This window comes from Brevibacterium album DSM 18261 (assembly GCF_000426445.1).
Taxonomy (GTDB): Bacteria; Actinomycetota; Actinomycetes; order Actinomycetales; family Brevibacteriaceae; genus Brevibacterium; species Brevibacterium album.
The window spans coordinates 56,299-169,817 of sequence record NZ_KE384526.1 but is presented as its reverse complement, the minus strand read 5'-3'; the positions used below and the strand labels follow the sequence as shown (position 1 = coordinate 169,817).

Sequence of the window (113,519 nt, the reverse complement as noted above, 5' to 3'; positions counted from 1 at the left end):
GCGACGCAGAGGCGGAGGTCGCCCTGCCGGCGGAACAGCTGCGCGCTCTCGCCCGTGCGGTCGCGCAGGTGCGCGAGGACGGGGCCGGCGGCCGCGAGCAGCCGGTCCTCACCGGCGGCGGAGGAGAGCTCGGCCAGGCGCGGGCCGAGGACGAACCGGCCCTGCAGGTCGCGGTTGACGAAGCGGTGGTACTCGAGCGCGACGGCGAGCCGGTGCGCGGTGGGCCGGGCCAGGCCGGTGAGGGAGACCAGCTCGGCCAGTGAGGCGGGTCCGGCCTCCAGTGCGGAGAGGACGAGTGCGGCCTTGTCGATGACCCCGACGCCGCTGCTGCTGTTCGATGTCATGTCTCACAATGTAGAAGTCTTGCATTCCGAGATGCAAGTCCGACATGCAGAATCGGCGCCTAGAATCGAACTCCGAATCCAGCTCATCCCATGTCGACAGGAGGCCCGCGTTGGCCAGGACTCTCGCAGAGAAGGTGTGGGCGGACCACGTCGTCCGCCGGGGCGAGGACGGCGCTCCCGACCTCATCTACATCGACCTCCACCTCGTCCACGAGGTGACCAGCCCCCAGGCCTTCGAGGGGCTCAGGCTCGCCGGCCGTCCCGTGCGCCGGCCCGATCTCACGATCGCGACGGAGGACCACAACACCCCCACGCAGGACATCGACAAGCCCATCGCGGACCTCACCTCGCGGACGCAGATCGACACCCTGCGCTCCAACGCGGAGGAGTTCGGCGTCCGGCTGCACTCCCTCGGCGATGCCGAACAGGGCATCGTCCACGTGGTGGGACCGCAGCTGGGCCTCACGCAGCCGGGCACCACAGTGGTCTGCGGCGATTCGCACACCTCCACCCACGGCGCCTTCGGCGCGCTCGCGTTCGGCATCGGCACGAGCGAGGTCGAGCACGTCCTCGCCACCCAGACGCTGAGCCTCAAGCCGTTCCGCACGATGGCGATCACGATCGACGGCGAGCTGCCCGAGGGCTCGAGCGCCAAGGACATCATCCTCGCGATCATCGCGAAGATCGGCACCGGCGGCGGGCAGGGCTACGTCCTCGAGTACCGCGGCGAGGCGATCCGGAAGCTGTCGATGGAAGCCCGGATGACCATCTGCAACATGTCGATCGAGGCCGGCGCCCGCGCGGGCATGATCGCCCCCGACGCGACGACCTTCGAGTACCTGCGCGGCCGGGCCCACGCGCCGGAGGGCGCGGACTGGGACGCGGCCGTCGAGTACTGGTCGTCCCTGCGCACGGACGAGGGCGCGGAGTTCGACGCCGAGGTGGTGCTCCGGGCCGAGGACATCGAGCCCTATGTCACCTGGGGCACGAACCCCGGGCAGGGCCTGCCGCTCTCGGCCTCGGTGCCCGCACCCGAGGACTTCGAGGACGAGGTCGACCGCGAGGCGGCGGAGAATGCGCTCGCGTACATGGGCCTGACGCCGGGCACCCCCCTGCGTGAGATCCCCATCGACACGGTCTTCCTCGGTTCGTGCACGAACTCCCGCATCGAGGATCTCCGTGCCGCCGCCGACGTCCTGCGCGGCCGCACGAAGTCCGCGGGCATGCGCTTCATGGTGGTGCCCGGCTCGGCCCGTGTCCGCCTCCAGGCCGAGGAGGAGGGTCTCGACGAGGTCTTCCGCGCGGCGGGAGCGGAGTGGCGCTTCGCCGGCTGCTCGATGTGCCTGGGCATGAACCCGGACCAGCTCTCCGCGGGAGAGCGCTGCGCCTCGACCTCGAACCGCAACTTCGAGGGCAGGCAGGGCAAGGGCGGGCGCACGCACCTCGTGAGCCCGCTGGTCGCAGCCGCGACCGCTGTCCGCGGCACCCTCTCCTCGCCGGCGGACCTGGCGCCGGCCGATCCCGCGGCGGTCGAGGCCTCCCGCGCGGCCGAGGCGGCTGCCGCGGAGCGGGCGCGGTCCCGGCCCGCGGGCATCCCGCTGACGGTGTCCACCGGTGCCCGCGCAACCGGAACGACGACTGCAGGTGCGCACGCGTCTGCGAAGGAGGCCTGAGATGGAGAAGCTGTCCGTCCACACCGGAGTAGGCGTGCCCCTGCGGCGCTCGAACGTCGACACGGACCAGATCATCCCCGCCGTCTTCCTCAAGCGCGTGACCCGGACGGGCTTCGAGGACGCACTCTTCCACGGCTGGCGCAGGCAGGACGACTTCGTCCTCAACCGCGAGGCCTACCGCAACGGCTCCGTGCTGGTCGCCGGCCCGGACTTCGGCACCGGGTCCTCGCGCGAGCACGCCGTGTGGGCGCTGCACGACTACGGCTTCCGCGCCGTCCTCTCGAGTCGGTTCGGCGACATCTTCCGGGGCAACGCCGGGAAGGGCGGGCTGCTGGCCGCGCAGCTGGAGCAGCCGGACATCGAGCTCATCTGGAAGGTGCTCGAGAACCACCCGGGCACCGAGGTGACGGTCGATCTCGTCGAGCGCGTCGTGCGCGCGGACACCCTCACGGTGCCGTTCCAGATCGACGACTACACCCGGTGGCGCCTCCTCGAGGGCCTCGACGACATCGGGCTGACCCTGCAGCACGAGGAGGCGATCACCGCCTTCGAGGCCGAACGGCCGGGCTTCAAGCCCCGGACCCTGCCCATCCGATAGCATTCTCCTCGGCCGTCGGTGATCCCGGCGGCCGAGGACACATGCCTGAGGAGGACTGGATATGCTCGACGTGCACGGCGGGGTCCCGCTGACCGGCACGGTGGTGGTGCGGGGGGCCAAGAACCTCGTGCCCAAGGCGATGGTCGCCTCCCTCCTGGGGGACACCCCCTCCGTCCTTCGCGGCGTGCCTGCGATCAGCGATGTGGACATCGTCACAGGCCTGCTCGAACTGCACGGCGTGCGGGTGTCCATGGGCCCCGACGGCGAGCACGCCGACGGGGAGCTCACCCTCGATCCGGCGAACGTGGCGCAGGGCTCGATCGTCGACATCGATGCGCATGCGGGCTCCTCCCGCATCCCCATCCTGTTCTGCGGTCCGCTGCTGCACCGGCTCGGCGAGGCGTTCATCCCCGATCTGGGCGGCTGCCGGATCGGCGACCGGCCCATCGACTTCCACCTCGACGTCCTGCGCCAGTTCGGCGCCGTCGTGGACAAGACCGAGGGCGGCATCCGCCTCGCGGCCCCGCAGCGCCTCCGCGGCACCAGGATCAAGCTCCCGTACCCGTCCGTGGGCACGACCGAACAGGTGCTGCTGACCGCCGTGCGCGCAGAGGGCGTCACGGAGCTGAAGAACGCGGCGACCGAGCCGGAGATCATGGACCTCGTCATGGTCCTGCAGAAGATGGGGGCCTCCATCACGGTGGATCCGGCCCGGGTCATCAGGATCGAGGGCGTGGACTCGCTCTCGGGCTTCCTCCACCGCAGCCTGCCGGACCGCAACGAGTCCGCCTCCTGGGCGTCTGCGGCGCTGGCGACGGGCGGGGACATCTTCGTCCGCGGCGCACGCCAGCAGGACATGATCACGTTCCTCAACGTGTTCCGGAAGATCGGGGGCAGGTTCGACGTCCTCGAGGACGGCATCCGCTTCCAGCACCCGGGCGGGGAGCTGAGCTCCATCGTGCTCGAGACGGACGTGCATCCCGGCTTCATGACGGACTGGCAGCAGCCGCTCCTCGTCGCGCTCACCCGGGCCTCGGGCGTGTCGATCCTCCACGAGACCGTCTACGAGAACCGCTTCGGCTTCACCGATGCGCTGCGCCGCATGGGCGCGAACATCCAGCTGTACCGCGAGTGCCTGGGCGGCACCCCGTGCCGGTTCGGCCGCCGGAACTTCAAGCATTCGGCGGTGGTCTCCGGACCCACCCCGCTCACGGGCACGGACATCGTGATCCCGGATCTGCGCGGCGGCTTCTCCCATGTCGTGGCGGCGCTGGCGGCCGAGGGGACCTCGCACGTGCAGGGCATCGACATCATCAGCCGGGGTTATGAGCACTTCCTGCACAAGCTCGACGGACTGGGCGCGCAGATCGAGTTCGCGAGCGGCCGATGACCGGCGCCGTCCAGTACCCGGTCTTCACCCCGGAGTCCGCCGTCGGCCACCGGCGTGCGGCCGCCGTCGCCGCGGCCTCCGCCCGTGCCGCCATGCGCCTGCTGACGGCCACCAGGGTGAGCGGGCAGGAGAACGTCCCGGATCGGCCCGTCGTCTTCGCGCCCTACCACGCATCCCGGCTGGATCCCGTGACCGTGGGCCTGGCGGTCTGGGACCTCGGGCGCATGCCGCACTTCCTCGCGAAGGACTCCCTCTTCATCGGCCCCCTCGGCCGGCTCCTCAAGGCGATGGGCCAGATCCCGGTGCTGCGCGCCTCGGCCCATGCCGGTGACTCGCTGCAGTACGGCAAGCAGGCGCTCGAAGCCGGCGAGTCCGTCGTCATCTATCCGCAGGGCACCCTCACGAAGGACCCCGAGCTCTGGCCCCAGCCGGCCAAGACCGGTGCGGCGCGCCTGGCGATCGAGTCCGGGGCGCCCGTCGTGCCCATCGCCCACTGGGGGCTGGACCCGGTCCTCCCGGTGCGCGGGAAGGTCCCCCGGCCGCGGCCCCTGTCCACGGTGCGGGTCTCGATCGGCCGCCCGCTGGAGCCCCCGGCGCCTGCGGTGAGCGCGGGCCATTCCGGACCGCACCAGACCCGGCGCTTCGCGGACCGCATCACCGCGGCGATCGCCGCCGAGCTCGCCGTACTGCGGGAGACGGAGCTGCCGGAGCGCTTCCGCACCGACCTCGACACCCAGGAGAACCCATGAGCAGCAGTGCCAGCAGTCCGCGGACCACGGTGCTCGGCGCCGGCTCCTGGGGGACCACCTTCGCCAAAGTGGTGGCCGATGCGGGGCATCCCGTGACGCTGTGGGCGCGCCGCGCGGAGGTCGCCGAGGAGATCAACCGGCACGGCACCAACAGCGCGTACCTCGGCGAACTGGCACTCGGCGAGCGCGTGCGCGCGACCGCGGATGCGCGCGAGGCCCTGGCCGGGGCGGAGATCGTCGTCCTCGCCGTGCCCGCGCAGTCGCTGCGGGAGAACCTCCGCGAGTTCGGGGACGCCATCGCGCCCGAGGCCGTCCTCGTGAGCCTCATGAAGGGCATCGAGGTGTCCACGGGCAAGCGCATGAGCGAGGTCATCGCCGAGACGACCGGCCACGACCCCGCCCGCATCGCCGTGGTCTCGGGCCCCAACCTCGCCCGCGAGATCGCCGAGGGACAGCCCACGGCCACCGTCGTGGCCGCCCCCGACCCCGCTGCCGCCGAGGCGGTGGCCGCGCTGAGCGCGAACTCCTACTTCCGCCCCTACACCAACACGGACGTCGTGGGCGTGGAGCTCGGCGGTGCGGTGAAGAACGTCATCGCGCTCGCGGTGGGGCTGTGCGACGGCCAGGGCCTCGGCGACAACTCGAAGGCCTCCATCATCACGCGCGGGCTGGCCGAGACCACCCGGCTCGCACTCGCACTGGGGGCGGAGACGCACACGCTGTCGGGCCTCGCCGGCCTCGGCGACCTCGTGGCAACGTGCGCCTCCCCCCTCTCCCGGAACAGGAGCTTCGGGCGGCTGCTCGGCACGGGCATGACCGTCGAGGAGGCGGCTGCGGAGACGAAGCAGGTGGCCGAGGGCGTGAAGTCCGCGCCGGCGGTGCTGGCCCTCGGCGAGGCCCATGGCGTCGACCTGCCCATCACGCAGGCGGTCTCGGCGGTGCTCGCCGGCCGCCTGCAGGTTGACGAACTCGGCCCGCTCCTGTTGTCTCGGAAGCGGAAGACGGAGGGGGCCTGACGCCCTCCGCGGTCGGTCTCCCTCCCCACCCCTCACGAAAGGAACCGTGACATGAACTCCCCGTTCCACAAGCTGGCCGATGTGCCCCGCTTCGAGCTCACCAGCACCGACATCGCCGAGGGGCAGGAGCTGTCCGCTCCCCAGACCTCGGGCGCGATGGGCGTGCCCGGCGGTGAGGACCTGTCTCCGCAGCTGTCCTGGTCGGGCTTCCCGGAGGGCACGCGGGCATTCGCCGTGACGTGCTTCGACCCCGACGCTCCCACCGGTTCCGGCTTCTGGCACTGGACCGTCGCGAACCTGCCCGGCGACGTCACGGAGCTGCCCACGGGCGCGGGCACGCCGGAGCAGGGGCTGCTGCCCGAGGGTGCTGTGACGGTGCGCAACGACGCCGGACAGCCGCGCTTCGTGGGTGCGGCGCCGCCGGCCGGCCACGGTCCGCACCGCTACTTCTTCATCGTCCACGCCCTCGACGCGCCGCTCGAGGTCGACGAGACCGCCACGCCGGCCTTCGTGGGCTTCAACCTGTTCTTCCACACGATCGGCCGTGCGTGGATCGAGACCACCTACGAAGCGAAGTGAGCACACACGCATGAGCTCGGACGACTCCCGTCCCACCGTCGCAGTCCTGTTCGGCGGCCGTTCCAGCGAGCACGCGGTCAGCTGCGTGACCGCTGCGAGCGTCCTCGCCGCCCTCGATCCGGAGCGCTACCGCGTGCTCCCCATCGGGATGACCCGTGAGGGCGTCTGCCGGGTGGTGGAGGACTGGGCGTCCTTCGGCTTCTCCGGCGGGACGCTGCCGGAGGTGGTCGACGACGGCACGGAGATCGTCTTCCCCCTGGACGTGCGCCGGACGCCCCTGCGCAGGGTGAGCGCAGACGGCTCCCTCGAGAGCCTCGGCGTCGTGGACGTGTTCTTCCCGGTCCTCCACGGGCCCTTCGGCGAGGACGGCACGGTCCAGGGGGTCTTCGAGCTCATGGACGTGCCCTATGTGGGCTGCGGCGTGCTCGCCTCCGCCGTGGGCATGGACAAGCGCTTCATGAAGACCGTGCTCACCGCCGCCGGCATCCCGACCAGCGCATGGGAGGCCGTCACGGTGAGACAGGTGCAGCAGGATCCGGCCGCCGTCCGCGAGCGGATCGCCGCGCTGGGCCCGGTGGTGTTCGTCAAGCCCGCCAATGCGGGATCGTCGATGGGCGTGAGCCGGGTGGGGGACTCCGCCGACGCCGAGGCCGTGGACCTCGCGCTGAAGTCCGCGCTCATGCACGACACCGCGGTGATCGTGGAACCGGCCGTCGAGGGGCGCGAGGTCGAGTGCGGCGTGCTCGGCTCCCGCTTCCACGAGGCCCCGCGGGCGAGCCTGCCGGGTGAGATCGCGGTGAGCGGCGTCGAATTCTACGACTTCGAGACCAAATACCTCAATCCGGACGCCGTCGCGCTGAGCTGCCCGGCGGATCTCGACCGCGCCGCGACCGCGCGCGTGCAGGAGCTCGCCTGCGCCGCGTTCGAGGCCTTCGACTGCTCCGGGCTCGCACGGGTGGACACCTTCGTGACACCGGACGGAGAGGTGCTCGTCAACGAGATCAACACCCTCCCGGGCTTCACCCCCTCGTCGATGTACCCGTTCATGTGGGAGCGCAGCGGGGTGCGGTACGAGGAGCTCGTGGACACGCTCATCGACATCGCGCTGCGCGACCACAGCCCCGCGGTCTGAGCGCTCCCCGCGCCGCGCTCCCCGCGCTGCGCGATTCCCGGACCGGGCGCTGTGGTCTGCCGTGCCGACGCATCTGCGCGCGAATCCGGTCGGCACGGCAGACCACAATCGTGAGACGGTGAGACGTTGAGACGGCGCTGGATGCGTGGTCGCGGCGCTGCGTGCGAGGGTGGGGCTCAGCCCTGCGGCTGGGAGGGAACCTCGCCCTCGACCTGGTCCGCGTCCTCGGCGGCCACGCACTGGGAGGTCTGCTCGATGCGCTCGACGGCGGAGGACACCGCGGCCAGCGCGGTGGCCCCCGAGACCTCCTGCGGGGAGACCAGGACCTCGACGGCGGGCGAGCGGCCGTAGGTGACGAACTGCCAGGTCTCCTCATCGTCCCGGACCTGCACCCAGTCGACGCCGTCGACCGTGACGCAGGGATCCGTGGTGGGCGCCGGCTCCGGGACGCCGCAGCGGGCGATGACGCTCGCGGGATCGCCCCAGGCGGTCGCGGCCTGCGCCGAGGTCGTGCGCTTCTCCAGATCGCCCACTGTGTCCGGCATCATGAGCGTGGGCAGCGCGCAGTCCGGATCCTGTGCGTTCTCCGCGGGTTCGACCACGAGCATGCGCGCACAGCCCGTCAGCCCCAGCGTCGCCGCGATGAGCGCGAGTGCCGTCCAGCGGGCGGCGGGGCGGGCGTGGGAGCGTGCGGAGGCAGACCTGCGGACCATGCCCCCAGGGTACGTGCGCGCCACCGCGGCGGCATACTGGGACCATGTCCGGAGCCCCTCGCCCCTCCCCGAAGACCGTCCCGGCCGCCTGTGCCGAGACCGCGGCACCTGCTTCTGCCGAGGCCGCCCCGCCTGTCCCCGGCGAGGCCGCCCCGCCGATCCGTCCCGAGGCTGTGAGAGCCGCCCGGGACCTGCCCGCTGCGCGCACGACCGGAGGGCCGACTCTCGCCGAACTGGGTGAGGACGGGGTGCTCGCCCGGATCCTCGCACGGCTTCCCGGCAGCGGCGCCGAGGTGGGGCCGGGCGACGACGCCGCCGTCACCGCGGTGCCCGGCCGGCTCGTGAGCAGCGCGGACATGCTCGTGGAGGGCGAGGACTTCCTCGCCTCCTGGCTCGATCCGCGCCGGCTCGGGGTGAAGGCCGGGGCGCAGAACCTCGCGGACGTGTGCGCGATGGGCGCACGCCCCACCGCGCTGCTGCTCTCCCTCGCCGCACCCGGGCACACTCCGGTGGATCTCGTCGAGGGGATCGTCGAGGGGCTCGCGGCCGAGGCGGCCCGGGCAGGGGCCGCAGTCGTGGGCGGCGACCTCTCGGGGGCGGACCAGATCGTCGTGGCGGTGACGGCCTTCGGCGGCCTGCCCGCGGGCGTGCCCGCACTCACCCGCGGTGGGGCCCGGCCCGGCGATGCGCTGTGGCTCGGCGGGCGCACGGGCTGGGCGGCGGCGGGTCTCGACCTGCTGCTGGCGGGGGTGCCCGCGGCGCGAGCCTCGGATGCGGGAGCACCTGGGGGCCGCACCGACGATGCCGCCTGCACTGCCGCTTGTGCCGACGCCTGCGCCGATGGCTGCGCTGCGGCGATCGAGGCGCAGCGGGCCCCGCAGCCGGACTATGCGGCGATCGCGCGCCTGCGTGCGGCACTCGCCGATGCGGGAGAGCGCAGGGCACACGACGGGCGCGCCGCACTCATCGACCTCTCCGACGGGCTGCTCTCCGATGCCGGCCGGATCGCGCGCGCCTCGGGCGTCGTGCTCGACCTCGACGGCACTGCACTCGACGTGCTCGCCGCCCCGCTCGTCCCCGTCGCCGCCCACCTGCTCGCGCACCGAGGGGAGACCGGCTCCGCGCGGGAGCTCGCACGGGAGTGGGTGCTGACGGGAGGGGAGGACCACGGCTTCCTCGCGGCGGCCCCGGCCGGCGCGGATCCGGTAGGCTGGGCCCGCATCGGCCGCGTCCGCGCAGGCGAGGCGGCGGTGCGCGTCGACGGTGCGCCTGCGGGCGCAGGCCTCGGCGGCTTCCGGCACTTCCGCGGCCGGTGACCGGAGTGCCGGGCCTCGAGCAGGCCGGACCTTGAGCAGCGAGAGGACCACGGGGGGAGCGAGTGCCGAGGCGAGGGGAGGAGCGGCCGGACGAGCGCGCGGCGGTGCGCCTGCACGGGCGCCTCGCGGCACGGTGGGCGCGGCAGACGGTGGAGCGCCTGCGCCGTGAGCGCGGCGGGATCAACGCGATCAACGTCTTCCCGGTGGCCGACGGCGACACCGGCAGCAATCTCTACCTCACGGTCCGCAGCGCCTACCGGGCCGTCGAAGAGCTCGAGGGTCCGGCGACCCTGCCGCAGGTCGTGGCGGCGATGGCCGAGGGAGCGCTGCGCGGCGCCCGCGGCAACTCCGGGCTCATCCTCTCCGTCGCGCTGCGGGGCGTCGCCGACTCCCTCAAGGGCATCGATGTGCCGGATGCCTCCGATTTCGCCGCGGCCCTCGCGCTCGCGGCCGCACGCGCCCGCGAAGCGGTCGAGACGCCGGTGGACGGCACGATGGTCACGGTCCTCGACGCGATGTCCGAGGAGGCCCGCATCCGCGCCGAGGCCGGGGACGATCTCGTCTCCCTCGTAGCGGCCGTCCGCGACCGCTCCCGGGAGGCCCTGCGCGAGACGACCGGCCAGCTGCCCGTGCTGCGGGAGAACCGGGTGGTCGACGCCGGCTCCTCCGGGATCGTCGAGCTCTTTGACCTCCTCCACCTCACGGTCACGGGCATGGACCCGACGGATCGGTCGCAGGAGGCACCGGCCCCGGCGGCGGATGGGGTGCAGGAGGCCGAGCCGCGCGGGCTCGCCGCGGTCGCGGGCCTCCTCCGGGGCGCCTCCGCACCGGATCCGGCCACGGGCCTCGAACTCGTCGCACACCTCGGCGAGCGCCGGGACCGCTCCCGGCAGCTGCGCCGCGCGCTCGCGAAGGCGGGAGGCACCTCGATCGTCGTGAGCTGGCCGATGGCGCACGTCCACACCGCCGAGGGCGGCGGGGCGGACGAGGCGGCGGCGCTGCTGGCGGTCCTCGACTCCCATGACGTCCTCGACCTGCGCGTGGAGGACCTCGCGACCGTCCACGGGCCGGTCCCCGGGGACGAAGCGGACGACGGGGAGGAGGCCCCTCCTGCCCGGGTGATCGCGCTGGCGGACGGGCCGGGCCTCCTGCTCTCGCTCGCCCTCGGCGGTGCGCTGGCGATGCGCTCGGACGGGCACCCGGACGACGCGGCGCTCGCGGCGGCGGTGCGGGAGAGAGCTGCGGATGCCGAGGGCGCCTGCTTCGTGCTCCCGGATTCGTCCGAGGCCCACCGCGCCCTGGCCGAGAGCCTCGCTCCGCGCCCGACCCGCTCCCGGCGCGGCCGTGCGAGCGGTCCCCGCCGTCTCCAGCCGCGCCTCATCCGCACGCGGGACGCGGCCTCGGTCCTGGCCGCGGTCGCCGTCTTCGACGGGCATGCCGATGCGGACGATCTGCTCGAGGACATGGCGGCCGCGGCGTCGGGCACCCGCAGCGGCAGCATCGTCCTGGCAGCGGCGGCGCAGGCCGCAGGCCCCCTCATGTACTCGCTCGGGGATCCGCTCACGCTCATCGACGGCCGGGTCCGGGCGGTGGGCGCGGACCCGGCGGGCAGCGCCCTCGACCTCGTGCACCGGCTGCTGGGTGCGGGCGGGGAGCTCGTCACGCTCATCGCGGGCGCCGAGGTGCCCGCGGACCTCGGCGCGGCCCTGTGCGCGCGGATCGAGGAGGCCCATCCGCACGCCGAGGTCGTCCTCGTCGACGGCGGGCAGCGCAGCTCGTGGATGGCGGTCGGCGTTGAGTGAGCCGGACGCCCTCTTCGGCAGCATCGTCGGCCGGACCCAGGACAGGAAGCTCCTCGAGAGCGCGGGAGTGACCGGCACGGAGGAGCTGCTGCGGCGGTTCCCGCGTCGGTGGGTCGATCCGGGCAGGTTCACGGAGATCCGGACGCTGAGCGAGTACGAGGAGGGGACGGATGTGATCATCCACGCCTCCGTCCTCAGCGTCGGGACCCGGCGGATGCAGTCTCGCAAGGGCTCGATCACGACGGTGGTGCTCGCGGACGAGCACGGCGGCACCGTCGAGGCCGTCTTCTTCAACCGCGCGTGGATGGGCAGCCGGCTGGAGCAGGGCACGCGCGTCCTCGTGAGCGCGAAGACGAAGAGCTACCGGGGGCGGCTGCAGCTGACCTCGCCGGTGCTGCTCACCGGCGACGGGCAGATCGCGACCGACCCCGCCGACAGCGCCGAGGACCTCGCGGAGCTCGCCCCGACCCGGCCCATCCCCGTCTACCCGGCGTCCGGCAAGCTCACGAGCCAGCGCTTCCGCACGTTCGCGGGCCGGGCCCTCGATCTCGCGCCCGCCGAGCTCTTCGAGGACCCCATCCCCGCCGACCTCCGCGCCGCGCACGGCCTCATGGGCTTCCGCGACGCGCTCGAGGCGATGCACCGTCCTCGGACCATGGGGCAGGCGCACGCCGCCTCCCGCAGATGGGCCTATGAGGAGGCCCTTGCCCTCCAGGTCCACCTGCTGCAGCGGCGGCAGGAGCACGAGGCGGTCCACGCACTCGCCCTCGCAGGCGGCATCCGGACCAGCCTCGAGGCCTTCGACGCCCGGCTGCCGTTCCCGCTCACCCCCTCGCAGCGGGAGGAGGGCGCGCGGATCGGCGAGGAGCTCGCCGGCGCCCGACCGATGAACCGGCTGCTGCAGGGCGATGTGGGCTCGGGCAAGACCCTCGTGGCGATGCGCGCGATGCTGCAGGCAGCGGACTCCGGCGCGCAGTCGGTCATGCTCGCGCCCACCGAGGTGCTCGCCGCCCAGCACCACCGCTCGCTCACGGCGATGCTCGGGGAGCAGGCCGTGCCCGTGCGCGGCAGGCGCAGCCTGTTCTACGGGGAGGGTCCCGGGGAGGACGCCGCCGAGGACGCCGAGGTCGCCGTCGCCCTCCTCACCGGCTCCATGCCGAAGAAGGCGCGGCAGCAGGTGCTCAGCGATCTGCTCCTGGGCAGCATCGACATCGTGGTCGGCACGCACGCGCTGCTCTCGGACACCACGATGTTCCACGAGCTGGGCCTGGTGATCGTCGACGAGCAGCACCGCTTCGGCGTGGAGCAGCGGGCGGCGCTGCGGCAGAAGGCCGGCGACCGGACTCCGCACACGCTCGTGATGACGGCGACGCCCATCCCGCGCTCGGCGGCGCTCACGGTGTTCGGCGACCTCGACTTCTCGACGCTCACGGACCTGCCGGCCGGGCCCAAACGGATCGCGACGCACGTGGTGCCGCTGAGCGCGCATCCCACCTGGATCGAGCGGGTGTGCGAGGTGCTCGCGGAGCGGGTGGGGCAGGGCCAGCAGGTCTTCGCGGTGCTGCCGCGGATCGAGGCGAGCACCGATGACTCCGGCAGGACCCTGCCCGGAGTGGAGGAGTGCGCGGACTGGCTGCGGTCCCGGCCCGAGCTCGGCGGGGCGCGGATCGAGGTGCTCCACGGCCAGCAGCCCACGGCGGACAAGGAGGCTGCGATGGCCGCGTTCGCCGCGGGCAGCACGGACATCCTGATCTCGACCACCGTCGTCGAAGTGGGCATCGACGTGCCGAACGCACGGGTCATGGTGATCGTCGACGCAGACCGCTTCGGCATCGCCCAGCTCCATCAGCTGCGCGGCCGGGTGGGCCGTTCGGGTGAGGAGTCGCTGTGCTTCCTGCTCACGCACGCGGAGCCGGACTCCGAGGCGATGGCCCGGCTGCAGACGGTCGCGGACACGCTCGACGGCTTCGCGCTCGCGGACTTCGACATCCGCTCCCGGCGCGAGGGCGATGTGCTCGGCCGGCAGCAGTGGGGCGGGAGGTCCTCGCTCCAGCACCTGTCCGTGCTCCGGCACGAGGAGCTCATCCGGACCGCGCGCTCCGATGCGCAGGGTCTGCTCGCCCGCGATCCGGCGCTGCGCGAGGTGCCGGGCCTGGCCCGCCGCATCGCCGAGCTGTTCAGGGACACGGACGAGGAGATCTTCGAAGCGGGGTGAGCCGCACGGGGAACGGTGAGGGGAGAGCATGAGGATCATCGCAGGCCGGCATCGCGGCCGCACGGTGCACGCGCCCCGGGGCAGGGACACGCGTCCCACCTCGGACCGGGTGCGCGAATCGCTGTTCGCCTCGCTCGAGGGCATGGGCGCGCTCGAGGGGGTGCGGGTCCTCGACGTGTTCGCGGGCTCCGGCGCCCTGGGCCTCGAGGCGCTCAGCCGCGGTGCGGTGCACGCGGTGTTCGTGGACCGGGCCTCCGGTGCGGTCGCCGCGCTGAAGCGCACGGTCGCGGACCTCGGGGAGCAGGCGCGCACGCAGGTGCTGGCGCAGCCGGCGCAGCGCGGCCTCGGGGCACTGGCCGAGGCGGGGGAGACCTTCGGACTCATCCTCCTGGATCCGCCCTACCCGCTGGGGGAGGAGGAGCTCGCGGGCCTGCTCGCGGCCGCGGCGGGGCTGCTCGACGGGCTGGAGGCGCTCATCGTCGTCGAACGCTCGGCGCGCTCGCCGCAGCCCGTGCTGCCGGACGAGCTGGAGGTGTTCCGGCACCGGACCTTCGGTGAGACCGCTGTGTGGCTGCTGCAGCTGCGGGAGTGAGGGCCGGCCCGGCGGCTCCGGCAGGTCCCGGCCCGGTGCTGCCCCTCACTCCAGCACTGCGGAGAGGAAGCGCTGCGTGCGCGCCTCGCGGGGGCGGGTGAAGATCTCCTCCGGCGTCCCGTCCTCGAGGATCGCGCCCTGGTCGAACATCATGACCCGCTGCGAGACGTCGCGGGCGAACTGCATCTCGTGGGTGACGATGAGCATCGTGATGTCCGTCTCCGCGGCGATGTCGCGCAGCACCTGGAGGACATCGCCCACGAGTTCGGGATCGAGGGCCGAGGTCACCTCGTCCAGCAGCAGGATCTCCGGGTCCATCGCGAGCGCGCGGGCGATCGCCACACGCTGCTGCTGACCGCCCGAGAGCCGCGTGGGGTGGGCATCGGCCTTCTCCGCCAGTCCCACCCTGTCGAGGAGCCCGCGGGCCTTCTCCGCCGCGGCCTCCCGGGACATGCCCAGCACATGGACGGGCGCCTCGACGAGGTTGTCGAGCACCGTCATGTTGGGGAACAGGTTGAAGTGCTGGAAGACCATTCCGATCCGCTTCGTCGTCTCCCGCACGCGCCTGCCCGGGAGCGCCACCCGCTTCCCGTTCCGCTCCTCGTGGGTGAGCGGCTGGCCGCCCACGTAGATGTACCCCTCGGAGAGCGTCTCCAGCGTCATGATGAGCCGCAGGATCGTGGTCTTGCCGGAGCCCGAGGGGCCGATGAGCGTGACGCGCTCGCCCGGCCGCACCGTGAAGTTCAGCCCGCTGAGCACGGTGTTCCTCCCGAAGCGCTTCTCCACATCGCGGAACTCGAGTGCGGGAGCGGCGCCGGTGGACGGTTCCGGCCGGGAGGGTTCGGCCACGGAGGGCTCCGGCACAGCGGGCTCCGGCACGGCGGGCTCCGGCACGGCGGGCTCCGGCACGGCGGGCTCCGGCCGGGAGGGGTCAGTAGGAGGCAAGGGACTTCTCCAATCGTCGGACGGCGAGCGAGGTGGGGTAGCTCGCGGCGAGGAAGATGAGGCCGGCGAGCGTGAACGCCTCGGTGTAGGCGAAGCTGCGTCCGCCGAAGCTCTGCGCGGACCACACCAGCTCGCCCACGCCGATCGCGATGAGGAACGGAGTGTCCTTGAACATCGCGATGGCGTAGTTGCCGAGCGAGGGCACGGTGGCGCGCAGCGCCTGCGGCAGGACGACGGAGCGGAAGGCCCGCACCGGCGGCAGCGACAGTGCGCTGATCGCCTCCCACTGGCCGGGCGGCACCGCATCGATCCCGGCCCGGTAGCTCTCGGACATGTAGGTGGCGTAGTGGACGCCGATCACGAGCGTGCCCACCACGAGCGCGGGCACGCCGATGAGGGCCTCGCTCGTGGAGAACAGGGTCCAGACGAAGACGAGCTGCATGATGAGCGGCGTGTTGCGCACCACCGCGACGAGGAGCCGCAGCAGCCAGCGGATCCAGCGCGGCAGCACGCGCAGCAGGACGGCGAGCAGCAGGCCCAGCACGACGGCGAGGGCAGTCCCGCCGGCCGTGGCGATGAGCGTGTTGCCGAAGCCGCGCAGGAGGAGGGGGAGCGCCTCGGCGGCGAAGTCCCAGCTCCACAGCATCAGCGAGCACCTCCCTTCGCGACTGCGGGCTCCGCAGTGCCGGGGGCATCGGCCTCACCCGCGCCGGCGCTCGTCCCGGCGCCCGCGACGAGCCTGCCGACGAAGCCCGCGTCGCTCGGATCGCGGCCCAGGCGCCTCTTCGCCAGCGCCTCCAGCAGGTCCATCGTCACCTGGATGAGCCAGGCGAGGACGAAGTACAGGAGGAAGCCCACGGAGTAGGAGAACAGGGTGTCGCCGGTGTCCTGCCGCAGGATGTCGATCCGCTCGTTGAGATCCTGCAGGGTGAGGAAGGACGCCACCGCCGTGCCCTTGAGGAGCTGGATCTGGAGGGTCGCGAGCGAGGGGATCATGAGCGCCCAGGCCTGCGGGAGGATGACGCGGAACATGCGGCGGGCGGGGGTCAGGCTCAGCGCGAGCGCGGCCTCCCACTGGCCGGGTTCCACGTGCATGACCGAGGAGCGGACCACCTCGGCGGAATAGGCGCCGTAGTTGAGTGCGAGCGCGAGGATGCCGCACATGAGCGGGTCGAGCTCCGCGCCCAGCAGGGGCAGCACGTAGAAGAGCCAGAACAGCTGGACGAGGAGCGAGGTGCCGCGGAAGAACTCGACGACGATGCGCGCAGGCACCGCGAGCCAGCGGGTGGGAGCGACCATCGCAAGCCCCAGGAGCAGTGCGATCGCGAACGAGCCGAGTGCCCCGCCGAGCGCCAGCTGCACCGTGACGAGGAGCCCGTCGCCGAGCTGGGGGAGGAAATCGACGAGCCGGACCAGGTCCTCAGCCATGCGCGGGAGCCCCGCACGGGCGGGTCCGGGGACACCGGAATGCGCGGATGCGGGTCATCCCGCCTCACCCGTGGGGAGCTCACCGGCGCACAGCATCTCGGTGCTCACGGAGTCGTCGGGGCGCTCGGCGGCGGTGAAGCCGAAGTCGCCCACGATGGAGAGGTAGCGCTCCTCGTCGGCGATGATCTCGTCGAGCTTCTCGTTGTAGGCGCTCAGCAGCTCCTCGTCGTCGGAGCGGAAGACGGTGGCGCCGGCGCCCACCTGCGGCACACCGTCGATCTCCTGCACGAAGGACTCGGTGACCTCGACCCCGGCGTCCGGGCTGCTGTCGGCCATCCAGTTGAGCGAGATGCCGGTGAGGGCGAAGGCATCGGCCCGGCCCGTGGTGACGGCGTCCATGCCGTCCTGCGGCGCGGCGACCTCGGTGTGGTCCGAGATCCCCAGGTCCGCGGCGTAGTCGGTCTCGATTGCGCCGGTCATGGTCGCGAGGCTGAGGTCGGTGCCCACCATGTCGTCGAGGGTGGCGAGCCCCTCCGGATTGCCCTCGGGCACCATGAGCGCGGTGGTGTACATGAACTCGGGGTTCGAGAAGGAGGCCTGCTCGCAGCGCTCGGGCAGGATCGACATGCCCGCGGAGACGACGTCGAAGCGGTTGGCATTGAGGCCGGGGATGAGGCCGCCGAAGTCCACGTTGACGCCCTCGACCTCCTCGATGCCCAGTTCGGAGAAGATCTCGCGGTGCAGGGCGACGGTGGCGCCGGTGAGCTCACCGTTCTCCTCGAAGCTGTAGGGGGCCTCGCCGGCGAAGCCCACCGTGATGGTCCCGTCCTCGGCGGCGCTCTCGAGGGTGGAGCCGTCCTCACCGTCTCCTCCGCAGGCCGCGAGCAGTGCGAGTGCGCTCACAGCGCCCAGTGCGCCGACGGCGCGGAGCGGGCGTGCTGTGCGGCCCGGGCGGCTGGGGCGTGCGGTGGCGCGAGTGGAAGTCATGGGATGGAGCTCCTCCGTCGTCTCGGGGCGCCGGCCGGGGCATCCGGACGGCAGGGCGATGTGTCGGAACTCTCACCACGCTATGCGAAAGCTGCAAGCCCTCGTGCAGGTTCTTCGCATGGTTACCGTTTCGTGATGTTCGGTCGCGGGGGCTCGCGACCTGCGATTCCGGGCTGCGATTCCGGCCGGCACCCGGCGGTCCCGATCCGCCGCCTCGTACGATGGGCGCATGAAGATCGTCTGTCCCGGCTCCTATGACCCCGTCACCAACGGCCACGTCGATGTGTTCGCCCGCGGCCTGCGGCTGGCCGATGAGCTCGTCGTCGCCGTCGTCCACAATCCCTCCAAGCGCGGGACGTTCGCGGTCGAGCAGCGGCTCGCGCTCATCCGTGAGGCGCTGGCGGCCGAGCCTCGCACCGCCGAGGCGGTGGCGGCCGGCCGCATCGTCGTCGACGATGTGCCGGGCGGGCTCCTCGTCGACTACTGCGCCCGGATCGGGGCGCCTGCGGTCCTCAAGGGCCTGCGCAGCGGAACGGACTTCGCCTATGAGCTCCCGATGGCGCTCATGAACCGGCACCTCACGGAGCTGGAGACGGTGTTCGTCCCCGGCGACCCCGCTTATGAGCACGTGTCCTCGTCCCTCGTGCGCGAGGTGCACGCGCTGGGCGGCGACATCGCGGGACTCGTGCCCGACGGCGTGCTCGCCGCGCTCGACGGCCTGCGGGGCTGACCGCCCGGGTCGGGTCCGTGATTTCGCGCGGGAAGGGATCGGCTGTAGACTCTCTCCTTGCGTGTCATCGCTCAGGTGCGCCGCAATCGTATCGAGAACGTCCGTGGGGGTGTGCAGTGAGAAGGTCGTCGGAGTTCATCCTCGACACCCGCAAGCTGGGCCTCTCCGCAGCCCCCGGCAAATGGGAGGACGTCTCTCTCGAGGTGCGCGCGCCTGAGGACCTGCGGATCGAGGTGATCGGGGTGCCGGAAGGCTCGCCGATGCGGCTCGACCTCCGTCTCGAGAGCGTCGTCGAGGGCATCTACGTCTCCGGAACCGTGCATGCCACGGCGAAGGGGGAGGATGCCCGTACGCTCGAGGACGTGGAGATCCCGGTCGAGGTCTCGATCGAGGAGCTCTTCGCCTACCAGGCGGATCCGCAGGACGAGGAAACGTATGTCATGGAAGACGACATGCTGGACCTCGAGCCCGCCGTCCGAGACGCTGTGGTGATGTCTCTTCCCTTCCGTCCCCTCAAGGACGACGACGAGGGAGAGTTCAGCTACACGCTGGGTGAGGACATCACCGAGGACGAGCCCGAGGAGGATCCTCGGTGGGCGGCACTCAAGAGTGTTCTGAACCAAGAGAAGGAGAGCTGATCGTGGCAGTTCCCAAGCGCAAGAAGTCGCGCAGCAACACCCGTCACCGTCGCTCGGCGTGGAAGGCCAGCGCACCGACGCTGGTCAAGACCGTCGAGAACGGCCGCGTCGTGTACTCGCGTCCGCACCAGGCGAAGGTCGTGGAGGATTCCGCAGGCACCCCGCTGTTCCTTGAGTACAAGGGCCGCAAGGTCGCCGACGCCTGATCCGTCAGGTCAGCGGAGATGACTGAGAAGAGGTCTGCGGACCTCAACGAGCGTCTCGGGGTCAGCATTGACCCCGAGACGCTTCGTCTTGCCCTCACGCACCGCTCCTATGCCTTCGAGCACGGAGGGGTGCCCACCAACGAGCGCCTGGAGTTCCTCGGGGACTCGGTGCTGCAGCTCGTGTCCACGGAGTCGCTGTACTTCGACAACCCGAACCTCCCCGAGGGCCGGCTGGCGAAGATGCGCGCGGCCGTGGTCAACACGCGCGCCCTGGCCTCGGTGGCCCGTCGCTACGACGTGGGCCCCGAGATCCTGCTGGGCAAGGGGGAGTCTCTCACCGGGGGGCACGACAAGGACTCGATCCTCGCCGACACCGTGGAGGCGCTCATCGGGGCCTGCTACGTGAGCTGCGGCCGCGAGGAGGCCTTCGCCCTCGTGCACCGGTTCATCGACTCCATGCTCTCCGACGCCGTCGAGCTCGGGGCCGGCATGGACTACAAGACGACGCTGCAGGAGGCCGCCTCGGACCTGTGCCTGGGCGCGGTCGCGTACCGGATCACCGGTGAGGGGCCGGATCACGCCCGTGTCTTCACAGCGATCGCCGTCACGGGAGAGCGCGAATGGGCCGCGGGCACCGGGACCTCGAAGAAGGCCGCCGAGGCCGCCGCCGCCGAGGCCGCGATGCACGCGATCTCCGCAGCGCATCCGGACTACCGGCGCCGCGGGTGAGGGCGGCCGTGCCGCATCGCGGGCCGGGACGGCTCCGTGCCTGAGCTGCCCGAGGTCGAGTCGGTCCGCCGGGGTCTCGCGGATCACATCACGGGCGCGGCGGTGCGCAGCCTCACCGTTCTCGACCGGCGGATCCTCGGCACCACCTCGCAGCGGGACGTGCCGGATGCGTCCGTGCCGGCGCTCGCGTCCGTGCTTTCCGGCGCGGCGCTCGCCGAGCCGCAGCGCCGCGGCAAGTTCCTGTGGGTGCCGTTCGTCTCCGGTCTCTCGCCAGAACCGGGCGGCGGAGTCTCACCCTCCCGAGCTCTCTCCCTGCACCTGGGCATGAGCGGGCAGCTGCGCATTCACATCCCGGACGAGCCGCTGCACCGCCACACGCGCGCGGTGCTGGACCTCGAATCCCCGAGTCTCCGCGAGCCCCTGAGCCTCCGGCGGGCGGGGACGAACTCTGCCGGGGCAGAGGGGGAGTCTGCGCCCGGCGGGAGCGGGCGGTTCCAGCTGCGCTTCCTCGACCAGCGGATCTTCGGGCACCTCGGTGCGGATGCGCTGGTCGCGGACGGACCGGATCTCATTCCGTCCTCGATCGCGCACATCGCCCGCGATCCGCTCGATCCGCACTGGGAGCTCGAGGCGACGGCGAGGCGCATGCAGCGCTCGCGGTCCGCGGTGAAGGCCGTGCTCATGGACCAGCGGGTGGTGAGCGGTGTGGGCAACATCTACGCCGATGAGGCCCTGCACCGCGCCGGGGTGCACCCGCTGGCAGTGCCCGCGCGCACGCGGATCTCCCGGCTGCGGCGCGTGCTGGAGGAGGCTCGCACCGTCATGGCCGAGGCCCTGGCGCAAGGCGGCACGAGCTTCGATGCCCTGTACGTGCACGTGAATGGTGATTCAGGCTACTTCTCGCGGAGCCTGCGGGTGTACGGGCGTGCCGGCGGGGAATGCCTGCAGTGTGGTGAGCCGGTGCGCCGCATCGTCGTGGGCGGCCGCGGTACCCACTTCTGCCCGCGGTGCCAGCCGCCGCAGCGGTGACCGGGTAGTTCCTCCGGCTGCCCCTGGGAGGTTCTGACGCCGCAGGCACCGTGCAGGCTGCCCGGACCGTCATAACCTCCCCGATGGCGGAGGCGTCTCCCGCTAGGATCGGAGCCACCATGCATCTCAAGACCCTCACCCTGCGCGGCTTCAAGTCGTTCGCCTCCGCGACGAAGCTCGAGCTCGAACCCGGGATCACGTGCGTGGTGGGCCCCAACGGCTCGGGCAAGTCCAATGTGGTGGACGCGCTGGCCTGGGTGATGGGCGAGCAGGGTGCGAAGAACCTGCGCGGGGGCAAGATGGAGGACGTGATCTTCGCCGGCACCGCCAAGCGCCAGGCGCTGGGCCGGGCCGAGGTCGCACTCACCATCGACAACAGCGACGGCGCTCTGCCCATCGACTACACCGAGGTCACGATCTCCCGCACGCTGTTCCGCTCCGGCGGCAGCGAGTACCGGGTCAACGGCGAACCCGCGCGCCTGCTGGACATCCAGGAGCTCCTCTCGGACTCCGGCCTCGGCAAGGAGATGCACGTCATCGTGGGCCAGGGGCGGCTCGACGCGATCCTCCACGCGGACCCCTTCGAGCGACGCGGCTTCATCGAGGAGGCCGCCGGAGTCCTCAAGCACCGCAAGCGCAAGGAGAAGGCGCTCCGGAAGCTCTCCGGTCTGCAGGCCAACCTCGACCGCGTCGCGGACCTCCGCGCCGAGCTCGCCCGCCAGCTGGGCCCGCTCGGCCGCCAGGCGAAGGCCGCTCGCCGCGCGCAGGTGGTCCAGGCCGTGCTGCGCGACGCCTCGGCCCGGCTCCTCGCCGACGACATCGTCCAGGCCCAGGCCCGGGTCGCCTCCGCTCAGCCCGCCGAGGACCCGGCCGAGCGCCGCCGTGCGCTCGCAGAGGAGATGCGCCTCCTCGATCTCCGCCTCGCCGAGGCCGAGGAGCGCCGCCGCGACTTCGACCGGGCCACAGACGTGCTCCACTCCCATCGCACCACGGTCGCCTCCCAGTTCCAGCGTGCGACCTCGGCCGCCCAGCGCGCCGGCGACCGCGTCAGGCTCCTGCGCAGCGCGGCCGAGACGCAGCGGCCCGCGGGCGAGGCGCCGGAGGAGCTGCGCCGTCGTGCCGAGCACGTCCTCTCCGAGCACGCCGAGGCGGAGTCCGAGGCCGAGGCCCGGCGCGCCGCGCTCGCCGAGGTCGCCGAGGAGAAGGAGCGCGTCGAGGCACAGCTGCAGGAGGCCGAGCAGGCGCTCGCGGCCGAACGCGCACGGATCGCGGCACGCCTGCGCCGCCGCGCCGGCCTCGAGTCCTCGGTGGAGGTCGCCCAGCGCACCCTCGCGCACGCGGAGCAGGCCATCGCCGGGCTGGAGCGGCAGGCCGCGGGGACGGGCGAGCAGATCGCGGCCGCCGAGGCGCAGGTGGCTTCCGCGCAGACCGGACTCGCCGAGTGCGAGGAGGGGGAGGGCGCCCTCGACGCCGCGCACGAGCAGGCTGCGGCCGAGGTCGCCGAGATCGAGGAGCGGCACCGCGCGCTCGCGGCGGAGCGGTCGCGCGTCGAGACGCGCCGGGTGCAGCTGGAGGCGCGGGCGGAGGGGCAGCGTGCGAGCAGCCGGCTGACCGCCGATCTCGCGGAGCTGCTCACCGTCGGCCTGCCGGGACTGGAGGGCGCGCTCTCGGAGCGGCTGCGGATCGCACCCGGCTGCGAGCTCGCCGTCACCGCCGCGCTCGGTTCGACGGCCGGAGCCGTCGTCGCGGCGGACCGCGCGGCCGCGCTCGCGGTGCTCGACCACGTCGGCGAGGACGGGCTCGTCGATGTCGTGCACCCCTTCGCGTGCGCGGCGGCGGATGACCCCGCGACCCCCTCCGGCGCGGGTGGAGCCGCCCCCTCCCCGGGGCTCGTCCCGGAGCGAGCGGCCGCCCCCGGACCCGCCGAGACCGTACCGGCCACTGCGGTCTGCGCCGTCGCCCCGCCGCTTCCGCAGAGCTCTCATGCCGCCCAGCCCGGCCCCGCCCAGCCCCGCCGCGGAGAGGGCTCACCGGAGGAGCTCGCCGCCTCGCTGGGCGCGGTCCTCGGGAGCACGCGGATCGCCGGATCCCGTGAGGCCGCGCTCGAACGCCTCGCGGAGCACCCCGATGAGGTCCTCGTCCTGCTCGACGGCTCCGTGCTCGCCGCGGGGCGTGCGGCCCGCTCCGGCTCCCCGGAGGCGGGACGGATCGCGGCGCGGGCGGCCCTCGAGGAGACCGAGGCGCAGCTGCGGGAGACCGCGGACCGCCTCGGCGAGCTCGACGGGCAGCTCGCGCAGATCGACGGCCCGCTCGCCGAGGCCCGTGTGCGGGAGGAGGCGGCGCTGGCCGCCCTTCACGAGTCCGATGCCCGCATCGTCGCCGCGGGGGAGGAGCTCGCGCGTACGGCAGGGGAGCTCGAGCGCCTCCGCGAGGGGGCGGCGAACGCGGCGGCGGGCCTGGAGGAGGCGGAGCGACGGCGTGCCCGGGCCCTCGAGGAGCTCACGGCGGCGCGTGACTCCCTCACGGAGGACGCGGCGGACGACGACGCTCCCGATGAGCCGGACACGTCCGCCCGCGATGCCCTCGCCGAGGCGCGCCAGGCACTCGCGGAACGCAGTGTGGACGCCCGTGTGGGCCTGCGCGCCGCCGAGGACCGTGTGACCCACCTTCGCGACCGCGCCCACGGGCTCCGCCGCCAGGCCGATCAGGAGGAAGCCGCCCGCGCGGAGGCGGCCAGGGTCGCCGCGGCGCGCAGGAGGCAGGCCGAGGCATGCGAGCAGATCGGGCGGATCGCGCATGCGCTCGCGGAGCGGACCGGCCGCTGGCAGGCGTCCGCCGAGGCCGCGCTCGCCGCCCGCGCGGAGGAGCGCACACGCGAGGAGGAGGCCGTCGCCGAACTCCGCGAGGCCCGCACCGCCGCCGATGCGCTGCTCTCGAAGGCCACCGCGGAGGAGCACGAGGCGCAGCTCGTGCGCGAGCGGTACGTCCTCCAGCTCGAGGAGCTGACCCGGCGGGCGGAGGAGGAGACGGGCCTGAGCGCGGAGAACCTCGTCGAGCAGTTCGGCCCGCACCTGCCCGTGCCGATCCTCGACGGCCCCGAGGAGGACGGCGGCGAGGACGAGGAGGGCGGTGAGGACGCCTCCGCGGAGCCTCCCGTGCGCCACTACGTCCGCGCCGAGGTGCTCAGGGCCCAGAAGCGGGCGAAGAAGGAGCTCGACGGCATCGGGCAGGTGAATCCGCTCGCGCTCGAGGAGTTCGCCGCGCTGCAGGAGCGCCACGACTACCTCGAGAAGCAGATCACGGACATCGAGCGGACGCGCGCGGAGCTCATGGGGCTCGTCGCGGATGTCGACCGGCACGTGCAGGAGGTGTTCGAGGCCGCGTTCGCAGACACCCAGCGGGAGTTCGCGGACATCTTCTCCCGCGTGTTCCCGGGCGGCGAGGGACGGCTCGAGCTCACCGATCCGCAGGACATGCTCACGACGGGGGTGGAGGTCTCCGCCCGGCCGGCGGGCAAGCGGGTCAAGCGGCTCTCCCTGCTCTCCGGCGGGGAGCGCTCGCTCGTCGCCATCGCGATGCTCGTCGCGATCTTCAAGGCGCGGCCCAGCCCCTTCTACGTCATGGACGAGGTGGAGGCTGCGCTCGACGACGTCAACCTGTCCCGCCTGCTCACGATCTTCCGCGAGCTCCAGGAATCCAGTCAGCTCATCGTCATCACCCACCAGAAGCGGACGATGGAGATCGCCGATGCGCTCTACGGCGTCTCGATGCACGGCGACGGGGTCTCCCAGGTGATCTCGCAGCGCCTCACCCGGCAGGCTGATGACCGCGGCGCTCCCGCGCACGAGGAGAGCCCCGCGCCTGTGCAATGACTGAGTCGCATCGCGCCCGCGGCAATATACACTGGCGGGAGCCCATCCGCGGGTTCGCTGCCGATCCCGCTGCGTGAGAGACCGCATCGCGCATGACCGCACCCGAGGAGCCCGCAGAGCATGACCGTCCGCAGTGAGAGAGCTGTCTGCTGATGTCCGGAGCCGGCTTCCTCGTCGTGGTCATCGGACTCGCGGTGTGCTTCGCTATCGGCCTCGTCATCGTCCTCCTCGTCGCGCTGCCGGGGCTCAGACGCGAGGGCCGCATCCACAGCGGCGACCGCGACCGCTTCCGGCTCCCCTCGCAGTGGACCGGCTACGAGGACGAGGTCCACGGGTACTTCGGCGACGACGAGACCGCGAGCCTCGCCACCCGCGAGCAGGCCGCCGTCACCGCGATGCGGGAGCATTCCTACGTCCTGCGCCCGCAGCCGTGCAGGCATGCCGCACCCGCGCTCCTGACGTTCCGCCCGCGCACCCGCCACTGGCGCGTGCCCGAGACCGGCACCGGCCCGCGCACGGCCATGAGCCTGCTGTTCGGCCGCGGCACGCGCTGAGCGCCGGACCGCCGCGCAGGCGCGCTGCGCCTCTGCCGAACCGCTCGGGCCGGAGCACGCAACCGGGCCAGAACTCGCAACCGGGCCGGACAACGCGTCCAGGCCAGAACAAGCATCCAGGAGAGTGAACCGTGGAACCCACCTACGTCGTGATCGGCCTCGTCGTCCTCCTCCTCGTGATCGGCGGGTTCTTCCTGCTGGCGCCCTCGCGCAGGAGGAGGGGGGAGGCGCCGGGCAGGGAGGCCGGTCAGGAGACGCCCCGGCCCGAGTCCGATGCGGCCGAGGCGCCGGCTCAGGAGGCGCCGGAAGCCGAGGCCGAGGCCGCCCCGCCCGTGCTCGAGCGGCCCACCGAGCCCGCGAGCCGGCTCGCCCGGCTGCGCAGCCGGCTCGCGAAGTCGAACACGAGCCTCGGCCGCGGTCTGCTGGCGCTGCTCTCGCGCGACACCCTCGATGAGGAGACGTGGGAGGAGATCGAGGATCTGCTCATCATGGCCGATCTGGGCGTGGAGCCCACGACGGAGATCGTCGAGGCGCTGCGCGAGCGCGTGCGGGTGCTCGGCACGCGCGAGCCGGAGACGGTCCGGCAGCTGCTGCGCGAGGAGCTCGTCCGGATCGTCGATCCCACGATGGACCGCACCCTCAGGGTCGAGCCGGGTGAGGACGGTGCGCGCCCCCGCGTCGTGCTCGTGGTGGGCGTCAACGGCGCGGGGAAGACGACGACGGTCGGCAAGATCGCCCGGGTCCTCGTCGCAGAGGAGCGCACCGTGCTGCTGGGCGCGGCGGACACCTTCCGCGCCGCGGCCGCCGAGCAGCTCAGCACCTGGGGCGCCCGCGTGGGCGTGGAGACGGTGCGCAAGGAGGAGGGCGCGGACCCGGCCGCCGTCGCCTACACGGCCGTGGAGCGCGGAGTCGACGAGGACGTGGACGTCGTGCTCGTGGACACCGCCGGCCGCCTCCAGAACAAGAAGGGCCTCATGGACGAGCTCGGCAAGGTCCGCCGGGTGGCCGCCCGCCCGCTGCCGGAGGGCCGCGACATCGACGAGGTGCTGCTCGTCCTCGATGCGACGACCGGTCAGAACGGCATGCAGCAGGCCAAGGTGTTCTCCGAGGCGGTGAGCATCACCGGCATCGTGCTCACCAAGCTCGACGGCACCGCCAAGGGCGGCATCGTCGTCGCGGTGCAGCGGGAGCTCGGCGTGCCGGTCAAGCTGATCGGCCTCGGCGAGGGCGCCGACGATCTCGCGCCCTTCGAGGCCGAGGGCTTCGTCGACGCGATCCTGGAGGGCTGAACCGGCTCTGCCCCAACCGGCTCTGCCCGCACCGGAGCCCAGGCCGCACCGGAGCCCAGGCCGCACTCCGGCAGCGGTGCGTCACAGGCTGTTCACACGGCGCCGCTCCCGGTTACACCGCTGTCACACGCGCGCATGTGTGCGGAAACACGCCTTCGGCAGACTCTGTGAGCGGGAGCACCGCTCCCGCGGTCCGGTGCTTCGGTGCGGGCCGCAGGCACAACCGAAGGCAGGCGGCAATGCAGATCGACGACGTACTCAGCGCGGTGACGCCCTTCTGGGTGGTGGCCGCGACGGCCCTCGTGCTGTTCATGACCCCCGGGGTGGCGTTCTTCTACGGCGGCATGGCTCGGATGAGCTCGGCAGTGAACATGATGCTCATGAGCTTCGTCGCGATCGCGACCACCGCGGTCGTCTGGGTGCTCTGGGGGTACTCGATGACCGGCGGCGACGGCTTCCTCGAGATGTTCGGCGACCCGTTCGCGAACTTCGGCCTCAGCGGCCTCACGGAGTCCGCCGAACTCGTCGATGTGGGCTTCGGAGCGACCTTCGCGATCATCACGGTCGCGCTCATCTCCGGCGCGATCGCGGACCGTGCGAAGTTCAGCAGCTGGATCCTCTTCACCGTCCTCTGGGTGACCCTCGTGTACTGCCCCATGGCCTACATGGTGTGGGGCGGCGGGCTGCTCTCCGCGGACGGCGCGCTCGGCTCCGTGTTCGGCGAGGCGCTCGACTACGCCGGCGGCACCGTGGTCCACATCAACGCCGGTGTCGCCGCCCTGGTCCTCGTGCTCATCCTCGGCCGTCGCAAGGACTTCGGCCGCACTCCCCAGCCGCACAAGCCGCACTCGGTGCCGCTCATGATGGTGGGAGCCGCGATCCTCTGGTTCGGCTGGTTCGGCTTCAACGCAGGTGCGGCCACGGAGGTCGCCGAGGTCGGTCTCATCGTGGTCAACACCATCGCCGCCCCGGGCGCAGCGCTGCTGGGCTGGCTCCTCGTGGAGGGGCTCCGGGACAAGCGCGGCACGTCCGTGGGCGCCGTCTCCGGCATCGTCTCCGGCCTCGTCGCCATCACCCCGGCCTGTGCCAACGTCTCACCGCTCGGCGCGGTCGCGATCGGACTCATCGCCGGAGTGCTGGCCTCGCTCGCGGTGGGGCTGAAGTACCGCCTGGGCTACGACGATGCGCTCGACGTCGTGGGGGTACACCTCGTCGCGGGCCTCTGGGGCACCCTCGCGCTCGGCTTCTTCACCCTGCCCACCGGGGAGCTCGCCGGCGGTCTCCTCTACGGCGGGGGCAGCGGGCAGATGGTCGCCCAGATCGTCGCGGCGGTGTTCTCCATCGTCTTCACCGCAGCGGTCACCGCGGCGATCGGCTTCGCGATCCACAAGACGATCGGCTTCCGTGTGAGCGCCGAGGTCGAGGAGGCGGGTGTGGACCTCGCGCAGCACAACGAGTTCGCCTACTCCCCGGAGCACGCCGCCGCGAGGAGCTGAGCCGGCAGGCTCGTGCGCTGACCCTGACCGGCCTCGGCTCCCATGGGCGCCGGGGCCGGTCTGTCAGTGGATCGCGCGACGGATTGGTACCCTGGAGTGCTGACCCCACGGGGCAGACCCCGAGATCCGAGGAGCGCTGTGTTCAACTCACTGTCCGACCGGCTGACGACGACCTTCAAGAACCTGCGCGGCAAGGGCCGCCTGTCCGAGGCCGACGTCGACCAGACCATCCGCGAGATCCGCCGTGCTCTCCTGGACGCGGACGTCGCGCTGCCCGTCGTGAAGGCGTTCACCGGCCGGGTGCGCGAGCGCGCGCTCTCCGCGGAGGTCTCGCAGGCGCTCAACCCCGGCCAGCAGGTCGTGAAGATCGTCAACGGGGAGCTCGTCGAGATCCTGGGCGGGAAGACCCGCCGGATCGAGTTCGCCAAGCGTCCGCCCACCGTCATCATGCTCGCCGGCCTCCAGGGCGCGGGCAAGACGACGCTCGCGGGCAAGCTCGCGCACTGGCTGCGGTCCGAGGGCCACCGCCCCATGCTCGTGGCCGCCGATCTCCAGCGCCCCAACGCGGTCAATCAGCTGCAGATCGTCGGAGAGCGGGCCGGTGCCTTCGTCTACGCGCCCGAACCCGGCAACGGCGTGGGCGATCCCGTGCGGGTCGCCACCGAGGCTATGGACGTCGCGCGGTCCAAGCTCCACGACGTCGTCATCGTCGACACCGCCGGACGGCTGGGCATCGACGAGGAGCTCATGCAGCAGGCCCGCGACATCCGCGATGCCGTCAGTCCCGATGAGATCCTCTTCGTCATCGACGCGATGATCGGCCAGGACGCCGTCGCCACGGCGCAGGCCTTCGACGAGGGCGTCGACTTCACCGGCGTCGTCCTGTCCAAGCTCGACGGCGACTCCCGCGGCGGTGCGGCGCTCTCCGTCGCGCAGGTCACGGGCAAGCCCATCATGTTCGCCTCCACGGGCGAGGGCATGAAGGACTTCGAGCAGTTCCATCCCGACCGGATGGCCGACCGCATCCTCGACATGGGCGACATCCTCACGCTCATCGAGCAGGCGGAGCGGACCTTCGACCAGAAGGAAGCGGAGAAGCTCGCGAAGAAGGTGGAGTCCGGTGAGGACTTCGATCTCAACGACTTCCTCACGCAGATGGCGTCGCTCAAGAAGATGGGCTCGCTCAAGAAGATGCTCACGATGATGCCGGGCATGAGCCAGTACAAGGAGCAGCTCGAGGCCTTCGACGAGCGCGAGATCGACCGGGTCGAGGCCATCGTCAAGTCGATGACGCCGCACGAGCGTGCGAATCCCCGCCTGCTCAACGGCTCGCGCCGGGCCCGCATCGCGAAGGGCTCCGGCACCACCGTCACGCAGGTCAACCAGCTCATGGAGCGCTTCGCGCAGGCGCAGAAGATGATGCGGCAGATGCGCAAGGGCGGCGGGATGCCGGGCATGCCCGGAGCCGGCGGCGGGGGCGCGATGCCCGGTATGCCCGCGATGCCGGGGATGCCCGGTGCGGGCGGACCCGGCGGCGCATCGAAGCGGAAGAAGGGGAAGAAGAAGCCCGCGGGCAAGTCGGGGAACCCGGCCAAGCGCGCGCAGGAGGCGAAGGAGGCCGAGCTGCGCAGGCAGGGCAGGCAGCCGGAGAAGCAGGGCGCGGCCTTCGGCGGCATCGACATGGGCGAGGAGGAGATCGACCTGTCGAAGCTGCCCAAGGGATTCGGCGGCTTCTGAGCCGGGCGGCCGGTCCGAGGCCGGTTTCTCCCGGCGCCGGACTTCTGGCATAATCGTGCGCTGTACCCGGGCGCGCACGGACCCTCTCAACCGCGCGCTCCCGAATACGCGCAGAGTGCGCACGCCGTCTGTCCCCACGGACGGATCCGTGCTCTCACACCTGATCAGAAGGGGACACCACTCAAGTGGCAGTCAAGATCCGTCTCACCCGTATGGGCAAGATCCGTACACCGCACTACCGCGTCGTCGTCGCCGATTCCCGCACCCGCCGGGACGGCCGTGCGATCGAGCAGATCGGCCAGTACCACCCCACCGAGGAGCCCTCGTTCATCGAGATCGACTCCGAGCGTGCGCAGTACTGGCTGTCCGTGGGCGCTCAGCCCACCGACCAGGTGAAGGCTCTGCTCAAGCTCACGGGCGACTGGCAGAAGCACACCGGTGAGGGCGAGGCCGTCAGCACCGTGAAGGGCCGCAGCGCCAAGGAGGCCTTCGAGGCTCCCGCCGCGAAGTCCGTCATCAGCGCGAAGCCCGCCAAGGAAGAGGCTCCTGCCGAGGAGTCCGCCGAGGCAGCCGAGCAGACCGAGGCCTGAGATGCTCTCCGACGCACTCGAGCACCTGGTCCGCGGCATCGTGGACAACCCCGACGACGTGTCGGTGCGCTCGCGCAGCGGGCAGCGCGGCACGACGCTCGAGGTGCGGGTGCACCCGGACGACCTCGGCCGGGTGATCGGCAGGGCCGGGCGCACAGCCAAGGCTCTGCGGACCGTGATCGGCGCGCTCGCCGGTCGTGACCGGGTGCGTGTGGATCTCGTGGAGGACTGACCTCCAGCGCGCGAGGGGCCGGTGCGGACAGCTGTCCGCACCGGCCCCTCGCGTATGTGCCCGTGCATGGTGTTCGCGAGCGAAGCCGGCGTGCGGTGCTGTCGCGGCCGGGCCGTGTTCGGCGGTCGCCGTCGGATTGCCGCGCTGCAGCGGCTGAAAGCGGCGGGCAGGCGGAGAGACGTGGAGCTTTCTCCGTGATCCGGAGGCTGCCTGTCCGATCGGAGCCGGAGCGTTGACATGGAGCTGCGGCCGCACAGCGGAGGAGAGGTGCTGTCCAGGCGGTGCGCCTGCAGGCGGTGAGTGGGGGAGAATGGACGCCGATGCCCGTCGGGACGACGGTGGGTGCGATCTGCACCGGGACGATGCGAGCAGGGGGAGAATATGACCGGGGTGGCGACAGCGGACCTGTGGGACGAACGGGGCGAGGACCTCGTCTCCCTCGCGGTCCAGTTCCAGGACGTGGGTGGCCGCGTGCGGTTCTCAGGACCCGTGCGCACGGTCCTCTGCCGCGGCGACAACCAGCTGGTCAAGGAGATGGCGGCCGCACCGGGCCGCGGCTGCGTGCTGGTGGTCGACGGCGGCGGTGCCCTCGACAGCGCCCTCATGGGCGGGAACATCGCAGCGGCTGCGGCCGGGAACGGCTGGGCCGGCGTCGTCATCCACGGTGCGGTGCGCGACCGTGCGGAGATCGGCGGACTGGACCTCGGCGTGAAGGCGCTGGGCTCGAACCCGCGCAAGAGCCGGAAGGACGGGGCCGGTGCGGTGGACGTCCCGGTGGAGATCGGCGGCGTGGCGATCACCCCCGGAGCCCGCCTCTGGGCGGACGAGGACGGCATCGTCATCGAACCGGCGACACAGGACGGAGAAGAGGCATGAGCCAGATCGCAGCGCGCACGGGCAGACCGCACGGCATTCGCGGGGAGGTCACGGTCGAGGTGCGCACGGACGACCCGGATGCGCGCTTCGTCCCCGGCGCCGTCTTCGCGACCGAGCCGGACATCGGGCCGCTCACACTCGAACGGGCGCGCTGGCACCGCGACCGCCTCATGCTCACCTTCGCGGAGATCGCCGACCGCACCCGGGCCGAGGAGATCCGCAACACCCTCCTGCTCGTCGATGACGAGGACGCCGGCTCCGAGGACGATGCCTGGCAGGTCGAGGAGCTCATCGGTCTTGCGGTGCACCATGCGGTGGAGGAGGCGGGGCCTGCGGACGGCGGTCCCGCGGAGGACGATGAGCCGGCCTATGCGGCGGGCGAGCTCATCGGCACCGTCACGGACCTCACGGTCGGAGCGGTGCAGGATCTCCTGCACATCGAGACGACGGCCGGGGAGGAGGCGCTCGTCCCCTTCGTCGAGGAGATCGTGCCCGTCGTGGACACGGAGGCGCGGATCGTGCTCCTCACGCCCCCTCCCGGTCTCCTCCCGGATGGGGGCGCGGACGCGGAGGACCGCGCCTGATGCGCCTCGACGTCCTCTCGATCTTCCCCGAGTACCTCTCGCCCCTGCAGCTCAGCCTCATCGGCCGGGCTCAGGAGAAGGGACTGCTCGACCTCGGAGTGCACGACCTGCGCGACTGGACGCACGACCGGCACCGCACCGTCGACGACACGCCCTACGGCGGGGGCGCCGGCATGGTCATGAAGCCCGAGCCGTGGGGCGAGGCGCTCGACCACGTGCTGGGGGCCGGCGCGGAGGCTCCGGTCGCCTCGCACGCGAGGCCTCCGGCCGCTCCCGTGCTCATCGTCCCGAGCCCCGCGGGCGAGGTCTTCACCCAGGCGACGGCGCGCGAGCTCGCCGCGCGCGAGCACCTCGTGTTCGCCTGCGGGCGCTACGAGGGCATCGACCATCGGGTCATCGACTGGGCGGCCGAGCGCGCCGAGGTGCGCATGGTGAGCATCGGCGACTACGTGCTCAACGGCGGCGAGGTCGCGGTCATGGTCATGGTCGAGGCGATCGCCCGGCTGCTGCCCGGTGTGATCGGGAACCCCGAGAGCCTCGACGAGGAGAGCCACGAGGACGGCCTGCTCGAGTACCCCGTGTACACGAAGCCGGCAGAATGGCGCGGTCACGAGGTCCCGCCCGTGCTGCTGAGCGGCGACCATGGGAAGGTCGCGCGCTGGCGGCGCGATGAGCGGCTGCGGCGCACCGCCCGGGTGCGGCCGGACCTGCTCGCCGCACTGCCCGCCGGGGTCCTCGATGCGCACGACCGCCGGGTGCTTGCGGCCCTCACTGAGGAGCGTGAGGAGACCGCGCCCGGATGATCCGGGGACGGAGCCGATGCGGCGTCCGCACCGGCGCGCCGGGCGGTCGCGCGGGGTGGGGCGGCCGATTGGAACGGTCCGCTGCGATCTGGCAGAATCGGACCTTGCGTTCGCTGGTGTCCCTCTGCCCTGGGGGATCGGACACCTCGCGGCGGTGCGCTCCCCGTGGGCGCCCCCGGGCGGACGAATCCATCGCACCCCGCGGTTCCCGCGGGGCCGAATCTGGAAGATCGCATCGACCCGGGGCGGGTGATCAGGAGAAACATCATGCAGAAGCTCGATTTCCTCGACGCGAAGTCGCTCAAGTCGGATGTCCCGGAGTTCCGCGCCGGTGACACCGTGTCCGTCGACGTCCGCGTCGTCGAGGGCAACCGCTCTCGCATCCAGGTGTTCAAGGGCGTCGTCATCCGTCGCCAGGGCCACGGCGTGCGCGAGACCTTCACGGTCCGCAAGATCAGCTTCGGCGTGGGCGTCGAGCGCACCTTCCCGGTGCACTCGCCCATCGTCGAGGCCATCGCCGTCAACACCCGGGGTGCTGTGCGCCGTGCGAAGCTGTACTACCTGCGCAGCCTGCGCGGCAAGGCGGCTCGCATCCGCGAGAAGCGCTGAGCCTCCCGCCGAGGCGGGGATGACCCCATGCCGAGCATCGGCGGCGCCGCGGACCGCGGCGCACGCGTGGGCGCGACCTCCGGGTCGCGCCCACGCGCGTTTTCGAGGGGACCCGGGGGGCCTCACCCCGAGGGTGCCCGGGACAGCCGCGACCGGCAGGCACGGGCCCGTCGTCTCCGCAGGCTGGGCCTCCTCGCGCTGTGCGTGCTGGGCCTCCCCCTCGTGCTGGCAGGCGCGCTGCGGGGCCTCGTGGTTCAGCCGTTCACGGTGCCGAGCGCCTCGATGGAGCCCGCGCTCTCACCCGGTGACCGCATCCGCGTCTGGCGGGCCGACGGGATCCTGCGGACCTATGAGCGCGGCGACCTCGTGGTCGTGGACGGGCGCGGTTCCTTCATCGGTGCGCTGCCTCCCACGGCGGGCGAACAGCTGGGCTCCTGGTTCGGCATCGGCCCGCGGGACGTCTACTTCGTCAAGCGCGTCATCGGGGTCGGCGGAGACACGGTCGAGTGCTGCGATGCGCGCGGGCGCCTGCTGGTGGGCGGCGAGCCCCTCGAGGAGCCGTACCTGGCCGAACCCGGAGCGCGCGCCTCGGCCGCGGACTTCGCCGTCGAGGTCCCCGCGGGGCGGGTATGGCTGATGGGGGACAACCGCGGAGACTCCTTCGACTCCCGCGATCTGCTGGGACGCCCGGGCGGCGGGATGATCAGGGAGGAGCGGATCATCGGCACCGTCATGGGCGAAGGCTGAACGCGGATAGACTTGCTCCCCGTGGACAGCAGCGACGAGCAGACGAGAGAGCACGGCACCAGGACGAGGAAGCCGGTGTGGAAGGTGATCCGCGAGTTCGCGGTCGTGATCCTCGTGGCGCTGCTGGCCTCCTATCTGCTCAAGGCATTCGTGGTCCGGAGCTTCCACATCCCCTCCGCCTCGATGGAGCCCACCCTGCAGATCGGCGACAGGGTGATGGTCAACCAGCTGTTCTTCAACGATCTCGAGCGCGGCGATGTGATCGTCTTCGACGACCCCGGTGGCTGGCTCCCGCCCAGCCTCGTCGCCCAGTACCAGCCCAATCCGGTGCTCGTGTTCCTCGGACTGCAGCCCGCTGACGCCGGCAGCCAGCTCATCAAGCGCGTGGTCGGAGTGGGCGGGGACACCGTCGAATGCTGCGATGCGCAGGGGCGGATCCTGGTCAACGGCGAGCCGCTGGACGAGGACTACCTCTCACCGGGGACGGCGCCGTCGGAGGTCGAATTCGCGGTGACGGTGCCGGAGGACCACTTCTGGGTCATGGGCGACAACCGCGGCAATTCGCTCGACTCGCGCTACAACGAGCTCTCCGCGGGCGGCGCGTTCATTCCCGCCGGCGATGTGGTCGGGGAGGTCTTCGTGCTCAACTGGCCGTTCGACCGATTCACGTGGATGGGCGGTGCCGAGCCGACCTTCGAGGGAGTGCCCGAGGCCGGTGACGGCGGGGAGGCCGTTGACGGCCGCGGGACCGGGAGCGGCGGAGCTTCCGGCTCCGAGGGGCTCCCCTCCCTCTCCGAGGTGTCGGAGCCGTGACGGCGAAGCGGCGGCCGGCTGAGGGCATCCGCACGCTGGAGACCGAGGCGGAGGCCGCGTTCTCCGGCGTCCGGGCGCTCATCGGCATGGACGAGGTGGGCCGCGGTTCGCTCGCCGGTCCGGTGGGCGTGGGTGCAGTGCGCTGGGCCGTGGCGGAGGCGCTGGCGCCCGCCGTCGGTCAGGACGCCGGTGGTCCGGCGCTCGAGGGCGAGCTCATGCAGATCCCGGAGGGTCTGCGCGACTCCAAGCAGGTGCCCGCCGGCAGGCGCACGGCGCTGGCCGAGGCGGTCGCCCGCTGGCGCCCGCAGCATGCGGTGGCCTACGCCTCGGCGGCCGAGATCGACGCGGTGGGCATCACGCTCGCGCTCAGTCTCGCGGGCAGGCGGGCGCTGGCCGCGCTCGCGGTGCACGGGCCCGCGGACCTCGTGCTGCTCGACGGCAGCCACGACTGGCTCTCGGCCCCGCTCACCCTGGATGCCGCCCTCGTCTTCGGCGATGCCGCCGAGATCGAGGTGCCGCCCGTGCGCACCTTCGTCAAGGGCGATGGGCGGATCGCGACGATCGCGGCCGCGAGCATCCTCGCGAAGACGGACCGGGACGCGCGGATGCGGGGGCTCGATGCAGAGTTCCCGGGCTACGGCTGGGCCTCGAACGCCGGTTACGGCTCGGCCGCGCACCGGGAGGCGATCGCGGCCCTCGGCGTGAGCCCGCACCACCGGACCTCCTGGTCGCTCGGCGTGTGAGCCGGGAACTAGGATGACGCCATGAGTGCAGAGGACCTGGAGGACTACGAGGCGGATCAGGAGCTGGCGCTCTACCGCGAGTACCGTGATGTGGTGGGGCTCTTCACCTATGTGGTCGAGACCGATCGGCGCTTCTATCTCGCGAACGCGGTCGATCTCAAGGCGCATGAGGCGGGCACCGACGTCTACTTCGAGCTCACGCTCAAGGACGCCTGGGTGTGGGACACGTTCCGCTCTGCGCGGTTCGTCACGAACGTGCACGTGCTCACGTTCAAGGACGTGAACATCGAGGAGCTCGCGAAATCCGATCTGGAGCCGCCCACGGCGCTCCGCCGGTGAGGGCTGAGCGCTCGTCCTGCTGAAGGCGCGCCCCGTGAGGGCGAGGGCCGCGACCCCGGGGCGATGATGCCCATGGCTCTGCGAGGACTGCGCTTCCGATCTCCGTGACGGCCGTGCTCTCGGCTCCGTGACGGCCTGAGCGCGGCACCGGTGCGTACATGATCTGTGGACTGCGGCGTACGGGAGTGCGTCGGCTGCGCCTGTCCTCGGGTCGTCTGCCGACCGCCCCCGTGCCGACTGCGCGATGCCGTTGCCCGTTCTGCCGGTTTCCGGCGGGGGCTCGGCGGTCGCGGCGCGGGCGGGCTGCCCGAGGTCACAGGAGCCCTGCGGGAAGACGCGTCCGTGCGCACATCCGTCCTGTGGATCGTCCTCGGCCGTCCACAGCTCTGGGGCGGGCCTTGTCCGTGAGGACGGCGGCGGCTGTCATGGGCCCATGTCCAGACAGTCATTGGGAAGCAGCGGCGAAGACCTCGCGGCCGACCGACTCGGGGCCGCCGGCTGGCGGATCATCGCACGGAACTGGCGGTGCCGGCACGGTGAGATCGACATCGTGGCGGAGGAGCCGGACGGCCCCACCGTCGTGTTCGTCGAGGTGCGCACGAGGTCGAGTCTGCGCTCGGGCCATCCGCTCGAATCGATCGGCGCGCGCAAGCGCCGGACCCTGCGCACGCTCGCGGGGGCATGGCTCGCCGAGCAGCCGCAGTGGATCCCGCAGTTCCGCATCGACGTGATCGGGATCGTGTGGCCGCCGGACGGCCAGCCGGAGCTCACCCACCTGCGAGGGCTGTCATGAGTACGGCGGCCTCCGATCCGGAGGCACTGCCCGCGACCGCGCTCCCGGAGGGGCGGGCGCCGTCCGAGGCGCGGACCAGGAGGATCGGCCGGACGGAGGCGATCGCGCTCGCGGGCCTCGACGGCACGCCGGTCGTCGTGGAGGCGAGCGCGAACGCCGGCATTCCGGGCATCGACATCGTGGGGCTGCCGGATGCGGCGGTGAGCGAGTCCCGCAAGCGCATCCGCGCGGCGCTGCACAACATGGGCGTGACGATCCAGACGCTGCGGTACACGGTCTCGCTGGCGCCGGGGAGCGTGCGCAAGGTGGGCACGGGCTTCGACTTGGCGATCGCCGTCGCGATCCTTGAGGTGGAGGGATGCCTCGATCCGGCCGCGGTCCGGGGCGCCGTGTTCTGCGGTGAGCTGGGTCTTGACGGCAGGGTGCTGCCGTTCCCGGGGGTCCTGCCCACCGTGGTCTCCGGCATGCGCGCCGGCTTCCGCCGTTTCGTGGTGCCCGCCGGTTGCGCGGAGGAGGCGGGAATGGTGCCGGGTGCGCAGATCGTGCCTGCGGTGAGCCTCGCCGACTGCGCGGTGACGCTGGGAGCGAAGGACATCAGGCCCGCACCCGCGGAGGCCGTGCGTCCGCACCCGGTGCGGCACGCGCCGCGGCCGCAGATCCACGACCTGTCCGAGGTGCAGGGGCAGGACGACGCCCGCTTCGCGCTCGAGGTCGCGGCGGCCGGCGGACACCATCTCCTCATGATGGGAGCGCCCGGTGCCGGGAAGACGCTCATCGCCAGCTGTCTGCCGGGGATCCTCCCGCCGCTCGATCCTCCCGCGGCCGTCGAGGTGATGGCACTGCGTTCGCTGGCCGGGACGCTCACGCGGGAGGACACGGCATCGGCGCTGCCGCCGTTCGAGACCCCGCACCATCGCACCACGGCCGCGGCGATGCTGGGCAGCTCGCGCCCCAACATGGTGGGGGTGTTCTCCCGTGCGCATCGAGGCGTGCTGTTCATGGACGAGGCCCCGGAGTTCTCCCGCGATGTGCTCGAGGCGCTGCGGGAACCGGTGGAGTCCGGCTGGTGCCGGGTGTCGCGCGCCTGGGGCTCGGTCACGCTGCCGGCGGAGTTCCAGCTGGTCATGGCGGCGAACCCCTGCCCCTGCGGTGCGGGCCTCGGGCCGGACTCGGCATGCCGCTGCACGCCCGCGGACAAGCGGCGGTACCGGGACAGGCTCTCCGGTCCGCTCCTGGACCGGGTCGACATCAGGCTGGAGATGCTGCCGGTGACGCCGGCGGACGTGCATGCGCCCATCCCGCGGGAGTCCTCGGAGGAGGTGGCCCGGAGGGTCGTCCGCGCCAGGGAGGCGCAGGCGGCTCGGTACGCGGACATGCCCTGGAGCACCAATGCGAGGGCGCCGGGGGCCTGGCTGCGCAGGGCCTTCGCCTTCTCCGCCGCGGAGACGCGGGTGCTGGACAGGGCGCTGGAGACGGGGGCGCTGTCGATGCGCGGCTATGACCGGGTGGTGCGGATCGCCGCCTCCATCGCGGACCTCGCCGGCACCGAGCGGCCGGGCGCGGACGAGCTCGGCGCGGCGCTGCTCATGCGGACGCAGGAAGGGTGAGGACGATGGGCAGTGCGGAGGCGGAGCGGAGGGCCGCGGCGGACCTCGTGCGGATGGCGGAGCCGGGGGATGCCCTCCTGGGAGCGCTCGTACGCGCCTGCGGGTTCGAGGAGGCGCACGGACTGGCCCTGAGCCGCGAGGCAGGCGCCCGCAGGCGGGCGGCAGACGCGGTGGTGGAGGCGCTGTCGGAGACGGAGGACGACGCGGGACCGCTGCGCGCACGGGTGCGCGCCGCCCACGACCGCTGGCGTGTGCGGTTCCGCGAGCTCGACGCGGAACGGGATCTGCGCGTCATGGCGAAGCTGGGCGGGCGGCTCGTCCTCCCCTCCGATCCGGAGTGGCCGGGCGGCGTCGACGATCTCGGCGCTCAGGCGCCGTTCGCCCTCTGGGCGCGGGGACCGCTGCCGCTGGCCGAGGCCCTGTCCCGGTCGATCGCGGTCGTGGGCGCCCGTGCCGCGGACTCCTACGGGCTCACCGTCACCCGGCAGCTCGCCTGGGATCTGGCCGCCGCCGGGCACGCAGTGGTCTCCGGGGGTGCGTACGGTGTGGACGCGACGGCCCACAGGACGGCCCTGGCAGCAGGCGGCGTGACGGCGGCGTTCATGGCGGGAGGAGCGGACAGCGCTTACCCCCGCGGCAATGCGGAGCTGCTGGGCCGGATCGCCGAGAGGGGCGTGATCGTCTCCGAATCCGCACCGGGGCAGACGGCCATGCGGCACCGCTTCCTGCTGCGCAACCGCCTCATCGCGGCAGCCGCACGAGCGACCCTGGTGACGGCGGCCGGACACCGCTCGGGTGCGCTCAACACCGCCCGCCGGGCCGCCGAGCTCCTGCGGCCGGTGGGCGCGGTGCCGGGCTCGGTCATGGCCGCTCACTCGGCAGGCTGCCATCGGCTCATCCAGGAGGGTGCCGCGGTGCTCGTCGTGCGGGCCGAGGACGCGCTCGCTCTCGCGGGCAGCCTGGGGGAGGCGATGGAGCAGGCGGCTCGTGGAGAGTGCGGAAGCCGCAGCGAGGACGAGGGCGGCGGCGCGAGTGGGGCGGGCAGCTCGGATGCCTCGGATGCCTCGGGTGGCCAGGGCGAGCTCCGGCTCACCGACGGCCTGGGCCCCGCCGAGCTTCAGATCTACTCCGCGCTCCCGGTGCGGCGGGGTGCGGATGTGCCCACGCTCGCGGCGAGAGCGGGTCTCGCGATGCCTCAGGCGATGTCCGCCCTCGCCTCACTCGAACTCAGCGGGCACGCGGAGAAGACCGCCCGCGGGTGGTCGAAGCGGAGGGGGTGAGCGATTCCACGTCGACTGCATCGGCACCTGAAGAGGCAGGCCGCGTCGCATCGGCCGGATCGAGGTCCGTCACTCCGCGTTCTGTCCGCCCGGGTCCCGCCTCGGCTGGTCTGGTTCCAGCGGGTCCGATTCCCGCTCGCCCGGTTCTCGCCCCTCCGGCTTCGCCGCTGCCCGCGTTGGCGGGGGCCACGGCGAGGACGGCGAGCACCGCCGCGAGCACGCCGAGGCCGGTCCATCCGAGCGCGCTCAGGCGCTCGCCGACGACGAGGACCGCCAGCACCGCGGCGACGGCGGGCTCCGTGAGAGTGATCGTCGTGGCCATGCTCGCCGCGACCTTGGTGAGGCCGTAGCCGAACAGGAGGTAGCCGAGGAACATCGGCACGAGCGCCATGTAGCCGGCGGTGAGGGCGGCCTGGGAGGAGGCGATGAGCGGTGCTCCGGTGAGCAGGAGGACCGGGAGGAGGAACGTGCCGCCGAGGCCGAACACGGCTCCCATCGCGGCGCCTCGGGCCACCCCGGTGCGCATGAGGCGCTGGGCGACCCAGGAGAAGAGGGCGTAGGAGGCGCCCGCGACGAGGCCCAGAGTGATGCCGAGGACCAGGTGCCGGGGATCCGCCGTATCGTCGCCGAGGGCGGAGACGCACAGCAGCACGCTGCCGATGATCCCGAGCCCGGCGGCGAGCATCCACCAGCGGCTCAGCGCGCGTCCCTCGACGATGCGCTCGAGGGCGCCGGAGGCCAGCGGTGCGGAGGCGAGCGAGACGACGGAGCCGATCGCCACGCCCGCCAGGTGCATGGAGCTGTAGAAGGCGAGGGGGTAGACGGCGACGGCGAGTGCGCCCAGCAGGACGAGCGCGCGGCGGGGCCGCAGGAGCGTGCGGCTGCGCCAGAGCTCCGGGACCGCGATCGCGGCCTGCAGGAGGCCCCCGATGCCGAGGGCGGCAGCGCCGATCGCGAGGGGACCGGCCTCCGGGGCGAAGGTCGCGGCGGTTCCGGTGGTGCCCCACAGCACGGAGGTCACGGTGACGGCGAGGACGCCGAGCAGCGGTCCGCGGCTCATGCGCGCATGCTCTCTCCGTGCGTCTCCGCGTGCGCCTTCGCAGGCGTGGGCACCCCTGCAGTCGTGTGCGCATCCGCGGTTCCGGGCCCAGCGGTCGCAGAGGGGTCGTCGCCCGCCGTTCCGAGCATGCCCGCCGCGATCGCACGAGCCCGATCGAGACGGGCAGGCGTCCCCTCAAGTCCCGCGCGGCTCATCGCGCCCTCGAGGAGGAACGAGAAGTGCTCGGCGAGTTCCTCGGCATCGATGCGGTCCAGGGCGCGCAGGGCGCGGAGGAGGATCTGCTCGACCTCCTCCTTGTGTTCGCGCACAGCTCTGCGTCCGGGGGAGCCGGCGGGCAGCTCCGCCGCGGCATTGAGCAGCCCGCAGCCGCGGAAGCCGTTCTCGTAGGCGAGCTGCGCATGATCGAGATAGGCGTCGAAGACGGCGAGCACCTGGCCGACCGGTCCATCTGCGTGTGCGCTCCGGGCGGCATGGAGGCCGAGCCACTCCTCGTGCCGGGCGCGGAGGTAGGAGGCGGCGAGCTCGTCCTTCGAGGCGAAGTTGTTGTACAGGCTCTTCTTCGCCACTCCGGCCCGCGCGATGATCGCGTCGATCCCAGTGCTGGTGATGCCGCCGCTGTAGAAGAGGCTCATCGCCGCATCCAGCAGCTTCTCCCTCGCCGATGTGCGGGCCGACGGCGCGTGCGCGTCGGCCCTCTGCGGGATGTGCATGGCGGCTCCGTTCTGCGGGCGGGCGGTGTCGGATTCAGCCAATCACAGATAGCCCGACCGGTCTACCTACCCAGATGCGACGATCTGCGGGAAGGCGCTCCGAGGGGAGGCGACCTGCGGCGTGCGATGTGCGCGTGCGTGGGAGCCCTGCGCTGCCTGCCGAGCACAGCGCGCGTCGCGTTCACTGCCTCGCAGGCGAGTCCTATTCTGGTCCCATGTCCGCCTCCCGACCGGCATCGCTCCCGCCCCTCGCGGCCGCGCTGCGCAGTGCCGAGTACCGCGATGCCCTCGAGGCCTTCGACGAGCACCTGCGGCTGGAGAAGGGCGCCTCCCCTCACACGCGCCGGGCCTATCTGAGCGATGTCGCGGCGCTGCTCTCGGGGTTGGAGGACGAGAGCGAGGAGGCGGGCCTGCCGCTCGCCCGCATCGAGGCCGGGAATCTCCGCACCTGGGTGCTCGGGATGGCCGGCGAGGGTGCCGCGCCGTCGTCGGTGGCCCGCCGGGTCGCCGCGGTCCGGCGCTTCTTCGCGTTCTGCCTGCGCACCGGCAGGATCGCGGCCGACCCCGCCGTGCGCCTCCGCACCCCGAAGAAGCCGCGCCGCCTGCCCCGTGTGCTCCAGCAGGACCAGGCCGCGAAGGTGTTCGATGCGGGCGCTGAGGGCCCGGACCGGACGGGGGAGGAGGCCGAGAGCACCGGAGGGGATCCGCGGCAGGAAGCGGAGAGCCTGCGCGACACAGCCGTCGGCGAACTTCTCTATGCCACCGGGATCCGGGTCTCCGAGCTGGCGGGACTGGATCTCGGCGACATCGACGAGAGCGCGCGGCTGCTCACGGTGCTCGGCAAGGGCGGAAAGCTGCGCAGGGTCCCCTATGGGACGCCGGCCGCCGAGGCGCTCGCCCGCTGGCTCGCGACCGGCCGCCCCGCCCTCGCGGAAGCGCGGTCGGGGCAGGCCCTCTTCCTGGGGGTGCGCGGCGGGCGGATCGACGTCCGGCAGGTGAGGCGGATCGTGCACCGGCTCACGGCCTCGGTGCCGGGCGCGCCGGAGCTCTCCCCGCACGGCATGCGACACTCCGCGGCGACCCACATGGTGGAGAACGGCGCCGACATCCGCCAGGTGCAGGAGCTGCTGGGGCACGCGGCTCTCAGCTCGACCCAGATCTACACGCACGTCTCCCTGTCCCGGCTGGCCGCGGTGTACGAGCAGGCGCACCCGCGTGCCTGATGTGCACTGCACCCGCGTGCCTGATGTGCACTGCACCCGCGCGCCTGAGGTGGCCCTGCATCCGGGCCTCATCCCGGACCGGCCGCGTACTCCCAGTGCCAGGCCTCGGGCAGCGATCCGCCCTGCCGTGCCCAGGCGGGGTGGATCCAGCCGAAGCGCGGGGCGTTCTGCCGCATCCAGGCGTGCTGCTCCGTCCCGAACCGGTTCACACCGCTGCCCAGGTCGACGGCGAGGCCCCAGCCGTGGTTCGACGTGCCCGGCGTCGCAGCCATCCTGCCCTTGCGCCGTTTCAGCACCACCTGCGTCTCGTAGTCCCGGTAGGCGTCCGTCACTGAGACGGGAGTGCCGAAGCGCTGGGCGAACGCCGCGCTGAGCGCATCGAAGGCGCGTGCGGCATCGCAGCGGAGCCGGTGTCCGGGCGCGGATTCCAGGGGGCACATGGCGATGAGCGGGATCCGCCCGTTCCGATGCCCGCCCCACGGGCCGGCGCCGCTGCGCTGGGCGTCCGGCGGGACATCGGGCAGTTCGGCAGGGGCCTCGGCGGCGGGCAGGAGGATCACGTCCGGTCCGCCGAAGAAGGCCAGGGGATCCCAGTACCTGCGCGTCCCATCGTCTCTCCGCACGCCGACGTGGAGGCAGCCGTCCGCACAGTGGGGCGGATCGGACACCGTGCCGATCCGCTGCCCCGGGGCGACAGGCTGTCCCTCCTCGACCTCCGCATCGACGCTCTCCATGCTCACGATCCAGCCGTCCGCGAGAATGCTCACCACGGGTCTGCCCGCGACCGGTCCGGCGAAGCGGACCGTGCCGGCGGCCGGAGCGCGCACCGCCTCGCCGCTCAGGGCCTCGAGGTCGACGCCCCGGTGCCCGCTGTGCCAGTCCTCCTCGGGAGGGTCGAAGCCGCGCACCACACGAGCGCCGGGGACCGGCGGCAGCCAGGTGCGGGGAACGGACTGAGGCATGGGACGGGCGAGGGCGGAGACCTGCGCGGTGAGGCTCCCTCCGGCGGGCGCGGGCGGTGCGGAGACTATGTGTGCCGGCGTCGGTGCCGGTGCCGTGCGGCCGGCAGGGGGCGGCACTGCCGAGACTGCGGGCACCGTGCCCAGAGGTGCGCTCAGTGCGAGGGCGAAGGCGGCCGCCGCGAGCATCGCGGCGGCGCGAGCGGCACTCCGGCCGAGGCTCGCCTCGTCCGCGCTCCGGCCCTCCGAGCCGGTGCCCAGGAGTGCCCTGCGGTCCGCCGTCCGGCCCGCCCGGCCTGCCCGGCCTGCCCGGCCCGCCCGGCCCGCCCGGCCCGCCCGGTCGACCGCCTCATCGTCCCCGGCGGCTCCCGGGTGCTCTCCGCTCCGAGAGTGCGTCCCGCCGGGCCTCGGACGCCTTCCGCTCCGGGCGCGTGCCGCAGGTCCCCCTGCTGATGCCGTGTCTGCGTTCATGCGGCCAGGGAACCGCCGCGGCGGGAGCTCCGCCAGGCCCCGTCCGGATCTGTGGACGGGGCCTGCGGCATCCACAGGGCGACGTGCGCATGGACTGCAGGCCTTTCCCCAGGTCGAGTGCGCAGGGCGGTCGGTGCGTCGTCGGACTGCGATTGGCGGGACCGCCCCGGCGGCACTAGACTGCTCCCAGCGGCACTGTGTCCGTGTACGGGAGGCCGGGCGCCTGAGCTCGGAGTCCTCATTCAGAGTCCTGAGCTCCGGCTCGGGAGGGCGAACCGTCCGGACCGGTGCTGACTTCGCGCATCCGCTCACACACGGACCGGGCCGACGGTGCGAACCTCGTGTTCGCCGGTGAGGTCCGCGGATGCCAGGCATGAACCGCAAACGCTGACGGCCCCTCGGGGCCCGCGTGTGCGCACAGGCTCGGACGGGTGACGGCAGACATGCCCGAATCCGTCCACAGGGGCAGGCGCGCATCTGCGACCACCAGGGTGTCAGCCCGACAGGTGCGCACGCACATCCGTGGTGCGCATGGAAGGAGGCGTCGGCATGGCCGTCGTCACAATGCGCCAGCTGCTCGACAGCGGCGTCCACTTCGGACACCAGACCCGCCGTTGGAACCCGAAGATGAAGCGCTTCATCTTCACCGAGCGCAACGGCATCTACATCATCGATCTCCAGCAGACGCTGGGCTACATCGACTCGGCCTACGAGTTCGTGAAGGAGACCGTCTCCCACGGCGGCTCGATCCTCTTCGTCGGGACCAAGAAGCAGGCCCAGGAGGCCATCTCCGAGCAGGCCAAGCGCGTGGGCCAGCCCTACGTCAACCAGCGCTGGCTGGGCGGCATGCTCACCAACTTCCAGACCATCTCCGGCCGCCTCGCGCGGCTCAAGGAGCTCGAGCAGATCGACTTCGACGACGTCGCCGGCTCGATGTACACGAAGAAGGAGCTGCTGCTCCTCCGCCGTGAGCTGGAGAAGCTCGACCGCACCCTCGGCGGCATCCGCGACATGCAGCGCACCCCCTCGGCGGTGTGGATCGTGGACACGAAGAAGGAGCACCTCGCGGTCGACGAGGCGCGCAAGCTGGGCATCCCGGTCATCGCGATCCTCGACACCAACTGCGATCCGGACGAGGTCACCTACCCGGTCCCGGGCAACGACGACTCGATCCGCTCCGTCAACCTGCTGACCCGCGTGGTGGCCGACGCCGTGGCCGAGGGCCTCATCGTCCGCCACGGCGTGGACGCCGGCGGCGAGAAGAACGTCTCCGCCGTCGAGCCGCTGCCGGAGTGGGAGCGCGAGCTCCTCGAGGGCAAGGGCGAGACCGCCGAGGCGCCTGCCGCCGAGTCCGCAGAGGCACCCGAGGCCGCTGCCGCCGAGGCCGCTCCGGCCGCCGAGGCGACCGAGGCCTGATCCGTCCCCCTGCCCGGCCGCCCTCCCACAGGAGGGCGGCCGGGAACCACCCTCCCAACTGAAGGAGAGCGTATGGCCAACTACACCGCAGCTGACATCAAGGAACTCCGCGAGAAGACCGGCGCCGGCATGCTCGACGTCAAGAAGGCTCTCGACGAGGCCGACGGCGATCAGGCGAAGGCGACCGAGATCCTCCGCGTGAAGGGCCTCAAGGGCGCCACCAAGCGCGAGGGCCGCGCGACCTCCGACGGTCTCGTCGCCACGCACGTGGACGGCGGCGTCGGAACCATCATCGAGTTCAACTCCGAGACGGACTTCGTCGCTAAGTCGGACAAGTTCATCGAGCTCGCGAACCAGATCCTCGCCCTCGCGGTCGAGCACTCCGCCGCCGACGCCGAGTCGCTGCTGGCCACCGAGGTCGACGGCAAGCCGGTCTCGCAGATCATCACCGAGGGCGGTGCGGCGCTGGGCGAGAAGGTCGAGCTCAAGCGCGTCGCCCGCATCGAGGGCGGGGCCGTCGAGTCCTACCTGCACCGCACGAACAAGGACCTGCCCCCGCAGGTCGGCGTGCTGCTCGCATACGAGGGCGAGAACTCCGAGGTCGCGCACGATGTGGCCGTCCACATCGCGGCCCTGGCGCCCAAGTACTTCTCCCGCGAGGAGGTGCCCGCGGAGCTCGTCGAGAAGGAGCGCGCGATCGCCGAGGAGACGGCCCGCAACGAGGGCAAGCCCGCACAGGCGCTGCCCAAGATCGTCGAGGGCCGGGTCAACGGCTTCTTCAAGGAGAACTGCCTCCTCGACCAGGGCTTCGCCAAGGAGCCCAAGAAGTCCGTGGCCTCCGTCCTTGAAGAGGGCGGCGTGAAGGCCACAGGCTTCCTGCGCTTCCGCGTCGGAGCCTGATTCCCCGGCACCGCCTGCGGGCGGTGCCGGCGGGTCCATCGAGAGCGGCATCCCGGTCGGGATGCCGCTCTCGGCGTTCGTCCGCATCCGGCAGGCGTTCCTGGACGGCGGGTGCGCGGCATCTGGGTAGAATCGACGGCGGTCCGCTACCGCCCACCGCATGCCAGGAGACTGCAGACATGTCCGAGAACGCCACTCCCGCCTCCAGCGCCGCCTGCGCGCCGTCGCTGCGCACCGAGCGCCGCCGCGTGCTCCTCAAGCTCTCGGGCGAGGTGTTCGGCGGCGGCTCCGTGGGCGTCAACCCCGATGTCGTCTCCGGCGTCGCCAAGCAGATCGCCAGCGTCGTGCCCGAGGTCGAGGTGAGCATCGTCGTCGGCGGCGGGAACTTCTTCCGCGGGGCGGAGCTGTCCTCTCGCGGGATGGATCGCACGCGCGCCGACTACATGGGGATGCTCGGCACCGTCATGAACTGCCTTGCGCTGCAGGACTTCCTGGAGCAGGCGGATGTGGACACGCGGGTGCAGACCGCGATCCCCATGTCCCAGGTCGCGGAGACCTACATCCCGCGTCGTGCGATCCGCCACATGGAGAAGAACCGCGTCGTGATCTTCGGTGCGGGCGCGGGCATGCCGTACTTCTCGACGGACACCGTCGCCGCCCAGCGCGCCCTCGAGATCCACGCGGATGAGGTCCTCATCGCCAAGAACGGCGTGGACGGGGTGTACTCCGATGACCCGCGGACCAACCCGGAGGCCGTCAAGCTCGATTCGATCACCTACCAGGAGGCGCTCGTGAGCGGCCTCAAGGTGGTCGACGCCACCGCGTTCTCCCTCTGCATGGACAACGGTCAGCGCATGCGCGTGTTCGGGATGGAGGGCGAGGACAACCTGGCGCGCGCGATCGCCGGGGAGAACATCGGGACGATCGTCACCGCCTGAGGGCGGGCGGCCGGCACCCGTCCCCGCCCGAGGCGGTGGGAGGGTGCTGCACGCAATAGAATGGCCGGGACGCGGCGGACACCGGCCGCTGCCCCAGCCGGCACGAGACAGCCACCACGGCAGAGACGAGGACACAGTGATCCAGGAGACTCTCGCGGAAGCGGGCCAGAAGATGGAGCGGACGATCGAGGCGACGCAGGAGGAGTTCGGCAACATCCGCACCGGCCGTGCGAACCCCGCCCTCTTCGCCTCCATCGAGGTCGACTACTACGGCGCGCCCACGCCCCTGCAGCAGCTGGCCTCCTTCCAGGTCCCCGAGGCCCGCACCCTTCTCATCACCCCTTACGACCGCAGCGCCCTCGGTGAGATCGAGAACGCCCTGCGCAACTCGGATGTGGGCGCGAACCCGGCCAATGACGGCAACATCATCCGCGTGGTCCTGCCGCAGCTCACGGAGGAGCGCCGCAAGGAGTACGTGAAGATCGTCAAGACGAAGGCGGAGGACGGCAAGGTCGCGATCCGCAACATCCGGCGCAAGGCGAAGGACGCGCTCGAGAAGATGGCCAAGGACGGCGAGACCGGTGAGGACGAGGTCGACCGCGGCATCAAGGAGCTCGACGAGCTGACCAAGTCCAAGGTCGAGAGCATCGACAAGCTGCTCGACGCCAAGGAAGCGGAGCTGCTCGAGGTCTGAGGCGTACGTGACTGACACCGTTTCGGACTCGCCCGCGAGCGCTGCGCCCCTGCCGAGCCGCCGCCAGCTGCGGCGGCTCGAGGAGGAGGCGCGAGCGGCTGGAGAGGGGCCCCTGGCTCCGGAGGAGCTGCTGCGGCGCGCGCGGGCCGAGATGGCCGCAGGCGCGCCCGGTCCGGCACCGGAGAGCTCTCCGCTCGAGGCTGTCCCGCGCGAGCCCGCCGATCCTCCCGCGCCGGTCGCAGCCGCCCAGATGGTCGCGGTGGCACCGATTCCGGGCCCATCGCTCGCACCGGCCTCGGGAGCGTCCGCCTCGGCGGACGTGTTCGCCTCGTTCGCCTCCCCGGTGGATCCCGACGGCGCGCTCCGGCTCGACGCCGGCTGGGACCCCTACCGGCCGATGGGCCCGGTGACCGCCGCCCTCGACCTCGCCGGCCTCGAGGCCGCACACGGGGAACCGGGACAGCCGGCGCTCGCGACCCCGCCCCGGCCGGCGGATCCGCCACCGCACGCCGGCCCTCCTGCTTCCGAGGCCGCCTCCGCGCCCGCTTCCGAGGCGAAGGACTACGGCAGAGCAGGACGCAATCTGCCCGCCGCGATCGGGGTGGGGGCGATTCTGGGCGGGGGAGTGCTCACCTCGCTCATCCTCTACCCGCCGTCCTTCGTCGTCATCGTGCTCGTGGGCGTGTGCCTGGCGACGTGGGAGCTAGGCGACGCGCTCAAGCACGCGGGTGCGCACGTCTCGAAGTTCTCGACCATCGTCGCGGCCGGATGCATGGTGATCGCGACGGCCTTCGGCGGACGCGAAGCCCTGTGGGTCGCGTTCACCGCCGGGGCCGGCGCGGTCCTGCTGTTCACCCTGCTGGAGGACCTGCAGCGCCGCGGCAACGCAGTCAAGGACGTGTGCGTGAGCCTCTTCGCGCTCACCTATGTGGGCCTGATGGCGAGCTTCGTCGTCCACCTGCTCAGCTTCGATGCGGGCAATCTGCTCGTCATCTGCTTCCTCGCGCTCGTGGTCGCCAGCGACATCGGCGGCTACATCGCCGGCACGCTCCTGGGCCGGCACCCCATCGCGCCGAAGATCTCGCCCAAGAAGTCCTGGGAGGGCTTCGCGGGCTCGGCCCTCATGGCGACGGCGGTGGGCATGGGCATGGCCCACTGGGCGTTCGGGGCACCGCTGTGGACCGGCGCGGTCCTCGGCATCGTCATCCCGGCCTTCGCCACGCTGGGCGACTTCTCGGAGTCGATGATCAAGCGGGACCTCGGCCTCAAGGACATGGGCTCGCTGCTGCCGGGGCACGGGGGAGTTATGGACAGGCTGGATTCGATCCTGCCGACCGCGCCCGTCGCCCTCGTGCTGTTCACCTTCCTTCCGGGGTTCATCACCGGCTGAGCGTCCTTTCAGGCGCGCGCATGCGATAATCGGGGGCAGTATGGCAGACAAGAGCGCACCCACGGCACCCCAGCGGACCTCCTCACGGAAGCAGGTCCGACCCGTCGTCGAGCACGAGGACGGCACGACCTCGCGCACGCCCACACGCGGCGGGCGGCCGCTGCTGGACTTCCGCGGTCCGCGGGTCCAGCAGCCGCCGCAGCACCTCGCGGACATGAGCATGGACGAGCGGATCGCCGCGGTGAAGGAGATGGGGCTGCCCGGCTTCCGCGCCAAACAGCTCTCCACCCACTACTTCTCCCACTGCACCACGGACCCGGAGCAGATGACGGATCTGCCGAAGGACAGGCGGGATGAGCTCGTGACGCGGTTCTTCCCGCCGCTGCTCACCGAGGTCCATCGGCTGCGCACGGGCAACGGCGACACCATCAAGTTCCTGTGGCGGCTCTTCGACGGCTCGCTCGTGGAGTCGGTGCTCATGCGCTACCGGAACCGCATCACGCTGTGCGTCTCCTCGCAGTGCGGCTGCGGCATGAACTGCCCCTTCTGCGCCACGGGCCAGCAGGGGCTGACCCGCAACATGTCGGCGGCGGAGATCGTCGAGCAGGTGGTGCGGGCCAACCAGGCGATCGCGGCGGGCGAGCTCGCGGCGGCCTCGGGCCCGGACGAGAACCTGCTGGGCGAGGTCGCCGCCGAGGTCGGCGACGAGTCCGGTGAGGCCGATGCGCCCGCGGCACCTGCGGGCCCGGCGATGGCGCCTGCCGGAGCCGAGCGGGTCACCAACATCGTCTTCATGGGCATGGGCGAGCCGCTGGCCAACTACAAGCGCGTGATGAATGCGGTGCGCCGCTTCACCGAGCCGCAGCCGGCAGGCCTCGGAATGTCCGCGCGCCGCATCACGGTCTCGACGGTGGGGCTCGTCCCGGGCATCAACAAGCTCGCGATGGAGGACATCCCCGTCACCTTCGCACTGTCCCTGCACGCGCCGGACGACGGTCTGCGCAACGAGATGATCCCCGTGAACACGCGCTGGAACGCGGATGAGGCGATCGACGCCGCATTCGCGTACTTCGAGCGGACCGGCAGGCGCGTGAGCATCGAGTACGCGCTCATCAAGGACATGAACGACCACGCCTGGCGGGCCGCGCTGCTCGCCAAGAAGCTCAACGCGCGCGGGCGCGGCTGGGTGCACGTCAACCCGATCCCGCTGAATCCCACGCCGGGGTCGGTGTGGACCGCATCGGAGCCCGAGGTGGCGGCGGAGTTCGTGCGCGTGCTCCGCGAGGCGGGCGTGCCGACCACCATCCGCGACACGCGCGGCAAGGACATCGACGGCGCATGCGGTCAGCTCGCGACGTCCGTGGCAGAGACGGAGTAGGAGAGGAATGGACACCAACTTCCCCCGCATGACCGGATGGAAGTCCGGATACGACCCGGCTCAGGTCGACAGCTTCTTCAAGCGCGCGAACGAGTCGTTCAGCCGCGAGAACCCGCAGCCGGGCGATCTGGACGCGCGGGCGGTGCGGACCGTCGGCTTCGACCTCGTGCGCAAGGGCTACCACGTGGGCGTCGTGGACGCCGCGCTCGACCGGCTCGAGGACGCCTTCGCCAAGCAGGCGCGCGACCGCATGGTCGCCCAGTCCGGCGAGCAGGCATGGGTCAACGAGCTCACGCGCGCGGCGGGCTCGCTGCGCGGACGCCTCGTGCGGGAGCCGGGCGAGCGCTTCAACCCCGCTGCGAAGGGCGAGGTGGGCTACGACATCGGCGAGGTCGACGCCCTCTGCGATCGCATCAACGCCTATTTCACACAGGGCCAGCCCATGAGCGTGGACGAGGTCCGGCGAGTGCTGTTCCGCACGCGCAAGGGCGATGCCGCGTACGACGAGGACCAGGTGGACGCGTTCATCGACCGGGTGGTCGAGGTCATGGCGAGCGTGGACTGAGCGTGGACTCGACCTTCGATCTGCTCGACCGCCCGATCGCACTCGGCGGGGCCGATGATGTGGTGCTCCGTGCTCCGGCACCGGAGGTGCCCACGCTCGAGGGACGGCCCGTCACCGACCCGCGCCTCATCGCGGCGCTCTCCGTGCCGCAGGAGATCACCCGGGCCGAGGCGCTGGACAGGGTGGCGAAGCTCGGCGGGGTCCTGCGGGTGCTGGGCGCCGACGGTGCGACGGCGCTCATCGTCATGCCTCAGGTGCCGGAGCCGGCGAGGACCTTCGCCGTCCTCGCGGGGCTGCGGATCGGCCTGGAGGTGGTGCTCCAGGACGAGGCCGGCAGCATCGACCTCGACGCCTACGGCTCCGAGACCCTCACCGTCCTGCCCGCGCCCGAGGGCGATGCGGCCTCGCGCGGCGGGCAGGTCTCGGACGGCGCGGACGCCTCTCCGGCCGCGCCCGCGGTGACGGTGACCGTCCGCAGGGTGCGCTCGCACTTCGAGGACGTCGCCGTCCTCGGCGGCGGCATCACGCGCGGCCTCGACGCGATGATGCGGGATGCGCGGATCGAGCCGGTCCCGGCGCGGTTCCGCGATCCGGAGGCACGCGCCCTCACCCTCCCGGACGGCACGCTCACCCGCTCCGGGGCCGCGGAGTTCGCGGCCTCCCTGCTGGAGGGGTGAGGCGCGCCCGCTCGGCGCGGGCCGTCCCGCTCACGCTGTCCGGCGGTGCTGGACGAGGTCGATGAGGTGGCTGATGACCTCGGTGCCGGAGGAACGGATGCCGTTGTGCTCCCAGCTGCTCGTGATCCAGGGTGTGAGACGGGGCAGCAGCGCGGCGGTCTCGAGGGAGTGCGCTGCGGGGACATAGGCGTCGCGGAAGTAGACCGCGGCGGCCGCGGGCACCTCTGCCCGGCGCAGCGCCTCCTCCGTGTAGAGCACCGGCCACTCGTGCTCGGCGAGCAGCGCGGCGATCTCCTTCCACTCGCGCAGCTCGGAGTCCTCCGCGAAGAGGCCGGGGTGGATGTGCTCGCCGCCCAGCAGGGTGGGATCGTCGCGGAAGTCTGCCGGCATGGAGCGCTCGGCGGACCAGCGGGTCGTGTGCCCGTTGGACATCGAGGACTCGTGGATGACGGCGTAGAGCGGATTGCGCCCGCGGAACGGCAGCGCGCCGGCGAGGTCGTGGCGGAATGCGTGGCTCTGCGGGTCGAGGCCGAGCAGCCAGTGCAGGCTCTCCGCGCCGCCGTCGCCGCCGAGGAGGTGCCCGAGCGTACGGAGGCGGGCGGGGGAGACGGCATCTCCGTTCGGCAGGACGATCCCGCCGACGGCTGCGAGCTCGCTCAGCTCCTCCACGCGGTTCCGGTCGCCGGGGAAGCGCCGGTAGTGCGCGAGGGTCTTCTCGCGCATGATCTCCCAGGTGGTCGCGTAGACCTCCGCGGGAGTCCGGTCGACTGAGGGCAGGCCGCCGGTGAAGATCGCCCCGGCGAGGGAGTCGGGGCGGGTGCTGAGGTAGTGGAGGGTCGTGAATCCTCCGAAGGACTGCCCGATGGGGGTGAGGGTCTCCGCACCGAGGAACGCGCGCACGGCCTCGGCGTCGCGGACGATGCCGTCGGCCCGGAAGTGGGTGAGGTACTCCGCGGCGTCTGCGGGGCTCGCCTCGCGGAGGGTGCGCGGAGCCGGCACGCCCGGAGTGCGGGCGAACGAGGCCGGCAGCGGGGTGTCCATGCCGATGGGCGTGGACCGGCCGGTGCCGCGCTGGTCGAGGAGGATGAGCTGATAGTCCTCGAGCACGCGGGGCAGCCACACGGGTGAGGCGGAGCTCAGCGAGGGCCGGGGAGCCTCGACGCCGGGGCCGCCCTGGAGGTAGACGGCATAGGGCCGATCCTCCCCGCCGAAGGCGGTCACGACGCGGGCGAAGACCTCGAGGGTTCCGCGGGCCGGCGCTGCGGCGTCGAGGGGGACGTCCACGGTGATCTCGCGGACGTGCATACCGGGCATGTCATAGGCGGTGTCGCTCATCATGCCACCAGGCTACGCGCAGCCGCGGACGCGAACGGAACGCCGCGGGCACGGACGGAGAGAGTGCGATGCGATGCCCGGACGCGCGCTCCCGCGATGCGGCCGCACGCCGCAGCGGGAGGCGGGCATGGGAGCATGAGCCACAGATGAGGAAGCGAACGGGAAGAGGCGAAGGCGATGCGTGAGGGTGCGTTCTGGGCAGTGGGCGCTGGGGTCGCGCTGGTCGTGACGTGCGTACTGCCCCTCCTGCGCGGCGAGGGGATCATGGCCGGGGACCATCTGGCCTTCGTCGCCTCCATGTTCCTGGCACCGTCGGCGGTGGGAGCGTGCATCTGCGTCCTCACGCGCAACCTCTTGCCGTGGGGCACCTGGGCCCTCACCGTCCCCTGCGTTCTCGGCACCGGTGCAGTCTTCGGGCGGATCCTCCAGGGCTCCTCCGTGTGGGGGCCGATGCTCTACATGACGTACTCGACCATTCCCTTCGTCCTCTTCGTGCCCCTCCTCCGGCTGAGCTGGGCGCTCGACACCCGCCTCCCCGCAGGGGTGTGCGCGGCGAGTCGAGCCGCTCGCCCGAGCTCCGACGAGGATTCCCCGGTCCTCCGCGAGGGAACAGGGGTGATGGAATTCCCACCTGGGATCCGATCCGCATCGCGGAGGATTCGAGGGACGTCCTGCGGGATCTGCGGCAGGACCGCTGACCGTGCCTAGGGGCGCTCAGCCCCTGCCGCTCACCCCTGGATGCGGCTGGCGTGCCCGGCCCACTCCCTCTCCCGCAGATCGTGCTTCTGGATCTTGCCCGTCGAAGTCTTCGGCAGCACCGGCACGAACTCCACATCGCGCGGACTCTTGTAGCGGGCCAGGCGCTCGCGCAGGAACTCGAGCAGCTCCTCGGCCGTGACCGCAGCGTCCTCGACCCGGACCACGAAGGCCTTGGGCCGCTCTCCCCAGCGCTCATCGGGCACGCCCACGACGGCGACGTCCGCGACCCCCGGATGGGCGAGGATCGCCTGCTCCACCTCGATCGTCGAGATGTTCTCGCCCCCGGAGACCACCACGTCCTTCGCCCTGTCCCGCAGCTCGATGTAGCCGTCCGGGTGCATGACCGCGAGGTCGCCGGAGTGGAACCAGCCGCCCGCGAATGCCTTCGCGGTGGCCTCGGGATCCCGGTGGTAGCCCTTCATCACGTTGTTCCCGCGCATGACGACCTCGCCCATCGTCACGCCGTCGGCGGGCACATCGACCAGCTCCTCGCCGTCGTCGTCCGTGCGCACCACGCGGGCCCGCTCCGCCGTGACCATGCCGACGCCCTGTCTGGCCTGCCGGGCGGCGCGGGCATCCTCGTCCAGCTGTGCCCAGCCCTCCTGCCACTCGCCCACGGTGTAGGGCCCGTACGTCTCGGTGAGCCCGTAGACGTGCACGATCCGGAAGCCCATCGCGCTCATGCGCTTGAGCATCGCCGGGCTCGGGGGCGCTGCGGCCGTCGTGATGACGAGTTGCCGGTCGAGGTCGTGCGCGGCCTCGGCGTCCATGATCGTCGTCACGACGGTGGGCGCGCCGTTGAGATGCGTGATCCCGTGGCGGTCGATGAGCTCCCATATGACGGGACCGCGCACCTCGCGCAGGCACACCTGGAGCCCGCCCGCCGCGGCGACGGCCCAGCCCGTGCACCAGCCGTTGCAGTGGAACATGGGCAGCGTCCACAGATAGGCCGTCCCGTGCCCGAAACCGGAGTGGACGATCTCGGAGAACGAGTTGAGGTAGGCCCCGCGGTGCGTGTACTCGACGCCCTTGGGCCGGCCCGTCGTGCCGGAGGTGTAGTTGATCGAGAGCACGGCCTCCTCGTCGTCCACCTCCCAGCGCAGGGAGGAGGCCTCCGCCGAGGCGCCGGCCAGCAGCTCCTCCAGCGTCACCACACGCGTGCCCGCGGGATGGGCCCGAGGCGCAGGCTGCTCGGCGTGCTCCCGGTCCTCGGCGAGCACGATCGTCTCCACGGTCTCGAACTCGGGCGCGACCGCCGTGACCTCGGGCCACAGCACGGTGTCGATCACGAGGATGCGCGCGGCGGAGTGATCGCAGATGTACCGGACCTCCTCCGGTGCCAGGCGCGTGTTGACGGGCACCAGCACCGCGCCGATGAGCGGCACCGCGTACATGCTGATGAGCATCTCCGGCACGTTGGGCAGCATGTACGCCACCCGGTCGCCGGCGCGGATCCCCGCTGCCCGCAGCGCGTGCGCCCGCTCCTCCACCGCGGCGAACAGCTCGGCATAGGTCCACGTCCGCTCCCCGTAGGCGAGGGCGGGACGGTCCGGGAAGACCCGGGCGGAGCGCTCGAGGAACGACAGGGGAGTGAGAGGCGTCTTCCAGGGCTGCATGCTGTCGATCCTTCGCGTGCCGTCCTCATGAGTGAGCGCTTCCCGTCGGTTCTGCGTGCACAGACCGACAGGAACCGCTCACCCGGGGGGCGGGAGGGGGAGAGGGAGAGTGGGGAGGGGGTGTTTCAGTTCGCGAAGGCGTTGATGCCCGTCATGGCCCGGCCCAGCGTGAGCTGGTGGACCTCGTGGGTGCCCTCGTAGGTGAGCACGGTCTCGAGGTTGACCGCATGGCGCAGGGGCGAGTACTCGCTCGTGATCCCCGAGCCGCCGAACAGCGCACGCAGGTCCCGGCACACGTTCATGGCGGTGTCCACGTTCACCATCTTGCCCAGCGAGATCTGCTCGGGCCGCACGCCGGCAGCGGAGTCCTTGAGCTTCCCGATGTGCGCGGCGGTGAGCGTGATGGAGGAGTACTGGCCGAAGGCCTTCGCGAGCTTCTGCTGGCTGATCTGGAACGAGGACAGCGGGCGGTCGAACTGGATGCGCGAGTCCGTGTACCGCAGCGCCTCCTCGAGCGCATCGCGGGCAGCACCCGTCACGCCGAAGACGATCCCGAAGCGCGCCTCGGACAGCGCGGACAGCGGCCCCCGGAGCCCGGAGGCCTTCGGCAGCATGGCGGACTCCGGCAGCCGGACGTTGTCGAGCACGATCTCACCGGTGATCGAGGCCCGCAGCGAGATCTTGCGCTTGACCTCGGGCACCTCGACGCCGGGGGTGTCGGTGGGGACGACGAAGCCGCGCACGAGGCCCTTCTCGCCGGTCTTCTCGTTGACGTCATCGGTCTTCGCCCACACGACCATGACATCGGAGACGGGCGAATTGGTGATCCACATCTTCGCGCCGTTGAGGACCCAGTCGGAGCCGTCGCGGGTCGCGCGGGTCTTCATCCCGGCGGGGTCCGAGCCCACATCCGGCTCGGTGAGGCCGAAGCAGCCGATCGCCTTCCCGGCGGCCATCCGCGGCAGCCACTCCTCCTTCTGCTCCTCGGACCCCCAGTGGTGGATCGAGAACATCGCGAGCGAGCCCTGGACGCTCACGAGCGAGCGCAGACCGGAGTCGATCGCCTCGAGCTCGCGGCAGGCCAGGCCGTACTGCGTCGCCGTCGACCCCGCGCAGCCGTAGCCGTCGAGGTGCATGCCGAGCACACCCAGCTCGCCCAGGCCCTCGGCGAGCTCGCGTGCGGGGATCGTCCCCTCGAGGTACCAGTCGCCGATCTGCTCGCGGACGTGCTCGTCCAGCCAGCTGCGGACCACACCCGCCCAGTCCAGGTCGTCCTGTTCGAACACCTGGTCGATGCCGAGGATCTCGTCCGGTGAGAGGGTCTTTCCCTTGCTGACCGCCACTGCGGCGCTCCCTTCGTTGCTTCCATCGCTGTCTCCGGCTCCGCACCGCGTCGCCTCGGTCACGCCGCCCCCCTCCCATCACGGTTTCCCAAGGAACGGGTGAGAGGATCGGGCACTGTGACTGTACGAGTGATCAGTGTAATCGGTGCCACAGGCTCGGTCGGCACCCAGGCCCGCGATGTGGTCCGTCTCCACCGCGACCGCTTCCGCGTGGCAGGGCTCGCGGCCGGCAGCGATCTCGGGGAGCTGGCCGCACAGGCCATCGAGTTCGGGGCGGTGGCCGTGGGTCTGGCCCGCCCTCCCGCAGAGCTCACCGGTGCGGAGGCCGAGGCAGCCGTCCGCGCCGCACTCGCCTCCGCCTCCGCACGGCTGGGCCTGCCCGACCGCGTCGAGTCGATCCGGCTCGGGGAGACCGCGGCCGCGGAGATCGCCGCGCTCGAAGCCGATGTCGTCCTCAACGCGGTCACGGGTGCGGCCGGTCTCGACCCGACGCTCGCGGCGCTGGAGCAGGGCACGGACGTGGCGCTCGCGAACAAGGAGTCCCTCATCATCGGCGGGCCGGTCGTGCTGGAGGCCGCCGCGGACTCGGGTGCGGCCCTCATACCGGTCGACAGCGAGCACTCGGCGATCTGGCAGGCGCTGCGCGCCGGCCGGGCCGGTGAGGTCGCCAAGCTCGTGGTGACGGCCTCGGGCGGCCCGTTCCGCGGCTTCACCCGGGCGCAGCTGGAGTCCGTCACCCCGGAGCAGGCGCTGGCTCATCCCACCTGGGACATGGGGCGGGTCATCACGACGAATTCCGCGAGCCTCGTGAACAAGGGCCTCGAGGTGATCGAGGCGCACCTGCTGTTCGGCGTGCCGATCGAGGACATCGAGGTCGTCGTGCACCCGCAGAGCCAGGTCCACTCGATGGTGCAGTTCACGGACGGGTCGACGCTCGCCCAGGTCTCCCCGCCGGACATGCGGCTGCCCATCGCCTACGCGCTGGGGGCGGCGCTGGGCGGGGCAGAGGGCCCCGAGCGCCTCTCCTCGGGAGCGATGGCGAACGACTGGACGCGGGCTGCGCAGTGGACCTTCGAGCCCGTCGATCACGAGGCCTTCCCGGCCCTGGGTCTGGCGATCGCGGCCGGCGCGCGCGGCGGCACGCACCCCGCCGTCCTCAACGCCGCCAACGAGGTCCTCGTCGACTCCTTCCACGAGGGCCTCCTGCCCTTCACGGGGATCGCCGAGGGGATCGCGGCGGCTCTCGAGGAGCACGCACTCGCGGAGCACGCCCGCGAGGAGGCGGCCGGGGCGGTCCCGCTGACCCGGGAGACGGTGCTGGCCGCCGATGCCCGCGCCCGGGCCTTCGCCGGGGCCTGGGCGGCGGACCGGAGCGCCGCCGGAATCCGCGCGGAGACCCGCACCGGGGGAGCCGCACGCGCATGACGGTCCTGCTCTACGCGCTGGGGGTGCTGCTCTTCCTGGCGGGCATCTCGGCCTCGATCGCCCTGCACGAGCTCGGCCACCTCGTCCCCGCGAAGCGGTTCGGCGTGAAGGTGACGAAGTACATGGTGGGCTTCGGCCCCACGCTGTTCTCCCGTGTGCGCGGGGAGACGGAGTACGGGGTCAAGGCGCTGCCGCTGGGCGGGTTCATCAGCATGCCCGGCATGTACCCGCCGCCGGAGGCCCTGGACCGGGCTCCGCGCTCGCCGCGCTTCCTCGCCCGGACGGTCGCCGATGCCCGGGAGTTCTCCAACGAGGACCTCGCACCGGGAGAGGAGCACCGCAGCTTCTACGCGCTGAGCGTGCCCAAGCGGCTCGTCGTCATGTTCGGCGGGCCGTGCGTGAACCTCGTCCTCGGCATCGGCATCTTCGCGATCAGCCTCATGGGCATCGGGGCACCCGCGCCGACGACGACGGTGCAGACGGTGGTGGAATGCGCCGTGCCAGCCGAGACCGCCGCGGAGCGGCCCGAGGACGCCGGCTGTCTCGAATCGGATCCGCTGACCCCGGCGTGGGAGCTCGGCGTGCAGCCCGGTGACACCGTCGTCTCGGTGGACGGGGTGGCGACGGAGGACTGGGACACCCTCTCGGAGACGATCCGGGACCGTGCCGGGTCCACCGTGCCGGTGGTGCTCGAGCGCGGCGGCGAGCGGCTCACCCTCGACGTCCCCATCATGGAGACGGAGCGGCCCGTCGAGGACGCCGACGGCGAGCCCGTCCTCGGCGAGGACGGGGAGATCGTCACGGAGCCGGCGGGCTTCCTCGGCATCGGCCCCACACAGGAGTACGAGCGGCAGACCCCGGCGCAGTTCGCGGAGCGCACGGTGGAGGCCGTGGGGCTCACGTTCCGCGCCCTCGTCACCCTGCCGGCCAAGCTCGCCGAGGTGGCCGAGGTGGCCTTCTCCGATGCCGAGCGCCCCGAGGACAGCCCCGTGGGGCTCGTGGGCGTGGGCCGGATCGCCGGCGAGATCGTCTCCACCGACGAGGTCGAGACCGCCTCGGGCACCGTCGTCGACGTCGAGGTCGTCGACAAGGTGCAGTCGGGCCTCGGGCTGCTCGCCTCGCTCAACCTGTTCCTCTTCGCCTTCAACATGGTCCCGCTGCTGCCGCTGGACGGCGGGCACATCGCGGTGGCCATCTACGAGGGCGCGCGCAGACGGATCAGCAGGATCCGCGGGCGGGGCCCCACGGGGCCGTTCGACACCGCGAAGCTGCTCCCGCTCACCTATGCGGTCGTCGTGGCCTTCCTCGGGATGACGCTGCTGCTCCTCTATGTGGACATCGTGAAGCCCCTGCGACTTTACGGATAGGCGCACTCCGGCCGGGGAGTAGCATGGAGCGCAGTCCTCCCCACGCACGCGGACCTCAGGGGCCGCCGACTCGCACGACGAAGGGAACTCGATCAGTGACAGCCGTGAATCTGGGCATGCCCGCCGCGCCTCCGCCGGTCCTGGCGCCGAGGCGGAGGACCCGGCAGATCCGGGTGGGGAGCGTGGGCGTCGGCTCCGATCACCCCGTCTCCGTCCAGTCGATGACGACGACGAAGACGACGGACATCAACGGGACCCTGCAGCAGATCGCGGAGCTGACGGCGTCGGGCTGCGACATCGTGCGGGTGGCCTGCCCCTCGGCCGATGACGCCGAGGCGCTGCCGGCGATCGCGGCCAAGTCCCAGATCCCGGTCATCGCGGACATCCACTTCCAGCCCAAGTACGTGTACCGGGCGATCGAGGCCGGCTGCGCGGCGGTGCGCGTGAACCCGGGCAACATCCGCAAGTTCGACGACCAGGTGGGCCAGATCGCGAAGGAGGCCGCCGCCGCCGGAGTCTCCCTGCGCATCGGGGTCAACGCCGGCTCGCTCGACAAGCGCCTGCTGGAGAAGTACGGCAAGGCCACCCCGGAGGCGCTCGCGGAATCGGCGATGTGGGAGGCCTCGCTGTTCGAGGAGCACGACTTCTTCGACTTCAAGATCTCAGTCAAGCACCACGACCCCGTCATCATGGTGCGCGCCTATGAGATCCTCGCGGAGAAGGGCGACTGGCCCCTGCACCTGGGCGTGACGGAGGCCGGTCCGGCCTTCCAGGGCACGATCAAGTCCGCGACGGCCTTCGGCGCCCTGCTGAGCGAGGGGATCGGGGACACGATCCGCGTCTCGCTGTCCGCGCCGCCCGTCGAGGAGGTCAAGGTGGGCAACCAGATCCTCGAATCGCTCAACCTGCGCCCGCGGAAGCTGGAGATCGTCTCCTGCCCCTCGTGCGGGCGCGCGCAGGTCGACGTCTACACCCTCGCGGAGAAGGTCACCGCCGGGCTCGAGGGGCTCGAGGTGCCGCTGCGCGTGGCGGTCATGGGCTGCGTCGTCAACGGCCCCGGCGAGGCGCGCGAGGCGGATCTGGGCGTGGCCAGCGGCAACGGCAAGGGCCAGATCTTCGTCAAGGGCGAGGTCATCAAGACGGTCCCCGAGTCGCTCATCGTCGAGACCCTCATCGAGGAGGCCATGCGGATCGCGGAGGAGAACGGCCTGCCCAGCGGCGAGGCCGATGTCGTCGTCGGCTGAGGCCGCAGGCAGTATCCTCGGCTGAGGTCGGGCAGCACGCGCGGACGGAGGACCGGATGACCGAGGCGGTGGCTCCCGGGCGGACCGGGCTGCGGCTCGCGCCCCTGCGGCGGACGCACACCGACTGGCTGGGTCGGCTGCTGCTCACCGCGCCCGCCCACCACGCGTATCTGCTCACGCTCCTCCACACCAACGGCAGTGCGGACGTGCAGACGGCCGCGGGCACCCTCTACGGCGTGTTCTCCGGGCGCACGCCCGTCGCCGCCTACTGGGTGGGCGGCTCCGTGATCGCGGCCGGGGCCACCCCGGAGACGAATGCGGAGATGGCGGGCCTGCTCAATGCCAGAGGGCGGTGGAGCACCTCGCTCATCGGCGAGGCCGGCTGGGTGCTGGACCTCTCCTCGCGGCTGCGCTGGGGGCCGCCCAGGGGCGTGCGCCCGGACCAGCCGCTCCTCGTCTGCGAGGGGCAGCCGCGGGTGCCCGCGCACGCCCGGCTGCGGACCGCGCGGGCCGCCGACCTCGAGGCGGTGTTCGCGGCCGCGGTGGAGATGTTCACGGAGGAGGTGGGCTTCTCCCCGGTGGAGCAGGGATCCGCGGGCTACATGGCCCGGGTGCGCAGCCTCGTGGAGAACCGTTCGACCCTCGTCGTCACGGCGCGTGAGGGACCGGACGGCGGCCCGATCCGGGACTGGCCGGCGCGCGGCCGCAGCGAGCAGGTGGTGTTCAAAGCGGACCTCGGGGTGCGCTCGCCCTATGCCGTGCAGGTCCAGGGTGTGTGGACGCACCCGGACTTCCGCGGCCGCGGGATCGCGAGCGAGGGGATGGTCGCGGTGTCCGCGCACGCGCTGCACCATGTGGCCCCCGTCGTCAGCCTGTACGCGAACGACTTCAACGCCCCTGCGCTGCGCGTGTACGAGAAGGCCGGCTATGTGCAGCGCGGCACCTTCGCCACCGTGATGTACTGACCCGCCGATTCGCCGAGTGAGCGGTTCCTGTAGGTTTCACTCTCGATTTCCGACAGGAAGTGCTCACTCGGCGGGTTGGAGGGCTGTTCAGCCCGCAGCGGTGAGACCGGCGAGGAGGGCTGTGAGCCCCGCCGAGGCGATGGTCTCGGGATCGGCGGCAGGCGCGGGATCAGAACCGCCGCCTGTGCCGTCGTCACCGGAGCCGTCGCCGCGTCCCGGGCCGGCACCCCGGCCGGTGTGGAGCCGGGCATAGGCGGGTGCGATGTCGGGATCGACCGCGGAGCTCATCTCCGCCGGTGCCATGCCCGCCGTCGTCGCGCTGCCGATGACGAAGTTCGAGAGCGCATAGGCGGTGCCCAGCGGGTCGGCGGTGCCGCTGCGGGCCAGCAGGACGATCATGCGCTCGGACAGCCGCAGGTACTCCGGCCCGCGCGGCGGACGTGCGGCGATGACCTGACAGGCCCAGGGGTGCCTGCGCAGGTGCCGGAAATACGCGAGGAGCAGCCGGTGCAGCTCCGCGTGTGAGTGCGCGGACGAGGTGCCTGCCGCAGTCTCACCGGAGCCCGGCGAGTCCGGGAGCGGCTCTCCGGCCGCGGTGCCCTCGTCGCTCGCCAGGGTCCGGTGCACCTCCGTATCCTGTCCCAGCGCGTGGTCGAGCGCGAGATCGGCGAGGTCGTCGGCGGAGTCGATGCGCGAGTACAGGCTCGCGGCCGCCACCCCGAGTTCGCGGGCCACGGCTCGCACCGTGAGGGCGGGCAGGCCGCCTGCGTCCAGCAGCGCCGCCGAGGCCGCTGCGATGTCGGCCGGATCCAGTGCGCGCTTCCTCCGCACCGGCCGCCGATGCTCCCAGTAGCTCATGCGGGTGCCTCCCTGTCCGGTGCATCCGGTTCTGTGCGCGGTTCCGCCTCCGGCCTTGCGCCAATAAAACTCACACTGTTAGTTTAACCGCATGCTCGATGCCTCGCTGCTGCCCCTCGACGACGCCCGCGTGCGGCTCCGGCCGCTCCTGCCCGAGGACGCGGCGGACTATGCGGCCGGCGCGGCGGACCCGGCGGTGCGGGAGTTCGCACATCTGCCCGAGCCGGAGTACACCGAGGCGAGCGTGCGGGCGATGATCGCGGGCACTGCCGCAGGCGGGCTCGCCGCCGGCGACCTCGCCGTGCTCGCCATCGCGGATGCGGCCACGGATGCCTTCGCCGGCAGCCTCGTGCTCTTCGACGTGTGCGCCGGTGAGGACGGTGCGCCAGAGGCCGAGGTCGGCTTCTGGCTGCACCCCGCCCACCGCGGCAGCGGACGGGCGCGGGCGGCGCTCGACCTCGCTGCGCGCTGGGCCGGCTCCTGCGGTCTGCATCGGCTGCGAGCGCGCACGGCCGAGGGCAATGCGGCCTCGCGGCGCGTCCTCGCGGGCGCGGGCTTCGCTGAGACAGGGAGCGCGGAGGGGACGGCTCCCTCGGGGGAGACGGTCGCGCTCATCCACGCGGTCCGACCGGTCTACCCTGCCGTGCGCCTGCCCCTGCGGACCGAGCGCCTCACCCTGCGCCTGCACCGCGAGGGGGACGAGGACTGGCTGCACCGGATATACGGGAGGGCGGACGTGGCCCGCTTCCTCCTCGAGGGACCATGGACGGCTGAGGAGGCCGCCGCTCGCCTCGCCGAGCGCCGTACGCGAACGGGGCTCGAGGGGGATGCGGGCGCGCTCGCCCTCGTGGTCGAGCATGCCGGCACCCCGGTGGGGGACGTGGCGCTGTGGCTCACCGACCGTCAGCGGCGGGTCGCGGAGATCGGCTGGGTGCTCGATCCCGAACGGGGCGGGAGGGGCTATGCCGCCGAGGCCGTCTCGGCGGTCCTGCGACTTGCCCTCGCCGATCCGAGGGCCGGCGGCCTCGGGCTGCACCGGGTCGCGGCGCAGATGGACGCCCGCAACACGGCCTCGGCGCGCCTGGCCGAGCGGGCAGGCATGACGCGGGAGGCGCACCTGCGCAGCGACTGGTGGAGCAAGGGGGAGTGGACCGACACCGTGGTCTTCGGCGCGCTGCCGGGCGACCCCGGCCTCGGTGCAGTGCCGCGAGGATGAGGCGCAGGATCGCGGGAGCGAGCGGAGACGTCGCTCAGTGCGAGTCGCGGCCGCGGAGGCGGTCGAGCTCCCGCCGGTCCTTCTTCGTGGGACGACCGGCCCCCTTCTCGCGCCGGGGCACGGGCGCGCGGAGGGCGGGATCCGGAGGGGGAGTGAGGTCCTCGTAGCACTGCTGCGCGATGGGCGCCGCCGCACGTGTGGGCAGCATCGCGCGCACCTTGAGGATGCGCTCGCCCCCGGGCGTGCGGACCCGGACCGTCTGGCCGATCACGAGCTTCTGCGCCGGTTTCACCCGCTGGCCGTCGATGTGCACGTGCCCTCCCTTGCATGCGGTCGTCGCGGCGGAGCGGGCGCGGAACATGCGCACGGACCACAGCCACACATCGGTGCGCATCGAGGACTCGGGGGAGAAGTCTGGCTCGGGCATGGGGCGATGCTACCGGAGGCGCCTGCGGCCCGGTCGGGGGCGGAGCGGGGCTCGGGCACGTGAGCCACTTAACGCCCGTTCGACGGCAGGCGCTACACTCTTCAGGAAACGCACATCGAACACATCCCGGCGCGGTCCTGATCCGTGCCGCACGAGAGGGAAGGCGCGCGTGAACACGTCCTCCAAGAACAAGAAGAAGGCCGCGGGCGGCTTCGACCTCCAGCCCTTCGTCAAGCCCGCGATCATCGCCGGGATCAGCATCGTCGTGCTCGCGATCCTCGTGGGGGTCGCGATGTGGCTGCGGAGCATCCCCGCCGTCGAGGCCTTCGTCGAGAGGTACCCGGGGCAGGACCCTGCCAATGAGGTGGAGTCCGGCCTGCCCGCATGGCTGGGCTGGCAGCACTTCCTCAACGCCTTCTTCATGCTGCTCATCATCCGCACCGGCATCCTCGTGCGGATCACGCAGCGCCCCAAGGGGCACTGGACCCGCAACAACAAGGGCCTCATCAAGACGAAGCGCCCGCCCGAGAAGATCACGATGAACCTGTGGATCCACTACGTCTTCGACGCGCTGTGGGTGCTCAACGGCATCGTCTTCTACATCCTGCTGTTCTCCACGGACCAGTGGAAGCGGATCGTGCCGCTGAGCTGGGACGTCTTCCCCCATGCGATCTCCTCGGCGCTCCAGTACGCCTCCCTGAACTGGCCCGCGGAGATGGGCTGGACGAACTACAACGCACTGCAGCTGCTCGCGTACTTCACCGTCGTGTTCATCGCGGCGCCGCTCTCGCTGCTCACCGGCCTGCGGATGTCGAACGTGTGGCCGGCGGACCCCGAGTCCAGGCTCAACAAGATCTACCCCGCCCCGCTGGCCCGCGCCGTCCACTTCCCCACGATGGTCTTCTTCCTGGGGTTCATCGTCATCCACGTGTTCCTCGTGTTCATCGGCTCCGTGGTGGGCGGACACGGATGGCTCGGCAACCTCCAGCACATGTACGCGGCCTCCGACGATGCGCCGTGGCTCGCCTTCATCCTGTTCGCGGCCTCCATCGTGGTGATGGTGGCGGCATGGTTCCTCGCCCGCCCGGTGTTCCTCACCCCGTTGGCGAACATGTTCGGCAAGGTCAGCCGCTGAGGCGCTGAGCACGGGCCCTGCCGCACGGGTCCGAAGCCGGCAGGAGAGCCCCGTCCGCGCGCGCGGACGGGGCTCTGTTGCGCTCCCGTGCGCCTGCCCTCTCCGGTATACATGGAGTATGACTGCGACGACGATCAAGGTCCCGCGTGAGCTGCGGGACAGGCTGAAGGAGCAGGCCGCGGCGGAGAGCAGGACTCTCGGTCAGCACCTCGCGCATCTTGCGGGCCTGGCCGACCGGGAGCGGCGATTCGCGGAACTCGAGCGCGCCACGGCAGCGACGAGCGCCGAGGACATGGCCTCGTACCGCGCAGAGACCGCCTGGTGGGATCGGGCTGCCGGTGGGTGAGTTCAGATCGGGGGACGTGCTCTGGGCCAGTCTGGATGCACCGGTCGGCCGGGAACAGACGGGCCGCAGGCCCGCGGTCGTCATCGCGGGCTCGGAGTATCTTCGGCTGGTCGACACGCTCGCGGTGATCGTGCCGCTCACCTCGGTGGACCGCGGGTGGCCCAACCACATTCCGGTTCCGGGCCTGCCCGGGCCATCCTGGGCGATGACCGAGCAGCTGCGGGTCGTCTCGCGCGAGAGGCTGCACGGGCACCTGGGGCACGCAGACGCCGCCACGCTGCGGCGGATCAGGAACTGGGTGGGCGACTTCCTCGGGCTGTAGGCGCTCCGGCGGTGCCTCACCGCCGGGGGAGACGACGCCGGCCGGGGGGGGAATGGGCCCGGCGGCACAGTCTCAGGGCACCACCCAGTCGAAGGCCTCGGCCTTCGAGCGCGCCCCCTGCGCGGCCTTCGAAGTGCTCGCCTCGCCCAGCTCCGCCGTGATCCGCTCGCCCAGCTCCACGATCCGCGCGAAGGCCTCCGGGGTGAGCCAGTCCGGTTTGAGCGCGAACAGGATGTCCTCGCTCGAGGTGTTGCCCGAGGCCCCGGGTGCGAACGGGCAGCCGCCCAGACCGCCCAGCGCGCCGTCCACCGCGACTGCTCCGGCCTGCGCCGCAGCGAGCGTGTTCGCCACCCCCATGCCCCAGGTGTCGTGGCCGTGGAAGACGATTCCGTGTCCCGGTGCCGCTTGGTCCGCGGCCGCGACGAGCGCGCCCACCTGTGCGGGATCAGCCTGCCCCAGGGTGTCCGCCACGACGATCTCTGAGCAGCGCTGCGCCCGCGGGTCCGCGATGAGCGCCAGCGTCCGCGCGGGATCGACCTGCCCTGTGAAGGGGCAGGTGAAGGAGGTGGCGAGGCACAGCTGGAGCTCGGCGCCGGCCTCGGCGGCGATGTCGAGGGCCCGGGGGAGGGCGGCCATGGACTCCTCCGCGCTCCTGCCCACATTGGCCCTGTTGTGGGCGTCGGATACGGAGAGGCAGTACTGCATGCGGGTGACGCCTGCCGCCACTGCCCTCTCGACATTGCGGGGAGTGGCGACCCAGATCCATGAGCGCTCGAGCTCCGCGGGACCGAGCGCGGCCACCACCTCGAGCGTGTTCGCCATGGGCGGGACGAGGTCCGGCCGTGCCATCGAGCCGATCTCCAGCTGCGGCACGCCCGCGGCGAGCAGTGCGCGGATCACCTCGACCTTGGTCTCGGAGGCGAGGACGCCGCCTGTGAGCTGGAGCCCGTCGCGCAGGGTGACGTCGCGGAGCTTCACATCGCTGAGCTTCACATCGCGGAGCTGGGACGTGGTCATCGGGTCTCCTCCCGGATGCGGCTGATCGCCTCTGCGTCGAGCCCTGCGCCGGCGAGCACGTCCTCGGTGTCCGCGCCCAGGTCCGGTCCGAGGCTGCGGATGGGCAGGCTCGCACCGCCGAGGACGGGGGTGATGCCGGGGAAGGCGATGTCGCGGAGGATCGCGGATCCGTCATCGCCGGCGTGGTCGGTCACAGCGACGTCGCGCCGCTGGATCATGTCGCGGGCCAGCAGCTGCTCATCGGCCACGAGGTCCTCGGCGGTGTGGATGGGACCGGCAGGCACCCCCGCGGCGTCGAGGGCGGAGAGCACCTCCTCGACGGTGCGTGCGCCCGTCCACGCGCCGATGGCGGCATCGAGCTCGTCGCGGGCCGCCCAGCGCCCCGCGTTCGTCTGCAGGTCCTCCCGCTCGCCGAGGTCGGAACGGCCGATCACCGCCATGTAGCGGGAGAAGATGCCGTCGCCGTTGCCTGCGATCACGACGGACCGGCCGTCCGCGCACAGGTAGGCGTTGGTGGGGGCGATGCCCTCCATGCGGCCGCCCGTGCGCTGCCGGAGCACACCGGTGGCGGAGTAGTCGGGGACGAGTGATTCGAGCACGGAGAACATCGCCTCGTGCAGGGCGACGTCGACGGTGCGCTCGGCCAGCGGGGGAGCGGGGGAGACCGCGGCCGAGGCGGTCCCACCGGCTTCGGTCGCAGCTGAGGCAGCTGTGGGAGAGATCTCCGCCCGCCGCCGCTCGCGCTCGAACAGCATCATGCACGCGCCGAATGCGGCCTGCATCCCGGCGATGGAATCGCCGATGCTCACGCCCACGCGCACGGGCGCCCGGTCCGGATCGCCCACGAGATCGCGGAAGCCGGAGTGGGCCTCGGCGACGGCGGCGAACCCGGGGCGCGCCGACAGCGGCCCCGTCTGCCCGAAGGCGGAGACCCGCACCAGGACGAGCTCCGGATTCGCCTCCTCGAGCACCTCGGGTCCCAGCCCCCATTTCTCCAGGGTGCCGGGGCGGAAGTTCTCGAGGACCACATCGGAGGTGCGGACGAGTGCGAGCACGGCCTCGCGGCCGGCCTCCGAGCGTAGGTCGAGCACGACAGACCTCTTGTGGCGGTTGATCGTGCGGTACAGCAGCGAGGTCGTGCCGGTGTGCAGCTTCCAGTTCCGCAGCTCGTCGCCGGTCCGGGGCCGCTCGACCTTGACGACCTCGGCGCCGAAGTCCGCGAGCATGCGCCCGGCGGTGGGCGCGGCGATGTAGTTGCCGAGCTCGAGGACCCGCACGCCTGCGAGCGGGAGGAAGGGCCCCTCCCCGGTGGCGGGTGCGGCTGTGAGCGGATCGGTGTCCACGGTGTCTCCTCGGGGGCGGAACGCTGTTCGCACCATCCTGGTCAGGCGGGTTGCGGACCGCAATGCGGGTCCGCATGGCAGACGCTCCGGCACAGCGGCCGAGGCGCCTAAGCCGGTGATACAGTTTCAGCGAGTTTCACGCTCTCCCATCCCCTGTGTCGAAGAGGAGTCCTCCGTGCCCCTGCGCATGTCCACACTGTTCGTGCGAACGCTCAAGGAAGACCCGGTCGACGCGGAGGTCGCGAGCCACCGGCTGCTGCACCGCGGCGGCTACATCCGCCGCTCCGCGCCGGGCATCTTCGCGTGGCTGCCGCTGGGGCTCAAGGTCCTCGGCCGCATCGAGGCGGTCGTGCGGCAGGAGATGGAGCGAGCGGGCAGCCAGGAGGTCCACTTCCCCTCGCTGCTGCCGGCCGAGCCCTACCGGAAGTCGGGCCGCTGGGCGGCGTACGGCGAGGGCATCTTCCGCCTGCAGGATCGCAAGGAGGCGGACTACCTGCTCGCCCCCACGCACGAGGAGGTCTTCACCTTGCTGGTGAAGGACCTGTACTCCTCGTACAAGGAGCTCCCGCTCTCGATCTACCAGATCCAGACCAAGTACCGGGACGAGGCCCGTCCGCGGGCCGGCCTGCTCCGGGGCCGCGAGTTCATCATGAAGGACGCCTACTCCTTCGACCTCACGGATGAGGGTCTCGATGCCTCCTACCAGGCGATGCGCGAGGCCTACACGCGCATCTACGACCGGCTGCGCCTGCCCTATGTCATCGTCGAGGCGACCCCCGGGGCGATGGGCGGCTCCGGGACAGAGGAGTTCCTCTACCCCTCGGAGGTGGGCGAGGACACCTATGTGCGAACGGCCGGCGGCTATGCGGCCAACGTCGAGGCGGTCACGACGGTCGTGCCGGAGGCGCTCGACCACGCGGATGCGCCCGCCGCGCACGTCGAGCCGACCCCGGACACCCCCACGATCGAGACCCTCGTCGCGGCCTCCAACGAGCTGCAGCCCCGTGCGGACCGCGAGTGGACGGCCGCGGACACGCTCAAGAACGTCGTCGTGGCGGTCACCCAGGCCACCGGCGAGCGCGAGATCGTCGTCATCGGCCTGCCCGGCGACCGCGAGGTCGACCTCGGCCGGGCCGAGGCCACGGGAGTGCTCGGCGAGGGTGAGATCCAGGTCGAGCCCGCGACGGATGCCGACCTCGCCGCCCTGCCCCAGCTGGTCAAGGGCTACATCGGTCCCGGCAACTCCCTCGACGCGCCGTTCCTGGGCCTCGAGGGCGCCTCGGGCCTCCGCTACCTCGTGGATCCCCGCATCGTCGAGGGCACTCGCTGGGTCACGGGCGCCAACCAGCACGGCCACCACGTCTACGACCTCGTCTTCGGCCGCGACTTCACCGCCGACGGCACCATCGAGGCTTCCGAGGTGCGCCCCGGCGATCCGGCTCCCGACGGCTCCGGCGAGCTCGAACTCGCCCGCGGCGTGGAGATCGGCCAGGTCTTCAAGCTCGGCACCCGGTACGCGGAGGCCCTCGGGCTCACGGTGCTCGACGAGAACGGCAAGGCGCGCACCGTGACGATGGGCTCCTACGGGGTCGGGGTCACCCGCGTCATGGCCTGCATCGCCGAGGAGCACCACGACGACCGCGGTCTCGTCTGGCCCCAGCCGCTGGCGCCCGCCGATGTCCACATCGTCGCGACGGGCAAGGACGCGGCCGTCTTCGAGACCGCGGAGGCTCTCACCGCCGAGCTCGAGGCCGAGGGCGTCCGCGTGCTCCTCGACGACCGGCCGAAGACGAGCCCCGGAGTGAAGTTCGGCGACGCCGAGCTCCTCGGCATCCCCACCGTGCTCGTCGTGGGCCGCGGACTGGCCTCCGGCACGGTCGAGCTGAGGGACCGCACGGACGGCTCGAGCACCGAGGTGCCCGTGGACGGGGCCGTGGCAGCCGTCATCGGCCATGTGGACGCCGGCTACGCCGCCGCCGGCAGCGCGCGCACGGACTTCCAGCTCGCATGAGCGGGTCCGCCGCCGGGCCGCTCCTGGCGGCGGGGGAGGCGCTCACCGGCTCGGGTGAAGGAGGGGTCGAGGTGACCCTCGGCCTCGTCCTCCTCCTGCTCGCGGCGGGCCTCGTCGCAGGCTGGCTCGACGCGGTCGTGGGCGGAGGCGGCATCATCCAGCTGCCGGCGCTGCTGCTCGTGCCGGGCATCACTCCGGTGCAGGCGCTCGCGACGAACAAGGTCGGGTCGATCGCCGGCACGACGGTCTCGGCGGCGACATATCTGCGCCGGGTGAGTCCCGACAAGTCCGCGGCGCTGCCCGCCGCGGGTCTCGCGCTGGTGGGCGCCGTCCTCGGGGCCATGCTCGCGACCGTGGTGCCGGAGGCCGTGTTCCGCCCCGTCATCCTCGTCGTGATCGTGGGGGTCGCGCTCTTCACGCTCCTCAAGCCCTCGCTGGGCGCCGAGGCGATGCTGCGCTATCCGCCGGACTCGAAACGGCACCATGCCACCGCCTGGGCGCTGGGCTTCTGCGTGGGCGTCTACGACGGGGTGCTGGGGCCGGGCACCGGCTCGTTCCTCGTCATCGGCTTCGTCGCTCTGCTCGGCTTCAGCTTCCTCCAGGCCTCGGCCTCGGGCAAGGTCGTCAACTGGGCGACGAACCTGGGAGCGCTGCTGTTCTTCGTCCCCGCCGGGCACGTCGTCTGGCCGCTGGGACTCGCGGTGGCGGCAGGCAACATCGCCGGCGGCTGGCTGGGAGCGCGCACCGCGATCCGGCTCGGCAGCGGCTTCGTCCGCATCGTGTTCATCGTCGTCGCGAGCCTGCTCGTGCTCACGCTGGGCTGGGACCTGCTCGCCTCCGTGCTCTGAGCCGGAGGGTCCGCCGCCCGCTCGGCCCATCGCTCGCTCAGCCCAGCGGCTTGAGCTGGTGCGCGCTCACGCCCTGTACGCTCACCTGCGACAGCGCGCGGGCCACCCAGAGCGAGCGCCGCGCATCGCCGTAGGCCCTCTGGCTCCCGGCCCGGGCCGTGCGGAGGTACCAGAAGAGGTTCTCCACCTCGCGCGCGACCGCCGCACCCACGCCCAGCGCGACGTCCACGCCCGCCTGCCGGCACACCTCCGCGGCGAAGGCGTGCAGCCAGGCCGCCTGCGCCTGCGGACGGGTCTCGGGGAGCTCGGCGAGGCGGTTCCACAGGAGCGGGGCGACCATGTACTCGGCCGGTCCCGTGAGCGGCTGCGGATCGATCGCCTTCCAGGTCGCGGGCCCGCCGGGCTCGGGGAAGCCGGCGAGGATGTTGTAGTAGTGCAGATCCGCGTGCAGCAGCCACGAGTCCTCGTGGCGGGCGAGCTTCTCGATCCACATCCGCGCGGCGTTCACGAGCGACCAGTCGGCCTGTGTGAAATCGGGGAAGTCGCGCAGCAGCTCGGTGTCGGCGGCGAAGCGGTCGAACCAGCCCGCGGCGATGTCCTGGACGCGCACGAGCCCGTCGATCCCGGGCACCCGCAGGGCGCGTGCGAGCTGGCCCCAGACCGGCGGCACCTCGTCGAGGGCGAGTGCGGAGAGGTTCATGTCCGTGCGCAGGCGCTCCTGCAGCGTGGCCCGGAAGCTGGGGTCGTCGGCGATCACCTGGACGGCCCCGTGTCCGTTCCACCGACGCAGCGCCTCGAGGATCTGCACGTGCACCCCCGGGTTGTCCGTGTTGGGTGCGGCGAAGCGGATGACCGCGGGCCGGCCCTCCGCGCTGCGGACCGGCAGCACGAGGGATTCGCAGCCGGCCCAAGGGCTTCCGGGCTGCGGGTCGGAGGTGAGCGACCAGCGGTCCAGCAGCTCGATGAGCATGAAGTCGAGGGCACGGGTCCAGGCGTGGGCGTGGTGCCTGCCGATGACCTCGCTCGCCGTCTCGTAGAGGACGCCGGGGACCTTCACTCCTGCTCCTCCCTGTGCCGCAGCCCCGTTCCCGCACCGCGCAGATCCTGCGGCCCCCCGGCTCTCTCCCGCGCCGCGGCGGTGTCCGTGAGCCAGTGCAGCAGGGCGGCGGGCGGGAGCTGCGCGCGTGCGGTCAGCAGCGCCGCGGCGATGCCGTCCTCGGCCTTCTGCAGCACGAGGAGGGCGGAATCGTGGTCATGCGGCCGGGTGCCCAGCTCCCAGGCGGCCCTGTCCGCGGGCGGGGACAGCGGGAGCATGAGGATGCCGGCCTGGGCCGCGAGCGAGGCCGCGGAGGCGATCCGCGCAGCCGCACCGGCCCTGGCCGGCGAGTCCGTCCCGAGATGGACCGCGGCGCGCTCATAGGCGTACTCGGCCTGGCGCGCGGCCGTGACGAGCCCGGCGAGGACGCCCGCGGGGGAGTCCTCCCCGGTGCTCTCGCCGGCGCGGTCCTCCTCGTCCTCGGCCGCGGACCGTCCGGAATCCAGGGAGCGCAGGACCTCCGCCGCGGCGTCCTCGATCTCGGCCGTGAGCGCGGCGGCAGCGGCGGCATCGCCGCGGCGCACGTGGAGGAGGGCGCCCGCGGCGACATCGGCGAGGACCGCGAGCGCGTCGGCGTCGCGGGCGGCCGCCCGGCGCTCGCGGTCGCCGTCGGCGGAGGCCTCGGCCGCGGCACCGGAAGGGAGATCGGGGAGAGTGCGCGCGATGAGTCCGACGGCCTCGGCCAGCGCCTCGAGCGGAGCCAGGGGAGACGGGTCCGGGTTGGGCGCCGGCGCCGGTGTGCGCAGGTCTCCCGGCGGGTTCCAGGGCGGGCCCACGGCCGCGGCGAAGGCCTCGAGGCCTGTGCGCACGGCAGGTTCCGAGGCGGGTTCGGCGGCGGCGAGGGTGCGGGCGACGGCATCGCGCAGCACATCGGCGGCGCTGAGCGCGGGCAGCCGGGGGTCGCGGTCGAGGCGGAGGCCGCATCCGCTCGTTCCCGCGACGAGGAGCGCGGTGGCTGCGAGCAGGCCGGATGCGAGGACGGCACGGCGCGTGGGGGAGGCCTCTGTGCGCATCGCGGCGGCCGCCGCTCCTGCGGTCGGATCCGCTGACACTGGTGATCCGGGACGGCAGGGCGCGTGCATGGGGACAATCGTAGCCGCAGGTCGATAGGATTCCCGGCAGGCCCGCCACCCCACACCGAGGACGCCCCACGCATGTCACACGAGGCAGATGCCATCCGCGAGAAGATCACCGCACCGCTGCGCGAGCTCGGGCTGACGGCGGAGGAGGTGCGCGCGCACGCGGCCGGGAGGCACCGGAAGGTCACGGTCACGGTGGACCTCGACTCCGATGCCCCGGACCCCGTGTCGTTCGACCACATCGAGCAGGCCACCCGCCTGGTGAGCGAGCTGCTCGACGAGCTGGTCCTGTGGCGCGAGCAGCCCTACACCCTCGAGGTGACCTCCCCGGGGGCCGAGCGCGAGCTCACGACGCTGCGGCACTTCCGGCGTGCGCTCGGCCGCCGCGTGCGCGTCGCGGCGGAGCCGGACGGGGGCCGTCCCGCGGAGTGCGAGGGGATCCTCACCGCGGTCCGCGAGGCCCCCTCGGCTGAGGAGCCCGGAGCGGAGCTCGAGGTGGAGGTCGCGGGCGAACCCGTGCGGATACTGTTCGCGGCGGTGAGCCGGGCGCAGGTCGTCGTCTCCTTCCGCTGAGGCCCCGGCGGCCCGGGAGGAATGCGCCGGTCAGCTCGCATATAGTGGTCTCCCTGAAGGTGCCTGCGCTCGCGCGAGCGGCCGGGTGCCGTGAGACCCACCACCGGCCGCTCGAACGAGCGGCCACGCTACGAGGACGGGATGAGATGGACATCGACCTGAGCGCTCTCCGCATGATCGAGACGGACAAGGAGATCCCCTTCGACACCCTGGTGGGGCTCATCGAGCAGGCGCTGCTGCTCGCGTACCAGCGCACGCCCGGCGCCTGGCAGGACGCGCGCGCGGAGATCGACACGAAGTCCGGCACCGCGACGATCTGGGCGGTCGAGTTCGACAACGACGACAACCCGATCGGAGAGTTCGACGACACCCCGGAGGACTTCGGCCGCATCGCGGCGATGACCGCGCGCAATGTCATCCACCAGCGGCTGCGCGATGTCTCCGACGAGGGCGTGATCGGCTCCTTCCGCGAGCGTGAGGGCGAGATCGTCTCCGGGATCGTCCAGCAGGGGCGCGATCCGCAGATGGTGCAGGTCCTCGTGGGCGACATCGAGGCCGTCCTGCCGCCCCACGAACAGGTGCCGGGAGAGACGTACGAGCACGGTTCGCGGATCCGCGCCCTCGTCACGGACGTGCGCAGGGGGCAGAAGGGACCGGCCATCACCCTCTCGCGCACGCACCCCAATTTCGTGCGCAGGCTCTTCGCCCACGAGTCCCCCGAGATCGCCGACGGCACGGTGGAGATCTCCGCACTGGCGCGCGAGGCCGGGCACCGGACGAAGATGGCGGTGCGCTCCATGCGCGCCGGGGTGAACGCGAAGGGCGCGTGCATCGGCGAGCTGGGCTCGCGCGTGCGCTCGGTCATGTCCGAGCTCGGACCGGAGAAGATCGACATCGTCGACTACTCGGAGGACCCCCGCGCCTTCATCACCCAGGCGCTTTCGCCGGCCAAGGTGCTCGCCGTGGAGGTGCTCGACGAGGCCGCACGCTCCGCCAGGGCCACGGTGCCCGGCGACCAGCTCTCCCTGGCGATCGGCAAGGAGGGGCAGAACGCCCGCCTGGCCGCCAAGCTCACGGGCTGGAAGATCGACATCACCGCCGGCTGAGCAGCGCGGCCGCGGCCTGTCGCGCACGCCACATCACCCCCGAGGCGGGCCCCGGGGGCGGTGCTGTAGACTGTCCGGGTGTCGTCGGCAGTGCAGAGTCCCACGGGGCTCCCCAGTACGGAGCCCATCCGGATGTGCATCGCCTGCCGTGAACGGGCACCCCAGTCGCAGCTCCTGCGGCTCGCCGTGCTCACCGCGGACGAACCCCGAATCGTCGTCGACGCCTCCCGCAGGCTCCCCGGAAGGGGAGCCTGGATCCATGATTCGGCCGCGTGCTGGAAGAGGGCGCGCGCGAAGAAGGCCTTCTCCGTCGCACTGCGCAGCCCGGGGCTTCCCGCCCCTGCGCACGACGGCGAGGACACGTGACCACAGGAAGCAGGTATCCCGAATGGACACCGAATAGTGAGTGTCGCGAGATGACGTCGAGAAACGGTCGTGAGCAGTGAGATGAGTACTGCGCGACCCTGATGCGGTCCTTCCTGTCCGGAAGGACCCGGACAGGAGAGAAGTGGCTAAGCCCCGTGTCCATGAGCTCGCGAAGGAGCTCGGCACATCGAGCAAGGAACTGCTCAGCAAACTCCAGGAGATGGGCGAATACGTCCGCTCCGCTTCATCCACGGTCGAGGCGCCCATCGTGCGCCGCCTGAAGGAGGCCTACGGCTCCAAGGGCGGTGACGGCGGTGGCGGTGCGCCCAAGCCCGGCGGTGCCAAGCCCGGTGCTCCCCGGCCCGCGCCCAAGCCCGGCTCCGTGCCGAAGCCGGGTGCGAAGACCGCGCCCAAGCCCGGTGCCAAGCCTGCTCCCAAGCAGTCGGCCCGTCCTGGTGCCCAGGCATCGGCGGCCGGCTCCCCGGAGGCTCCGGCTCCCGAGGCGCAGCGGTCCGCGGCCTCCGATTCCGGAGGTTCGAAGCCGGCGGCCCCCAAGCCCGCGGCCGAGGCCCCCAAGGGCGGCGCGAACCGTCCGGGGAACAACCCGTTCGCGTCCTCGCAGGGGATGCCGAAGCCCGGTGCGAAGCCCGGCCCCAAGCCCGGACCGCGTGCGCCCCGCAGCAGCGGCGGCGGACGTCCGGGGAACAACCCGTTCGCGCCCTCGCAGGGGATGCCGAAGCCCGGTGCGAAGCCCGCCCCCAAGCCGGGCGGCGGTGCTCCCAAGCCGGGCGCGGCCGCTCCGCGTCCGGGCGGCCCGAAGCCCGGTGCCGCCGGCCCGCGTCCGGGTGCGCCGCGACCCGGTGCTCCCCGTCCGGGTGCGCCGCGGCCCAACCCCGGCATGCTCAAGAACTCCGCGCTGGCGAAGCCCGGCCCCGGCGGCCGCGGTCGTCCCGGCGGCGGAGCGCCCGGTGCCCAGGGCGGGCCCGGAGCGCCCGGCGGTGCACCGGCCGGTCGCGGGCGCCCCGGCGGCGGCGGTCGCGGATCTGGTCGCGGTCGCGGGAACACGCAGGGCGCCTTCGGGCGCGGCGGCGGACGCCCGGCTCGCGGACGGAAGTCGAAGCGGGCCAAGCGCGCCGAGTTCGAGCAGATGCAGACCCCATCGGTGGGAGGCGTCTCCGTCCCCCGCGGTGACGGCTCCACGCCGCTGCGTCTGCGCCGCGGCGCATCGCTCGCGGACTTCGCGGAGAAGATCAACACCGATCCGACCAATCTCGTGACCATCCTCTTCCACCTGGGTGAGATGGCGACGATCACGCAGTCGCTCGACGAGGGCACCTTCCAGGTGCTCGGCGAGGAGCTCGGCTACCAGATCGAGATCGTCTCGCCGGAGGACGAGGACCGCGAGCTGCTCGAGAGCTTCGACATCGACCTGGACGTGGAGGAGGACGAGGAGAACCTCGCCCCCCGCCCGCCGGTCGTCACCGTCATGGGCCATGTGGACCACGGCAAGACGAAGCTGCTCGACGCGATCCGCTCGGCCAATGTGGCCGGACGCGAGTCCGGCGGCATCACCCAGCACATCGGCGCCTACCAGACGTCGGTGCAGCACGAGGACCAGGAGCGTGCGATCACGTTCCTCGACACCCCGGGTCACGAGGCGTTCACCGCCATGCGTGCCCGCGGTGCGAAGTCGACGGACGTCGCGATCCTCGTGGTCGCCGCGGACGACGGTGTGATGCCGCAGACCATCGAGGCGCTCAACCACGCCCAGGCGGCGGAGGTCCCGATCGTGGTCGCGGTCAACAAGGTGGACAAGGAGGGTGCGAACCCCCAGAAGGTCATGCAGCAGCTGACCGAGTACAACCTGGTGGCCGAGGAGTACGGCGGCGAGACGATGTTCGTCCCGATCTCCGCGCTCAAGCGCGAGGGCATCGACGATCTCCTCGAGGCCGTGCTGCTCACCACTGATGCGGCTCTGGTCCTGCAGGCGAACCCGGACAAGGACGCGCGCGGCATCGCGATCGAGGCCAAGCTGGACAAGGGCCGCGGTGCGGTCGCGACCGTCCTGGTCGAGTCCGGCACGCTCCGGCAGGGCGATGCGATCGTGTGCGGCACCGCGCACGGCCGCGTCCGTGCGATGTTCGACGAGAACGGCGAGCAGCTGTCCGAGGCGGGCCCGTCCCGTCCCGTCCAGGTGCTGGGTCTGTCCTCGGTGCCCCGCGCCGGCGACTCCTTCCTGGTCACCTCGGACGACCGCACGGCCCGCCAGATCGCGGAGAAGCGCGATGCGGCCGAGCGTGCGGCACAGCAGGCCCGCGGCCGCAAGCGCATCAGCCTCGAGGACTTCACGAAGGCCCTCGAGGAGGGCAAGGTCGACATGCTCAACCTCATCCTCAAGGGCGATGTGTCCGGTGCGGTCGAGGCGCTCGAGGACTCGCTGCTCAAGATCGACGTGGGCGACGAGGTCGACCTCCGGATCATCCACCGCGGTGTGGGTGCCATCACGGAGAACGACATCAACCTCGCGACGGTCGACAATGCGATCGTCATCGGCTTCAACGTGCGGCCCGAGGCCAAGGCGAGGGATCTCGCCGCGGACGAGGGCGTGGACGTCCGGTACTACTCGGTCATCTACGACGCGATCGAGGACATCGAGAACTCGCTCAAGGGCATGCTCAAGCCCGAGTTCGAAGAGGTCCACGTGGGCAGCGCGGAGGTCCGCCAGGTCTTCCGCTCGTCCAAGTGGGGCAATATCGCCGGTTCGCTGGTCAGGGACGGCCTCATCAAGAGGAACGCCTCGGCTCGCGTCACCCGCGAGGGCGTCGTGATCGGGGACAGGCTCACGATCGAGTCGCTGCGGCGTGAGAAGGACGATGTCACCGAGGTCCGCGAGGGCTTCGAGTGCGGCATCGGCCTCGGCAGCTACAACGACATTCGTGAGGGTGACCTCATCGAGACCTTCGAGATGAGGGAGAAGCCCCGCGCGTGATGCGCTGAGGGCAGGAGCATCCCGAGGGCGGGTCCACGCACCGTGGGCCCGCCCTCGTGGGGTCCGCTCCGGCGGAGGTCTGCAAGACTGACGTCAACGAACGACCAACCAGGAGAACGCCATGGCCGACGCCACCCGTGCACGCAAGATCGCCGACCGCATCAGGGTCATCGTGGCGCAGACCCTCGAGCAGCGCGTGAAGGATCCCCGTCTGGGCTTCATCACCGTGACCGAGGTCCGCGTCACCGGCGATCTGCAGAACGCAACCGTCTTCTACACCGTCTTCGGCTCGGATGCGGATCTGGAGGGCACGCGAGCGGCGCTCGAGTCCTCCAAGGGCCTCATCCGCTCCGAGGTCGGCAAGGGCCTGCGGATCAGGCTCACGCCCACGCTCGAGTTCGTGGCCGATTCCGTGCCGGCGGCCGCGGCTGAGCTCGATGAGCTGCTGCGGCAGGCGCAGGCGCGCGATGCCGAGGTGGCGGAGCTCGCCCGCGGTGCGGTCCCCGCCGGTGACGCGGACCCCTACCGCACCCCGCCCACCAGCGGTTCCGCTGCGGATGACGAGGATCACCCCGCGGATCGCTGAGGTCGGCCACCGCAGGAGTTGTCATCGGGCGTTCCGTCTGTACACTTGATCAAGGTAACGGAACGATCACAACCCTGTTAAGGAACGGTCGATTTGGGCAAGCACTCGGATTCCAGGCAGTCATGGGCGGGCACCGCACGCGACTTCGCATCCGCCGTCGTCACGTGGAAGCGCAAGCCGCAGGGGCGCTACAGCTCCGGGCGTGACGGCGAGCAGCTGACTGCCACCGGTGTGCTGAGCACCGTGCGCAGGCGGCCGATGGTCGCCGCGATCGCGCTGCCGGCCGCAGCGACGGCGGGCATCGTCGCCTCCACCCTGGCGATGGGCCCTGACACCGCGGGAACGGTGACGGCCGAGGCCGCTCAGACCTCGAGCGCCTCGCCGGAGGCGGAGGAGACGACGGCCTCGGCCGAAGAGCTCGAGGCCCAGCAGGAGAAGGAGTACGAGGAGTACGTCTCCTCGCTGAAGGAGGACGAGCGCTACCAGGCCGAGGGCGGCTCCAGCATGGAGAAGGTCCCCGAGCCCAAGCCCTCCGTCTCGGGCCCCGCCCGCTCGCAGGCGGCCTCGGGTGAGGGCGGAGCCGACTCGGATTCCGGGTCCGGAGGCGGCGGCGTGTCGAATGCGCCGTGCTCCGTGTCCTCGTCGATCGAGTCCGGTCTCACCGCCAACGGGGTCGCGGCGTACCGTGCCGTGTGCGCGAACTTCTCCGAGGTGAGCTCCTACGGCGGCCGCCGCAACGATCCCGGTTCGGACCACAACAGCGGCCGGGCCGTCGACATCATGATCACGGGCTCGACGGGCGACCAGATCCGCGACTTCCTCATCGCGCACAAGGACGAGCTCAACGTCGACTACGTCATCTGGGAGCAGAAGATCTACGCCTCCTACACCGGCTGGTCCGGCCGCGCGATGGAGGACCGCGGCTCGGTGACCGCGAACCACTACGATCACGTGCACGTCTCGGTGAAGTGACGATCCTGGGTGCCGCACCGCTAGGCTGAGCGGCATGGCAGACAGTCCTCCCGCTCCCTCCGGCTTCCTCGTCCTCGACAAGCCCGCCGGCTGGTCGAGCCACCGCGTGGTCTCGCGCGTCCGCAAGTGGCTGGGCACCCGCAAGGTGGGCCATGCGGGCACCCTCGACCCCATGGCCACGGGTGTGCTCGTCGTGGGAGTGGGACCGGCGACCCGCCTGCTCACCTTCGCGGTGGGGGAGTCGAAGACGTACACCGCGACCATCCGCCTCGGCGCCTCGACGCCCACGGACGACGCGGATTCCGCACCGGACCGCTTCGCCGCCGCCGAGGCCGTCGCGGCAGTGACCTCCGAGCGCCTCGAAGCGGGGCTGACCGGACTGCGCGGGGCCATCATGCAGGTGCCGAGCGCGGTCTCGGCCGTCAAGGTCGACGGCCGGCGCGCCTATGCCCGCGTACGTGCGGGCGAGGAGGTGGAGCTCCGGGCGAGACCCGTGACGATCTCCCGCTTCGAGACCACGAGCGCGCTGCGGGAGGCCGAGGCGGAGGACGGGGACGGGCGTGCGCACCCGGTCCGGGACGTCGATGTCGCAGTGGACTGCTCCTCCGGCACCTACATCCGGGCACTGGCCCGGGACCTGGGGACCGCCCTGGGCGTGGGCGGGCACCTCACCGCGCTCCGGCGGACCCGCGTCGGCGGATTCACGCTGGACGAGGCCCTCGACGTGCCTCCGTTCCCGGACCCCGCGCACCCCGAGGATCACGCTGCCCGGGTGCCTGCCCCGCCGCTCCAGGAACCGGCCTCGGCGGCGGCGCGCCTCCTGCCCGTGCGCGAGGTGAGCGAGGACGAGGCCCGTGCTCTGCGGCAGGGCAGGTTCCTGCCCGCGGAGCAGCTGCAGGCCGCACCGCACACCGCGGCAGTGTGCGCGGGCGGCCTCGTCGCCGTGCTCGAACCGCGGGACGGTCAGCTCAAGCCCAAGCTCGTCTTCCCCGCCTGAGCGCCCGGCCCCGGCCGCGCAGGGGGATGCGCCGTGTGAGGTCCGCGGGGCTCCTGCGCTAACGTGTACCGGGTGCACGGCACGGTCGGTGATCGGCACAGCATCTGTTCGAGCACGTCGAGAGGGCGCAGGTGGACATCTTCGCCAGTCCGGAGGACATCCCCGCCGACTACGGCTCCGCCGCCGTCGGGATCGGCAACTTCGACGGTGTGCACAGGGGCCACCGCGTGGTGCTCAGCCGCCTCGCGGAGGTGGCGGAGCAGCGGGGACTGAAGTCGATCGCGGTGACCTTCGACCCGCATCCGCGCGCCGTGCACCGCCCGGAGGCCGCGGTCGAGCAGATCTGCAGCCTGTCCCAGCGCCTGGCCCTCATCGGCGGGCTCGGAATCGACGCGACGGTCGTGCAGCAGTACTCGCTGGAATGGGCGGACCAGTCCGCGGAGCGCTTCGTCCTCGACTACCTCGTGCGCGGGCTGCGCGCCGCGGTGCTCGTCGTCGGCTCCGATGTGCGCTTCGGCCGGGACAACTCCGGAGACCTCGCGACCCTCATGCGCCTGGGCGCCGAGCACGGCTTCGAGGTCGTCGTCATCGACGAGGTCGGCGTCGGCGCGCGCTACTCCTCGACCTCCATCCGGCGCAGGATAGAAGCCGGCGATGTGCGGGGTGCCGCCGAGGAGCTGGGCTACAACCACGCACTCATGGGCGAGGTGGTGCACGGGGAGAAGCGGGGCCGCGAGATGGGCTTCCCCACCGCGAACCTCGACATCGGCGCGGACGGCCTCGTGCCCGCGGACGGTGTGTACGCCGGCTGGATGACGTTCCCCGCTCGCGGCCTGCGCCTGCCCACCGCGATCTCCGTCGGCACCAATCCCACCTTCCACGGGCACGTGCGCACGGTGGAGGGCCACGCCATCGACGTCGAGTTCGGGGACCTCGACGTCTACGGGGAGACGATGGAGGTCGAGTTCGTCGACCGCATCCGCGGACAGGTCGCCTTCCGCGGGATGGAGCCGCTCATCGCGCAGATGCACGCGGACGTGGACCGGGCCCGCGCTGTGTTAGGCTTGCAGACGCCGTTTTCATGACCGGCCGCGGTTCCACAGTGCTCGCACAGCAGGTGCGGGCGCCGCGCAACGACACCGGAGGGCAGCCCCATGGCACTCGATCCCAAGGTCAAGCAGGAGATCATCAAGGAGTACGCGACGCACGAGGGCGACACCGGCTCTCCGGAGGTCCAGGTCGCGGTCCTCACCCGCCGCATCACCGATCTCACCGAGCACTTCAAGGAGCACAAGCACGACCACCACTCGCGTCGCGGCCTGCTGCTCCTCGTCGGCCAGCGCCGTCGCCTGCTCAAGTACCTCCAGAACGTCGACATCGAGCGCTACCGCGCGCTCATCGCCCGTCTCGGCCTGCGCCGCTGAGGCAGGGCTGACGGGAAGGCGCCTGCGCGGACATGCGGTCCGCGCAGGCGCCTTCGGCGTTCCCGCCCCGCTCTTCGCATGCGGCGGCCCCGATTGGTAGGGTGGGTGCGTCCAATCTCTGCGACCGGAGTCATCGGTCCTCGGTAGTGGCCTCCGCAATCCGCGCCCGCACCTCCGCCTCGAGCGGAGACGAGCGGCGTCCGGACGTGCGTGGGCCTCGATCGAAGGCCGCCTCACGACTGTCTACCGGCCGCAGGGCATCCCCTGCGCCCGCATCCGCACGAGCTTGTGAGCCCTGCGGGCAGAACGGAGAGATCGTGGGTATCAGCCCCGAGACCGCCGTCGCGACGATCGACAACGGTCGCTTCGGCACGCACACCATCCGCTTCGAGACCGGCCGCCTCGCCCAGCAGGCCGCCGGCTCCGCCGCCGTCTACTTCGACGACGAGACGATGCTGCTCTCGGCCACCGCCGTGAGCCGCAGCCCCAAGGAGCACTTCGACTTCTTCCCGCTCACGGTGGACGTCGAGGAGCGCATGTACGCGGACGGCCGGATCCCCGGTTCGTTCTTCCGCCGTGAGGGCCGCCCGTCCACGGACGCGATCCTCACCTGCCGCCTCATCGACCGCCCGCTGCGCCCGTCCTTCGTCAAGGGCCTGCGCAACGAGGTGCAGATCGTCATCACGGCGATGGCCGTGGAGCCGGGCGTCATCTACGACACGATCGCGATCAACGCGGCCTCGATGTCGACGCAGCTGTCCGGTCTGCCCTTCTCCGGCCCGATCGGCGGTGTGCGCATCGCACTCATCGACGGCCAGTGGGTGGCCTTCCCCACGCACGAGCAGCTCGAGAGCGCCGTCTTCAACATGGCCGTCGCCGGCCGCGTGGTCGGCGACGACGTCGCGATCATGATGGTCGAGGCCGAGGCCACCGACCGCGTCATCGACCTCGTCCGAGGTGGCGCGCAGGCGCCCACCGAGGAGGTCGTGGCCTCGGGCCTCGAGGCCGCGAAGCCCTTCATCCGCGAGCTCGTCCGCGCGCAGGCGGAGCTGGCCGAGAAGGCCGCGAAGCCCACCGCGGAGTTCCCGCTGTTCAAGGACTACCAGGACGACGTCTACGCCGCCGTCGAGGAGCTCGCCTTCGAGAAGCAGACCGCGAACTTCCAGATCGCGGACAAGCAGGAGCGCGAGCGCGCCGGCGACGCCCTCCTCGCCGAGCTCTACGAGCAGCTGGGCGAGCGCTTCGCCGGCCGCGAGTCGGAGATCGCGGGAGCGCTCAACGCGCTCACGAAGCAGGTGGTCCGCAAGCGCATCCTCACGGAGCAGGTGCGGATCGACGGCCGCGGGCTCAAGGACATCCGCCCGCTGTCCGCGGAGACGCAGGTGCTCCCGCGCGTGCACGGCTCGGCTCTGTTCGAGCGCGGCGAGACCCAGATCCTGGGCGTGACCACGCTGAACATGCTCAAGATGGAGCAGCAGCTCGACTCGCTCTCGCCGGTGAAGTCCAAGCGCTACATCCACCACTACAACTTCCCGCCCTACTCCACGGGTGAGACCGGCCGCGTGGGCAGCCCCAAGCGCCGTGAGATCGGCCACGGCGCGCTCGCCGAGCGCGCGATCGTGCCGGTCCTGCCCACCCGCGAGGAGTTCCCCTACGCGATCCGCCAGGTGTCAGAGGCGCTGGGCTCCAACGGCTCGACCTCGATGGGCTCCGTGTGCGCCTCCAGCCTGGCGCTGCTCTCGGCCGGCGTGCCGCTGCGTGCCTCCGTCGCGGGCATCGCGATGGGCCTCGTCTCCGATGTCGTGGAGACCGCGGACGGCCCGCAGACGGCCTATGCCGCCCTCACGGACATCCTGGGTGCCGAGGACGCCTTCGGCGACATGGACTTCAAGGTCGCGGGCACGGGCGAGTTCATCACTGCCATCCAGCTCGACACCAAGCTCGACGGCATCCCCGCCGCCGTGCTGGCCGCCGCGCTCAAGCAGGCCCGCGAGGCCCGCCTGGCGATCCTCGGGGTCCTCGACGAGGCGATCGCGGCCCCGGCGGAGATGGCCCCGACCGCTCCGCGCATCATCTCCGTGCAGATCCCGGTCGACAAGATCGGCGAGGTCATCGGGCCCAAGGGCAAGATGATCAACCAGATCCAGGAGGACACGGGCGCGGACATCAGCATCGAGGACGACGGCACCGTGCTCATCGGCGCCTCCGAGGGCGCTGCCGCCGAGGCCGCGCGCAGCGCGATCAACGCGATCGCCAACCCGCAGGTCCCGGAGGTGGGCGAGCGCTACCTCGGCACCGTCGTCAAGCTCATGAGCTTCGGCGCCTTCGTGTCGCTGAGCCCGGGCCGCGACGGCCTGCTGCACATCTCGGAGCTGCGCCGGCTCAACGGCGGCAAGCGCGTCGAGGACGTCGAGGACGTCGTGGGCGTGGGCCAGAAGATCCAGGTCGAGATCACCAAGGTCGACGACCGCGGCAAGCTCTCCCTCGTGCCGGTCGCGGACGAGGACGAGGAGACCGCGGACGCGCAGGAGAACGAGGACTGATCAGCCCATCGTGAGCACTCTTCTCTCATCCGGGGAGGGCAGTCGCATCGAGCGCACTGTCCTCCCCGGAGGCATCCGCGTCATCACCGAGACCGTCCCCGGACTCCAGTCCGAGACCGTGGGGGTGTGGGTGGGCTCCGGCTCACGGCACGAACCCGCGGGCTCGGAGGGATCCACGCACTTCCTCGAGCACATGCTGTTCAAGGGCACGAGCACGCGGACGGCGCGGGAGATCGCGAGCGGGCTCGAGCGCACGGGAGGGGACTCCAACGCCCTCACGGCCAAGGAGCACACCTGCTACTACGCGCGCTGCCTCGTGAGCGATCTCGACCATGTGAGCGAGCTGCTCTGGGACATGGTGCTCGACTCCCAGCTCGATGCCGGCGAGTTCGAACGCGAGCGCGGGGTCATCATCGAAGAGCTCGCGATGGCCGCCGACGACCCCACGGACCAGCTCTACGAGGACTTCGAGGAGCTCGTGTGGTCCGGGCAGGCGCTCGGCCGGCCGGTCGGAGCGACGAAGGAGCAGATCCGCACGCTCGACCATGCGGTGCTGCTCGACCACTACTCGGCCGCGTACGCGGGCCCCGGCCTCGTGTTCGCGGCCGCCGGCGGCGCCTCGCACGCGGAGGTCGTCGACCAGGTCGCGCGGCATTCGGCGGTGGGCCTGGACCGGCGCGCCGCGGGTCGGCAGGGCGCAGGCCTGCGGGGCGTCGAGCCGCAGCGGACCGCTGCGGCCGGTCCCTCCGCGGCGAGCCGGGCCCGCTTCACCCCGGGCCTGCACGTGCGCGTGCGGGAGACGGAGCAGCAGGGCCTGCTGCTGGGAGCCCAGGGCCTGCCGGACGGGCACGAGAAGCGGTTTCCCAACATCGTGCTCGCGAACCTGCTGGGCGGGGGCATGTCCTCGCGCCTCTTCCAGGTGATCCGTGAGGAGCGCGGGCTGGCCTACACCGTGCACACCGTGCTGAACGAGTACTCGGATGCCGGCACCTTCGCCGTCTACGCCGGCTGTGCGCCCGAGGCCGCGGACGAGGTGCTCGCACTCACGGCCGCCGAGCTCGCGCGTGCTGCCCGTGAGACCGCGGAGGCCGACGAGGTCGCCGACATCGTCGCGCAGCTGGCCGGGTCCACCGTGCTCGGGATGGAGTCGACGGCGGTGCGGATGAACCGCATCGCCCGCCACGAGCTCACGGGACTGCCCCTGCTGCCGCCCGAGGAGCTGATCAGCCGCGTGCGCGCCGTCACGCCCGGGGACGTGCGCGCCCATGCGGAGGAGATCTTCTCCGGGCCCTGGGCGCTGGCGGCGGTCGGTCCGCGCGCGGACCTGAGCGTGCCCGCAGTCCTGTGAGGGACTGCCGCCTCCTGATAGGAATACCGCGCACAGGGGGCGGCGTTTACCCCGGCGAGACCCTGGACTAGGGTCGGGGGTGCGGCACCGGCCGATCTGTTCGACCAGGGCACCGGGGCCGGCACCAGCACAGATGGTCAACGACCGCAGGAGGAACACATGGTGGAGCAGTACACCCTTCCCGATCTTCCCTACGACTACGCAGCGCTCGAGCCGCACATCTCCGGCCGCATCATGGAGCTGCACCACGACAAGCACCACGCCACCTACGTCAAGGGCGCCAACACCGCTCTCGAGCAGCTGGCGGAGGCACGTGAGAAGGGCGACTTCGGCACCGTCGGCAAGCTGTCGAAGGACCTGTCCTTCAACCTCGGCGGTCACGTCAACCACTCGATCTTCTGGAACAACATGAGCCCGGACGGCGGCGACAAGCCCACCGGCGAGCTCGCAGCGGCGATCGACGACCAGTTCGGCGGCTTCGACGCGTTCCAGGGGCACTTCAACGGTGTGGCCACCTCCATCCAGGGCTCCGGCTGGGCGGTCCTCGGCTGGGACGCGCTGGGCCAGCGCCTCACCATCGAGCAGCTGTTCGACCAGCAGGGCAACGTCCAGCTGGGCTACATCCCGCTGCTGCAGCTGGACATGTGGGAGCACGCCTTCTACCTCGACTACCAGAACGTGAAGCCGGACTACGTCAAGGCCTGGTGGAACGTCGTCAACTGGGAGGACGTGCAGGCCCGCTTCGAGCGCGCACGCACCCAGACCCCGGGCCTCATCGCCTGAGGGAGCTCGCGTGCAGCCGGTGCCGAGCACATGAGCACTCGGCACCGGTGACCGCAGGAGGCCGGCAGTCCGCAGGGACTGCCGGCCTCCTGCGCGCACGGGCGGCACTGTGCCGGGTGCTCCGTGCAGGCGTCTCAGCCTCGGAGCGGGACGACAGCGGTCGCGAAGCCGCGGTGGTCGAGGAGCCTGCCGACGAGCTTGCGGGGGCGAAGCACGATGGCGCGGTCCGCGACCTCGACGGCCGGCAGCCTCCTGCGCAGCTGGGTCTCGAGCCGCTGGCCGTCGGCGATGGAGCGCAGCCAGGCCGCGACCAGGACGTTGTGGGGGCCGGCCGCCGGCAGCACTGCGCGGACTTCGGGGACCGAGGCCAGCAGGCGCCCGGTCTGGTCGATGCCCTCGGCCGGTACGCGGAGGAAGAACCACTCGACGAAGCGCCACTCCGTGAGCGTCCGCGCCACCTCGCAGCGAAGCCTGAGGGTACCCGAGGCCAGCAGTGCCTGCATGCGCCGGCGCACCGTGCTCTCGGACTGCTCGATGTGCGCGGCGAGATCGGCTGTGCTGCGCCGGCCGTCCTCGGAGAGCAGGGCCACGAGCCTGCGGTCGAGTGCGCTGCCCGTCGTGATGCGCTCCGTGCGCTGCGGGAGCGACTCCTGGATCGCGGACTCCTGGGCGGGTGTGAGGCTGCGCAGCCGCCATCGGCTCGCATCCGTGTACGCGCCCACGAGCGGATGGCTGTGCACGGAATCGATCCCGGCGACCGCGCCCAGGCGGTCGAGGAGATAGGAGGCCAGCGCCAGCTCGTCGGAGCAGGAGACGGTGACGAGCAGGTCGCGGGAGCCCGAAGTCAGGTCGACCGTCATCGCCTCGGGATCGCGGCCGAGGACGTCTGCGACCTCGGCCACGGCGTCGGGGCGGCAGGAGATCTCGACCACCGCGACGGCGGGACTGCCGTCGCTCAGCGGCTGGCACGAGATCCAGGCGGCGCCGCTGCCTGTCAGGTGCTCCCAGCGGCGGGCCGCGGTCGTCGGCGCGATGCCGAGGACGTGACCGAGACGTCTCCATGGGGCACGGGGGCTGATCTGGAGCGCGTGAACGAGTGAGAGGTCTGCCTCACTCAGGCTTGTGCCGGAATCTTGCATGGAAAAGTACTTCATGGTGGAATCCTGCAAGCTGGGTGGATGTGATGCAAGGCACCGGAGAATCACCTGTGGCGTTCGTCCGTTCAGACCCAGGGGGAGACATGTCCATGACCGTCCAGGAGCGCGCGGCCGCAGCGGTGCGCAGTGCCGAGCCGCGGCTGCTCGAGCTCAGCCATGCGATCCACGGCTTCGCCGAACTCGCCTTCGAGGAGCACCGGTCCGCGGCCGTGCTGTGCGAGGAGCTGCGCGGAGCCGGGTTCTCGGTCGAGACCGGCGTCGCGGGACTGCCTACCGCCTTCGTCGGCACCTACGGCACGGGCGATTTCACGGTGGGCGTGTGCCTCGAGTACGACGCGCTGCCCGGCATCGGGCATGCCTGCGGACACAACATCATCGCCACGGCCGGCCTGGGTGCCGTCCTCGGCCTCGCGGAGGTCGCGGACGAGCTGGGGCTCACCGTCAAGGCGATCGGCACTCCGGCGGAGGAGCACGGGGGCGGCAAGGTGCTCATGCTCGAGGCCGGGGCCTTCGACGATCTCACGGTCTCGCTCATGATCCATCCGGGGCCGCTCGACGCGCATCCGGCGGTCTCGGGGTCACAGGGCGTGTGCCGGTACTCGGCGACGTTCACCGGCCGTGCCGCCCACGCCGCTGCGGCTCCCACGCAGGGCGTGAACGCGGGGGACGCCGCCGTCGTCGCCCAGGTCGCCCTCGGTCTGCTCCGGCAGCAGCTGCCCGCGACCGCGCGCATCGCCTCCTTCGTCCGCGAGGGAGGGGAGGCCACCAACATCATTCCCGCCCGCACCGTCGTGGACTTCGAGGTCCGGGAATTCGACATCGCGGAGCTGCGCACCCTGGATGAGCGAGTCCGGCGGTGCTTCGAAGCCGGCGCCCTGGCCACCGGCTGCGAGCTGGTCATCGAGGAGACGGAGCCGGAGTACGCGCCGCTCGTCCACGATCCGCGCCTGGCCGAGGCCTATGCGCGTGCGGCCGAGGCCTGCGGCCGCGAGCTCGCCGGGGAGAAGGGGCTGTCCGGCGGGTCCACGGACATGGGCAATGTCTCGCAGCACCTGCCGGCGCTCCACCCGATCGTCGCGGTGCGCGGCACCGAGCACCCGCCGCACACCGAGGGCTTCGCCGCCGATGCGCTCAGCCCGGCCGCGGACGAGGCGGTGCGCGACGGGGCGCTGAGCATGGCGGTTGCGGTCATCGCGGTGGCCGCGGATGCCGAGCAGCGGGCGGCTCTGCTGGCAGAGCAGGCCGAGCGCCCGGGATATGCCGCGCGCATGGCGGAGCGGCACGGAGGCTCCGCGCAGGACGCGGCGGTGCGCGCATGAGCTCCGTGACGGCAGAGAACCGTTTCGCGGCCGGCCTGCGCCGCTATGTCCCGCTCACGCTGCTGGCGCTGCTGCTCGCCGTCGTCGCCGAGCTCATCGGCACCTTCGAGTTCGGGATCGGGATCGGCACGCTGACCCTCCTCCCGCTCATCTGGGGCCTTCTGCTGGGCGCTGCGATCAGCATCCAGAGGGTGAAGCCCTTCCCGCCGGCCGTCCAGCAGGCGGCATCGGCCGCGCTGCAGGTGGGCGTCCTGCTGCTCGCCACCCGGCTGGCCTTCAACGTGGGCGACAACATCGAGCTCATCCTCGAGGTGGGGCCCGCGCTCGTCCTGCAGGAGATCGGCAACCTCGGCACCATCCTCGTGGGCCTGCCGCTGGCGGTGGCGCTCGGGATGGGGCGGGCCTCGGTGGGGGCGACGTTCTCGACCTGCCGCGAAGGCTCCTTCGTCATGGTGGGCGAGCGCTTCGGGGCGGATTCGCGGGAGCTGCGCGGTGTGCTCTCGATGTACGTCTTCGGCACGGTCTTCGGCGCGCTGTGGCTGGGCCTCCTCGCCTCGGTCATGGCCGGCTCCGGCTGGTTCAACCCGCTGGCGCTCGCGATGGGCTCCGGTGTGGGCTCGGGCTCGATGATGGCGGCCGCGGCCAATTCCGTGACCGCGGCGTTCCCGGAGATGACGGACCAGATCCTCGGGCTCGCCGCCCTGAGCAATCTCCTCAGCTCCGCGCTGGGGCTCTATGTGGGCGTCTACATCGCCCTGCCGCTGGCGGATCGCTTCTACCGGCTGCTCACGCGGCGGCAGCGAGTTGCCGTGGCCCCCGGTGCGGGACAGGCCGGCGCCCCGGAGGCCTCCGTGGCTGAGTACCAGGAGGCCGAGGCGGAGTCCGCCGGTCCGCCCGCCTCCCGCTGGGCGCTGCTGGCGATGACCACCGTCGCGATGATCGCCTCGGTGTGGGCCTTCGAAGGCAGGATCACCGCCGAGGTCCTCCCGGGCTTCGCCGTGCTGGTGGCGATCGTCGCCATCGCGCTCGTCGTGCGCCGCTTCCTGCCGATCAACTCGCTGGTGACGGCGATGACGCTGGCGATCCTGCTGTCCATCCCGTGGTCGCCGGTGTCCGGCGCCGTCCTGGAGCTCACCGCGCCGATCGACTTCCTGCCGCTCACCACGCCCGTGCTCGTGTTCGCGGGCCTGGGCCTCGGCAAGGACGTGCCGGTGCTGCGCAGCATCGGCTGGCGGATCATCCCCGTGGGGCTCGCGGTGCTCAGCGGCACCTTCATCGCCTCCGTGCTCATCGCCCAGGGCGTGCTCGCGGCGGGAGGCTCCTGAGGGGAGAGCGCGCCTCCTCGCCTCGTAGACTGGTGCCGACCGCCGTGCGCCCCTCTGGGGCGCACGGCAGCAGCCGTCGCACCATCCCAGGAGAGTGAAGAACGTGAGCGATATCCGCGTCGCCGTCATCGGAGCCAGGGGCCGCATGGGCTCCCATGCCGTGGAAGCCGTCGAACAGGCCGAGGGGCTCACTCTCGTCGCGGCGCTGGGCAGCGCGGACTCGCTGGAGGGCCTGGCGGACCTCGACGTCGACGTCGCCGTGGAGCTCACGGTCCCGGACTCCACCGAGGCGAACGTCCGCTTCCTGGTCGAGCACGGCATCGACACCGTCGTGGGCACGACCGGCTGGACCGAGGACCGGCTCGAGGCCCTGCGCGGGCTCCTGGCCGCCCATCCCGGGGTCGCGGTCCTCATCGCGCCCAACTTCTCCATCGGAGCGGTGCTCGCGATGCGGTTCGCGGAGCTCGCGGCACCGCACTTCGACTCCGCCGAGATCATGGAGATCCACCACACGCGCAAGCTCGACGCCCCCTCGGGCACCGCCCGCCACACCGCCCAGCGGATCGCGGCCGCCCGCGCCGAGGCCGGCCTCGGCGAGATGCCCGACGCCACCGCCCAGGATCCGGAGGGCGCGCGCGGCGCGGTCATCGACGGCGTCCACGTCCACGCGGTCCGCCAGCAGGGGATGAACGCGCACGAGGAGATCATGTTCGGCTCCGACGGCGAGGCGCTCACCATTCGGACCGACACCTTCTCCACCCGCGCGTTCATGCCCGGCATCCTCACCGCCGTGCGGCAGATCGGGCAGCGGAGCGGACTCGACCACGGCCTCGAGTCCTATCTGGACCTCGCATGAGCGCGCTGCGGATGACGAAGGCCAAGCTGGGCGTCCTCGTCGTCACGGCGGGGCTCGTGCTCTACCTCGTGTTCACGGCCCAGCGCGGCTGGATCATGCTCACGGACGACTCGCTCATCGCCAAGGCACTGGGACTGGCGCTCTTCGCCCTGCCGGTCATCGGGGCATGGGCGCTGTTCCGGGAGCTGCTCTTCGGCACGCGCACGGAGCAGCTCGCCGGCATCCTGGAGTCCGAGGGAGGCCTGCCGCCGGACACCCTGCCGCGCACCCCCGGCGGCCGGATCGTCCGCGAGGCCGCGGACGCGGAGTTCGAGAAGTACCGCGCCGAGGCCGAGGCGGCCCCGGAGGACTGGCGCTCGTGGTTCCGCCTCTCATGCGCCTATGACGCCTCGGGGGACAGGAAGAATGCCCGCGCCACGATGCGCCGGGCGATCCGGATGCACCGGGAGCCGCCCGCCGCGGCCTGAGCGGCGTCCGAGGCCGACCGCCGCACGAGCGCGGACTCAGCCCCAGCCCGCAGTCGCGGTGCCGGTCCGGGTCCTCCCGGTCGGGCCCAGCACCGCCTCCGTCACCCCGCGGACGGCGAAGGAGCTGAGCGACTCGAGCGGGCCTCGGCGGCTGACGAGGGACGACCAGACCAGCGAGACGACGATGAGCGCGGCGATGTTGACCGCGAAGGACGTCCAGGCCGCGATGTCGACATCGCCCTCACCGGCAGTCGCCGCGATCGTCGAGACGATCACGATGTGCAGCGTGTACATGCTCAGCGGCATGGAACCGGGCCGCGAGAGCCAGGCATGCAGCCAGGCGTGCCGCTCCAGCCAGGGCCCGGCGAGCAGGCACAGGCCGATGACGGCGAGCGCGATGCCGGAGGTGTGCACGAGGTCGAACGTCGTCCCCGAGTGCGGGCCGGACGTCGCGAGCCACCACGCGGAGTCCGCGGGCGTCACCCCGTAGGCGCCCAGCATGATGAGCCGTTCGACATAGGAGTGGCCGTCGGCCATGATCCCGGTCGCATAGAGCGATTCCAGCACCTCCATCCCGCGGAACGTCATGAGCAGGGAGGAGATCGAGGCCGCGAGCACGGACACCGCCAGCCCCATGACGACGAGCAGCACGCGCCGGCTCACGGCGGACCAGTCCGTCCGCGCGAGCCACATGCCCAGCAGGATGTATCCCGTCCACTGCAGGAGCGGATAGTAGGCGGTGAGCACGAGGCCCACCCACATGTCGGGATCGCCGACGAGGGAGAACGCGGGCACGTGGAGCGGCATGTCCGCGAACGCCGGATCCGACCGGAGGACGTGCGAGAGCTGCGGGGTGAGGAGGAACCACAGGGCCGCTCCCGGCCCCAGCGCCCATGCGGGCAGGCGGAGGAACAGCGCGGCGATCACGAAGAGGGCGCCGTAGTTGACGAGGATGACCGCGATCCCGCTCGGCAGCTCGCCCAGAGCCAGGCCCAGCAGGCCGATGAAGAGGCCGCGGACGGTCAGGCCCGCCGCCGCGGCGGCCCAGCCGCGCAGTCCCGGGACCTCGAGCGTGCGCCGGGTGGAGAGCACGATCGACACGCCCGCGAGGACGGCGAACAGCGCCGAGGCCCGCCCCTGGAACTGCGCGACGAAGGTGAGCTCCCCGGCCGCGTCCATGCGGGGGAGGACGTGTGTGGCGATCATCCCGAACAGGGCGATCCCGCGGGCCAGATCGAGGCCGAGGATCCGGCCGTGTGTCTTGTGCACTGAGAGCCTGTGCCTCTCTGCCGTCCGCGGCGGGTAGGATTCTCGCATGGCCATGATAGATGACTCCGCAGCGCGTGCTGCCCTCGACGCCTTCGGGCGGGTGGGGACCGCGATGATCACTCCGTTCACCGCTGACGGAGTGCTCGATGCGAAGGCCGCGGAGGCCGTCGCGGACCATCTCATCGGCCTGGGCAACGACATGCTCGTGGTCTCCGGGACCACGGGGGAGTCGCCCACCACCTCGGACGCGGAGAAGGCCGAGCTCCTCCGGATCGTGCGCGCGGCCGCAGGCGGCCGCGCGAAGGTCATCGCCGGTGTGGGCACGAACGACACCGCGCACACCCTCGCGCTCGCCCGGGAGGCGGCAGCGGCCGGAGCCGACGGCCTCCTCGTCGTCACCCCCTACTACTCGAAGCCCAGCCAGGCCGCGATCACCGCCCACACGCGGGCGGTCGCGGACTCCACGGACCTGCCGGTCATGCTCTACGACATCCCCGGCCGCAGCGGCGTCCCGCTCGAGACCCCCACCCTCCTCGCCCTCGCCGAGCACCCGCGGATCCTCGCGGTCAAGGACGCCAAGGGGCGCCTCGACCTCGCCGCGGACGTGCTCAGCACCGGCGCCCTCGCCTACTACTCGGGCGAGGACGCGCTCAACCTGCCGCTCATGTCCGTGGGTGCCGTCGGCATCGTGTCCGTCGTGGGACACGTCGCCGCGGACCGGCTGAGCGCCCTCGTCTCCCATGCCGCGAGCGATGACTTCGCGGCGGCCCGCGCCATTGCGTGGGAGCTCGTCCCCCTCGTGGACGCGATCATGAACCACATGCCCGGTGTGGTCGCCGTCAAGGCGGCCCTCGAACTCCAGGGCGTCCTCGGCACACGGGCCACACGGCTTCCGCTGCTGCCCGCGGACGCAGCACAGGTGGAGTTCGTGCGCCGGGCTCTCCAAAGGAGCGATTACCTGACGTGAAGACCTTCCTGCCTGAGATCGGCAAGCCCCGCAAGGCCGACCCGGAGGCGCTGCGCATCGTAGCCCTCGGCGGCCTCGGCGAGGTGGGCCGCAACATGACCGTGTTCGAGTACCACGGCAAACTCCTCATCGTGGACGCCGGTGTGCTGTTCCCCGAGGAGGAGCAGCCCGGCGTGGACCTCATCCTCCCGGACCTCACCTACCTCGAGGGCCGCTACGACCAGATCGTCGGCCTCGTCCTCACGCACGGCCACGAGGACCACATCGGTGCGGTGCCCTATCTGCTGCGCGGCCGCGAGGACATCCCGATCCTCGGCTCCCGCCTCACGCTGGCCCTCATCGAGGCCAAGCTCAAGGAACACCGCATCAAGGGCGTGACCCGCGTGGTGAGCGAGGGCGACACGGACCAGCTGGGTCCCTTCGACGTCGAGTTCGTGGCGGTCAACCACTCCATCCCGGACGCGCTCGCGGTGATGATCCGCACGGGCGCGGGCTCCGTCCTCCACACGGGCGACTTCAAGATGGACCAGCTCCCGCTCGACGGCCGCATCACGGACCTGCGCGCGTTCGCCCGTCTGGGCGAGGAGGGCGTCGACCTGTTCCTCACGGACTCCACGAACGCCGAGGTGCCGGGCTTCACCGCACACGAGAAGGACATCAAGTCCGTTCTCGTCAACCTCTTCGGGCAGGCGCAGCGGCGCATCATCGTCGCCTCGTTCGCCTCGCACGTGCACCGCGTCCAGCAGGTGCTCGAGGCTGCCAATGAGCACGGGCGCAAGGTCGCCTTCGTGGGCCGGTCGATGGTGCGCAACATGAAGATCGCCCAGGACCTCGGCTACCTCGACGTGCCGCCGGGCATCCTCATCGACATGAAGAAGGTCGACGACTACCCGGACGACCAGGTGGTGCTCATGAGCACCGGCAGCCAGGGCGAGCCGATGGCCGCGCTCTCGCGCATGGCCAACCGCAACCACCGCGTCGAGGTGGGCGAGGACGATATGGTCATCCTCGCCTCCTCGCTCATCCCCGGCAACGAGAACGCGGTCTTCCGGGTCATCAACGGGCTCATGAAGCTCGGCGCGAAGGTCGTGCACAAGGGCTCGGCGAAGATCCACGTCTCCGGCCACGCCTCCGCCGGCGAGCTCCTCTACTGCTACAACATCGTCCGGCCCGCCGGCGTCATGCCGGTCCACGGCGAATGGCGCCACCTGCTCGCCAACGCCGAGCTCGCGGAGCAGACCGGGGTGCCGGAGGAGAACATCATCCTCGCGGAGAACGGCTACGCCGTGGACCTCGTGGACGGCAAGCCGCACGTCGCCGGCGCCTATCCCACGCAGGACCTCTTCGTGGACGGCTCCACCGTGGGCGCGATCACCGAGGCCGATCTCAAGGACCGGCTCACGCTCGCCGGCGAGGGCTTCGTCTCCGTCTTCATGGCCGTCGACCTCTCGCGCAGGCAGATCGTCGCGGGCCCGGAGATCCACACCCGCGGCGTGGCCGAGGACCAGACCGTGTTCGCCTCCATCTCGCCCAAGATCGAGGCCGCCGTGCTCGAGGCGATCCGGAACGGCACGAAGGACCGGCACCAGCTGCAGCAGATCATCCGCCGGACGATCGGCCGCTGGATCTCGTCGAAGCTGCGCCGTCAGCCCATGATCGTCCCGATGGTCGTCGTGGTCTGATCCCATTCCGCTGAGTGAGCGGTTCCTGTCGGTTCGAGCGTCGCAGACCGACAGGAACCGCTCACTCAGCGGTTTCGGCCCAGTGTGCGGTCAGCTCGCGGGCCGCCGCCCTGAGCTGGTGTGCGACGGCCTCATAGACCTCGGGCACGAGCCGGGAGCTCGGCGCGGAGACGGACAGCGCGGCGGGAGCGGGCGCGCCGGGGACGGGCACGGCCAGGCAGCGGACGCCGGCCTCCTGCTCCTCGTCGTCGACCGCGTACCCGGTCCGGCGCGCCCGGCGGATCTCGGTGAGCACCGCCTCGGCGCCCCGGGGCCCGGCGTCCGCCGTCAGGAGCGCCGTGACCTCCTCGTTCGGGAGGGCGGCGAGGACGGCCTTGCCGACTCCGGAGGAGTGGAGCGGGACCCTGCGCCCCACCTCCGTGAACATGCGCATCGACCGGTGGGAGGCCGACTGCGCGACGTAGGTCATCGCCTCCTGGGTGCAGAAGGCCAGGTTCACCGTCTCCTCGAGGCGCGCCACGAGGCGGTCCAGCACCGGCTGCACATGAGAGCCGGACTGCTGGGCGGCCACAGCGCCCAGGCGCACGAGCCGCGAGCCCAGGCAGTAGCTCCGATCCGGGAGCTGCAGCACGTAGCCGCGCGCCACGAGGGTCGCGAGGAGGCGATGGACCGTCGGCACGGGCAGGCCCGCAGCCTCGGCGACCTCCTTGGAGCGGGCCGCTCCGCCCGCCGCCGTGAGCGCCTCGAGCACGTCGATCGTGCGGTCGACGGACTGGACGCGCCGCTGCGGGCGGCGGGGGACTGCGGCCTCCTGTGCGGTGCTCACGCCGAGGCCGGGGCGAGTTCCCTGTTCTGCCGCGGCTTCTCACGCGTCAGGAGGAAGAACGTCGTGAGCACGCCCAGGAGGATCACCCCCATGAGGATCGTGCCGAGGTTGAGACCCGGGCCCCACAGGTAGATGTAGGCGAGGCAGCCGGCGGTGAGGGAGTAGACGAGCATGGGCAGCACCGTCTTGCGGATGATGTCGCCCTCGCGGCCCAGCAGGCCCACCGTCGCGGCCGCGGCGACGACATTGTGCACCGCGACCATGTTGCCCGCTGCACCGCCCACGGCCTGGACGGCGACGACGGTCTCCGGCGAGCTCACCCCGATGTTCACCCCGGTGGAGAACTGGAACTGGGAGAACATCACGTTCGAGACGGTGTTCGAGCCCGCGATGAACGCGCCCAGCGCACCGGCGAACGGGGCGAGGACGGGCCAGTTGGCGCCGAGGGCCTCGGCGGCGGTGTTCGCGAGGGTGAGCGGCATGGACTCGAGCCCGGACCCGTTGAACTCCGGTCCGGAGTTGATGAACACGCGCACCATCGGCAGGGAGCAGAGGAGCGCGAAGGCCGCTCCCGCGATCTGCCTGCCGGCGAGCCCCCAGGCGTCCGCGATCTGCCGCTTCGTCATGCGGTGGATGCCGTAGGTGGCGATGCTCGCGAGCACGAACAGGAAGCCGGGGGAGTAGAGGAGGTCCATCTTCTGGCTGATCCCGGTGCCGAAGATGTCCTCGACGCTCACGACGGCGACATTGGCGAGGAAGTCCTTGACTGCCGGGATGTTGCGGGTGAGGAGGAGCAGCGCCACGACGATGAGGTACGGCGCCCAGGCCTGGACGAGCGGCATGCGCTTGCCGAGGTGCGCGGCCTCGTCGGCCGGGTCGACCTTGCCCATCCAGCGCTCGGGCCACCGGTTCCGCGCCGGGAAGTCCCAGACCTCCTTCGGCATGAGGAAGCCCTTGCGCGCGGCCGTGATGACGATGAGCAGGCCGATGAGGCCGCCGAGGAGGGACGGGAACTCGGGCCCCAGCAGCCAGGCGACGAGGAGGTAGGGGACGATGAACGCGACGGCGGCGAAGATCGCGAAGGGGGCGACGGCGAGGCCGTCCGCGAAGCGCTTGCGCTCCCCGAAGAAGCCGGTCATGAAGCACACGAGCGTGAGCGGGATGAAGATTCCGCAGACGGCGTGGAGGGCGGCGACCTGGAACGCGGTGTGGGCCACGAAGCCGGAGGCGTCGAGCCCCAGCTCCGCCGCCCGGGCGGAGACGTCGGCGGACAGGCTGCCGGTGCTGTCCTGCAGACCCGTGCCGATGCCGGTGAGCATGGGGGTGCCGACGGCGCCGAAGCTCACGGGGGTGGACTGGATGAGGAGGCCCGCGAGGACGGCGGCGACGGCCGGGAAGCCGAGCGCGAGCAGCAGCGGCGCGACGATCGCCGCAGGCGTCCCGAACCCGGCCGCGCCCTCGATGAAGCTGCCGAAGAGCCAGGCGACGATGATCACCTGGACGCGGCGGTCGGCGGAGACGGAGACGAAGCCGGCCTTGATGGTCTCGATCGCGCCGGACTTGGTGACGGTGGCGAGCATGAGGAGCGCGCCGAACACGATCCAGAGCAGACCGATCGCCACGAGCACGCCCTGCATGACGGAGGCGCCGATCGTGATCCATTCGACCTGCCAGGCGAAGAAGGCGACGAGTGCGGCGACGACGAGGCCCGCGGGCATGGCGATCGTGGCGGGTGCGCGGAACCCCAGCAGCAGGATCCCCGCCACCAGAACGGGTGAAGCGGCCAGAAGTGCATCCATGTGGTGCCTCTCGCAGGTCCGTGCGGCGCCTGCGACGCACGGAAAGGACATAGGAGTGATCGCGGAGTTTCGCTCTGCGATCCGATGGGTTCCATGATGCGGCTCAGATCACACTGTGTCCAGCCGGTTCCGGGCCGTGGCACAGCCTTCTCGCAGGAATGCGCGCGCGTGGTGGCTGCTTCGGAAAGTCTTCCCACGACACCGCCACGCATCCACGATTTCATATCATGAAATTGAGATTTCATACCGCGGGATCGTGGTGTTACCGTGACCGAGAGCACATGGCAGAATCGGGGCCGAGGCGATGGGACGGACAGTCCCCGCGGAATCGGTCGACCCACGGGAGGCGGACGGGTGGAAGGGAATCACAGCACTGCGGCTGAGGGCGGCGCGGGGAGTGCCGGGCCGGCGAGGACCCTCGATGAGCTGCGCGCCCGCCTGCAGCCGGGCGCGGTGCTCACGGACCCCGTCAAGACCGAGGCCTACCGCCGGGACCGCGCGGAGGACCCGGATGCGGGGACGCCGCTCGCGGTCGTGCGGGCCGCCTCGGCCGATGACGTGCAGGAGGTGATCCGCTTCGCGCATGCCACCGGCACGCCCGTGGTGCCGCGCGGCGCGGGCACGAGCCTCTCCGGCGGCTCCACCGCGCAGGATGGCTGCCTCGTGCTCTCGCTCGAGCGGATGCGCGAGATCACCGTGGACCCGATCACGCGGACCGTCGTCGCGCAGCCGGGCGCGTTCAACGGCGAGGTCAAGGCCGCCGCCGCCGAGCACGGTCTGTGGTATCCGCCGGACCCGGCCTCTTACACGTTCTGCTCGATCGGCGGGAACATCGCGACCAACGCCGGAGGCCTGTGCTGTGTGAAGTACGGGGTCACGACCGACTACGTCCTCGGGATGACCGTCGTGCTCGCGGACGGGCGGAAGGTGCAGCTGGGCGGTCCGCGCCTCAAGGACGTGGCAGGACTGCCGCTCACCAAGCTGTTCGTGGGCAGCGAGGGCACACTCGGCATCATCACGGACGTGACGCTCCGGCTCGTGCCCGCCCAGCGGGCCCCGCAGACCCTCGTGGCGACCTTCCCGAGCCTGGAGGCCTCGACGGACGCCGTCCTCGCCATCACACGGACGATGCGGCCGTCGATGCTGGAGTTCATGGACGGTCCCACGCTGTGCGCGGTCGAGGACGAGACGCGGATGGGCCTCGACCGCGAGGCCGCCGCGATGCTCATCGTGCAGTCGGACGAGCCGGCCGGGCACGCCGGAGAGGAGATCGCGGAGATCGCCCGCCGCTGCGAGGCCGCAGGCGCCACCGAGGTCTACTCGACGGACGACCCCGATGAGGGCGAGGCCTTCGTCGCCGCGCGCCGGATCGCCATCCCGGCGGTGGAGAAGAAGGGCACCATCCTCCTCGAGGACGTGGGCGTGCCGATCCCGCGGCTCGGCGCCCTCGTCGACGGCATCGCGGAGATCTCGCGCGAGCACGATGTGCTGGTCGCGGTCATGGCCCATGCCGGCGACGGCAACACTCATCCGCTCGTGGTGTTCGATCCGACGGATGCGGCCCAGCGGGAGCGCGCCCACGCGGCCTACGGCGCGATCATGGACCTTGCGGTCTCCCTGGGCGGGACCATCACGGGTGAGCACGGCGTGGGCCGGCTCAAGCAGCCGTGGCTGGCCGGATACCTCGGGGACGACGTGATGGAGCTCAACCGCCGGGTGAAGGCCGCCTTCGATCCCACCGGCATCCTCAACCCCGGAGTCATGTTCGACGAGCCGCCGCGGCCCTGAGGCCCGAACCCCTTCGAGACCCAAACCCCAGCACGTCACCCACCCTCCCGGGCCGGAAGTCCCCGCGCCCGGACGGACAGAGGAGAGAACACCATGACCGCTGCCGCCATCGAGCTGCCCGAGGGCCTCGAGATCACCGCTGAGCTGCCGGAGGGCGCCGAGAAGGTGCTCACCCCCGACGCGCTCGGCCTCATCGTCTCCCTGCACCGCGCCTTCGCGGACACCCGGGCCGAGCGGCTGGCCGCCCGGAAGGAGCGCCAGGAGCGCCTCGACGCGGGCGAGGAGCTCGGCTTCCTCACCGAGACCGCGCACATCCGTGCCGACGACTCCTGGCAGGTGGCCCCGCCCGCGCCGGGGCTCGAGGACAGGCGCGTCGAGGTGACCGGGCCCACCTACACGAAGATGACGATCAACGCGCTCAACTCCGGCGCCAAGGTGTGGCTGGCCGATCAGGAGGATGCGAACACCCCGGCCTGGGACTCCGTCATCGGCGGCCAGGTGAACCTCCTCGACGCGCTGAACCGCGAGATCGACTTCGTGAGCGAGCAGGGCAAGGAGTACCGCCTGCGCCCGGACGAGGAGCTGCCGACCATCGTGGTCCGGCCCCGCGGCTGGCACCTCGACGAGAAGCACATGACGATCGACGGGCGGACCGCCTCGGGCTCGCTCGTGGACTTCGCGCTGTACTTCGCGAACTGCGCCGCCCTGCAGATCGCCAAGGGTCGCGGCCCGTACTTCTACCTGCCCAAGATGGAGTCGCACCTCGAGGCGAGGCTGTGGAACGACGTCTTCATCCACGCGCAGGAGAAGCTCGGCTACGACCGCGGCACCATCCGGGCGACGTGCCTCATCGAGACCTACCCCGCCGCCTTCGAGATGGAGGAGATCCTCTACGAGCTGCGCGAGCACTCGGCAGGCCTCAATGCAGGCCGCTGGGACTACATCTTCTCCGTCATCAAGACGCACCGGACCAAGGGCGAGGACTGGATCACCCCGGACCGCGGCCGGGTGACGATGACCGTGCCCTTCATGCGCGCGTACACGGAGCTGCTGGTCCGGACCTGCCACAAGCGCGGGGCCCACGCGATCGGCGGCATGTCCGCCTTCGTCCCCTCGAAGGACGAGGAGGCCAACCGGAAGGCCTTCGACCAGGTGGAGCGGGACAAGTCGCGCGAGGCCGGCGACGGCTTCGACGGCTCCTGGGTCGCCCACCCCGGCATGGTCGAGGCCTGCCGCGCGGAGTTCACGAAGGTGCTCGGCGAGCGCCCCAATCAGATCGAGCGCAAGCGCGAGGACGTCGCCGTCACCGCCGCAGACCTCCTGAGCGTGCGCGACACGCCCGGTGACGTCACCGAGGCCGGCCTGCGCCTCAACGTGACGGTGGGCATCCAGTACGTCGCGGCATGGCTGGGCGGAAACGGCGCGGCGGCGATCGGCGGTCTCATGGAGGACGCCGCGACGGCCGAGATCTCCCGCTCCCAGGTGTGGCAGTGGCTGCACTACGGGGTCGTGCTCGCGGACACCGGCGAGGCAGTGACGAAGGAGCTCGTCGACCGGATCATCGCCGAGGAGGTCGCGAAGCTGCCGGGCGAGCCCGCGCAGTGGGAGACCGCCAGGAGCCTGTTCCAGCAGATGGCCACGCAGGAGGAGTACGCGGACTTCCTCACGGTCCCGGCCTACGAGCTGCTGGGCTGAGCCACGGCCCGTCCGCGCATCGGCCTCGGCACCTTCCCAGGGGAGGCGCCGAGGCCGATCCGTCTTCCCGACGGTGCCGCCCCCGGGGCTGCGGCAGCGGTCCGGCGAGCGCCTCAGCGCTTGTGGTAGAGGTCCGTCCTCCGCTGGTACTTGGGCTCGCTCGTGACCATGATGCCGAGGCTGCGGAAGATCCCCTCGTCCACGGAGCCGAGGATCGTCGTGGTGTGGGCGTTGGTGTCCTTGAGGTCCTGCAGGCGCGCGAGCGCCCTCCGGCTCTCCTCGCTGGCGCCGGCGGACACGGAGAGTGCGATGAGGACTTCATCGGTGTGCAGGCGCGGGTTCCGGCTGCCCAGGTGCGCAGTCTTGAGGGTCTGGATGGGCTCGATCGACTCGGGGGAGAGCAGGTGCGCCTCGGGATCGATCCCCGCGAGGTGCTTGAGGGCGTTCAGCAGCATCGCGGCGGAGCAGCCGAGCAGGGGTGAGGTCTTGCCCGTGATCAGGGTGCCGTCGTGGAGCAGCAGCGCCGAGGCCGGTGCGCCTGTGGCGGTCTCGAGCTCGAGGGCGGGGCCCACCACGGCGCGGTCGGAGGTCTCGACCCCGGCCTTGCCCATGATGAGGCCGATCCGCTCCGAGACGGTGTCATCGGCATCGGCCCGGCGCTCGTCGACGAGCGCCTTGAAGTACCGGCGCACGATCTCCTGGCGGGCGGCCTCCCGGCACACCTCCTCGTCGACGATGCAGCTGCCCACCATGTTCACGCCCATGTCCGTGGGCGAGGCGTAGGGGCTGGCGCCGGCGATCCGCTCGAGCAGGGCCGCGAGCAGCGGGAAGACCTCCACATCGCGGTTGTAGGAGGTGACCTGCTTCCCGTAGGCATGCAGGTGGAAGGGGTCGATGACGTTGATGTCGTCGAGGTCGGCAGTCGCGGCCTCGTAGGCGAGGTTGACGGGGTGCTCGAGCGGCAGGTTCCACACCGGGAAGGTCTCGAACTTCGCATAGCCGGAGGAGATGCCGCGCTGGTGGTCGTGGTAGATCTGCGACAGGCACGTCGCGAGCTTGCCGGAGCCGGGCCCGGGAGCGGTCATGACCACGAGGTCGCGGCTCGTCTCGACGTACTCGTTGAGGCCGAACCCGGCCTCGCTCACGACCCTCCGGGTGTCCGTGGGGTAGCCGGGGATGACGCGGTGGCGCGCGGTCCTCAGCCCCAGCCGCTCGAGCCTGCGGCGGAAGGCCAGGCCTGCATGGTTGTCGCTCTCCAGCTGCGTGAAGACCACGTTCTCCACGAGGAAGCCGTGCTGCCGGAACACGTCGACGAGGCGGAGCACGTCCTCCTCGTACGTGATGCCGAGGTCCGCGCGCACCTTCTGGCGCTGCAGATCCCGTGCATTGACCGCGATGACGATCTCGAGCTCGTCCCGCAGCTGCTCGAGCATCGCGATCTTGTTGTCCGGGGTGAAGCCCGGGAGCACGCGGGAGGCGTGCATGTCGTCGAAGAGCTTCCCGCCCATCTCGAGGTAGAGCTTCCCGCCGATCTCCCTGCGCCGGGCCCGGATGTGCTCGGACTGCAGTGCGATGTAGCGCTCCCGGTCGAATCCCTGCGCGGGAGCGGCGGGGGAGGCCGCTGGCGGCGCGGGAGGAAGCGGTGCGGACGACTGAGGCACAGGCGGGCCCTTCTTCAGCGGGTGCATCGGACTGCACCCGATCCTACTGCCGGGGACGGGGACGGCGGCGCAGGCACGTGTGCAGTCCTGCCGCTCAGGTCCCAAAACGCCGGGAGCACGTCCCACATCGTGCGCGCCCGCCCCCATAGCATGGTGGATCATGGCGACCAGTACGACTTCCCCAGGTCGCGCCCGGGGCTCGAAAGCCGCGAAGAAGGGCTCAGCGCCCGCTCGCGGCCCCGAGCGCTCCCAGGCGAGCCCTGGCGGCAACCTCCTCACCGGTGCGTGGATGGGAGTGGCACACATGGCAGGGAGCCGAGCCCGCAAGGTCCTCGATCCGGACGATCCCGCGAACGCCTCGCCCGTGCGGCGCGACGGCACGGGCTTCGCGCTCGTCGCGGTGGCGATCCTCGTCGCCGCCTTCGAGTGGTGGAACATCCCCGGCGCCTTCGGCGACGGGGTGAGGGCCGTGGTCGAGGGCACTCTCGGCCGCGTCGCGCTCGCCCTGCCGCTGCTGCTGCTCGGCTATGCCGTCCGGCTGTTCCTCCGCGGCGAGGACACCCGCGGGAACAACCGCATCCTCATCGGGCTCATCGCAGCCGTGCTGGCCGCCTCCGGGCTGGCCCACATCGCGGCGGGCACGCCCAGCTTCGTGAACTCGCGGGAGGCGATGGCCAACGGCGGGGGAGCGCTGGGCTACATCGTCTCCTCCCCGCTCGTGGTCGCGACGACCGTCTACGTCGCCGTCCCCCTGCTGGTGCTCCTGGCGCTGTTCTCCGTGCTCGTCGTCACGGCCACGCCGGTGCGCCGGATCCCGGCCCGCATCCGCGGCGCCTATGAGCGGCTCACGGGCGGGTCCGGGACCGCCGAGGAGGCCGAGGACCTCGTCGCCGAGGGCCGGACGACTTCGACGCTCAAGCCCATGGGGCGCAAGCGGGGGGCCAGGCGCAAGGCCGCGGAGGAGGCCCCGTCGCACGAGTCCGAGTCCGAATCCGCCTATGACAAGGCCTACATCCACGAGCGCGAGCTCGAGGAGGAGCAGCGGACGGGCCGGAGCGGGGACCGGGGCGCAGCGCCCCCCGGCGCCTCCGCGGAGGAGACGGAGGTCTACGACGTCGATGCGGCGGCCTCGGAGCCCCGCTACCGGCCCGGCGAGCGCCGTCCGACGAAGGCGGAGCAGGCCGCCGCCCAGCTGCGCCGCGAGGTGGGCATGGACGAGCCCACGGCGGTGCTCGGCGCCCGGAGCCGGGACGGCGCCCCGGAGGCCGGGGGCCGGTCCTCCGGCGAGGCCGACACCGCGGACATCCCCGTGGTCCGCACGCCCGCGCCCGAGGCGACGGGCGAGCTCCCGCAGCGCGTCGCCCAGCTGGAACTGGGCGGCGACGTCACCTACACCCTCCCGAGCTCCGAGCTGCTGGCGGTGGGACCGCCGCCCAAGGAGCGCTCGGAGGCCAATGACCGGGTCGTCGCCGCGCTGCGCGATGTGTTCGAGCAGTTCAAGATCGACGCCGAGGTGTCCGGTTTCTCCCGCGGCCCCACCGTCACCCGCTACGAGGTCGAGCTCGCGCCCGGGACCAAGGTGGAGAAGGTCACGGCGCTGAGCAAGAACATCGCCTACGCGGTCGCGAGCGCGGACGTGCGCATCCTCTCGCCGATCCCGGGCAAGAAGGCGATCGGCATCGAGATCCCGAACTCCGACCGCGAGACGGTCTCCCTGGGTGACGTGCTGCGCTCCAATGCGGCGCGGAAGACCGACCACCCGATGGTGATGGGAGTGGGCAAGGACGTGGAGGGCGGCTTCGTCGTCGCCGACCTCTCGAAGATGCCGCACCTCCTCGTGGCCGGTGCCACGGGCGCGGGCAAGTCGAGCTTCGTGAACTCCATGATCACCTCGATCATGATGCGCGCCACCCCGGACGAGGTCCGCATGATCCTCGTCGACCCCAAGCGCGTCGAACTCACCACCTACGAGGGCATCCCGCACCTCATCACCCCCATCATCACGAACCCCAAGAAGGCCGCCGAGGCCCTCGAATGGGTGGTGCGGGAGATGGACGCGCGCTATGACGACCTCGCCCACTTCGGGTTCAAGCACGTCAAGGAGTTCAACAAGGCGGTGCGCGAGGGGAAGCTCACAGTGCCCCCGGGCTCGGAGCGCGAACTGCACCCCTATCCCTACCTCCTCGTGGTCGTCGACGAGCTCGCCGACCTCATGATGGTGGCCCCCCGCGACGTCGAGGCCTCGATCCAGCGGATCACGCAGCTCGCCCGCGCCGCCGGCATCCACCTCGTGCTCGCGACCCAGCGCCCCTCCGTCGACGTCGTGACGGGTCTCATCAAGGCGAACGTGCCCTCGCGGCTGGCGTTCGCGACCTCCTCGCTCGCCGATTCCCGCGTCGTGCTCGACCAGCCCGGTGCTGAGAAGCTCATCGGCCAGGGCGATGCGCTGTTCCTGCCGATGGGCGCGGCCAAGCCGATGCGCGTGCAGGGAGCCTGGGTCAACGAGTCCGAGATCGAGGAGATCGTCGCCCACGTCAAGGGCCAGCTCTCGCCGGTGTACCGCGAGGACGTCGCGGTCGAGGCGCCGAAGAAGGAGATCGACGAGGAGATCGGCGACGACCTCGAACTGCTGCTGCAGGCCGCGGAGCTCGTCGTCACGACGCAGTTCGGCTCCACCTCGATGCTCCAGCGCAAGCTGCGGGTGGGCTTCGCCAAGGCGGGCCGGCTCATGGACCTCATGGAGTCCCGCGGCGTCGTGGGACCGTCCGAGGGCTCGAAGGCCCGCGATGTGCTCGTGAGGCCGGAGGACCTGCCGGCCACGCTCGCGGTGATCCGCGGAGAGGATCCCCCGGACGAGGGCGGCTCCGGCGGCCCGGTCTCCGGCGGCCCGGGCGGCGCAGGGCCGGGCGGCGCGGAACGGGCGTCCGCCGATGCGGGGGATCCGTATGCTGAGGGCGGAGCGCGAGGTCCCGGCGACCTCGGGCGCACGCGCGCGGGAGACGACGGTCGCATGTACGACGAGGCCACGGGCCTCGAGATCGTCGAGGCCGGCGGGGACGACGCCTGGGAGCTCACCGGGCGATGAGCGGGAACGGCTAGGCTGGGACCGTGAGCACAGAGACAGCGGACAGCAAGCCCAGCAGCGTCAACCTGCCCAACGCACTCACCGTCGTGCGGCTGATCCTGGTGCCGGTGTTCCTGGTGCTCCTGCTGGGCGGGGGCGCGCTGGGCGGGGGCGAGCTCGATCCGGTGCGAATGCTCTGGGCGTTCGCCGTCTTCGTCGTCGCGATGGTGACGGACTGGATCGACGGCACGCTCGCCCGGGCCTGGAACCTCATCACGGACTTCGGCAAGATCGCCGATCCGATCGCGGACAAGGCCCTCATGGCCTCGGCGCTCATCGGCCTGTCCCTCGTCGGCCTGCTGCCCTGGTGGGTGCCCGTCGTCATCCTCGTCCGCGAGTTCGGGATCACGGTGCTCCGCTTCGTCATCATCCGCTGGGTGGTGCTGCCGGCCTCGAAGGGCGGCAAGCTGAAGACCGTGCTGCAGACCGTCGCACTGAGCCTCTTCCTCCTGCAGGTGCCCGTCGCGGCCTGGCTGCCGGCGCTGGGGCTCGGGTGGCTCGTGGCGGCCTGGGTGCTGCTCACGGCCGCGATCATCGTCACGCTCGTGACGGGCATCGACTACTGCGTGAAGTCCGCGGCGCTCGTCCGCGAGGCGAAGGCCGGCGGAAGTGCCGGCCGGGACTGAGGCGACGACCGCGGGAGAGGTCGTGGAGCGGCTCGCCGCGCACGGACTGACGGTCGCCGTGTGCGAATCCCTCACTGCGGGCCTGCTGAGCGGGCGGATCGCGCAGGTGCCCGGCGCCTCGGCGGTGCTGCGCGGAGGCCTCGTGACCTACGCGACGGACCTCAAGGCGCGGCTCGCGGGCGTGGACCCGGTGCTCCTGGCCGAGCGGGGGGCGGTCGATCCGGAGGTCGCCGTCCAGATGGCGCAGGGGGCCGCGCGCGTGTGCGAGGCGGATCTCGGAGTCGCCTGTACGGGGGTCGCAGGTCCCACGCCGCAGGACGGCCAGCCCGTGGGGCGGGTGTTCATCGCGATGTCCGGCCCGGACGGTGCCGAACGCTGCGAGCGGCTCGACCTGCGGGGGGAGCGCCAGGAGATCCGCGAGGCGACGGTCGGGGCCTGCCTGCGCCTCCTGCTCGCGTCCGTGCCGCCCGCGGGCTGAGCGCATGCGGGCAGTGTGCTGTGAGTGTGCGCGGTCCGGCGGCGTCTGCCCCCGGCCCTCCCTGTAGAATCGGGAACAACAGCGGGGCTCCTGTGGTTCGACCGGATACCGGGTCGCACACCGCCCCGGCGCACAGGCCACCCACCGTCAGCGAGGAAAGGAACCGCGTGACTCTCCTGCGAATCGAGATCGGCGATGCTCTGCGCACCGCGCGGCTCCGCCAGGGCCGCACCCTGCGCGATGTCTCCGCCGGCGCCAGCGTGTCGCTGGGCTACCTGAGCGAGATCGAGCGCGGTCAGAAGGAAGCCTCCTCGGAGCTGCTCGCCTCCATCTGCGAGGCCCTGGAGATGCCCGTGTCCGGCCTGCTGCGCGATGTCAGCGACCGATTCGCGCTGGACGAGGGCGTGGAGATCCCGGACACCGTTCCCGTCGAGCTCTCCCGCGGCCTGCTCGCAGACGGACGCGTCGCCGGCGCCCCCGCACTGGCCGGGAGGTCCTGAGACCGTGCGCCATGCCCTCTACTGGGAGCTCATGGACGACGAGTTCGGCCGCGTCCGCGCGGCCTCGCTGCACCAGGACCTCGCCCTGAGCACCCTCGGCTCGCTCACGCCCGCACAGGCGTTCGAGGCCGGCTGGGGGCCCAAGGAGGTCTGGGCGGCGGTGTGCGAGGCCGCGGGCGTTCCGCCGGAGCGCAGGCTGGGCCGGGACAAACCCGCTTCCACGCCCCTCTGAGCCGGTCCGGTCCGAGCTTCTCGGGCCGAGCCCGCCCGGCGGCCCCGGGGCCGCCCCGGGAGGCGCTGCGGCGACACGCCGGGCCGTCGATTAGAACACCTGTTCCCATCGGAGTATGCTGGACATGCCCGCGATGCGTCATCCGAGCTGTGGACGGCAGGGCGGGCTGTGCACAGGTTCGCGCTGAGCGGGAGGCTGTGTCCGTGCCGGTGTCTACGCTGGTCGCAGACAGGCATCGAGGTACCCACATTGGAGGAGACATGGCAGCGAAGAGCACCCGCGGCGCACAGACCGCAGGCGGAGACAAGAGCAAGGCGCTGGAAGCGGCGATGGGCCAGGTGGAGCGCCAGTACGGCAAGGGCGCGGTCATGCGCCTGGGCGAGGAGCAGCGCCAGCCCATCGAGTTCATCCCCACCGGCTCGGTCGCACTGGACATCGCACTCGGCGTGGGCGGGCTCCCGCGCGGCCGCGTGGTCGAGATCTACGGGCCGGAGTCCTCGGGCAAGACGACCGTCGCGCTGCATGCGGTCGCGAGCGCGCAGCGGTCGGGCGGGATCGCCGCGTTCATCGATGCGGAGCACGCGCTGGATCCGGAGTATGCCAAGGCGCTGGGCGTGGACACGGACCAGCTGCTCGTGTCCCAGCCGGACACGGGCGAGCAGGCCCTCGAGATCGCGGACATGCTGATCCGCTCGGGTGCGCTGGACGTCATCGTCATCGACTCCGTCGCGGCCCTCGTGCCCAAGGCGGAGATCGAGGGCGAGATGGGCGATTCCCATGTCGGCCTGCAGGCCCGCCTCATGTCGCAGGCGCTGCGCAAGATCACGGGTGCGCTGGCCGCCTCGAAGACCACCGCCATCTTCATCAACCAGCTGCGTGAGAAGGTGGGCGTCTTCTTCGGCTCTCCGGAGACCACCTCGGGCGGCAAGGCGCTGAAGTTCTACGCCTCCGTCCGCCTCGACGTCCGCCGCATCGAGACCCTCAAGGAGGGCGGCGACGCGGTGGGCAACAGGACGCGCGTGAAGGTCGTCAAGAACAAGGTGGCCCCGCCCTTCAAACAGGCGGAGTTCGACATCATCTACGGCCAGGGCATCTCCCGCGAGGGCAGCCTCATCGACATGGGCGTGGACAACGGGATCGTGCGCAAGTCCGGTTCGTGGTTCACCTATGACGGGGACCAGCTGGGCCAGGGCAAGGAGAACGTGCGCAACTTCCTCAAGGACAATCCGGGCCTGGCCGAGGAGATCGAGACGAAGATCAAGCAGAAGCTCGGCCTGTTCGCAGAGCCGGACGCCGAGGCCGGCGAGGCTGCGCCTGCCGCTGATGAGGGGACTGCGGCGGAGCAGAAGGCTGCCGGCAAGGGCGCTGCACGGACCCCGGCGAAGGACTCCGCGAAGGATCCCAAGGCCGCTGCGCAGAAGGCGGCGGTGCCCGCGGGCGCGGGGTTCTGATCCGCCGTGCCGCATTCGGAGGAGTCCGCGGCCGTCGATCCGCGTGAGGCGCTCATCGCCTCGCTGCGGACGGCGGTGGACGCCGTCCCGGCGGACCCGGAGGTCTCCCGCAGCGGTGAGGGGCCCGGTGATGCGAAGGATCCCGGCGCTCCGGAGAGCTCTGACGCTCCGGAGAACTCCGGCGTTCAGGGGGGCCCCGGCGACCCTGAGGACCCGGAGTACCGCGCGGCGAAGAAGCGGGCGTACTCGATCCTCGCCATGCGCGAGCACAGCACGGACGAGCTGCGGAAGAAGCTCCTGACTCGCGAGCATCCGCCGGATGTCGTCGCGGTGCTGCTCGAACGACTGGGGGCGGCAGGCCTGCTCGACGATCTGCGCTATGCCCGGCAGACGGTGCGGACGCAGCGGGAGCAGAAGGGCCTGTCCGCCTCTGCGCTGCGGCGCCGTCTGCGGGAGAAGGGCGTGGAGGAGGCGGATGTCGAGGCGGCCCTGGACGATCTCGACGACGATTTCCCCCATGCCCTGGCGCTGGCGCAGAAGAAGGCGGCGTCCACGCGGGGTCTCGAGGAGGAGACGCGGCTGCGGCGGATCCTCGGGGTGCTCGGTCGCCGCGGGTTCTCCGGCGGCGTCGCGATGCGGGCTGCGAGGGAGGCGCTCGGCGAGGGCGGGGCGGATGCAGGCCATGACTTCTCATGACGCGATGTGAGCGCTGCTCCTTGCGTCCTCTATGATCGTCGGGAAATCGAGCCAGTGGGTGTGGGAATGCGCACCTCACGGTACGAGCCAGGGGTCATGAGGCGCAGGGAGGAGAGGGATGAGTGCATTCCGTCCGGAAGTCGTGGGCGGCGGTGCCGATTCGGACCCTCCAGCGGCGGGCTCGGCACAGGCGGGAGCCTTCGATCTCTCCGAGTCCTCGGAGCACCAGGCACGGCTGATCGCACTCGCGGCGGCGTACTTCGGCATCCCGCCGGCGGAGGTCGAGGCCCCGGAGGTCAGCTGGTTCGCGGACGACAGCGGAGCGGTCGGCTCCTACGGATGCCCCGCGGACCGTTTCGCGCACCTGCTCTGGGGACGCGCTTCGCTCATCCGAGTCGCCATCTTCCGGCCCACCCGCTTCGTGCCCCGTGACTTCGAATCGGTGCTCGAGGAGTACGACCATCCCGCGGTGCGGGTCGTGCCGGTCCCCGCCGCCGGATGGAACGTGGGCTATTCGCTGCTCTCCGGTGCCGGCGCCGGTGCGGCTGCTGTGACCACTCCCACGTGCCGGTTCATCCACGTCGACACCGCAGCGACGCTCAGCGTCTCCTTCGAGGCGGCCGCAGGCCCGCTCGACCACCGCATCGCGGTCGAGACCGCGAACGGGGTCCGTGCTGCCCTCGAATGGGAGCGCAGGCACGGACGCTCGGTCAGGTGCGCCGGGCCCAGCGCATCCTGAAGGCGCACACCCCCTCCCGCCGATCCTCGATACACTGGACCGGCCATGACTGACTCCGCGCTGATCCCCGCACCCGCAGCCGCGTCCCCGGCGCCTCAGACCTATGAGGTGAGGACCTACGGCTGCCAGATGAATGTCCACGACTCCGAGCGGCTCTCCGGTCTGCTCGACGACGCGGGCTATGTCCCTGCGTCCGCAGACGAGCAGGCCGATGTGGTGGTCTTCAACACGTGTGCCGTCAGGGAGAACGCGGACAATCGGCTCTACGGGAACCTCGGGCGGCTGGCCAAGGTGAAGGAATCTCATCCGGGTATGCAGATCGCGGTGGGCGGATGCATGGCCCAGAAGGACCGCGACACCATCGTCTCCCGTGCGCCGTGGGTGGACGTGGTCTTCGGCACGCACAACATGGGCTCGCTGCCCGTCCTCCTGGAGCGGGCCCGCCACAACCACGAGGCGCAGGTCGAGATCCTCGAATCGCTCGACGTCTTCCCCTCCACGCTGCCGACCCGGCGCGAGTCCACCCATTCCGCCTGGGTCTCCATCAGCGTCGGATGCAACAACACGTGCACCTTCTGCATCGTGCCCTCGCTGCGCGGCAAGGAGAAGGACCGGCGTCCCGGCGACATCCTCGCCGAGGTCGAGGCTCTCGCCGCGCAGGGCGTCATCGAAGTGACTCTGCTGGGGCAGAACGTCAACTCCTACGGGGCGGAGTTCCGGGACAGGGGGGCGTTCGCGAAGCTCCTGCGCGCCGTGGGGCGGGTCGAGGGCATCGAGCGCGTGCGCTTCACGAGCCCGCATCCGGCCGCGTTCTCGACGGACGTCATCGAGGCGATGGCCGAGACGCCCACGGTCATGCCGCAGCTGCACATGCCCCTGCAGTCGGGCTCGGACGGCATCCTCAGGGCGATGCGCCGTTCGTACCGATCCTCGCGCTTCCTCCGGATCCTCGACGAGGTGCGCGAGCGGATCCCACACGCCGCGATCACGACCGACATCATCGTGGGCTTCCCCGGCGAGACGGAGGAGGACTTCGCGGCGACGCTCGAGGTGGTGCGGAAGTCGCGCTTCGCGCAGGCCTTCACCTTCCAGTACTCGATCCGTCCCGGCACGCCCGCGGCCGAGATGGCCGAGCAGGTTCCCAAGGAGGTCGTGCAGGAGCGCTTCGAGCGGCTCGTGGCGCTGCAGGACGAGATCTCCTGGGAGGAGAACCGCAGGCTCGTCGGCACCCGGGCGCAGGTCCTCGTCACCTCCGCTCCGGATGCCG

General features: G+C 71.7%; 106 protein-coding genes (2 of these 106 only partly in view). 83 read left to right on the top strand and 23 right to left on the bottom strand.

Annotation, left to right across the window (positions count from 1 at the left end):
• Positions 1 to 344: the 5' end (the start) of an IclR family transcriptional regulator gene (locus K318_RS0114225; protein WP_029089973.1), read on the bottom strand. The gene continues 376 nt to the left of window position 1, outside the view; only the first 344 of its 720 coding nucleotides appear in the window; the start codon lies at positions 342 to 344; its stop codon lies off the left edge, out of view.
• A 110-nt stretch (positions 345 to 454) separates the two neighbouring features.
• Between K318_RS0114225 and leuC the strand changes: the two genes are divergently transcribed.
• From leuC to K318_RS0114190, 7 genes are all read left to right on the top strand, one after another.
• Positions 455 to 2,017: a 3-isopropylmalate dehydratase large subunit gene (gene leuC, locus K318_RS0114220; protein ID WP_029089972.1), complete on the top strand. Its 1,563-nt coding sequence runs from the start codon at positions 455 to 457 to the stop codon at positions 2,015 to 2,017.
• A gap of 1 nt (position 2,018) precedes the next feature.
• Positions 2,019 to 2,615 (top strand): 3-isopropylmalate dehydratase small subunit, encoded by a 597-nt coding sequence (gene leuD / locus K318_RS0114215; protein ID WP_029089971.1) that lies wholly within the window; start codon positions 2,019 to 2,021, stop codon positions 2,613 to 2,615.
• A gap of 61 nt (positions 2,616 to 2,676) precedes the next feature.
• Entirely contained in the window at positions 2,677 to 4,005 is a 1,329-nt protein-coding gene (murA, locus tag K318_RS0114210; RefSeq protein WP_029089970.1) for a UDP-N-acetylglucosamine 1-carboxyvinyltransferase, read from the top strand.
• Positions 4,002 to 4,754 carry a lysophospholipid acyltransferase family protein gene (locus K318_RS25765; RefSeq protein WP_051298049.1) on the top strand — a complete coding sequence of 251 codons (753 nt, stop codon included), beginning with the start codon at positions 4,002 to 4,004 and terminating at the stop codon, positions 4,752 to 4,754. The genes murA and K318_RS25765 overlap by 4 nt, the downstream gene beginning before the upstream one ends.
• Entirely contained in the window at positions 4,751 to 5,770 is a 1,020-nt protein-coding gene (locus tag K318_RS0114200) for an NAD(P)H-dependent glycerol-3-phosphate dehydrogenase (RefSeq protein ID WP_029089969.1), read from the top strand. Before K318_RS25765 ends, K318_RS0114200 begins: the two co-directional genes overlap by 4 nt.
• 51 nt (positions 5,771 to 5,821) lie before the next feature.
• Positions 5,822 to 6,349: a YbhB/YbcL family Raf kinase inhibitor-like protein gene (locus K318_RS0114195; RefSeq protein ID WP_029089968.1), complete on the top strand. Its 528-nt coding sequence runs from the start codon at positions 5,822 to 5,824 to the stop codon at positions 6,347 to 6,349.
• 10 nt (positions 6,350 to 6,359) lie between these two features.
• A complete protein-coding gene (locus K318_RS0114190) occupies positions 6,360 to 7,481 on the top strand; it encodes a D-alanine--D-alanine ligase family protein (RefSeq protein ID WP_029089967.1) in 1,122 nt (373 codons plus the stop codon).
• Between the two features lie 176 nt (positions 7,482 to 7,657).
• On the opposite strand, the gene K318_RS22145 is transcribed toward K318_RS0114190, so the two are convergent.
• Positions 7,658 to 8,194, bottom strand: coding sequence for a DUF3515 domain-containing protein (locus tag K318_RS22145; RefSeq protein ID WP_051298048.1), 537 nt, complete (start codon positions 8,192 to 8,194; stop codon positions 7,658 to 7,660).
• A 44-nt stretch (positions 8,195 to 8,238) separates the two neighbouring features.
• Between K318_RS22145 and K318_RS0114180 the strand changes: the two genes are divergently transcribed.
• From K318_RS0114180 to rsmD, 4 genes are all read left to right on the top strand, one after another.
• Positions 8,239 to 9,510 carry a thiamine-phosphate kinase gene (locus K318_RS0114180; RefSeq protein ID WP_084500257.1) on the top strand — a complete coding sequence of 424 codons (1,272 nt, stop codon included), beginning with the start codon at positions 8,239 to 8,241 and terminating at the stop codon, positions 9,508 to 9,510.
• 62 nt (positions 9,511 to 9,572) lie between these two features.
• A complete protein-coding gene (locus K318_RS0114175) occupies positions 9,573 to 11,312 on the top strand; it encodes a DAK2 domain-containing protein (protein WP_084500256.1) in 1,740 nt (579 codons plus the stop codon).
• Positions 11,305 to 13,527 carry an ATP-dependent DNA helicase RecG gene (locus K318_RS22140; RefSeq protein WP_051298047.1) on the top strand — a complete coding sequence of 741 codons (2,223 nt, stop codon included), beginning with the start codon at positions 11,305 to 11,307 and terminating at the stop codon, positions 13,525 to 13,527. The genes K318_RS0114175 and K318_RS22140 overlap by 8 nt, the downstream gene beginning before the upstream one ends.
• 28 nt (positions 13,528 to 13,555) lie before the next feature.
• Entirely contained in the window at positions 13,556 to 14,119 is a 564-nt protein-coding gene (rsmD, locus tag K318_RS0114165; RefSeq protein WP_029089964.1) for a 16S rRNA (guanine(966)-N(2))-methyltransferase RsmD, read from the top strand.
• 45 nt (positions 14,120 to 14,164) lie between these two features.
• On the opposite strand, the gene ehuA is transcribed toward rsmD, so the two are convergent.
• The 4 genes from ehuA to K318_RS0114145 all read right to left on the bottom strand — a co-directional run bounded on the left by ehuA (position 14,165) and on the right by K318_RS0114145 (position 17,479).
• Entirely contained in the window at positions 14,165 to 14,905 is a 741-nt protein-coding gene (ehuA, locus tag K318_RS0114160; RefSeq protein ID WP_051298212.1) for an ectoine/hydroxyectoine ABC transporter ATP-binding protein EhuA, read from the bottom strand.
• 145 nt (positions 14,906 to 15,050) lie between these two features.
• Complete coding sequence (ehuD, locus tag K318_RS0114155) at positions 15,051 to 15,710, bottom strand: ectoine/hydroxyectoine ABC transporter permease subunit EhuD (protein WP_035282113.1); 660 nt, start codon at positions 15,708 to 15,710, stop codon at positions 15,051 to 15,053.
• A complete protein-coding gene (gene ehuC / locus K318_RS22135; protein WP_084500253.1) occupies positions 15,710 to 16,492 on the bottom strand; it encodes an ectoine/hydroxyectoine ABC transporter permease subunit EhuC in 783 nt (260 codons plus the stop codon). Before ehuC ends, ehuD begins: the two co-directional genes overlap by 1 nt.
• A 54-nt stretch (positions 16,493 to 16,546) precedes the next feature.
• Positions 16,547 to 17,479, bottom strand: a complete 933-nt coding sequence (locus tag K318_RS0114145) for a transporter substrate-binding domain-containing protein (protein ID WP_084500251.1) — start codon at positions 17,477 to 17,479, stop codon at positions 16,547 to 16,549.
• Between the two features lie 229 nt (positions 17,480 to 17,708).
• Between K318_RS0114145 and coaD the strand changes: the two genes are divergently transcribed.
• The 23 genes from coaD to dprA all read left to right on the top strand — a co-directional run bounded on the left by coaD (position 17,709) and on the right by dprA (position 39,775).
• Positions 17,709 to 18,209 carry a pantetheine-phosphate adenylyltransferase gene (gene coaD, locus K318_RS0114140; RefSeq protein WP_029089960.1) on the top strand — a complete coding sequence of 167 codons (501 nt, stop codon included), beginning with the start codon at positions 17,709 to 17,711 and terminating at the stop codon, positions 18,207 to 18,209.
• Between the two features lie 116 nt (positions 18,210 to 18,325).
• A complete protein-coding gene (locus K318_RS0114135; protein WP_029089959.1) occupies positions 18,326 to 18,847 on the top strand; it encodes a YceD family protein in 522 nt (173 codons plus the stop codon).
• 2 nt (positions 18,848 to 18,849) lie between these two features.
• Positions 18,850 to 19,053, top strand: coding sequence for a 50S ribosomal protein L32 (gene rpmF, locus K318_RS0114130; RefSeq protein ID WP_029089958.1), 204 nt, complete (start codon positions 18,850 to 18,852; stop codon positions 19,051 to 19,053).
• 18 nt (positions 19,054 to 19,071) lie between these two features.
• Complete coding sequence (gene rnc / locus K318_RS0114125; protein ID WP_029089957.1) at positions 19,072 to 19,782, top strand: ribonuclease III; 711 nt, start codon at positions 19,072 to 19,074, stop codon at positions 19,780 to 19,782.
• Between the two features lie 36 nt (positions 19,783 to 19,818).
• Positions 19,819 to 20,811 carry a bifunctional DNA-formamidopyrimidine glycosylase/DNA-(apurinic or apyrimidinic site) lyase gene (gene mutM, locus K318_RS0114120; RefSeq protein ID WP_029089956.1) on the top strand — a complete coding sequence of 331 codons (993 nt, stop codon included), beginning with the start codon at positions 19,819 to 19,821 and terminating at the stop codon, positions 20,809 to 20,811.
• A 119-nt stretch (positions 20,812 to 20,930) separates the two neighbouring features.
• Positions 20,931 to 24,683, top strand: coding sequence for a chromosome segregation SMC family protein (locus K318_RS22130; RefSeq protein ID WP_051298046.1), 3,753 nt, complete (start codon positions 20,931 to 20,933; stop codon positions 24,681 to 24,683).
• Positions 24,684 to 24,835: 152 nt separating this feature from the next.
• A complete protein-coding gene (locus K318_RS0114110; protein ID WP_029089955.1) occupies positions 24,836 to 25,237 on the top strand; it encodes a hypothetical protein in 402 nt (133 codons plus the stop codon).
• Positions 25,238 to 25,368: 131 nt separating this feature from the next.
• Positions 25,369 to 26,526: a signal recognition particle-docking protein FtsY gene (ftsY, locus tag K318_RS0114105; RefSeq protein WP_029089954.1), complete on the top strand. Its 1,158-nt coding sequence runs from the start codon at positions 25,369 to 25,371 to the stop codon at positions 26,524 to 26,526.
• Between the two features lie 239 nt (positions 26,527 to 26,765).
• A complete protein-coding gene (locus tag K318_RS0114100) occupies positions 26,766 to 28,022 on the top strand; it encodes an ammonium transporter (protein ID WP_051298045.1) in 1,257 nt (418 codons plus the stop codon).
• Positions 28,023 to 28,160: 138 nt separating this feature from the next.
• Entirely contained in the window at positions 28,161 to 29,759 is a 1,599-nt protein-coding gene (gene ffh, locus K318_RS0114095) for a signal recognition particle protein (RefSeq protein WP_029089952.1), read from the top strand.
• A gap of 185 nt (positions 29,760 to 29,944) precedes the next feature.
• Positions 29,945 to 30,349, top strand: a complete 405-nt coding sequence (rpsP, locus tag K318_RS0114090; protein ID WP_029089951.1) for a 30S ribosomal protein S16 — start codon at positions 29,945 to 29,947, stop codon at positions 30,347 to 30,349.
• A 1-nt stretch (position 30,350) separates the two neighbouring features.
• Positions 30,351 to 30,581 carry an RNA-binding protein gene (locus K318_RS0114085; protein WP_029089950.1) on the top strand — a complete coding sequence of 77 codons (231 nt, stop codon included), beginning with the start codon at positions 30,351 to 30,353 and terminating at the stop codon, positions 30,579 to 30,581.
• Positions 30,582 to 30,962: 381 nt separating this feature from the next.
• A complete protein-coding gene (gene rraA, locus K318_RS0114080; RefSeq protein WP_029089949.1) occupies positions 30,963 to 31,457 on the top strand; it encodes a ribonuclease E activity regulator RraA in 495 nt (164 codons plus the stop codon).
• Positions 31,454 to 32,041, top strand: coding sequence for a ribosome maturation factor RimM (locus K318_RS0114075; RefSeq protein WP_029089948.1), 588 nt, complete (start codon positions 31,454 to 31,456; stop codon positions 32,039 to 32,041). Before rraA ends, K318_RS0114075 begins: the two co-directional genes overlap by 4 nt.
• Complete coding sequence (trmD, locus tag K318_RS0114070) at positions 32,041 to 32,844, top strand: tRNA (guanosine(37)-N1)-methyltransferase TrmD (protein ID WP_029089947.1); 804 nt, start codon at positions 32,041 to 32,043, stop codon at positions 32,842 to 32,844. The genes K318_RS0114075 and trmD overlap by 1 nt, the downstream gene beginning before the upstream one ends.
• Before the next feature lie 267 nt (positions 32,845 to 33,111).
• Positions 33,112 to 33,453, top strand: coding sequence for a 50S ribosomal protein L19 (gene rplS, locus K318_RS0114065; RefSeq protein WP_029089946.1), 342 nt, complete (start codon positions 33,112 to 33,114; stop codon positions 33,451 to 33,453).
• Between the two features lie 27 nt (positions 33,454 to 33,480).
• Positions 33,481 to 34,200, top strand: coding sequence for a signal peptidase I (gene lepB, locus K318_RS22125; RefSeq protein ID WP_084500247.1), 720 nt, complete (start codon positions 33,481 to 33,483; stop codon positions 34,198 to 34,200).
• 21 nt (positions 34,201 to 34,221) lie between these two features.
• A complete protein-coding gene (gene lepB, locus K318_RS22120; RefSeq protein ID WP_245579918.1) occupies positions 34,222 to 35,013 on the top strand; it encodes a signal peptidase I in 792 nt (263 codons plus the stop codon).
• Entirely contained in the window at positions 35,010 to 35,756 is a 747-nt protein-coding gene (locus tag K318_RS0114050; protein WP_245579917.1) for a ribonuclease HII, read from the top strand. The genes lepB (K318_RS22120) and K318_RS0114050 overlap by 4 nt, the downstream gene beginning before the upstream one ends.
• Before the next feature lie 21 nt (positions 35,757 to 35,777).
• Positions 35,778 to 36,095 carry a DUF2469 domain-containing protein gene (locus K318_RS0114045; protein WP_029089944.1) on the top strand — a complete coding sequence of 106 codons (318 nt, stop codon included), beginning with the start codon at positions 35,778 to 35,780 and terminating at the stop codon, positions 36,093 to 36,095.
• A 433-nt stretch (positions 36,096 to 36,528) separates the two neighbouring features.
• The gene (locus K318_RS0114040; protein ID WP_029089943.1) at positions 36,529 to 36,888 is read left to right on the top strand and encodes a YraN family protein; all 360 of its coding nucleotides are present in this window, start codon (positions 36,529 to 36,531) and stop codon (positions 36,886 to 36,888) included.
• Positions 36,885 to 38,495, top strand: coding sequence for a YifB family Mg chelatase-like AAA ATPase (locus K318_RS0114035; protein ID WP_084500243.1), 1,611 nt, complete (start codon positions 36,885 to 36,887; stop codon positions 38,493 to 38,495). Before K318_RS0114040 ends, K318_RS0114035 begins: the two co-directional genes overlap by 4 nt.
• 5 nt (positions 38,496 to 38,500) lie before the next feature.
• The gene (dprA, locus tag K318_RS22115) at positions 38,501 to 39,775 is read left to right on the top strand and encodes a DNA-processing protein DprA (protein WP_035282109.1); all 1,275 of its coding nucleotides are present in this window, start codon (positions 38,501 to 38,503) and stop codon (positions 39,773 to 39,775) included.
• Here dprA and K318_RS22110 read toward each other — a convergent pair.
• Positions 39,723 to 40,835, bottom strand: a complete 1,113-nt coding sequence (locus K318_RS22110; protein ID WP_084500241.1) for an EamA family transporter — start codon at positions 40,833 to 40,835, stop codon at positions 39,723 to 39,725. The two genes, dprA and K318_RS22110, sit on opposite strands and share 53 nt — an antisense overlap.
• Positions 40,832 to 41,545, bottom strand: coding sequence for a TetR family transcriptional regulator (locus K318_RS22105; protein WP_084500239.1), 714 nt, complete (start codon positions 41,543 to 41,545; stop codon positions 40,832 to 40,834). Before K318_RS22105 ends, K318_RS22110 begins: the two co-directional genes overlap by 4 nt.
• A 215-nt stretch (positions 41,546 to 41,760) precedes the next feature.
• On the opposite strand from K318_RS22105, the gene K318_RS0114015 reads away from it, so the two are divergent.
• Positions 41,761 to 42,768, top strand: coding sequence for a tyrosine recombinase XerC (locus tag K318_RS0114015; protein ID WP_084500237.1), 1,008 nt, complete (start codon positions 41,761 to 41,763; stop codon positions 42,766 to 42,768).
• A gap of 68 nt (positions 42,769 to 42,836) precedes the next feature.
• On the opposite strand, the gene K318_RS22100 is transcribed toward K318_RS0114015, so the two are convergent.
• The gene (locus tag K318_RS22100) at positions 42,837 to 44,198 is read right to left on the bottom strand and encodes a D-alanyl-D-alanine carboxypeptidase family protein (protein WP_245579916.1); all 1,362 of its coding nucleotides are present in this window, start codon (positions 44,196 to 44,198) and stop codon (positions 42,837 to 42,839) included.
• 549 nt (positions 44,199 to 44,747) lie between these two features.
• Between K318_RS22100 and rpsB the strand changes: the two genes are divergently transcribed.
• From rpsB to K318_RS22090, 8 genes are all read left to right on the top strand, one after another.
• Complete coding sequence (gene rpsB, locus K318_RS0114005) at positions 44,748 to 45,614, top strand: 30S ribosomal protein S2 (RefSeq protein WP_029089940.1); 867 nt, start codon at positions 44,748 to 44,750, stop codon at positions 45,612 to 45,614.
• 72 nt (positions 45,615 to 45,686) lie between these two features.
• Positions 45,687 to 46,514, top strand: a complete 828-nt coding sequence (tsf, locus tag K318_RS0114000; RefSeq protein WP_029089939.1) for a translation elongation factor Ts — start codon at positions 45,687 to 45,689, stop codon at positions 46,512 to 46,514.
• Between the two features lie 179 nt (positions 46,515 to 46,693).
• Entirely contained in the window at positions 46,694 to 47,452 is a 759-nt protein-coding gene (gene pyrH / locus K318_RS0113995) for a UMP kinase (RefSeq protein ID WP_029089938.1), read from the top strand.
• Positions 47,453 to 47,588: 136 nt separating this feature from the next.
• Complete coding sequence (gene frr / locus K318_RS0113990) at positions 47,589 to 48,146, top strand: ribosome recycling factor (protein ID WP_029089937.1); 558 nt, start codon at positions 47,589 to 47,591, stop codon at positions 48,144 to 48,146.
• Between the two features lie 7 nt (positions 48,147 to 48,153).
• Complete coding sequence (locus tag K318_RS22095; protein ID WP_245579915.1) at positions 48,154 to 49,536, top strand: phosphatidate cytidylyltransferase; 1,383 nt, start codon at positions 48,154 to 48,156, stop codon at positions 49,534 to 49,536.
• Between the two features lie 40 nt (positions 49,537 to 49,576).
• Positions 49,577 to 50,914, top strand: coding sequence for a 23S rRNA (adenine(2503)-C(2))-methyltransferase RlmN (rlmN, locus tag K318_RS0113975; RefSeq protein WP_029089936.1), 1,338 nt, complete (start codon positions 49,577 to 49,579; stop codon positions 50,912 to 50,914).
• A gap of 7 nt (positions 50,915 to 50,921) precedes the next feature.
• A complete protein-coding gene (locus K318_RS0113970; protein ID WP_029089935.1) occupies positions 50,922 to 51,479 on the top strand; it encodes a DivIVA domain-containing protein in 558 nt (185 codons plus the stop codon).
• A 2-nt stretch (positions 51,480 to 51,481) separates the two neighbouring features.
• The gene (locus tag K318_RS22090; RefSeq protein WP_051298044.1) at positions 51,482 to 52,156 is read left to right on the top strand and encodes a hypothetical protein; all 675 of its coding nucleotides are present in this window, start codon (positions 51,482 to 51,484) and stop codon (positions 52,154 to 52,156) included.
• A 30-nt stretch (positions 52,157 to 52,186) separates the two neighbouring features.
• Here the strand turns inward: K318_RS22090 and K318_RS0113960 are convergent, their stop codons facing one another.
• A complete protein-coding gene (locus K318_RS0113960) occupies positions 52,187 to 53,494 on the bottom strand; it encodes an alpha/beta fold hydrolase (protein ID WP_156914031.1) in 1,308 nt (435 codons plus the stop codon).
• Between the two features lie 174 nt (positions 53,495 to 53,668).
• On the opposite strand from K318_RS0113960, the gene K318_RS0113955 reads away from it, so the two are divergent.
• Positions 53,669 to 54,199, top strand: coding sequence for a hypothetical protein (locus K318_RS0113955; protein WP_029089933.1), 531 nt, complete (start codon positions 53,669 to 53,671; stop codon positions 54,197 to 54,199).
• 20 nt (positions 54,200 to 54,219) lie between these two features.
• Here the strand turns inward: K318_RS0113955 and K318_RS0113950 are convergent, their stop codons facing one another.
• Together K318_RS0113950 and K318_RS0113945 are read right to left on the bottom strand one after the other, a co-directional pair.
• Positions 54,220 to 55,866 carry a long-chain-fatty-acid--CoA ligase gene (locus K318_RS0113950; protein ID WP_029089932.1) on the bottom strand — a complete coding sequence of 549 codons (1,647 nt, stop codon included), beginning with the start codon at positions 55,864 to 55,866 and terminating at the stop codon, positions 54,220 to 54,222.
• Between the two features lie 125 nt (positions 55,867 to 55,991).
• Positions 55,992 to 57,209 carry an acyl-CoA dehydrogenase family protein gene (locus K318_RS0113945; protein ID WP_029089931.1) on the bottom strand — a complete coding sequence of 406 codons (1,218 nt, stop codon included), beginning with the start codon at positions 57,207 to 57,209 and terminating at the stop codon, positions 55,992 to 55,994.
• A gap of 117 nt (positions 57,210 to 57,326) precedes the next feature.
• Between K318_RS0113945 and dxr the strand changes: the two genes are divergently transcribed.
• The 4 genes from dxr (at position 57,327) to K318_RS0113925 (ending at position 62,210) form a co-directional block, all read left to right on the top strand.
• Positions 57,327 to 58,634, top strand: coding sequence for a 1-deoxy-D-xylulose-5-phosphate reductoisomerase (gene dxr, locus K318_RS0113940; protein ID WP_029089930.1), 1,308 nt, complete (start codon positions 57,327 to 57,329; stop codon positions 58,632 to 58,634).
• Positions 58,631 to 60,001 (top strand): M50 family metallopeptidase, encoded by a 1,371-nt coding sequence (locus tag K318_RS0113935; protein WP_029089929.1) that lies wholly within the window; start codon positions 58,631 to 58,633, stop codon positions 59,999 to 60,001. The genes dxr and K318_RS0113935 overlap by 4 nt, the downstream gene beginning before the upstream one ends.
• Positions 60,002 to 60,096: 95 nt before the next feature.
• Entirely contained in the window at positions 60,097 to 61,245 is a 1,149-nt protein-coding gene (ispG, locus tag K318_RS0113930) for a flavodoxin-dependent (E)-4-hydroxy-3-methylbut-2-enyl-diphosphate synthase (RefSeq protein ID WP_029089928.1), read from the top strand.
• A gap of 56 nt (positions 61,246 to 61,301) precedes the next feature.
• A complete protein-coding gene (locus K318_RS0113925) occupies positions 61,302 to 62,210 on the top strand; it encodes a GNAT family N-acetyltransferase (RefSeq protein ID WP_029089927.1) in 909 nt (302 codons plus the stop codon).
• An 87-nt stretch (positions 62,211 to 62,297) separates the two neighbouring features.
• On the opposite strand, the gene K318_RS22085 is transcribed toward K318_RS0113925, so the two are convergent.
• Complete coding sequence (locus K318_RS22085; RefSeq protein WP_051298043.1) at positions 62,298 to 63,068, bottom strand: TetR/AcrR family transcriptional regulator C-terminal domain-containing protein; 771 nt, start codon at positions 63,066 to 63,068, stop codon at positions 62,298 to 62,300.
• 91 nt (positions 63,069 to 63,159) lie between these two features.
• Here K318_RS22085 and K318_RS22080 point away from each other — a divergent pair, with 91 nt between their 5' ends.
• Positions 63,160 to 64,284: a GNAT family N-acetyltransferase gene (locus tag K318_RS22080; RefSeq protein ID WP_051298042.1), complete on the top strand. Its 1,125-nt coding sequence runs from the start codon at positions 63,160 to 63,162 to the stop codon at positions 64,282 to 64,284.
• A 34-nt stretch (positions 64,285 to 64,318) separates the two neighbouring features.
• Here K318_RS22080 and K318_RS0113910 read toward each other — a convergent pair whose 3' ends face one another.
• Entirely contained in the window at positions 64,319 to 64,711 is a 393-nt protein-coding gene (locus K318_RS0113910; protein WP_029089925.1) for an RNA-binding S4 domain-containing protein, read from the bottom strand.
• A gap of 169 nt (positions 64,712 to 64,880) precedes the next feature.
• Here K318_RS0113910 and K318_RS0113905 point away from each other — a divergent pair, with 169 nt between their 5' ends.
• From K318_RS0113905 to K318_RS0113895, 3 genes are all read left to right on the top strand, one after another.
• Positions 64,881 to 65,846, top strand: a complete 966-nt coding sequence (locus K318_RS0113905; protein WP_029089924.1) for a cytochrome b/b6 domain-containing protein — start codon at positions 64,881 to 64,883, stop codon at positions 65,844 to 65,846.
• A 118-nt stretch (positions 65,847 to 65,964) separates the two neighbouring features.
• On the top strand, positions 65,965 to 66,192 hold the full coding sequence (locus tag K318_RS22075) for a hypothetical protein (protein ID WP_051298041.1): 228 nt from the start codon (positions 65,965 to 65,967) through the stop codon (positions 66,190 to 66,192).
• Positions 66,185 to 66,514, top strand: coding sequence for a type II toxin-antitoxin system PemK/MazF family toxin (locus K318_RS0113895; RefSeq protein ID WP_035282106.1), 330 nt, complete (start codon positions 66,185 to 66,187; stop codon positions 66,512 to 66,514). Before K318_RS22075 ends, K318_RS0113895 begins: the two co-directional genes overlap by 8 nt.
• 72 nt (positions 66,515 to 66,586) lie before the next feature.
• Here the strand turns inward: K318_RS0113895 and K318_RS0113890 are convergent, their stop codons facing one another.
• Entirely contained in the window at positions 66,587 to 67,531 is a 945-nt protein-coding gene (locus K318_RS0113890) for a beta/alpha barrel domain-containing protein (RefSeq protein ID WP_211233340.1), read from the bottom strand.
• The gene (locus tag K318_RS0113885) at positions 67,528 to 68,874 is read right to left on the bottom strand and encodes a CaiB/BaiF CoA transferase family protein (protein ID WP_051298040.1); all 1,347 of its coding nucleotides are present in this window, start codon (positions 68,872 to 68,874) and stop codon (positions 67,528 to 67,530) included. Before K318_RS0113885 ends, K318_RS0113890 begins: the two co-directional genes overlap by 4 nt.
• Positions 68,875 to 69,049: 175 nt before the next feature.
• Between K318_RS0113885 and K318_RS0113880 the strand changes: the two genes are divergently transcribed.
• Entirely contained in the window at positions 69,050 to 70,885 is a 1,836-nt protein-coding gene (locus tag K318_RS0113880) for a proline--tRNA ligase (protein ID WP_029089920.1), read from the top strand.
• Complete coding sequence (locus K318_RS0113875; RefSeq protein ID WP_051298039.1) at positions 70,882 to 71,733, top strand: TSUP family transporter; 852 nt, start codon at positions 70,882 to 70,884, stop codon at positions 71,731 to 71,733. The genes K318_RS0113880 and K318_RS0113875 overlap by 4 nt, the downstream gene beginning before the upstream one ends.
• A 37-nt stretch (positions 71,734 to 71,770) precedes the next feature.
• On the opposite strand, the gene K318_RS0113870 is transcribed toward K318_RS0113875, so the two are convergent.
• Both K318_RS0113870 and K318_RS0113865 read right to left on the bottom strand, forming a co-directional pair.
• The gene (locus K318_RS0113870; protein ID WP_029089918.1) at positions 71,771 to 72,790 is read right to left on the bottom strand and encodes an aminoglycoside phosphotransferase family protein; all 1,020 of its coding nucleotides are present in this window, start codon (positions 72,788 to 72,790) and stop codon (positions 71,771 to 71,773) included.
• Positions 72,787 to 73,881, bottom strand: a complete 1,095-nt coding sequence (locus K318_RS0113865) for a hypothetical protein (protein ID WP_029089917.1) — start codon at positions 73,879 to 73,881, stop codon at positions 72,787 to 72,789. The genes K318_RS0113870 and K318_RS0113865 overlap by 4 nt, the downstream gene beginning before the upstream one ends.
• 102 nt (positions 73,882 to 73,983) lie before the next feature.
• Between K318_RS0113865 and K318_RS22070 the strand changes: the two genes are divergently transcribed.
• From K318_RS22070 to K318_RS0113805, 12 genes are all read left to right on the top strand, one after another.
• A complete protein-coding gene (locus K318_RS22070; protein ID WP_051298038.1) occupies positions 73,984 to 74,481 on the top strand; it encodes a ribosome maturation factor RimP in 498 nt (165 codons plus the stop codon).
• Positions 74,482 to 74,627: 146 nt separating this feature from the next.
• Positions 74,628 to 75,587: a transcription termination factor NusA gene (nusA, locus tag K318_RS0113855; protein WP_029089916.1), complete on the top strand. Its 960-nt coding sequence runs from the start codon at positions 74,628 to 74,630 to the stop codon at positions 75,585 to 75,587.
• 78 nt (positions 75,588 to 75,665) lie between these two features.
• Positions 75,666 to 75,953 (top strand): YlxR family protein, encoded by a 288-nt coding sequence (locus tag K318_RS0113850; protein ID WP_211233339.1) that lies wholly within the window; start codon positions 75,666 to 75,668, stop codon positions 75,951 to 75,953.
• 142 nt (positions 75,954 to 76,095) lie between these two features.
• A complete protein-coding gene (gene infB / locus K318_RS0113845) occupies positions 76,096 to 78,942 on the top strand; it encodes a translation initiation factor IF-2 (protein WP_029089914.1) in 2,847 nt (948 codons plus the stop codon).
• 121 nt (positions 78,943 to 79,063) lie between these two features.
• Positions 79,064 to 79,528 (top strand): 30S ribosome-binding factor RbfA, encoded by a 465-nt coding sequence (gene rbfA, locus K318_RS22065; protein WP_035282100.1) that lies wholly within the window; start codon positions 79,064 to 79,066, stop codon positions 79,526 to 79,528.
• Between the two features lie 93 nt (positions 79,529 to 79,621).
• Complete coding sequence (locus K318_RS25635; protein ID WP_029089913.1) at positions 79,622 to 80,500, top strand: VldE C-terminal domain-containing protein; 879 nt, start codon at positions 79,622 to 79,624, stop codon at positions 80,498 to 80,500.
• A 34-nt stretch (positions 80,501 to 80,534) separates the two neighbouring features.
• Positions 80,535 to 81,497: a tRNA pseudouridine(55) synthase TruB gene (truB, locus tag K318_RS0113830; protein WP_029089912.1), complete on the top strand. Its 963-nt coding sequence runs from the start codon at positions 80,535 to 80,537 to the stop codon at positions 81,495 to 81,497.
• Between the two features lie 131 nt (positions 81,498 to 81,628).
• Entirely contained in the window at positions 81,629 to 82,582 is a 954-nt protein-coding gene (locus tag K318_RS0113825) for a bifunctional riboflavin kinase/FAD synthetase (protein WP_029089911.1), read from the top strand.
• Between the two features lie 69 nt (positions 82,583 to 82,651).
• Positions 82,652 to 82,921 carry a 30S ribosomal protein S15 gene (gene rpsO / locus K318_RS0113820; protein WP_029089910.1) on the top strand — a complete coding sequence of 90 codons (270 nt, stop codon included), beginning with the start codon at positions 82,652 to 82,654 and terminating at the stop codon, positions 82,919 to 82,921.
• Between the two features lie 317 nt (positions 82,922 to 83,238).
• Positions 83,239 to 85,464 (top strand): polyribonucleotide nucleotidyltransferase, encoded by a 2,226-nt coding sequence (locus tag K318_RS0113815; protein ID WP_029089909.1) that lies wholly within the window; start codon positions 83,239 to 83,241, stop codon positions 85,462 to 85,464.
• Positions 85,465 to 85,474: 10 nt separating this feature from the next.
• A complete protein-coding gene (locus tag K318_RS0113810) occupies positions 85,475 to 86,812 on the top strand; it encodes a M16 family metallopeptidase (RefSeq protein ID WP_029089908.1) in 1,338 nt (445 codons plus the stop codon).
• A 159-nt stretch (positions 86,813 to 86,971) separates the two neighbouring features.
• Positions 86,972 to 87,595: a superoxide dismutase gene (locus K318_RS0113805; protein WP_029089907.1), complete on the top strand. Its 624-nt coding sequence runs from the start codon at positions 86,972 to 86,974 to the stop codon at positions 87,593 to 87,595.
• Between the two features lie 134 nt (positions 87,596 to 87,729).
• Here K318_RS0113805 and K318_RS0113800 read toward each other — a convergent pair whose 3' ends face one another.
• Positions 87,730 to 88,749: an Lrp/AsnC family transcriptional regulator gene (locus K318_RS0113800; protein ID WP_029089906.1), complete on the bottom strand. Its 1,020-nt coding sequence runs from the start codon at positions 88,747 to 88,749 to the stop codon at positions 87,730 to 87,732.
• 92 nt (positions 88,750 to 88,841) lie between these two features.
• On the opposite strand from K318_RS0113800, the gene K318_RS22060 reads away from it, so the two are divergent.
• The 4 genes from K318_RS22060 (at position 88,842) to K318_RS0113780 (ending at position 92,719) form a co-directional block, all read left to right on the top strand.
• A complete protein-coding gene (locus K318_RS22060; protein ID WP_211233338.1) occupies positions 88,842 to 90,071 on the top strand; it encodes an amidohydrolase in 1,230 nt (409 codons plus the stop codon).
• Between the two features lie 5 nt (positions 90,072 to 90,076).
• Positions 90,077 to 91,396, top strand: a complete 1,320-nt coding sequence (locus K318_RS22055; protein ID WP_169721477.1) for a DUF3100 domain-containing protein — start codon at positions 90,077 to 90,079, stop codon at positions 91,394 to 91,396.
• A 103-nt stretch (positions 91,397 to 91,499) separates the two neighbouring features.
• Complete coding sequence (gene dapB, locus K318_RS0113785; RefSeq protein ID WP_029089905.1) at positions 91,500 to 92,252, top strand: 4-hydroxy-tetrahydrodipicolinate reductase; 753 nt, start codon at positions 91,500 to 91,502, stop codon at positions 92,250 to 92,252.
• A complete protein-coding gene (locus K318_RS0113780) occupies positions 92,249 to 92,719 on the top strand; it encodes a tetratricopeptide repeat protein (protein WP_035282096.1) in 471 nt (156 codons plus the stop codon). Before dapB ends, K318_RS0113780 begins: the two co-directional genes overlap by 4 nt.
• A 36-nt stretch (positions 92,720 to 92,755) precedes the next feature.
• Here the strand turns inward: K318_RS0113780 and K318_RS22050 are convergent, their stop codons facing one another.
• A complete protein-coding gene (locus K318_RS22050) occupies positions 92,756 to 93,988 on the bottom strand; it encodes a heparan-alpha-glucosaminide N-acetyltransferase domain-containing protein (RefSeq protein ID WP_169721476.1) in 1,233 nt (410 codons plus the stop codon).
• A gap of 46 nt (positions 93,989 to 94,034) precedes the next feature.
• Here K318_RS22050 and dapA point away from each other — a divergent pair, with 46 nt between their 5' ends.
• Together dapA and K318_RS0113765 are read left to right on the top strand one after the other, a co-directional pair.
• Positions 94,035 to 94,955 carry a 4-hydroxy-tetrahydrodipicolinate synthase gene (gene dapA / locus K318_RS0113770; protein WP_029089903.1) on the top strand — a complete coding sequence of 307 codons (921 nt, stop codon included), beginning with the start codon at positions 94,035 to 94,037 and terminating at the stop codon, positions 94,953 to 94,955.
• A complete protein-coding gene (locus K318_RS0113765; RefSeq protein ID WP_051298035.1) occupies positions 94,952 to 96,637 on the top strand; it encodes a ribonuclease J in 1,686 nt (561 codons plus the stop codon). The genes dapA and K318_RS0113765 overlap by 4 nt, the downstream gene beginning before the upstream one ends.
• A gap of 61 nt (positions 96,638 to 96,698) precedes the next feature.
• Here K318_RS0113765 and K318_RS24810 read toward each other — a convergent pair whose 3' ends face one another.
• Entirely contained in the window at positions 96,699 to 97,463 is a 765-nt protein-coding gene (locus tag K318_RS24810) for an IclR family transcriptional regulator (protein WP_029089901.1), read from the bottom strand.
• A complete protein-coding gene (locus K318_RS22045; RefSeq protein ID WP_051298034.1) occupies positions 97,460 to 99,262 on the bottom strand; it encodes an L-lactate permease in 1,803 nt (600 codons plus the stop codon). The genes K318_RS24810 and K318_RS22045 overlap by 4 nt, the downstream gene beginning before the upstream one ends.
• A gap of 354 nt (positions 99,263 to 99,616) precedes the next feature.
• Here K318_RS22045 and K318_RS0113750 point away from each other — a divergent pair, with 354 nt between their 5' ends.
• Together K318_RS0113750 and aceB are read left to right on the top strand one after the other, a co-directional pair.
• Positions 99,617 to 101,050, top strand: a complete 1,434-nt coding sequence (locus tag K318_RS0113750; RefSeq protein WP_342664215.1) for an FAD-binding oxidoreductase — start codon at positions 99,617 to 99,619, stop codon at positions 101,048 to 101,050.
• Positions 101,051 to 101,143: 93 nt separating this feature from the next.
• Positions 101,144 to 102,745 (top strand): malate synthase A, encoded by a 1,602-nt coding sequence (gene aceB / locus K318_RS0113745; protein WP_029089899.1) that lies wholly within the window; start codon positions 101,144 to 101,146, stop codon positions 102,743 to 102,745.
• Positions 102,746 to 102,858: 113 nt separating this feature from the next.
• Here the strand turns inward: aceB and K318_RS0113740 are convergent, their stop codons facing one another.
• Positions 102,859 to 104,406: a DUF1846 domain-containing protein gene (locus K318_RS0113740; protein WP_281170705.1), complete on the bottom strand. Its 1,548-nt coding sequence runs from the start codon at positions 104,404 to 104,406 to the stop codon at positions 102,859 to 102,861.
• A 304-nt stretch (positions 104,407 to 104,710) separates the two neighbouring features.
• Here K318_RS0113740 and K318_RS0113735 point away from each other — a divergent pair, with 304 nt between their 5' ends.
• From K318_RS0113735 to miaB, 9 genes are all read left to right on the top strand, one after another.
• Positions 104,711 to 107,491 carry a DNA translocase FtsK gene (locus K318_RS0113735; RefSeq protein WP_035282094.1) on the top strand — a complete coding sequence of 927 codons (2,781 nt, stop codon included), beginning with the start codon at positions 104,711 to 104,713 and terminating at the stop codon, positions 107,489 to 107,491.
• Between the two features lie 23 nt (positions 107,492 to 107,514).
• Positions 107,515 to 108,156 carry a CDP-diacylglycerol--glycerol-3-phosphate 3-phosphatidyltransferase gene (gene pgsA / locus K318_RS0113730; RefSeq protein WP_029089896.1) on the top strand — a complete coding sequence of 214 codons (642 nt, stop codon included), beginning with the start codon at positions 107,515 to 107,517 and terminating at the stop codon, positions 108,154 to 108,156.
• Positions 108,140 to 108,634, top strand: a complete 495-nt coding sequence (locus K318_RS0113725) for a CinA family protein (RefSeq protein WP_029089895.1) — start codon at positions 108,140 to 108,142, stop codon at positions 108,632 to 108,634. Before pgsA ends, K318_RS0113725 begins: the two co-directional genes overlap by 17 nt.
• A 167-nt stretch (positions 108,635 to 108,801) precedes the next feature.
• Complete coding sequence (locus K318_RS0113720; protein WP_029089894.1) at positions 108,802 to 109,134, top strand: helix-turn-helix domain-containing protein; 333 nt, start codon at positions 108,802 to 108,804, stop codon at positions 109,132 to 109,134.
• A gap of 4 nt (positions 109,135 to 109,138) precedes the next feature.
• Positions 109,139 to 109,366, top strand: a complete 228-nt coding sequence (locus tag K318_RS0113715) for a DUF3046 domain-containing protein (protein ID WP_029089893.1) — start codon at positions 109,139 to 109,141, stop codon at positions 109,364 to 109,366.
• Positions 109,367 to 109,626: 260 nt separating this feature from the next.
• Complete coding sequence (gene recA / locus K318_RS0113710; protein ID WP_029089892.1) at positions 109,627 to 110,817, top strand: recombinase RecA; 1,191 nt, start codon at positions 109,627 to 109,629, stop codon at positions 110,815 to 110,817.
• Between the two features lie 6 nt (positions 110,818 to 110,823).
• The gene (locus K318_RS0113705; RefSeq protein WP_156914029.1) at positions 110,824 to 111,513 is read left to right on the top strand and encodes a regulatory protein RecX; all 690 of its coding nucleotides are present in this window, start codon (positions 110,824 to 110,826) and stop codon (positions 111,511 to 111,513) included.
• Between the two features lie 118 nt (positions 111,514 to 111,631).
• Positions 111,632 to 112,252, top strand: a complete 621-nt coding sequence (locus tag K318_RS0113700) for a hypothetical protein (RefSeq protein WP_029089890.1) — start codon at positions 111,632 to 111,634, stop codon at positions 112,250 to 112,252.
• Positions 112,253 to 112,297: 45 nt separating this feature from the next.
• Positions 112,298 to 113,519 carry the 5' portion of a tRNA (N6-isopentenyl adenosine(37)-C2)-methylthiotransferase MiaB gene (gene miaB / locus K318_RS0113695; RefSeq protein WP_029089889.1) on the top strand. It continues 287 nt past the right edge of the window, so only the first 1,222 of its 1,509 coding nucleotides appear in the window; its start codon is at positions 112,298 to 112,300; its stop codon lies beyond the right edge, outside the window.

What these genes read in the sequence shown, in the direction of transcription:
- dprA (WP_035282109.1), top strand. Translation starts at nt 38,501, where the DNA reads ATGGGCAGTGCGGAGGCGGAGCGGAGGGCCGCGGCGGACCTCGTGCGG.
- K318_RS22145 (WP_051298048.1), bottom strand. Translation starts at nt 8,194, where the DNA reads ATGGTCCGCAGGTCTGCCTCCGCACGCTCCCACGCCCGCCCCGCCGCC.
- K318_RS0113910 (WP_029089925.1), bottom strand. Translation starts at nt 64,711, where the DNA reads ATGCCCGAGCCAGACTTCTCCCCCGAGTCCTCGATGCGCACCGATGTG.
- rsmD (WP_029089964.1), top strand. Translation starts at nt 13,556, where the DNA reads ATGAGGATCATCGCAGGCCGGCATCGCGGCCGCACGGTGCACGCGCCC.
- trmD (WP_029089947.1), top strand. Translation starts at nt 32,041, where the DNA reads ATGCGCCTCGACGTCCTCTCGATCTTCCCCGAGTACCTCTCGCCCCTG.
- truB (WP_029089912.1), top strand. Translation starts at nt 80,535, where the DNA reads ATGGCAGACAGTCCTCCCGCTCCCTCCGGCTTCCTCGTCCTCGACAAG.
- ehuC (WP_084500253.1), bottom strand. Translation starts at nt 16,492, where the DNA reads ATGGCTGAGGACCTGGTCCGGCTCGTCGATTTCCTCCCCCAGCTCGGC.
- tsf (WP_029089939.1), top strand. Translation starts at nt 45,687, where the DNA reads ATGGCCAACTACACCGCAGCTGACATCAAGGAACTCCGCGAGAAGACC.
- K318_RS0113805 (WP_029089907.1), top strand. Translation starts at nt 86,972, where the DNA reads ATGGTGGAGCAGTACACCCTTCCCGATCTTCCCTACGACTACGCAGCG.
- ehuD (WP_035282113.1), bottom strand. Translation starts at nt 15,710, where the DNA reads ATGCTGTGGAGCTGGGACTTCGCCGCCGAGGCGCTCCCCCTCCTCCTG.
- murA (WP_029089970.1), top strand. Translation starts at nt 2,677, where the DNA reads ATGCTCGACGTGCACGGCGGGGTCCCGCTGACCGGCACGGTGGTGGTG.
- K318_RS0114075 (WP_029089948.1), top strand. Translation starts at nt 31,454, where the DNA reads ATGAGCCAGATCGCAGCGCGCACGGGCAGACCGCACGGCATTCGCGGG.
- K318_RS22080 (WP_051298042.1), top strand. Translation starts at nt 63,160, where the DNA reads ATGCTCGATGCCTCGCTGCTGCCCCTCGACGACGCCCGCGTGCGGCTC.
- K318_RS0113890 (WP_211233340.1), bottom strand. Translation starts at nt 67,531, where the DNA reads ATGACCACGTCCCAGCTCCGCGATGTGAAGCTCAGCGATGTGAAGCTC.
- rpsB (WP_029089940.1), top strand. Translation starts at nt 44,748, where the DNA reads ATGGCCGTCGTCACAATGCGCCAGCTGCTCGACAGCGGCGTCCACTTC.
- K318_RS0114145 (WP_084500251.1), bottom strand. Translation starts at nt 17,479, where the DNA reads ATGACTTCCACTCGCGCCACCGCACGCCCCAGCCGCCCGGGCCGCACA.
- coaD (WP_029089960.1), top strand. Translation starts at nt 17,709, where the DNA reads ATGAAGATCGTCTGTCCCGGCTCCTATGACCCCGTCACCAACGGCCAC.
- K318_RS0113960 (WP_156914031.1), bottom strand. Translation starts at nt 53,494, where the DNA reads ATGATGAGCGACACCGCCTATGACATGCCCGGTATGCACGTCCGCGAG.
- aceB (WP_029089899.1), top strand. Translation starts at nt 101,144, where the DNA reads ATGACCGCTGCCGCCATCGAGCTGCCCGAGGGCCTCGAGATCACCGCT.
- K318_RS22105 (WP_084500239.1), bottom strand. Translation starts at nt 41,545, where the DNA reads ATGCACATCCCGCAGAGGGCCGACGCGCACGCGCCGTCGGCCCGCACA.
- rpsO (WP_029089910.1), top strand. Translation starts at nt 82,652, where the DNA reads ATGGCACTCGATCCCAAGGTCAAGCAGGAGATCATCAAGGAGTACGCG.
- K318_RS22060 (WP_211233338.1), top strand. Translation starts at nt 88,842, where the DNA reads ATGACCGTCCAGGAGCGCGCGGCCGCAGCGGTGCGCAGTGCCGAGCCG.
- K318_RS0114015 (WP_084500237.1), top strand. Translation starts at nt 41,761, where the DNA reads ATGTCCGCCTCCCGACCGGCATCGCTCCCGCCCCTCGCGGCCGCGCTG.
- K318_RS22100 (WP_245579916.1), bottom strand. Translation starts at nt 44,198, where the DNA reads ATGAACGCAGACACGGCATCAGCAGGGGGACCTGCGGCACGCGCCCGG.
- K318_RS22085 (WP_051298043.1), bottom strand. Translation starts at nt 63,068, where the DNA reads ATGAGCTACTGGGAGCATCGGCGGCCGGTGCGGAGGAAGCGCGCACTG.
- rlmN (WP_029089936.1), top strand. Translation starts at nt 49,577, where the DNA reads ATGGCAGACAAGAGCGCACCCACGGCACCCCAGCGGACCTCCTCACGG.
- K318_RS0114085 (WP_029089950.1), top strand. Translation starts at nt 30,351, where the DNA reads ATGCTCTCCGACGCACTCGAGCACCTGGTCCGCGGCATCGTGGACAAC.
- rraA (WP_029089949.1), top strand. Translation starts at nt 30,963, where the DNA reads ATGACCGGGGTGGCGACAGCGGACCTGTGGGACGAACGGGGCGAGGAC.
- K318_RS0113925 (WP_029089927.1), top strand. Translation starts at nt 61,302, where the DNA reads ATGACCGAGGCGGTGGCTCCCGGGCGGACCGGGCTGCGGCTCGCGCCC.
- lepB (WP_084500247.1), top strand. Translation starts at nt 33,481, where the DNA reads ATGCCGAGCATCGGCGGCGCCGCGGACCGCGGCGCACGCGTGGGCGCG.
- K318_RS22045 (WP_051298034.1), bottom strand. Translation starts at nt 99,262, where the DNA reads ATGGATGCACTTCTGGCCGCTTCACCCGTTCTGGTGGCGGGGATCCTG.
- rplS (WP_029089946.1), top strand. Translation starts at nt 33,112, where the DNA reads ATGCAGAAGCTCGATTTCCTCGACGCGAAGTCGCTCAAGTCGGATGTC.
- K318_RS0113955 (WP_029089933.1), top strand. Translation starts at nt 53,669, where the DNA reads ATGCGTGAGGGTGCGTTCTGGGCAGTGGGCGCTGGGGTCGCGCTGGTC.
- K318_RS22110 (WP_084500241.1), bottom strand. Translation starts at nt 40,835, where the DNA reads ATGAGCCGCGGACCGCTGCTCGGCGTCCTCGCCGTCACCGTGACCTCC.
- K318_RS22075 (WP_051298041.1), top strand. Translation starts at nt 65,965, where the DNA reads ATGACTGCGACGACGATCAAGGTCCCGCGTGAGCTGCGGGACAGGCTG.
- K318_RS0113935 (WP_029089929.1), top strand. Translation starts at nt 58,631, where the DNA reads ATGACGGTCCTGCTCTACGCGCTGGGGGTGCTGCTCTTCCTGGCGGGC.
- leuD (WP_029089971.1), top strand. Translation starts at nt 2,019, where the DNA reads ATGGAGAAGCTGTCCGTCCACACCGGAGTAGGCGTGCCCCTGCGGCGC.
- nusA (WP_029089916.1), top strand. Translation starts at nt 74,628, where the DNA reads ATGGACATCGACCTGAGCGCTCTCCGCATGATCGAGACGGACAAGGAG.
- rnc (WP_029089957.1), top strand. Translation starts at nt 19,072, where the DNA reads ATGACTGAGAAGAGGTCTGCGGACCTCAACGAGCGTCTCGGGGTCAGC.
- dapA (WP_029089903.1), top strand. Translation starts at nt 94,035, where the DNA reads ATGGCCATGATAGATGACTCCGCAGCGCGTGCTGCCCTCGACGCCTTC.
- rbfA (WP_035282100.1), top strand. Translation starts at nt 79,064, where the DNA reads ATGGCCGACGCCACCCGTGCACGCAAGATCGCCGACCGCATCAGGGTC.
- K318_RS0114180 (WP_084500257.1), top strand. Translation starts at nt 8,239, where the DNA reads ATGTCCGGAGCCCCTCGCCCCTCCCCGAAGACCGTCCCGGCCGCCTGT.
- K318_RS0114100 (WP_051298045.1), top strand. Translation starts at nt 26,766, where the DNA reads ATGCAGATCGACGACGTACTCAGCGCGGTGACGCCCTTCTGGGTGGTG.
- K318_RS0113735 (WP_035282094.1), top strand. Translation starts at nt 104,711, where the DNA reads ATGGCAGGGAGCCGAGCCCGCAAGGTCCTCGATCCGGACGATCCCGCG.
- K318_RS0114190 (WP_029089967.1), top strand. Translation starts at nt 6,360, where the DNA reads ATGAGCTCGGACGACTCCCGTCCCACCGTCGCAGTCCTGTTCGGCGGC.
- K318_RS0113700 (WP_029089890.1), top strand. Translation starts at nt 111,632, where the DNA reads ATGAGTGCATTCCGTCCGGAAGTCGTGGGCGGCGGTGCCGATTCGGAC.
- K318_RS22130 (WP_051298046.1), top strand. Translation starts at nt 20,931, where the DNA reads ATGCATCTCAAGACCCTCACCCTGCGCGGCTTCAAGTCGTTCGCCTCC.
- K318_RS25765 (WP_051298049.1), top strand. Translation starts at nt 4,002, where the DNA reads ATGACCGGCGCCGTCCAGTACCCGGTCTTCACCCCGGAGTCCGCCGTC.
- K318_RS0114035 (WP_084500243.1), top strand. Translation starts at nt 36,885, where the DNA reads ATGAGTACGGCGGCCTCCGATCCGGAGGCACTGCCCGCGACCGCGCTC.
- K318_RS0113950 (WP_029089932.1), bottom strand. Translation starts at nt 55,866, where the DNA reads ATGCAGCCCTGGAAGACGCCTCTCACTCCCCTGTCGTTCCTCGAGCGC.
- K318_RS0114195 (WP_029089968.1), top strand. Translation starts at nt 5,822, where the DNA reads ATGAACTCCCCGTTCCACAAGCTGGCCGATGTGCCCCGCTTCGAGCTC.
- K318_RS0114045 (WP_029089944.1), top strand. Translation starts at nt 35,778, where the DNA reads ATGAGTGCAGAGGACCTGGAGGACTACGAGGCGGATCAGGAGCTGGCG.
- recA (WP_029089892.1), top strand. Translation starts at nt 109,627, where the DNA reads ATGGCAGCGAAGAGCACCCGCGGCGCACAGACCGCAGGCGGAGACAAG.
- K318_RS0114110 (WP_029089955.1), top strand. Translation starts at nt 24,836, where the DNA reads ATGTCCGGAGCCGGCTTCCTCGTCGTGGTCATCGGACTCGCGGTGTGC.
- pyrH (WP_029089938.1), top strand. Translation starts at nt 46,694, where the DNA reads ATGTCCGAGAACGCCACTCCCGCCTCCAGCGCCGCCTGCGCGCCGTCG.
- K318_RS0114200 (WP_029089969.1), top strand. Translation starts at nt 4,751, where the DNA reads ATGAGCAGCAGTGCCAGCAGTCCGCGGACCACGGTGCTCGGCGCCGGC.
- K318_RS0113875 (WP_051298039.1), top strand. Translation starts at nt 70,882, where the DNA reads ATGAGCGGGTCCGCCGCCGGGCCGCTCCTGGCGGCGGGGGAGGCGCTC.
- K318_RS22070 (WP_051298038.1), top strand. Translation starts at nt 73,984, where the DNA reads ATGTCACACGAGGCAGATGCCATCCGCGAGAAGATCACCGCACCGCTG.
- K318_RS0113780 (WP_035282096.1), top strand. Translation starts at nt 92,249, where the DNA reads ATGAGCGCGCTGCGGATGACGAAGGCCAAGCTGGGCGTCCTCGTCGTC.
- K318_RS0114040 (WP_029089943.1), top strand. Translation starts at nt 36,529, where the DNA reads ATGTCCAGACAGTCATTGGGAAGCAGCGGCGAAGACCTCGCGGCCGAC.
- K318_RS0113800 (WP_029089906.1), bottom strand. Translation starts at nt 88,749, where the DNA reads ATGAAGTACTTTTCCATGCAAGATTCCGGCACAAGCCTGAGTGAGGCA.
- K318_RS0113970 (WP_029089935.1), top strand. Translation starts at nt 50,922, where the DNA reads ATGGACACCAACTTCCCCCGCATGACCGGATGGAAGTCCGGATACGAC.